The 110,862-nt window shown below is 62.6% G+C and carries 114 protein-coding genes and 1 pseudogene (1 of these 115 cut by a window edge); 63 read left to right on the forward strand and 52 right to left on the reverse strand.

Annotated elements, in window-relative coordinates; all coding sequences use genetic code 11:
* The first annotated feature begins 77 nt into the window (after window positions 1-77).
* The 3 genes and pseudogenes from HAP47_RS03000 to HAP47_RS03010 all read left to right on the forward strand — a co-directional run.
* Complete coding sequence (locus HAP47_RS03000; RefSeq protein WP_173639504.1) at window positions 78-1,574, forward strand: SLC13 family permease; 1,497 nt, start codon at window positions 78-80, stop codon at window positions 1,572-1,574.
* A 14-nt stretch (window positions 1,575-1,588) separates the two neighbouring features.
* Window positions 1,589-2,362 carry a substrate-binding domain-containing protein gene (locus HAP47_RS03005; RefSeq protein ID WP_173639503.1) on the forward strand — a complete coding sequence of 258 codons (774 nt, stop codon included), beginning with the start codon at window positions 1,589-1,591 and terminating at the stop codon, window positions 2,360-2,362.
* A gap of 319 nt (window positions 2,363-2,681) precedes the next feature.
* Window positions 2,682-3,461, forward strand: a pseudogene (locus tag HAP47_RS03010) (alpha/beta hydrolase); the annotation flags it as partial.
* A gap of 221 nt (window positions 3,462-3,682) precedes the next feature.
* On the opposite strand, the gene HAP47_RS03015 reads toward HAP47_RS03010, so the two are convergent.
* Both HAP47_RS03015 and HAP47_RS03020 read right to left on the reverse strand, forming a co-directional pair.
* Complete coding sequence (locus HAP47_RS03015) at window positions 3,683-4,477, reverse strand: molybdate ABC transporter substrate-binding protein (RefSeq protein ID WP_371821732.1); 795 nt, start codon at window positions 4,475-4,477, stop codon at window positions 3,683-3,685.
* A 479-nt stretch (window positions 4,478-4,956) separates the two neighbouring features.
* Window positions 4,957-5,634: a nitroreductase gene (locus HAP47_RS03020; RefSeq protein WP_173639502.1), complete on the reverse strand. Its 678-nt coding sequence runs from the start codon at window positions 5,632-5,634 to the stop codon at window positions 4,957-4,959.
* A 714-nt stretch (window positions 5,635-6,348) separates the two neighbouring features.
* On the opposite strand from HAP47_RS03020, the gene HAP47_RS03025 reads away from it, so the two are divergent.
* The 3 genes from HAP47_RS03025 to HAP47_RS03035 all read left to right on the forward strand — a co-directional run bounded on the left by HAP47_RS03025 (window position 6,349) and on the right by HAP47_RS03035 (window position 8,263).
* Entirely contained in the window at window positions 6,349-6,798 is a 450-nt protein-coding gene (locus HAP47_RS03025; RefSeq protein ID WP_173639501.1) for a c-type cytochrome, read from the forward strand.
* Between the two features lie 183 nt (window positions 6,799-6,981).
* Window positions 6,982-7,482, forward strand: a complete 501-nt coding sequence (locus tag HAP47_RS03030; protein ID WP_173639500.1) for a hypothetical protein — start codon at window positions 6,982-6,984, stop codon at window positions 7,480-7,482.
* A gap of 325 nt (window positions 7,483-7,807) precedes the next feature.
* The gene (locus HAP47_RS03035; RefSeq protein ID WP_231169053.1) at window positions 7,808-8,263 is read left to right on the forward strand and encodes a S1C family serine protease; all 456 of its coding nucleotides are present in this window, start codon (window positions 7,808-7,810) and stop codon (window positions 8,261-8,263) included.
* Between the two features lie 83 nt (window positions 8,264-8,346).
* On the opposite strand, the gene HAP47_RS03040 is transcribed toward HAP47_RS03035, so the two are convergent.
* On the reverse strand, window positions 8,347-9,033 hold the full coding sequence (locus HAP47_RS03040; protein ID WP_231168726.1) for a CBS domain-containing protein: 687 nt from the start codon (window positions 9,031-9,033) through the stop codon (window positions 8,347-8,349).
* A 127-nt stretch (window positions 9,034-9,160) separates the two neighbouring features.
* On the opposite strand from HAP47_RS03040, the gene HAP47_RS03045 reads away from it, so the two are divergent.
* Together HAP47_RS03045 and HAP47_RS03050 are read left to right on the forward strand one after the other, a co-directional pair.
* Window positions 9,161-9,625 (forward strand): host attachment protein, encoded by a 465-nt coding sequence (locus HAP47_RS03045; protein WP_173639499.1) that lies wholly within the window; start codon window positions 9,161-9,163, stop codon window positions 9,623-9,625.
* 144 nt (window positions 9,626-9,769) lie between these two features.
* The gene (locus HAP47_RS03050; protein ID WP_173639498.1) at window positions 9,770-10,231 is read left to right on the forward strand and encodes a CBS domain-containing protein; all 462 of its coding nucleotides are present in this window, start codon (window positions 9,770-9,772) and stop codon (window positions 10,229-10,231) included.
* 262 nt (window positions 10,232-10,493) lie between these two features.
* On the opposite strand, the gene HAP47_RS03055 is transcribed toward HAP47_RS03050, so the two are convergent.
* Window positions 10,494-11,768, reverse strand: a complete 1,275-nt coding sequence (locus tag HAP47_RS03055) for an MFS transporter (RefSeq protein WP_173639497.1) — start codon at window positions 11,766-11,768, stop codon at window positions 10,494-10,496.
* Window positions 11,769-12,266: 498 nt separating this feature from the next.
* On the opposite strand from HAP47_RS03055, the gene HAP47_RS03060 reads away from it, so the two are divergent.
* Both HAP47_RS03060 and HAP47_RS03065 read left to right on the forward strand, forming a co-directional pair.
* Window positions 12,267-13,286, forward strand: coding sequence for an LOG family protein (locus HAP47_RS03060; protein ID WP_231168727.1), 1,020 nt, complete (start codon window positions 12,267-12,269; stop codon window positions 13,284-13,286).
* Window positions 13,283-14,671, forward strand: a complete 1,389-nt coding sequence (locus HAP47_RS03065) for an MBL fold metallo-hydrolase RNA specificity domain-containing protein (RefSeq protein WP_173639496.1) — start codon at window positions 13,283-13,285, stop codon at window positions 14,669-14,671. The genes HAP47_RS03060 and HAP47_RS03065 overlap by 4 nt, the downstream gene beginning before the upstream one ends.
* Window positions 14,672-14,707: 36 nt before the next feature.
* Here HAP47_RS03065 and HAP47_RS03070 read toward each other — a convergent pair whose 3' ends face one another.
* The 4 genes from HAP47_RS03070 to HAP47_RS03085 form a co-directional block, all read right to left on the reverse strand.
* Window positions 14,708-15,427, reverse strand: a complete 720-nt coding sequence (locus HAP47_RS03070) for a CBS domain-containing protein (protein ID WP_173639495.1) — start codon at window positions 15,425-15,427, stop codon at window positions 14,708-14,710.
* 107 nt (window positions 15,428-15,534) lie between these two features.
* A complete protein-coding gene (locus HAP47_RS03075) occupies window positions 15,535-16,662 on the reverse strand; it encodes an ABC transporter permease (protein WP_173639494.1) in 1,128 nt (375 codons plus the stop codon).
* 3 nt (window positions 16,663-16,665) lie between these two features.
* Window positions 16,666-19,404: a ribosome-associated ATPase/putative transporter RbbA gene (rbbA, locus tag HAP47_RS03080; RefSeq protein ID WP_173639493.1), complete on the reverse strand. Its 2,739-nt coding sequence runs from the start codon at window positions 19,402-19,404 to the stop codon at window positions 16,666-16,668.
* Window positions 19,401-20,501, reverse strand: coding sequence for an HlyD family secretion protein (locus tag HAP47_RS03085; RefSeq protein WP_173639492.1), 1,101 nt, complete (start codon window positions 20,499-20,501; stop codon window positions 19,401-19,403). The genes rbbA and HAP47_RS03085 overlap by 4 nt, the downstream gene beginning before the upstream one ends.
* Before the next feature lie 307 nt (window positions 20,502-20,808).
* On the opposite strand from HAP47_RS03085, the gene HAP47_RS03090 reads away from it, so the two are divergent.
* The 3 genes from HAP47_RS03090 to HAP47_RS03100 all read left to right on the forward strand — a co-directional run bounded on the left by HAP47_RS03090 (window position 20,809) and on the right by HAP47_RS03100 (window position 21,808).
* On the forward strand, window positions 20,809-21,081 hold the full coding sequence (locus HAP47_RS03090; RefSeq protein ID WP_173639491.1) for a hypothetical protein: 273 nt from the start codon (window positions 20,809-20,811) through the stop codon (window positions 21,079-21,081).
* Entirely contained in the window at window positions 21,081-21,380 is a 300-nt protein-coding gene (locus tag HAP47_RS03095; protein WP_173639490.1) for a hypothetical protein, read from the forward strand. Before HAP47_RS03090 ends, HAP47_RS03095 begins: the two co-directional genes overlap by 1 nt.
* Before the next feature lie 104 nt (window positions 21,381-21,484).
* Window positions 21,485-21,808 (forward strand): c-type cytochrome, encoded by a 324-nt coding sequence (locus HAP47_RS03100; RefSeq protein ID WP_173639489.1) that lies wholly within the window; start codon window positions 21,485-21,487, stop codon window positions 21,806-21,808.
* A gap of 250 nt (window positions 21,809-22,058) precedes the next feature.
* On the opposite strand, the gene HAP47_RS03105 is transcribed toward HAP47_RS03100, so the two are convergent.
* Complete coding sequence (locus HAP47_RS03105; protein WP_173639488.1) at window positions 22,059-22,793, reverse strand: CBS domain-containing protein; 735 nt, start codon at window positions 22,791-22,793, stop codon at window positions 22,059-22,061.
* Between the two features lie 287 nt (window positions 22,794-23,080).
* Between HAP47_RS03105 and HAP47_RS03110 the strand changes: the two genes are divergently transcribed.
* The 4 genes from HAP47_RS03110 (at window position 23,081) to HAP47_RS03125 (ending at window position 25,361) form a co-directional block, all read left to right on the forward strand.
* Window positions 23,081-23,452, forward strand: coding sequence for a carboxymuconolactone decarboxylase family protein (locus HAP47_RS03110; protein ID WP_173639487.1), 372 nt, complete (start codon window positions 23,081-23,083; stop codon window positions 23,450-23,452).
* A gap of 482 nt (window positions 23,453-23,934) precedes the next feature.
* Window positions 23,935-24,756, forward strand: coding sequence for a universal stress protein (locus HAP47_RS03115; protein ID WP_173639486.1), 822 nt, complete (start codon window positions 23,935-23,937; stop codon window positions 24,754-24,756).
* 122 nt (window positions 24,757-24,878) lie between these two features.
* Window positions 24,879-25,091, forward strand: coding sequence for a YgaP family membrane protein (locus HAP47_RS03120; protein WP_210285273.1), 213 nt, complete (start codon window positions 24,879-24,881; stop codon window positions 25,089-25,091).
* A gap of 21 nt (window positions 25,092-25,112) precedes the next feature.
* The gene (locus HAP47_RS03125; protein WP_231168728.1) at window positions 25,113-25,361 is read left to right on the forward strand and encodes a hypothetical protein; all 249 of its coding nucleotides are present in this window, start codon (window positions 25,113-25,115) and stop codon (window positions 25,359-25,361) included.
* Between the two features lie 374 nt (window positions 25,362-25,735).
* Here the strand turns inward: HAP47_RS03125 and mgtA are convergent, their stop codons facing one another.
* Window positions 25,736-28,345: a magnesium-translocating P-type ATPase gene (mgtA, locus tag HAP47_RS03130; RefSeq protein ID WP_173639484.1), complete on the reverse strand. Its 2,610-nt coding sequence runs from the start codon at window positions 28,343-28,345 to the stop codon at window positions 25,736-25,738.
* 328 nt (window positions 28,346-28,673) lie between these two features.
* On the opposite strand from mgtA, the gene HAP47_RS03135 reads away from it, so the two are divergent.
* Both HAP47_RS03135 and HAP47_RS03140 read left to right on the forward strand, forming a co-directional pair.
* Window positions 28,674-28,838 carry a hypothetical protein gene (locus tag HAP47_RS03135; protein ID WP_173639483.1) on the forward strand — a complete coding sequence of 55 codons (165 nt, stop codon included), beginning with the start codon at window positions 28,674-28,676 and terminating at the stop codon, window positions 28,836-28,838.
* 204 nt (window positions 28,839-29,042) lie between these two features.
* Window positions 29,043-29,255: a DUF6894 family protein gene (locus HAP47_RS03140; protein WP_176396240.1), complete on the forward strand. Its 213-nt coding sequence runs from the start codon at window positions 29,043-29,045 to the stop codon at window positions 29,253-29,255.
* A 69-nt stretch (window positions 29,256-29,324) separates the two neighbouring features.
* Here HAP47_RS03140 and HAP47_RS03145 read toward each other — a convergent pair whose 3' ends face one another.
* Complete coding sequence (locus tag HAP47_RS03145) at window positions 29,325-30,080, reverse strand: CBS domain-containing protein (RefSeq protein ID WP_231168729.1); 756 nt, start codon at window positions 30,078-30,080, stop codon at window positions 29,325-29,327.
* Window positions 30,081-30,331: 251 nt separating this feature from the next.
* Between HAP47_RS03145 and HAP47_RS03150 the strand changes: the two genes are divergently transcribed.
* Window positions 30,332-31,432 carry an OpgC domain-containing protein gene (locus HAP47_RS03150; RefSeq protein ID WP_231169054.1) on the forward strand — a complete coding sequence of 367 codons (1,101 nt, stop codon included), beginning with the start codon at window positions 30,332-30,334 and terminating at the stop codon, window positions 31,430-31,432.
* A gap of 26 nt (window positions 31,433-31,458) precedes the next feature.
* On the opposite strand, the gene hemN is transcribed toward HAP47_RS03150, so the two are convergent.
* From hemN to HAP47_RS03180, 6 genes are all read right to left on the reverse strand, one after another.
* A complete protein-coding gene (gene hemN / locus HAP47_RS03155; RefSeq protein ID WP_173639480.1) occupies window positions 31,459-32,811 on the reverse strand; it encodes an oxygen-independent coproporphyrinogen III oxidase in 1,353 nt (450 codons plus the stop codon).
* A gap of 52 nt (window positions 32,812-32,863) precedes the next feature.
* Complete coding sequence (locus tag HAP47_RS03160) at window positions 32,864-33,541, reverse strand: helix-turn-helix domain-containing protein (RefSeq protein ID WP_173639479.1); 678 nt, start codon at window positions 33,539-33,541, stop codon at window positions 32,864-32,866.
* Between the two features lie 290 nt (window positions 33,542-33,831).
* Entirely contained in the window at window positions 33,832-33,996 is a 165-nt protein-coding gene (locus tag HAP47_RS03165) for a hypothetical protein (protein ID WP_173639478.1), read from the reverse strand.
* A gap of 19 nt (window positions 33,997-34,015) precedes the next feature.
* Complete coding sequence (locus HAP47_RS03170) at window positions 34,016-34,738, reverse strand: CBS domain-containing protein (RefSeq protein WP_173639477.1); 723 nt, start codon at window positions 34,736-34,738, stop codon at window positions 34,016-34,018.
* 62 nt (window positions 34,739-34,800) lie between these two features.
* Window positions 34,801-35,124: a c-type cytochrome gene (locus HAP47_RS03175; RefSeq protein ID WP_173640686.1), complete on the reverse strand. Its 324-nt coding sequence runs from the start codon at window positions 35,122-35,124 to the stop codon at window positions 34,801-34,803.
* Between the two features lie 47 nt (window positions 35,125-35,171).
* Window positions 35,172-36,008, reverse strand: a complete 837-nt coding sequence (locus HAP47_RS03180; RefSeq protein WP_173639476.1) for a universal stress protein — start codon at window positions 36,006-36,008, stop codon at window positions 35,172-35,174.
* Between the two features lie 164 nt (window positions 36,009-36,172).
* Between HAP47_RS03180 and phbB the strand changes: the two genes are divergently transcribed.
* From phbB to HAP47_RS03205, 5 genes are all read left to right on the forward strand, one after another.
* On the forward strand, window positions 36,173-36,898 hold the full coding sequence (gene phbB / locus HAP47_RS03185; RefSeq protein ID WP_173639475.1) for an acetoacetyl-CoA reductase: 726 nt from the start codon (window positions 36,173-36,175) through the stop codon (window positions 36,896-36,898).
* A gap of 15 nt (window positions 36,899-36,913) precedes the next feature.
* Window positions 36,914-37,393 (forward strand): CBS domain-containing protein, encoded by a 480-nt coding sequence (locus tag HAP47_RS03190; protein WP_231168730.1) that lies wholly within the window; start codon window positions 36,914-36,916, stop codon window positions 37,391-37,393.
* Entirely contained in the window at window positions 37,390-37,770 is a 381-nt protein-coding gene (locus HAP47_RS03195) for a hypothetical protein (protein WP_173639473.1), read from the forward strand. Before HAP47_RS03190 ends, HAP47_RS03195 begins: the two co-directional genes overlap by 4 nt.
* An 85-nt stretch (window positions 37,771-37,855) precedes the next feature.
* Window positions 37,856-39,670, forward strand: a complete 1,815-nt coding sequence (locus HAP47_RS03200; RefSeq protein WP_371821733.1) for a PHA/PHB synthase family protein — start codon at window positions 37,856-37,858, stop codon at window positions 39,668-39,670.
* A gap of 160 nt (window positions 39,671-39,830) precedes the next feature.
* A complete protein-coding gene (locus tag HAP47_RS03205) occupies window positions 39,831-40,001 on the forward strand; it encodes a hypothetical protein (protein ID WP_173639472.1) in 171 nt (56 codons plus the stop codon).
* 224 nt (window positions 40,002-40,225) lie between these two features.
* On the opposite strand, the gene HAP47_RS03210 is transcribed toward HAP47_RS03205, so the two are convergent.
* The 3 genes from HAP47_RS03210 to HAP47_RS03220 all read right to left on the reverse strand — a co-directional run bounded on the left by HAP47_RS03210 (window position 40,226) and on the right by HAP47_RS03220 (window position 43,109).
* Window positions 40,226-40,477 (reverse strand): hypothetical protein, encoded by a 252-nt coding sequence (locus HAP47_RS03210; protein ID WP_173639471.1) that lies wholly within the window; start codon window positions 40,475-40,477, stop codon window positions 40,226-40,228.
* A gap of 68 nt (window positions 40,478-40,545) precedes the next feature.
* The gene (locus tag HAP47_RS03215) at window positions 40,546-42,129 is read right to left on the reverse strand and encodes a bifunctional aminoglycoside phosphotransferase/ATP-binding protein (protein WP_173639470.1); all 1,584 of its coding nucleotides are present in this window, start codon (window positions 42,127-42,129) and stop codon (window positions 40,546-40,548) included.
* Window positions 42,126-43,109, reverse strand: a complete 984-nt coding sequence (locus HAP47_RS03220; RefSeq protein WP_173639469.1) for a zinc-dependent alcohol dehydrogenase family protein — start codon at window positions 43,107-43,109, stop codon at window positions 42,126-42,128. The genes HAP47_RS03215 and HAP47_RS03220 overlap by 4 nt, the downstream gene beginning before the upstream one ends.
* 129 nt (window positions 43,110-43,238) lie before the next feature.
* Here HAP47_RS03220 and HAP47_RS03225 point away from each other — a divergent pair, with 129 nt between their 5' ends.
* The 3 genes from HAP47_RS03225 to HAP47_RS03235 all read left to right on the forward strand — a co-directional run bounded on the left by HAP47_RS03225 (window position 43,239) and on the right by HAP47_RS03235 (window position 47,019).
* A complete protein-coding gene (locus tag HAP47_RS03225; RefSeq protein WP_371821734.1) occupies window positions 43,239-43,715 on the forward strand; it encodes an Hsp20/alpha crystallin family protein in 477 nt (158 codons plus the stop codon).
* A 74-nt stretch (window positions 43,716-43,789) separates the two neighbouring features.
* The gene (locus HAP47_RS03230) at window positions 43,790-44,266 is read left to right on the forward strand and encodes a CBS domain-containing protein (RefSeq protein WP_173639467.1); all 477 of its coding nucleotides are present in this window, start codon (window positions 43,790-43,792) and stop codon (window positions 44,264-44,266) included.
* Window positions 44,248-47,019 carry a bifunctional acetate--CoA ligase family protein/GNAT family N-acetyltransferase gene (locus HAP47_RS03235; protein WP_173639466.1) on the forward strand — a complete coding sequence of 924 codons (2,772 nt, stop codon included), beginning with the start codon at window positions 44,248-44,250 and terminating at the stop codon, window positions 47,017-47,019. Before HAP47_RS03230 ends, HAP47_RS03235 begins: the two co-directional genes overlap by 19 nt.
* On the opposite strand, the gene HAP47_RS03240 is transcribed toward HAP47_RS03235, so the two are convergent.
* Entirely contained in the window at window positions 46,989-47,399 is a 411-nt protein-coding gene (locus HAP47_RS03240) for a hypothetical protein (RefSeq protein WP_173639465.1), read from the reverse strand. The genes HAP47_RS03235 and HAP47_RS03240 overlap by 31 nt on opposite strands.
* A gap of 227 nt (window positions 47,400-47,626) precedes the next feature.
* Here HAP47_RS03240 and HAP47_RS03245 point away from each other — a divergent pair, with 227 nt between their 5' ends.
* The 3 genes from HAP47_RS03245 to HAP47_RS03255 are packed head-to-tail and all read left to right on the forward strand — an operon-like array spanning window position 47,627 to window position 50,560.
* Window positions 47,627-48,694: an MlaE family ABC transporter permease gene (locus tag HAP47_RS03245; RefSeq protein WP_231168731.1), complete on the forward strand. Its 1,068-nt coding sequence runs from the start codon at window positions 47,627-47,629 to the stop codon at window positions 48,692-48,694.
* Between the two features lie 2 nt (window positions 48,695-48,696).
* A complete protein-coding gene (locus HAP47_RS03250) occupies window positions 48,697-49,434 on the forward strand; it encodes an ABC transporter ATP-binding protein (RefSeq protein ID WP_173639464.1) in 738 nt (245 codons plus the stop codon).
* Window positions 49,435-49,450: 16 nt separating this feature from the next.
* Window positions 49,451-50,560 carry an ABC-type transport auxiliary lipoprotein family protein gene (locus HAP47_RS03255; RefSeq protein WP_173639463.1) on the forward strand — a complete coding sequence of 370 codons (1,110 nt, stop codon included), beginning with the start codon at window positions 49,451-49,453 and terminating at the stop codon, window positions 50,558-50,560.
* A 180-nt stretch (window positions 50,561-50,740) separates the two neighbouring features.
* Here the strand turns inward: HAP47_RS03255 and HAP47_RS03260 are convergent, their stop codons facing one another.
* Window positions 50,741-51,925, reverse strand: a complete 1,185-nt coding sequence (locus tag HAP47_RS03260; protein ID WP_173639462.1) for an acetate/propionate family kinase — start codon at window positions 51,923-51,925, stop codon at window positions 50,741-50,743.
* A 26-nt stretch (window positions 51,926-51,951) separates the two neighbouring features.
* Window positions 51,952-54,363 (reverse strand): phosphoketolase family protein, encoded by a 2,412-nt coding sequence (locus tag HAP47_RS03265; protein ID WP_173639461.1) that lies wholly within the window; start codon window positions 54,361-54,363, stop codon window positions 51,952-51,954.
* A 645-nt stretch (window positions 54,364-55,008) separates the two neighbouring features.
* Here HAP47_RS03265 and HAP47_RS03270 point away from each other — a divergent pair.
* Window positions 55,009-55,305: a hypothetical protein gene (locus tag HAP47_RS03270; RefSeq protein ID WP_231168732.1), complete on the forward strand. Its 297-nt coding sequence runs from the start codon at window positions 55,009-55,011 to the stop codon at window positions 55,303-55,305.
* A 244-nt stretch (window positions 55,306-55,549) separates the two neighbouring features.
* Window positions 55,550-57,544: a methyl-accepting chemotaxis protein gene (locus HAP47_RS03275; RefSeq protein WP_173639460.1), complete on the forward strand. Its 1,995-nt coding sequence runs from the start codon at window positions 55,550-55,552 to the stop codon at window positions 57,542-57,544.
* A gap of 176 nt (window positions 57,545-57,720) precedes the next feature.
* On the opposite strand, the gene fixJ is transcribed toward HAP47_RS03275, so the two are convergent.
* The 5 genes from fixJ to HAP47_RS03295 form a co-directional block, all read right to left on the reverse strand.
* Window positions 57,721-58,329 (reverse strand): response regulator FixJ, encoded by a 609-nt coding sequence (fixJ, locus tag HAP47_RS03280; RefSeq protein WP_173639459.1) that lies wholly within the window; start codon window positions 58,327-58,329, stop codon window positions 57,721-57,723.
* A complete protein-coding gene (locus HAP47_RS03285; RefSeq protein ID WP_173639458.1) occupies window positions 58,326-59,756 on the reverse strand; it encodes a PAS domain S-box protein in 1,431 nt (476 codons plus the stop codon). Before HAP47_RS03285 ends, fixJ begins: the two co-directional genes overlap by 4 nt.
* 101 nt (window positions 59,757-59,857) lie before the next feature.
* On the reverse strand, window positions 59,858-59,986 hold the full coding sequence (locus HAP47_RS41280) for a hypothetical protein (protein WP_256460477.1): 129 nt from the start codon (window positions 59,984-59,986) through the stop codon (window positions 59,858-59,860).
* Window positions 59,987-60,086: 100 nt separating this feature from the next.
* Window positions 60,087-60,443 carry a hypothetical protein gene (locus tag HAP47_RS03290; protein ID WP_173640683.1) on the reverse strand — a complete coding sequence of 119 codons (357 nt, stop codon included), beginning with the start codon at window positions 60,441-60,443 and terminating at the stop codon, window positions 60,087-60,089.
* Between the two features lie 290 nt (window positions 60,444-60,733).
* Window positions 60,734-61,150: a hypothetical protein gene (locus HAP47_RS03295; protein WP_173639457.1), complete on the reverse strand. Its 417-nt coding sequence runs from the start codon at window positions 61,148-61,150 to the stop codon at window positions 60,734-60,736.
* On the opposite strand from HAP47_RS03295, the gene HAP47_RS03300 reads away from it, so the two are divergent.
* The 12 genes from HAP47_RS03300 to ccoS all read left to right on the forward strand — a co-directional run bounded on the left by HAP47_RS03300 (window position 61,141) and on the right by ccoS (window position 71,052).
* Window positions 61,141-61,890 (forward strand): CBS domain-containing protein, encoded by a 750-nt coding sequence (locus HAP47_RS03300; protein WP_173639456.1) that lies wholly within the window; start codon window positions 61,141-61,143, stop codon window positions 61,888-61,890. The genes HAP47_RS03295 and HAP47_RS03300 overlap by 10 nt on opposite strands.
* Window positions 61,887-62,099 (forward strand): hypothetical protein, encoded by a 213-nt coding sequence (locus HAP47_RS03305; protein ID WP_173637095.1) that lies wholly within the window; start codon window positions 61,887-61,889, stop codon window positions 62,097-62,099. The genes HAP47_RS03300 and HAP47_RS03305 overlap by 4 nt, the downstream gene beginning before the upstream one ends.
* 222 nt (window positions 62,100-62,321) lie before the next feature.
* The gene (locus HAP47_RS03310; protein WP_106320070.1) at window positions 62,322-62,549 is read left to right on the forward strand and encodes a hypothetical protein; all 228 of its coding nucleotides are present in this window, start codon (window positions 62,322-62,324) and stop codon (window positions 62,547-62,549) included.
* A gap of 113 nt (window positions 62,550-62,662) precedes the next feature.
* On the forward strand, window positions 62,663-63,160 hold the full coding sequence (locus HAP47_RS03315) for a hypothetical protein (RefSeq protein ID WP_173639455.1): 498 nt from the start codon (window positions 62,663-62,665) through the stop codon (window positions 63,158-63,160).
* Window positions 63,161-63,186: 26 nt separating this feature from the next.
* Window positions 63,187-64,809: a cytochrome-c oxidase, cbb3-type subunit I gene (gene ccoN, locus HAP47_RS03320; RefSeq protein WP_371821850.1), complete on the forward strand. Its 1,623-nt coding sequence runs from the start codon at window positions 63,187-63,189 to the stop codon at window positions 64,807-64,809.
* A gap of 8 nt (window positions 64,810-64,817) precedes the next feature.
* The gene (ccoO, locus tag HAP47_RS03325; RefSeq protein WP_173639453.1) at window positions 64,818-65,552 is read left to right on the forward strand and encodes a cytochrome-c oxidase, cbb3-type subunit II; all 735 of its coding nucleotides are present in this window, start codon (window positions 64,818-64,820) and stop codon (window positions 65,550-65,552) included.
* A gap of 10 nt (window positions 65,553-65,562) precedes the next feature.
* The gene (locus HAP47_RS03330) at window positions 65,563-65,727 is read left to right on the forward strand and encodes a cbb3-type cytochrome c oxidase subunit 3 (RefSeq protein WP_173639452.1); all 165 of its coding nucleotides are present in this window, start codon (window positions 65,563-65,565) and stop codon (window positions 65,725-65,727) included.
* A gap of 6 nt (window positions 65,728-65,733) precedes the next feature.
* Window positions 65,734-66,606 carry a cytochrome-c oxidase, cbb3-type subunit III gene (ccoP, locus tag HAP47_RS03335; RefSeq protein ID WP_173639451.1) on the forward strand — a complete coding sequence of 291 codons (873 nt, stop codon included), beginning with the start codon at window positions 65,734-65,736 and terminating at the stop codon, window positions 66,604-66,606.
* A 107-nt stretch (window positions 66,607-66,713) separates the two neighbouring features.
* Window positions 66,714-68,171 carry a cytochrome c oxidase accessory protein CcoG gene (ccoG, locus tag HAP47_RS03340; RefSeq protein WP_173639450.1) on the forward strand — a complete coding sequence of 486 codons (1,458 nt, stop codon included), beginning with the start codon at window positions 66,714-66,716 and terminating at the stop codon, window positions 68,169-68,171.
* A gap of 15 nt (window positions 68,172-68,186) precedes the next feature.
* Window positions 68,187-68,687, forward strand: a complete 501-nt coding sequence (locus HAP47_RS03345) for a FixH family protein (RefSeq protein ID WP_173639449.1) — start codon at window positions 68,187-68,189, stop codon at window positions 68,685-68,687.
* Between the two features lie 11 nt (window positions 68,688-68,698).
* Window positions 68,699-70,885, forward strand: a complete 2,187-nt coding sequence (locus HAP47_RS03350; protein WP_173639448.1) for a heavy metal translocating P-type ATPase — start codon at window positions 68,699-68,701, stop codon at window positions 70,883-70,885.
* Window positions 70,885-71,052, forward strand: a complete 168-nt coding sequence (gene ccoS / locus HAP47_RS03355) for a cbb3-type cytochrome oxidase assembly protein CcoS (protein WP_173639447.1) — start codon at window positions 70,885-70,887, stop codon at window positions 71,050-71,052. Before HAP47_RS03350 ends, ccoS begins: the two co-directional genes overlap by 1 nt.
* Here the strand turns inward: ccoS and HAP47_RS03360 are convergent.
* Both HAP47_RS03360 and HAP47_RS03365 read right to left on the reverse strand, forming a co-directional pair.
* Window positions 71,034-71,216 carry a hypothetical protein gene (locus tag HAP47_RS03360; RefSeq protein WP_173637094.1) on the reverse strand — a complete coding sequence of 61 codons (183 nt, stop codon included), beginning with the start codon at window positions 71,214-71,216 and terminating at the stop codon, window positions 71,034-71,036. The two genes, ccoS and HAP47_RS03360, sit on opposite strands and share 19 nt — an antisense overlap.
* The gene (locus HAP47_RS03365) at window positions 71,210-71,455 is read right to left on the reverse strand and encodes a hypothetical protein (protein ID WP_173639446.1); all 246 of its coding nucleotides are present in this window, start codon (window positions 71,453-71,455) and stop codon (window positions 71,210-71,212) included. Before HAP47_RS03365 ends, HAP47_RS03360 begins: the two co-directional genes overlap by 7 nt.
* 108 nt (window positions 71,456-71,563) lie before the next feature.
* Between HAP47_RS03365 and HAP47_RS03370 the strand changes: the two genes are divergently transcribed.
* A complete protein-coding gene (locus tag HAP47_RS03370; protein ID WP_231168733.1) occupies window positions 71,564-71,812 on the forward strand; it encodes a divalent metal cation transporter in 249 nt (82 codons plus the stop codon).
* Window positions 71,813-72,135: 323 nt separating this feature from the next.
* On the opposite strand, the gene HAP47_RS03375 is transcribed toward HAP47_RS03370, so the two are convergent.
* Entirely contained in the window at window positions 72,136-72,420 is a 285-nt protein-coding gene (locus HAP47_RS03375; protein WP_173639445.1) for a hypothetical protein, read from the reverse strand.
* A gap of 184 nt (window positions 72,421-72,604) precedes the next feature.
* Here HAP47_RS03375 and HAP47_RS03380 point away from each other — a divergent pair, with 184 nt between their 5' ends.
* The 3 genes from HAP47_RS03380 to HAP47_RS03390 all read left to right on the forward strand — a co-directional run bounded on the left by HAP47_RS03380 (window position 72,605) and on the right by HAP47_RS03390 (window position 76,558).
* Complete coding sequence (locus HAP47_RS03380; RefSeq protein WP_173639444.1) at window positions 72,605-73,084, forward strand: MarR family winged helix-turn-helix transcriptional regulator; 480 nt, start codon at window positions 72,605-72,607, stop codon at window positions 73,082-73,084.
* Between the two features lie 9 nt (window positions 73,085-73,093).
* Window positions 73,094-74,041 carry an AraC family transcriptional regulator gene (locus HAP47_RS03385; RefSeq protein ID WP_173639443.1) on the forward strand — a complete coding sequence of 316 codons (948 nt, stop codon included), beginning with the start codon at window positions 73,094-73,096 and terminating at the stop codon, window positions 74,039-74,041.
* Between the two features lie 252 nt (window positions 74,042-74,293).
* Window positions 74,294-76,558 carry a spermidine synthase gene (locus tag HAP47_RS03390; protein ID WP_173639442.1) on the forward strand — a complete coding sequence of 755 codons (2,265 nt, stop codon included), beginning with the start codon at window positions 74,294-74,296 and terminating at the stop codon, window positions 76,556-76,558.
* A gap of 141 nt (window positions 76,559-76,699) precedes the next feature.
* Here the strand turns inward: HAP47_RS03390 and HAP47_RS03395 are convergent, their stop codons facing one another.
* Window positions 76,700-78,358, reverse strand: coding sequence for an alkaline phosphatase family protein (locus HAP47_RS03395; RefSeq protein WP_173639441.1), 1,659 nt, complete (start codon window positions 78,356-78,358; stop codon window positions 76,700-76,702).
* A gap of 356 nt (window positions 78,359-78,714) precedes the next feature.
* Between HAP47_RS03395 and HAP47_RS03400 the strand changes: the two genes are divergently transcribed.
* From HAP47_RS03400 to HAP47_RS03435, 8 genes are all read left to right on the forward strand, one after another.
* Window positions 78,715-79,626, forward strand: a complete 912-nt coding sequence (locus HAP47_RS03400; RefSeq protein ID WP_231169056.1) for a tripartite tricarboxylate transporter substrate-binding protein — start codon at window positions 78,715-78,717, stop codon at window positions 79,624-79,626.
* 192 nt (window positions 79,627-79,818) lie between these two features.
* The gene (gene pstS, locus HAP47_RS03405) at window positions 79,819-80,829 is read left to right on the forward strand and encodes a phosphate ABC transporter substrate-binding protein PstS (protein WP_173639439.1); all 1,011 of its coding nucleotides are present in this window, start codon (window positions 79,819-79,821) and stop codon (window positions 80,827-80,829) included.
* Window positions 80,830-81,027: 198 nt separating this feature from the next.
* On the forward strand, window positions 81,028-81,744 hold the full coding sequence (locus tag HAP47_RS03410; RefSeq protein WP_231168734.1) for a TetR/AcrR family transcriptional regulator: 717 nt from the start codon (window positions 81,028-81,030) through the stop codon (window positions 81,742-81,744).
* 47 nt (window positions 81,745-81,791) lie between these two features.
* Complete coding sequence (locus HAP47_RS03415) at window positions 81,792-82,043, forward strand: hypothetical protein (RefSeq protein ID WP_173639438.1); 252 nt, start codon at window positions 81,792-81,794, stop codon at window positions 82,041-82,043.
* Between the two features lie 194 nt (window positions 82,044-82,237).
* Window positions 82,238-82,954 carry a septum site-determining protein MinC gene (gene minC / locus HAP47_RS03420; protein ID WP_173639437.1) on the forward strand — a complete coding sequence of 239 codons (717 nt, stop codon included), beginning with the start codon at window positions 82,238-82,240 and terminating at the stop codon, window positions 82,952-82,954.
* Between the two features lie 21 nt (window positions 82,955-82,975).
* A complete protein-coding gene (gene minD / locus HAP47_RS03425) occupies window positions 82,976-83,791 on the forward strand; it encodes a septum site-determining protein MinD (RefSeq protein WP_173639436.1) in 816 nt (271 codons plus the stop codon).
* Window positions 83,791-84,069, forward strand: a complete 279-nt coding sequence (minE, locus tag HAP47_RS03430) for a cell division topological specificity factor MinE (RefSeq protein ID WP_171948207.1) — start codon at window positions 83,791-83,793, stop codon at window positions 84,067-84,069. Before minD ends, minE begins: the two co-directional genes overlap by 1 nt.
* Complete coding sequence (locus HAP47_RS03435; RefSeq protein ID WP_092122321.1) at window positions 84,066-84,362, forward strand: hypothetical protein; 297 nt, start codon at window positions 84,066-84,068, stop codon at window positions 84,360-84,362. The genes minE and HAP47_RS03435 overlap by 4 nt, the downstream gene beginning before the upstream one ends.
* Before the next feature lie 15 nt (window positions 84,363-84,377).
* Here the strand turns inward: HAP47_RS03435 and HAP47_RS03440 are convergent, their stop codons facing one another.
* The 3 genes from HAP47_RS03440 to HAP47_RS03450 form a co-directional block, all read right to left on the reverse strand.
* The gene (locus tag HAP47_RS03440) at window positions 84,378-85,181 is read right to left on the reverse strand and encodes an NAD-dependent protein deacetylase (protein WP_173639435.1); all 804 of its coding nucleotides are present in this window, start codon (window positions 85,179-85,181) and stop codon (window positions 84,378-84,380) included.
* 110 nt (window positions 85,182-85,291) lie between these two features.
* Entirely contained in the window at window positions 85,292-86,440 is a 1,149-nt protein-coding gene (locus HAP47_RS03445) for a LysM peptidoglycan-binding domain-containing protein (protein WP_173639434.1), read from the reverse strand.
* A gap of 316 nt (window positions 86,441-86,756) precedes the next feature.
* Complete coding sequence (locus HAP47_RS03450) at window positions 86,757-86,963, reverse strand: hypothetical protein (RefSeq protein WP_092122331.1); 207 nt, start codon at window positions 86,961-86,963, stop codon at window positions 86,757-86,759.
* Window positions 86,964-87,259: 296 nt separating this feature from the next.
* On the opposite strand from HAP47_RS03450, the gene HAP47_RS03455 reads away from it, so the two are divergent.
* Window positions 87,260-87,502, forward strand: a complete 243-nt coding sequence (locus HAP47_RS03455; RefSeq protein ID WP_173639433.1) for a hypothetical protein — start codon at window positions 87,260-87,262, stop codon at window positions 87,500-87,502.
* 20 nt (window positions 87,503-87,522) lie between these two features.
* On the opposite strand, the gene HAP47_RS03460 is transcribed toward HAP47_RS03455, so the two are convergent.
* Window positions 87,523-87,987: an Lrp/AsnC family transcriptional regulator gene (locus HAP47_RS03460; RefSeq protein ID WP_173639432.1), complete on the reverse strand. Its 465-nt coding sequence runs from the start codon at window positions 87,985-87,987 to the stop codon at window positions 87,523-87,525.
* Window positions 87,988-88,148: 161 nt separating this feature from the next.
* Here HAP47_RS03460 and HAP47_RS03465 point away from each other — a divergent pair, with 161 nt between their 5' ends.
* From HAP47_RS03465 to HAP47_RS03475, 3 genes are all read left to right on the forward strand, one after another.
* A complete protein-coding gene (locus HAP47_RS03465) occupies window positions 88,149-89,162 on the forward strand; it encodes a 1-aminocyclopropane-1-carboxylate deaminase (protein WP_173639431.1) in 1,014 nt (337 codons plus the stop codon).
* A 369-nt stretch (window positions 89,163-89,531) separates the two neighbouring features.
* Window positions 89,532-89,777: a hypothetical protein gene (locus HAP47_RS03470; RefSeq protein ID WP_231169057.1), complete on the forward strand. Its 246-nt coding sequence runs from the start codon at window positions 89,532-89,534 to the stop codon at window positions 89,775-89,777.
* A 204-nt stretch (window positions 89,778-89,981) separates the two neighbouring features.
* Entirely contained in the window at window positions 89,982-91,247 is a 1,266-nt protein-coding gene (locus HAP47_RS03475; RefSeq protein ID WP_173639430.1) for a S1C family serine protease, read from the forward strand.
* Here HAP47_RS03475 and HAP47_RS41515 read toward each other — a convergent pair.
* The 5 genes from HAP47_RS41515 to HAP47_RS03495 all read right to left on the reverse strand — a co-directional run bounded on the left by HAP47_RS41515 (window position 91,198) and on the right by HAP47_RS03495 (window position 97,806).
* Window positions 91,198-91,536, reverse strand: a complete 339-nt coding sequence (locus HAP47_RS41515; protein ID WP_371821735.1) for a DUF2690 domain-containing protein — start codon at window positions 91,534-91,536, stop codon at window positions 91,198-91,200. The two genes, HAP47_RS03475 and HAP47_RS41515, sit on opposite strands and share 50 nt — an antisense overlap.
* Window positions 91,427-92,371: a metallophosphoesterase gene (locus HAP47_RS03480; protein WP_173639429.1), complete on the reverse strand. Its 945-nt coding sequence runs from the start codon at window positions 92,369-92,371 to the stop codon at window positions 91,427-91,429. Before HAP47_RS03480 ends, HAP47_RS41515 begins: the two co-directional genes overlap by 110 nt.
* Before the next feature lie 82 nt (window positions 92,372-92,453).
* Complete coding sequence (locus HAP47_RS03485) at window positions 92,454-94,202, reverse strand: flavin-containing monooxygenase (protein ID WP_173639428.1); 1,749 nt, start codon at window positions 94,200-94,202, stop codon at window positions 92,454-92,456.
* A gap of 272 nt (window positions 94,203-94,474) precedes the next feature.
* On the reverse strand, window positions 94,475-96,343 hold the full coding sequence (gene recQ, locus HAP47_RS03490; RefSeq protein ID WP_173639427.1) for a DNA helicase RecQ: 1,869 nt from the start codon (window positions 96,341-96,343) through the stop codon (window positions 94,475-94,477).
* A gap of 242 nt (window positions 96,344-96,585) precedes the next feature.
* Entirely contained in the window at window positions 96,586-97,806 is a 1,221-nt protein-coding gene (locus HAP47_RS03495; protein WP_173639426.1) for a T6SS phospholipase effector Tle1-like catalytic domain-containing protein, read from the reverse strand.
* Window positions 97,807-98,136: 330 nt separating this feature from the next.
* Here HAP47_RS03495 and HAP47_RS03500 point away from each other — a divergent pair, with 330 nt between their 5' ends.
* The gene (locus HAP47_RS03500) at window positions 98,137-98,664 is read left to right on the forward strand and encodes a hypothetical protein (protein WP_210285272.1); all 528 of its coding nucleotides are present in this window, start codon (window positions 98,137-98,139) and stop codon (window positions 98,662-98,664) included.
* A 109-nt stretch (window positions 98,665-98,773) separates the two neighbouring features.
* On the opposite strand, the gene HAP47_RS03505 is transcribed toward HAP47_RS03500, so the two are convergent.
* From HAP47_RS03505 to HAP47_RS03550, 10 genes are all read right to left on the reverse strand, one after another.
* Window positions 98,774-100,150, reverse strand: a complete 1,377-nt coding sequence (locus tag HAP47_RS03505; RefSeq protein WP_176396238.1) for a vWA domain-containing protein — start codon at window positions 100,148-100,150, stop codon at window positions 98,774-98,776.
* Between the two features lie 6 nt (window positions 100,151-100,156).
* On the reverse strand, window positions 100,157-101,104 hold the full coding sequence (locus tag HAP47_RS03510) for an AAA family ATPase (RefSeq protein ID WP_173639425.1): 948 nt from the start codon (window positions 101,102-101,104) through the stop codon (window positions 100,157-100,159).
* Window positions 101,105-101,267: 163 nt separating this feature from the next.
* Window positions 101,268-101,591, reverse strand: a complete 324-nt coding sequence (locus HAP47_RS03515) for a hypothetical protein (protein ID WP_173639424.1) — start codon at window positions 101,589-101,591, stop codon at window positions 101,268-101,270.
* Between the two features lie 173 nt (window positions 101,592-101,764).
* Complete coding sequence (locus HAP47_RS03520) at window positions 101,765-102,397, reverse strand: HAD-IA family hydrolase (RefSeq protein WP_210285271.1); 633 nt, start codon at window positions 102,395-102,397, stop codon at window positions 101,765-101,767.
* Window positions 102,398-102,551: 154 nt separating this feature from the next.
* On the reverse strand, window positions 102,552-103,238 hold the full coding sequence (locus tag HAP47_RS03525) for a methyltransferase family protein (protein ID WP_173639422.1): 687 nt from the start codon (window positions 103,236-103,238) through the stop codon (window positions 102,552-102,554).
* Window positions 103,239-103,337: 99 nt separating this feature from the next.
* Window positions 103,338-103,676 (reverse strand): hypothetical protein, encoded by a 339-nt coding sequence (locus HAP47_RS03530; RefSeq protein WP_173639421.1) that lies wholly within the window; start codon window positions 103,674-103,676, stop codon window positions 103,338-103,340.
* Window positions 103,677-103,712: 36 nt separating this feature from the next.
* A complete protein-coding gene (locus HAP47_RS03535; protein WP_092126523.1) occupies window positions 103,713-103,892 on the reverse strand; it encodes a hypothetical protein in 180 nt (59 codons plus the stop codon).
* Between the two features lie 58 nt (window positions 103,893-103,950).
* Window positions 103,951-104,142, reverse strand: coding sequence for a hypothetical protein (locus HAP47_RS03540; RefSeq protein ID WP_029080476.1), 192 nt, complete (start codon window positions 104,140-104,142; stop codon window positions 103,951-103,953).
* A gap of 174 nt (window positions 104,143-104,316) precedes the next feature.
* Window positions 104,317-106,770, reverse strand: coding sequence for a S8 family serine peptidase (locus HAP47_RS03545; protein ID WP_173639420.1), 2,454 nt, complete (start codon window positions 106,768-106,770; stop codon window positions 104,317-104,319).
* A gap of 353 nt (window positions 106,771-107,123) precedes the next feature.
* Window positions 107,124-107,801, reverse strand: coding sequence for a LuxR C-terminal-related transcriptional regulator (locus HAP47_RS03550; protein WP_231168736.1), 678 nt, complete (start codon window positions 107,799-107,801; stop codon window positions 107,124-107,126).
* 475 nt (window positions 107,802-108,276) lie between these two features.
* On the opposite strand from HAP47_RS03550, the gene HAP47_RS03555 reads away from it, so the two are divergent.
* On the forward strand, window positions 108,277-108,996 hold the full coding sequence (locus HAP47_RS03555) for a S1 family peptidase (protein WP_371821736.1): 720 nt from the start codon (window positions 108,277-108,279) through the stop codon (window positions 108,994-108,996).
* 159 nt (window positions 108,997-109,155) lie between these two features.
* On the opposite strand, the gene HAP47_RS03560 is transcribed toward HAP47_RS03555, so the two are convergent.
* Window positions 109,156-110,862 carry the 3' portion of an acetate--CoA ligase family protein gene (locus tag HAP47_RS03560; protein WP_173639417.1) on the reverse strand. It continues 516 nt past the right edge of the window, so 1,707 of the gene's 2,223 nt are visible here — the last part of the coding sequence; its start codon lies off the right edge, out of view; it ends in the stop codon at window positions 109,156-109,158.

Below are 110,862 nucleotides of genomic sequence, written 5' to 3' on the forward strand. Positions count from 1 at the left end.
GACGAAGGTCTGGCCGCAACGAACATAGAAAAGCATCGGCATTTCGCCGGTCGCCAAAATCAAAACGGAGGATACGCATGTCGACGCTGGTTCATGCTGCGTCCGATTCAACCGGAGTGAGCACGAGGAAATTTCTGACCGTGCTGATTGCGCTGGGGATCATGATCGCAATCATCATGGCGCCATCGCCGGCTGATCTGTCGCCGGCGGGACAGCGCGTCATCGCCGTGATGACCTTCGTGGTGCTGATGTGGATCACCGAAGCAATCCCCTACGGAGTAAGCGCGGTCGCGCTCATATTCCTCTTGATCTTGGCGCTCGGTTTCTCGCCCGCCGGGAACGACCCAGGCACAGTTCTTGGAACCGCAAAGGCTATTCCGCTCGCGCTCAGCGGCTTCTCGAACAGCGGCTGGCTGTTTGTCGCGGCGGGCCTCGCCATGGCGGCTTCGATCACGAGCACCGGGCTCGAGAAGCGGGTGGCCTATCTGATCCTCAAGCTGGTCGGCACCAACACCCATGCGATCATGTTCGGCATCATCCTGACCGCCTTCGCATTGACCTTCTTCATTCCCTCGGTGATCGCGCGAGCGGCGACGCTCGTTCCGATCGTGATCGGACTGATCGAGGCATTTGGCCTTCCGCGCAGCAGCCAGATTGGCAAGGCCATGCTCCTTCTTGCGGGCATTCTGCCATCGGTGACCGGCGTGGGAGTGCTCTCGGGAGCCGCGCCCAATCCGGTGATTGTCAGCTTCCTGACAGGAGCAGGCCAGGCCCAACTCGGCTATGTCGACTGGCTGGTCTATTTGCTTCCCTACACTGTCCTTTTTTCCATCGGCCTCTATTTTCTCGCGACCCGGCTCTTCAGATTTGAATTTGCAGAATTGCCTGGGGGAAGCGAGTACATCGCCGCGCGCCTCGCGGAATTGGGGCCGATGTCCGCGACCGAGAAGCGGGCGTCGTTCATCATGGTGCTAACGATCCTCCTCTGGGCGACCGACAAGATCCACCATGTCGAGGCATCCGCCATTTCGGTGCTTTGCGTGCTGCTGCTCGTGATGCCGGGTGTCGGGATCATCACCTGCAATGATCTCTACAAGCGAATTGACTGGAATTCGGTTCTGCTGTTTGGCGCGGGAATTTCGATGGCGGAGATGCTGACCAGGACCGGTGGGGCGGCGTGGCTGTCGAAGGTGGCGTTCGTCGAGTCCGGGATGGGACGCCTGTCGGTCACGGCACTGGCGATCATGATCTTCGTTGTCGTGTTCTTCGTACGCTTCTGCTTCACCAGCATCACGTCCTGCCTGACCGCGATCACGCCAGCGATCATCGGCTTTCTGGTCTCCCTGCACAATCCGGACCTGCCGATCGTCGGAATCGTACTTGGCGTGGCTCTCATTGCCCAATGTTTGTCGATCATTCCGGTGACGTCAGCCCCCGCCATGATCGCATACGGCGCCGGCGGCTTCACGACGCGGGACATGATGCGTCTGGGGCTGCCGCTCGCGACGGTCATGTACAGCCTCATCGTGCTGTTCATGTTCACCTACTGGCCGCTCGTGGGTCTCTGGAAGTGAACGGGAGAGCGCGCATGGATCGGAGGAGAACGCGCTGCCCTTGGTGGTATGTCGTCGGCGTGGTGGCTGCGCTCCTGGCCGGGTTTCCTCGGGTCGTCGTGGCCGACGAGATCCGAATTCTGGTATCGAATGCCGTTCGCGAGGCATACAGCGAGTTGCTGCCCGCCTTCGAGAAAGAAACCGGGCATCATGTTTCGGTCGAATGGGGTGGAACGGTCGATATTCTCCGGCGCGCAGGCGCGGGGGAGAATATTGATGTTGTGGTCGTGCCTGCGGGGCGCGTCGACAGTTTGATCACGCGCGGCATTGCCGTGAAACGAACGGATTTGGCGGCGTCCGCCATCGGTGTCGCGGTGAGGGTCGACCTCCCCCGGCCAAATATAGCAACCGCGGAGGCTCTCTCTCGCGCGCTACGCGATTGCCGGACAATCGTCATTTCGTCGGGGCCCAGCAGTGAGCATATGCCTGCTCTCTTCGAAAGATTGGGTGTTGCCCGCGAGATTGAGGGGAAGATCCTGCAACTGGCTCCCGGCCTGTCGGTTGGAGAGGCTCTTGCGGAGGGCCACGGGGATATCGGCTTCACGCAGATCAGCGAGTTGCTCGCCATCAAGGGCATTTCCTATGTCGGGCCTCTCCCGGCCGAGATTCAGTCGGTCACGGTTTTCTCAGCGGGCCTGCTGAAGCCGTCGGCATCGTCTGAGCCGGCTCGGGCTTTGATCATCTTTCTCTCGGGACCGAATGCGGCGGTTGTCTTGAAGAAGCATGGGCTGGAGCCCGGCAGTCCATGATCTCTAGCCGGTCTACGATCTGTAGCTCGCACCGAGTTGCACAAAAAAGGAATTTAGCTTGAGAAAGATTTTGCTGATCGTCACCATCTCGTGGTCGGTCGCGTGCGCGCTGTTCGCGCTGGCCCAAACCTCGATCGGGCTCCCGACCGTGGCCGCCGAGCGAGCATTCTTTTACGTCGGCGGACGCTACGTTGGCGAACCCGGTAAGGAGCTTATGCATGGCCAGATGTATGTGGAGTATCTGGCGCCGAAGACAATTACGCAGAAGTATCCGCTGATATTGATTCACGGCGCGATGCAGACGGCGACCAACTGGATGATGACACCGGATGGTCGGAAGGGCTGGGCAGAGTATTTCCTCAAGCAGGGTTACGCGGTCTATTTGGTCGATCAGCCCGCTCGTGGTCGTTCGGCTTGGCACCCAAACGTTGACGGGGCTCTGCGGAGTTTTACCGCGCCGCAACTGGCGCGACAGTTTACGGCCCCGGAGCACTACAATCAGTGGCCTCAGGCCAGGAAGCACACCCAGTGGCCAGGCTCGGGTGAAGGGAAAGGACGCATGGGTGATCCTGTCTTCGACGCCTTCTACGCGTCTCAAGTCGATTCGCTGGCCGGTGACGAGGAGACGCAGAGTTTGATCCAATCCGCCGGAGCCGCACTGCTTGACCGGATCGGTCCTGCGATCCTCTTGACCCATTCGCAAGCGGGGCCGCTCGGCTGGGCGATCACGGAAGCGCGGCCGGCTCTGGTCAGGGCGATTGTCGCTATCGAGCCAAGCGGTCCACCGTTCGAGAACGCGGTGATGAACGCCAACAAAGCAAGAGCGTGGGGGTTGACCGATATCCCGATGGCCTACGATCCCCCGGTTGCCGCCGCGTCCGAGCTACGCACTGTGAAGCAGCCGCAGCCCGATGGTCCCGATCTCGCGGCTTGCGTCCTGCAGGCAGAGCCTGCGCGAAAGTTGAAGAACCTGACGGGGCGGCCGACGCTCATCGTCACCGCGGAAGCGTCTTATCATGCGGCCTACGACCACTGCACGGTAAAATACCTCGATCAGGCCGGCGTATCGGTTCAGGCCATGCGGCTGGAGGACAGTGGTATCCATGGGAACGGGCACATGGTGATGCTGGAGCTCAACAATCTCGAAGTGGCGGCGGCATTGGCAGCTTGGTTAAAGGAAAACGCGAAATGCTCAAAACGTCAGCGCCTCCTTGTTGAAGAACTCGTCGCTCCATTCAAGTATCGGTTGAACCGAACCTCGCTTGCCAAGCGAAGTTCGGCGGTTGGCGCTTTTGGACAATGCGGGTCGTTCATGTGGGGCTATGGTTTTGCGTCCGGTAGGTCCAAGCCGCTCTTCTTCATCGATTCCGCTGACGCGGGCGACGTCAGATACGCCAGAAACTGCATCGCAGCTTCCATATCGGTTGCCTCGGAAGAGACGGCGGCAGAAACTACGCTTTTCTTCTGCAACTCTTCGGGCAACGGGCCGACTACGCTGATTCCCGGCTCCAGGCGCAACTCGCTAATCTGTTGGAGCCCGAGTTCGACCTCACCGCTGGCGATCGCTTCGCCAACAAATTTCCGGCCCAGAATGACGTGGCTCTTGCCTGCGACCTGATCGACGATGCCTAATTTCTTGAGAAGAACGGTGGCAACATACGTTCCGCTGGCTCCCTCGGAATAGCCGATCGAGGTGGCGTCCAAAAGTGTCTGGCGTAGTGCTGCTTCCGTCGAAACGTCCGGCAGCTTGTGTCCGGTCTTCACCGCAACACCAATCTTGGAGACCGCGACGTCCTTTCGCTCGACGGGAGTGAAGTATCCGCCCTTGACTAGTTCGTCCATGCCGGTGTTGACCATGATCAGCACGTCTACATGTTCACCACTCTTCACGCGGACTTGGCTGGCTTCGGGCGAATTGCCGGATGATGGTCCCCACGACATGATGACCTTACGGCCGGTCTCTTGTTCGAAGCGAGTGGCGATCTCCTTGAACGAGCCCTTCAGAATACCGGTGGTCAGGACTTTGAGTTCTGCCGCGCGGGCTGCGCTCACCAACATCAACACGGCGGCGAGCGAGGTCATGCTTCTTGCGATAAGTGCTGATAATTTTGCCATTTAGCGGCGTCCCCCCAAGTTTTTCATGCTTGGAGATGCCTATAGCCGCGCTGACGCGAGCATTAAAGGTTCCGCTTTCACTAGGTGGAAGGGTCGATTGCCGGGACAGCTTAAACGGAGGCCTGTCTTTTGCGGGGCTTCAAGATAAAGGGATACTCGGTCGTGATCTACCGGCGAAAGCCGCTAACGAGGCGACTGTGAAGCTGGCGCGGGGAATTGCACCGAGTGAGCGATACCAAGAGGTAGAATCAGAAGGTGCCGCCCAGTTCAAGGAGCGCGTGCTCCACTATGGCGCCTCGGTGTTACCGTGACAGTGCACAAAATTATTGCGAGTAACGACCCCGACGTCAAGCTGCCGTCTGCACGGAACATAATCGTGTCAATGCATTGAAGCTGTCACAATGCAACTTCCAATCATAGGTGAAGAAGTTTCGCCTGACGTTATGCCGGATAGCGCCCGTTGCGCGCGGGGCGCTCGCCTAATTATCAAATCCGACAAACACCGTCGCTTCCTCGACAGACTTCCGCTCCGACACGACCGCATTTGCCGGAAAGGTTTCGTCCGGCCAGCCCAGCGCGATACTTTTCATGATGACCTGATCGTCGGCTATTCCAGCGTGCTCGCGCACCACGGGTGATTGCATGATGCCCTGGCTGTTGATCACGGCGCCCAGCCCGCGAGACCAGGCGGCATTGACCAGGGCGGTCGCCACAGCGCCGCAATCGAAGGGCGTATCGTCGCTGCCGTCCAGCACCCTGTCGTAGGTAATGATCACGCAGACAGGCGCGTCGAATTGACGAAAGCCACGCAGCACCCAGTCCTGGCGCTTGTCCTTGTTGTCGCGCTCGATCCCCATCGCGGAGAATAATTGCTTGGCGACACCGACCTGCCGGTCGCGGTGCTTGCCTGCGAAGGCCTGACCGGTGCGGAACTCGCGCGACTGCGGTATGCCGGCCGCCATCCGCTCGGTGTTGCCGGCGCGGATCCGATCCAGCGGTTCGCCGGTGATGACGTAGAAATTCCAGGGCTGGGTGTTCATCGACGACGGAGCGCGCATCGCCAAACCAATGATCTCCGCAATCAGCGCCTTGGGCACTGGATCGGGTTTGTAACCGCGGATGCTCCGGCGACCGAGGATAACGTCGTCAAACTGCATCTGTGTGGTGTTCCCCGGACAAGTCCTGAATCAGCTTTCGCCTGACGCTACAGCGGACAGCATCCGTTGCGCGCCCGTGGTCGTGTAGCGGATTTTGTGAAAATGAAATTGTGCCGCTGATTTGCCCGACGTGTCAAATTTTCGGTCCAAACGGTCGGTTGCGGCGGTCGCCGGCTACTTTGCATGGGGTTGTTTTCGATGTTTTTGGTGGGAGCCGCCGGGACCCGGCGCGGCGGCAGCCTTCTGAAGGCGCGAAGGCCTTTCAGGTTGTTGCTCAAATCGTGGGTTTGAGCCTGGAAAGGTCGAAAACTCGTGATCTTTCAAGGAGATTCGATGACACTGTCTCCGCCATTTGCGCGATGTTGTACGCCAGACTAGGATTTTCTGCGATGTCATGCGCTAGATGGCAGCGCTTCGGAGTTGACTGAAACTCCCTCCGCCACTTTATTTCCGCCCAGCCCCAGGACTAAGGTAACCGATCGCACCTCCGCGGGAGACAGCCCCGCGCCGAATGGACTGTCGAGGAGTTTGCAGGCCGAACTGTGCGAGATCGTGCTGCATGAAGCCCAGGAACCAGATGCTTCCGTCGATCTCCGTTCTGAAGAGGCGTCGGCTGCGCGGCAAGGCCGCGAGTTTCCCTTCCGTTGATTTACGTCAAGCTGAAGCAAGTCCATCACCGCTAGACGGATTTATCCGAAAGCCCGGGGGCGCGACATGATGACCGTTTGCCTGAAGTCGCTGATGATCGTCAGTCTGACCGCTGTTTTCGCCGCGGCCGTTCACGCCGAAGATGCCGATGTCGGCAAGGTCGAATTTCAAGCCTCGTGCGCAAGCTGCCATGGTGTGGACGGAAAGGGCAGGGGACCTGTCGCTGAGCAGCTGAAGGTGTCGCCCGCCGATTTGACGGCTTTGGCCAAGAACAACAACGGGGTCTTTCCTATAACCGCCGTCTATGAAGCCATAGATGGGCGGAGAACAATTTCCGCGCACGGCACTCATGAAATGCCGATTTGGGGGGAACGATTCAATCCCGTTAAGAGCTTGCCTCACATTGTCGATCCGGCCTACGACGCGCTCGATCCTTCCCGGGATCTGCGGGAGGTTGTCGTGCGAACACGGATCCTCGCCGTTATCGATTATCTGAACCGCATTCAGCAAAAGTAGCGACGGCGAAGGCGTTCGGGATCGTCGTGTTGCCGACACGGCTCGGCCGCGGCGACGCGATCTGCTGCAATAGATGAGCGGCAGCCCTGTGGCGCGCGACGGCCGCCGCGCGCAACATTGATCCCCATCAAGGCCGCTGCGAGCAAAGTTGTTAGTGGTCATATGGAAAGTGGAGGATCAACGATGACCAGCATAATGCTTGACGCCCAGCAAATTCAGAACGCCCCGGCTCCCGTTCGCCTCTGGCTTGAGCAGCAGATATTGGCGGCTCTCGGTCCAAGGCTGGCACCCGGAGCGTCGTCGCCTCGCCTGGCTGCTTGCACAGAAGCCCAGGCAGCGAACCTTCTCAATCGAATTAGACAGGTGCCATTTGCTGTCGAAGTGTTCTTCGGGCTCGCCCATCCCGAGATCTCCTTCGGCGAGCCGCCGGTCGTGACGTTCCGTCTCCTCGAGCTTCAGCGTCGTGCTGGTTTGGAGAACATCACCAAGCTCCTCGAATGCCTCGACCTCATCAACCGGGCGTTCGCCGAGATGTGTGACGATCCTGCCGCGCGGTTCTGTGATTTTGATGCCGCCGGGCACTGCTCGATTCTGCCAGCTACCCAGAACAGTATCGCTGCATTGTGGAAGGCACTCATTGCGGCGGAGCGGCCTGGCGCGCTGCCAATAACCGCAGCCGAATAGTGCGGGCCGGCACGAGATGAACCCGAAAGGGCCCTGCTGCAGGAGGAAGTTGGCCGGCCGACTGTCGTCATCCATTGTCATTATGACGTGGATGTTCCTACTGTGGCCCGGGCAGGTGCGAGCAGGAGAAATCCGGGATGTGCAAACACTTGCGCCTCTGGTCGGGAAGATCATCCAAAGTGTCGTCGGCATAAGAGCCACTACGGAGACAGCGGCGGTTTCCCGGTCGATCGACACGGGGCCCGGGCTTCCCAATAGTCCGTCCCCCACAACGAAGGATGTGTATGGTGCGGGCGTCATCATCAAGGCGGAGTCCGGATTGATCGTGACGAGCAATCATGTGGTCAGCGGCGCCAAGATACTCTCGGTCCGATTGTCGGACGGGCGCCAGCTTGATGCCAGGTTCGTGGTGGCCGACGAGCGATATGACCTGGCGATGCTGAGAATTTCGGCGTCGGGCCTGACCGCAGCCCGCATCGGTCGATCGATCGACGCAGAGCCCGGGGATTTCGTCATTGCGGTCGGCGGCTCTTCGGGACTCACTCAAAGCATTAGCTTCGGCATCGTCAGCGCTCTGCATCGCTCGTGGCCTGGCATCCCTTGCCAGGATCTCATTCAGACCGACGCCTTGCTGGATCGCGGCAGTGCAGGCGGGCCGCTGTTCAATCTGCGGGGCGAAGTGATCGGCATTGTTGCCGCTAGCACCGGCGAGACCGAATCCGAGCGTGCCCTTGCGATTCCCTCGGATGCCATCGATCGCCTGTTCATTAGGATGAACTAGGTGTTCAGCGCGATCGTGGATCGATTTGATGCCGTTTGATCCGCTGACTGATTGGTGGCCGCGCTGCGATCGCCACCAAGAGATCAGTAGGCCATAATCGGCGTTTCCAGCAGGTGATCGTTCACTGCAACGACACCGGGGATTGCCTCCGCGGCAATCCGGATCGCCGCGCGCTCGGCGGCGGATTGCGCATATCCCCACAGGTCGACGACGCCGTTCTGTACGGTCGCGGTCAGATTGAAGGTGTGTGCCCATGGTTGCTCGCGAAGCTCGCCGAGTAATTTCTTCCTGATAGCAGAATCGGTGGGTGATATCTCCAGCTTCGGCCGGGCGCTCGCGACGGCCTGGAGCAGGTTGGCCCGGCTGACGATGCCGAGGAGGTGGCCGGCTTCATCGACGATGGGGACACGCTTGATGCCATGTTTCTCGAGCAGCATCGCAATTTCATGCAGAGGTGTCTCCGGCGCCGCGGTCACGACCTTACGGGTCATGATGTCCGCGATCTTGACAGCATGGGACTTCACGTAGTCGGACGCCATTTGCGCGTCTCCGACCAGAAGCCGCAGCCACCACGAATACGGGCGCTCGGTGCCCGCTTCAGTCCGATGCATCAAGTCGCCTTCCGTGACGATTCCAACGAGTTCGCTGTCCTTGCCCACAACGGGAACGGCGCTGATGCGGTGTTGGAGCAGCAGGGAAGCAACCCGCTGCACCGTTGCGTTGGAGTCCACCGTGATGACGGGTGACACCATGACGTCGCGCGCTTGCATGATCGTGCTCTCCGTAGACGGGAAGGTGTCACATCCTGCGGGATCTCGCGCAGGGGTGATTTGACCCCGATCAATCGGTCTGGAGTTCCCTGGCCCTAGAGAGGACTCCTTGAAGCGGAGGATCGAGATGGCGGGAATTCCAAAGAACGCGCTCGTGTTTGTCGGAGACGGGCGCAAGGCGCTGTTGCTCCGCAACGAAGGCGACAATCGGTTCCCCAACCTGAAGGCGGAGGCTGTCTTCGAAGATCAGAACCCGCCAACGCATGTGCAAGGCACGGACCGTCCGGGACACTTCATAAAGGGGATCGTCTCCGGTCGGCGGGGAGCCGTCGAACCGACGAACTGGCACGAGCTCGAGGAGTATCGGTTCACAAGGCGGGTTGCGCGGGCCGCGGAGGAGATTGTCCGGAGCGGAAAGACGACGGCGCTTGTCGTCGTCGCTCCGCCGCGCACGCTGGCGCAGCTTCGGGCGGCGCTGCATCCTGATGTAAAGCGTCACATCATTGCGGAGATTCCCAAGGATCTGACCAAGCTTCCTGTCGGCGAAATCGAAAAGCACATTGTGGAAGCGCTTGCGTCGCCCATACGATAGGCACTGTGCGGGCCGAATGGTCCCGCAGCGAAAACCAGCGGCTACAAAAGCTGCACGGCGTGTTGATCCAGATCAGCCTGGCCTTCTATTTTTGATCGATGCTGGCAGACCATTGCGTACACCAAGCTCTGAGGAGTTTTTGCCATGTTGGCTTTGGATGTCATGCGCACGTCATTCGCGACGATCAAACCGGGCGCGCCATTGCTCGACGCCGTTCGTCTATTGCTGGAAACTGGCCAGCGCGGCTTGCCCGTGCTCGATGGCTCAGGGGCGCTGATCGGTGTTATCTCCGAGGGCGACTTCCTTCACCGTCGCGAACTCGGCGTGCATTGGCCAGAGGGCTTCTGGCTCGAGTGGCTGCTGAGCAGAGAGGAGGGGCGGCTGGTCCGTGAGCGGACCCGGGCCCTCAGCGTCGACGCTGTGATGAGCCGCAAGCCCGTTTGCGTCGACGAACGCGCGACCGTGGACGAGATCGTCGCCGAAATGGACAATCATCAGATATCGCAGGTCATGGTTCTCCGGGATACGCGGGTCGTTGGCATCGTTGGCCGCGTGCAGCTGATCATCGCGCTTGAGCGAATACTCGCGCGATCCGAGGGCGACTGACGCGAAAGCCGCGGCGGCCAATTGTGGAGCGTGCGAGCGATACGGGCCCATTCGTCAGAATCTTTTCTCATCCCGTCCCTGAGCCACACTCAGGCCGATCGACGCGAAACATCGCAATTCGGATCAATTCAGATCAAGCAGGCTTCCCCGTGATCCGCTTTAATGCGACTACGCAGGGTTGCTGCGCACCCCACCCGACCTCGAAGCTGTCAGCTTGCCCCAAGCTGGCAGCTTTCTTGGGAATGAAGCCCGTTCGAGCCGGCTAGGACCGCCCGGGCGCTGGGGATCGCATCGATGGATGCAAGACGGCCTGCGAATTTGCGCGGAGCCATCGCCTGCCAAGGATCAATTGGACAGCGAGGGCCGTGACGCCATTGACCAGTAGCGCATAGCGCACGCCTATGTAGTCGACACATATTCCGGTCAAGAGGCAGCCAAACGAAAGACCCCCGCGCATCGCCAGCATGTACAGGCTTATTGTCCTGCCGCGCAGGCGGACCGGCGCTGCGGCATTGAGGAGCGCATTGGCCGCCGTATTGCTGATCGACATGCAAAAGCCGGCCACGACCAGCAGAAGGGGAAGCACGGAGGTCCATGGGTTCGCGGCTGCGACAGCAGTCATCGCACCGTAGGCGGCGGCAAAGGCGATGCTCAGCTGACGCTTGTCGCGACCGGGCTCGACCCCGAGCATCACGACCGCTCCGAGCAGCCCTCCGAGTCCGAATGCGCCAATAGCGAGGCTGAACTGGGTGGAATCGCCGTGCAAGATCTCCTTCACCAGGACCGGGCAGAAGACGATCAGCGGCCCGCACAAGGTGCTCGTGATCAGAACGGTGGTCAATGCGCCACGCATGTAATCCGAGGCGATGATCCTGCGTAAACCGAGAAGGAGCTGGTGACGGTCCAGTGAGCGGTCGGGGCCGAGGTTGGCCGAACCGGCCGGCAGAACCCAGATCGCGACCGCGATGAAAGGCAAATACGACACGGCGTTCGCAACGAAACAGCTGATAGCGCCGACGCTTGCGATCAACAATCCACCGAGCGCCGGGCCCGCTATCCGCGAAAGATTGAACTGCGTCGCGTTCAACGCAATGGCGCTGCCAATCTGGTCCTGTTTGACGAGTGAAGGCGCGATCGTCTGGAAAGAGGGCATGGACAAGGCGTCAGTGACGCCAACGATGAACGAAAGGACGATCACCATCCACGGTTCGACGAGCTGTGTCAGCATGAGCACTACCAGCGCGACCGGGCACATCATCTGGATAGCCTGGAATTTTGCGACGACCCAGCGACGGTCGGCCTTGTCGGCGAGCATGCCACCCGCCACGATCAGCAAGAAAGCCGGCGCCGACTGCACGAAGCTGTCCAATCCGATCACGAATGAGGAGGCGCCCAGGCTGAGCAGCAACCATGGTTCGGCAATCTGTTGCGACCACGTTCCGATGTTGGACAGCAACGTGGCGGCAAAGTACGTGCCGAAGCGAGGCGCTCGCAAAAGCCGAAGCGATTGCCGGAACGTTTCGACATGGGTGGGCATAGCGAGCTTAAATGGCATGGTCTCCCGCCGACGCATCGCACGAAACTGCCGGATTCGATATAATCCAGACCCGCGCGCGCCTGGGGTGCACCGAGATATTAGTTCAAAATAGGACCACCACGGCGCAGACCATTGATCTGGCTCAATGTGCGCCTCGCCGACGTCCTCTGCGCCGCTCATTCGAAGGCGAAGTTGAGAATGGTCGCGACTGCCGAAAGATGCTTATCAATCGTCGCCTATGAATTGACCCTGCTCAAGGCGTCCGTGCCGATAATCCCGGATGCTCGGTAATGCCCCTCGAATGCTGATGAGGCCTTGCCATGAATGACCGAGTGAAGTTGCCTGCCGTCGAACAGCCCACGAAGCACGGGGCGGATGTCGGTTGCGAAAAGCCAGGCGACCGCCGCTGGCTTCTGGATGCGTTGGAAGACGACGAGGTTCGTGAGGCCCTGAAGCATAGTGAGGCCAAGCCTCTCCAAGATGAACGCAGGTCGGCGCATGACTGATGAGGACGGCCTGCGATCGACCCGTCCGAGCTCGATCCCGAAGCCGGCCAACCGTGCCGACAAGGCCTCGGCACTCCCGAGTGAGCAGCCCAAGGGCGTCGAGGGGGACACTCGCGCGCCTGGCGCTCTGCGCAGCATCCTGCAATCGTCAAGCTATCAAGAGGCGGATCAGGACGAAAATTTCCTGCAGAGCGAAGCCACACGCGGCATTCGCCTCCAACTTGATTTCCTCAAGGCCGAAACCTTGCTCCGAGAGCATCAGATTGCTCATACGATCGTCGTCTTTGGCAGCACTCGCATTTGCGAGGCGCCGGCGGCGCGCCGGGCCGTCGCCTCGATAGCTGATACGCTGGCACTGAATCCCGACGACGACGGTTTGCAGCGCCGCCTCAAGGCGGCGCGGCGTATTGCGGCGAACAGCAAATACTACAGAATCGCGCGCGAGTTCGGGCAGATCGTCGGTGCCGCAAGCGAGAAGGCCGTCGGCGGCCGCCTCATGATCATGACCGGTGGCGGCCCAGGCATCATGGAAGCGGCCAACAGGGGTGCGCACGACGTGGGGGCCCAGTCGATCGGACTGAACATCTCCCTTCCGAAGGAGCAGGACCCTAACCCATATGTCACGCCCGAGCTGTGCTTCAGGTTTCACTATTTTGCGATGCGAAAATTGCATCTCCTGATGCGCGCGCGGGCGCTGGTGGCATTCCCGGGTGGCTTTGGCACGATGGATGAGCTGTTCGAAGTGCTGTCGTTGGCGCAAACCCGAAAGATTGCGCCGGTGCCGGTCGTGCTGGTTGGCGGGTCGTATTGGCGTCGCGCGTTTGACCCGGACTTCCTTGTCGAGGAGGGTGTCATCGATCCGGAAGACAGGGACCTGTTTTGGTTTGCAGAGTCCGCCGAGGAAGCCTGGCGAGGCATTCTGCGGTGGTACGAGGCGGCCGGCCGGCCGCTTCTTCCGATCGGAGACGATGCCTCACGGGGCAGGTCGATCAGTCAAGAGGTCGAATCGTGAAGTTATCCTTTCATGGCGCCGATCGAGCGGTGACCGGGTCCTGTCACCTGGTCGAGTGCCTGAACCGACGCATTCTGATCGATTGCGGTCTTTTTCAGGGAAGCCGCGACCAGGTAGAAGAGAACGTCGCCGCCTTCGGGTTCGATCCCGCGACCATCGACTATGTTCTGCTGACCCATGCTCATCTCGATCACTGCGGCAGGATTCCATTGCTCGCCAAGCCAGGGTTCAAGGGTGAGGTGATCACGACTGCGGCCAGTCGTGAATTGACCCGCCTCGTGCTGGTCGATGCCGCGCATCTTCAGGAGGAAGACGCGCAGCGGAGGGCCCGCCAGTGGCGCAGGCGTGGGGAAGAGGATACGTTGTCGCCGCTCTACACGGTCGTCGATGCGCTCAATTGCTTCGACCGGTTTGGAAGGACGGCTGAATATGGACAGCCGCTGCAACTCGCGGAGGGACTTCGCGCGACCTTCTTCGATGCCGGCCATATCCTGGGCTCCGCGAGCATCCTGATCGAGGCTGCCGAGCACGGCAGCACGCGTTCGGTCCTGTTCTCGGGTGATCTCGGCAACGCCGGTCGCCCGCTGCTGCGTCCTCCGAGTCCGCCCGCTCGAGCCGACATTGTCGTCATGGAATCGACGTATGGAGACAGGTGCCATCGATCGCTGAAGGACTCCATCGAGGAGCTTTACGGTGCGATCGGCAGCACGCTGGCACGCGGCGGCAACGTCATCATCCCGACCTTCGCGCTCGAGCGCGCCCAGGAGATCCTCTATGTGCTGCGCCAGGGGGTGGAGCGCAGCAGATTGCCTCCGGCCATGCAAATCTTCCTGGACTCGCCGATGGCGATTTCGGCGACCGAGATATTCAAGCGGCATTCCGAATGTCTCAGCTCGGAGGCCGCTTCCATGTTTCGTGAAGGGGGGGATCCATTGCACCCGGCAAACCTGCGTCTGGTCCGCGAGAGTGCCGATTCGGTTGCCATCAACAGGATAACCGGCGGTGCCGTCATCATGGCCGGGTCCGGGATGTGCACCGGCGGCAGAATTCGCCATCATCTTCGGCATAATATCTGGCGCAAGGAATCGGCGGTCGTATTCGTCGGATACGCCGCCTCGGGAACGATTGCGCGGCAGATCATCGATGGGGCCAAGTCCGTGCGGCTGTTCGGCGAAGACATTGCGGTTCGCAGCACGATTTACACGATCAACGGATTTTCAGCTCATGCGGACCAGCAGGAGCTGCTCGCATGGCGACGCGCGATCGAGGGATGCGAGGCAACGTTCCTGGTTCATGGCGAAGAGCCCGCAATGCAGGCGCTCGCCGCGCATTTCGAGGGACAGCGGGTTGAGCTGCCGCGTCTGGGCGACGTGTTTGATTTGTAGGCGGCCTGCGAAGGCGAGCCGGACGATCCGGTCGTTTCAGCTCGAAGCCTTCATGTCCTCGGGTGATTCGAGATAGAAGCCGGTATAGGTGTCCACGAAGCAGAGGTGATCATGCACCTCCTTGACGCCGGCGGTGCTCTCCGCGGCCACGATGGTTGCTTCGCGCCCATGGTCACTGGTGACGATGCCATACAGATGGACAACGCCGTTGCGGACGGTCACCTCGAACCCGATAGGGCGCCAGCTCACGGCGTCGATCTCCCGGAGGATGCGATCGCGGATATGATCGTCGTCCGCGGTCGGATCCGGAATCTCGTGCGCCAGACTGGCCACGGCCTGGAGCAGATTTGACCGGGTCACGATGCCGACAAGGTCCTTGCCGCGCATCACGGGCAAGCGCTTGATGTCCTTTTTCTCCATCAAGTGCACCAGTTCTTCGAGCGGCGTTTGTTCTTCGACCGTGACCGGATCTAGTGTCATCACGTCCTCGATCTTGCGACCGCGCTCGTGGACGAAGTCCGCGGCTGCGCGGCCAGGTCCGACCAGGAACTGGAGAAAGGCCGAACGCTTGCGCCCGGTTCCGATTTCGCGGCGGCGCATAAAGTCGCTTTCCGAGACGATTCCCGTCAGCTTGCCGTTGTCGACGACCGGCAGACCGCTGATATGGTTCTGAAGCATAATGTTGGCAGCATCCTCGATCGAGGTCCGAGGCGTAACGGTGACGACATTCCTGGTCATGATCTGGTGGGCGCGCATGAATGCCTCCAATGAGCCTGGCGGGCCAAAATAGGGGCTTTTCGGCTCCCTCCTTTGACCTGGCTCAACCGGCTGCAACGGCGTTCGCCACGATCCGATTCCGTCCGTCAGGAGGAGCTCGATGTTACCGCAGAGCGAAAGCGCAGCAGCGAGAGGAACAAGAACAGCGCCCCGATGCCCGCCACGGCGACGAACTGCGGCCAGACCACGTCCAGGCCCGCACCGCGGTAGAGTATCGACTGGGCGAACGAGACGAAGTGGGTCGAAGGCGAAGCCTGCATGGCTGTGGCCAGGAACGGGGGCATGCTTTCGAGCGGCGTGGCGCTGCCCGACAGCAGGTTCATCGGAAGTGCCACCAGCATGTAGAGCAGTCCCAGTTGGGGCATCGAACGCGCGACCGTTCCAAGAAACAGCCCGATAGCGGTTGCAAAGAAGAGGTAAAGAACTGTGCCGAGCAGGAAGAGGGGGATGGAGCCGTTGATCGGTATCTGCAGAAGCATGCGGACGACCAGATACAACGACAGTCCCACGGCAACGGCGATGACGAGACCGTTCGCCCATATCTTGGACATGGCGATCTCGAATGGACTCAGCGGCATGACCAGGAGATGATCCATGGTGCCGTGTTCACGCTCCCGCACGAGCGCTGCGCCTGCAAGGATGATCGCAAGCATGGTGACGTTGTTGATGATGCCCATCACGCTGGTGAACCAGGAGGTCGTGACATTCGGATTGAACGCGATGCGGACCACCAGGTTGACGGGAGACAGCGATGTATCCTGCTCTTTCGACACGAAATTCGCGATCTCGGTGCTGATGATCTGCTGGGCATAGCCGGCGCCCAATCCGGCCTGAACCATGGCAGTTGCGTCGACGTTGACCTGCAGGCCGGGCCGTCGGCCGGCCAGCACATCGCGCTCGAAGTTCGGCGGGATGTCCAGTGCGAAAGTAAAACGACCCTTGTTCATCAGGGGCTCGATCTCGGATTGCGAGATCGAGACGGGCGGCTTGAAATAGGGCAGCAGGAACGCGTGCGCGATCCGCCGCGATAACTCCGAATGATCTTCGTCAGCGATCGCGACCGAGGCGTGGTAGAGTTCCTGGGAATTGCTATGCGCCTGGCTGATCACGGTAAGCGAGAACGAATAGACCACGAAGCCGAGCAGCACGAAGTCGCTAAAGAAGCTGCGCAGTTCCTTGGTGCCGAGCCAGAAGATGTTGGACAGCGAGCGCATGGTTCAGCGCTCCTGCTTCCGAAGGCAGAACAGGCTCGCCATGGTAAGCGTTGGAATGAACAGGGCGAGCGCCAGCATGCTTATCCAAAGATCGGAGAATCCAAGCCCCTTGGTGAAGGTGCCGACGCTGATCGGGTGGAAATAGGTCATCGGGAAGCACAGGCCCATGATTTGCGCCAAGCCGGACAGCGACGAAACAGGCACTCTCATGCCCGAAAACTCGCTGGCAGGCAGCGTGGTAAGGATCGCGGTACCGAACAGGGCGGCAATCTGGGTCTTGCAGAAAGTCGAGATGAACATCCCGTAGCTTGTGGTGGTGAACACGTAGATCACTGTCCCGGCCACGAGCGCGAGCAGGCTGCCCTTCAGCGGCACCCCGAACAGAAACAGTGCCATCAGAAGCATGATCACGAAATTGACCAGCGCCACGGCAACATAGGGAAGCTGCTTGCCGAGCAGGAATTCCAGTCGCGTCACTGGAGTCACATAGAGGTTTGTGATCGAGCCGAGCTCCTTTTCTCGCACCACGGCGAGCGCCATCAAGATGGCCGGAAATAGCGCCAGCATCATCGCGATCGTCGACGGCACCATGGCATAGACGCTGTCGAAGTCCTGATTGTATTTGAAGCGCACTTCGATATCGGCGGGCGTGGGAGCTGCGGGCTGCGTCGTCTTCACCATGGGGTCGGTGAGATAAAGCTGGTGCATACCTTGCAGGTAACCGCGGATCGTCTCCGCTCGAAATGGCATGGCGCCGTCGACCCACGCCGAGACCCATGCCGGTCGCCCGCGCTTGATATCCATTCCAAAGCTGGGCGGAATTTCGATGCTGACCCGAATGTCGCCGTTCTTCATCCGCTTCTCGAGCCCGGCATAGTCGGTCAAAGGTGCCCTCTCGACAAAATACGGCGAGCCTCTCAGCTCTTCGAGGTAGGCACGGCTCTCCGGCGTCTGATCGCGGTCGAGCGCGGCGAACGTCAAATTGTTGACGTCGGTCGAGATGCCAAGGCCGAACACCACCATCAGGAATGCGGTGCCGAACAGCGCGAACGTCATTCGGATCGGGTCGCGGAGCAGTTCCAGGCCTTCGCGAATGGTATAGGCGAACAGCCGGCGCGAGCTGAACAGGGTACTCGCGGGCTTCTTCCGCTCCACCGGAGCATGATCGCGCGGCAGCGCCCTCAAGCCAGGCGCAGCGCGGACCGCGGCCGCGTTCTCGAGGAAGCCGATGAACGCATCCTCAAGGCTGTTCGTGTTCTGTTGTCTGATCAGTCCCTCGGGGGTATCCGTCGCCAGCACGCGCCCGTCATGCATCAGCGACAGCCGGTCGCAGCGAGCGGCCTCATTCATGAAATGCGTCGACACGAAGATGGTCATTCCCTGATTGCGCGACAGATCGATCAGCAGGCGCCAGAACTGGTCCCGCGCGACCGGATCAACGCCTGAGGTCGGCTCGTCGAGAATGAGGAGTTCGGGTTGATGGACGATGGCGACGGCGAGCGACAATCGCTGGCGGATCCCGAGCGGCAGCGACGATGCGAGACTGTCGAGGTGATCGGCGAGGTCGCACGCGTCCACCAGCTCCGTGATCCGGCTTTCCGCGAATGCACGCGGCAAGTTGAACAGCCTGGCATGCAGGGAAAGGTTCTGCCGAATCGTGAGCTCGCCGTAGAGGGAAAAGGACTGCGACATGTAGCCGACGTGCCGCCGCGCCTCGAGGTCCCCGGCCTGCAGGCTCCCGCCGAAGATGAGCGCCTCGCCTTCAGTGGGCGGGATGAGGCCCGTCAGCATCTTCATTGTGGTGGTCTTGCCTGAACCGTTCGAGCCGACAAAGCCGAATATCTCGCCTCGTCTGATCGAAAAGCTGACCCGGTCGACCGCGGTGAAATTACCGAAGCGGCAGGTCAGGTCCCTGGCGATGATAACGGGCGTACTGTCTGGTTCGAGCGCTGGCTGTCCAGCAGGCTCGGGGCGCCTGGCACGCGGCTGCTCGGGCAGCAGTGAGACAAAGGCGTCCTCAATCGAGGAGGTTCCGGTCTGGCGCTTCAGGTCGGACGGCGATCCGACCGCCAGCACAGAGCCCGCATTCATGGCGATCAGCCAGTCGAAGCGCTCTGCCTCTTCCATATAGGCCGTGGCCACGAGCACGCTCATGGTCGACGAGCTGCGTGTCCTCAGGCGATCGATCAGGTTCCAGAACTGGCGACGCGATAGGGGGTCAACGCCCGTCGTCGGTTCATCCAGGATCAGCAAATCGGGATCGTGGATCAGTGCGCAGCAGAGCCCGAGCTTCTGCCGCATGCCGCCAGACAGCTTCCCAGCCGGGCGGCCGGCAAAATCGGCGAGCGCCGTGCTCTCCAACAGCTCGTCAATCCGCCAATCGCGTTCGTCCCGCGACTGCCCGAACAGCCTCGCGAAGAATTCGATGTTCTCGCGTACACTGAGATCGGGATAGAGGTTCTTGCCGAGTCCCTGGGGCATATAAGCTATGCGTGGGCAAACCCGCGCGCGTGCCCGTGCGTCCGATACGTCCGCCTCCAGGACGGTTGCGCGGCCCCGCTGAATCTCGCGCGCGCCGGCCAGGATTGCGAGCAGCGACGATTTGCCGACGCCGTCCGGACCGATCAGTCCAACGATACACCCCGAGGGAATTTCGAGCGAAACGTTATCAAGCGCGGTCACCTTGCCGTAGCGGTGCGAGACGCTGGCAACGACCGCGACCGGACGCCTGACGGCGCTCATGGCGAACCTTGCAGATTTTTCGGCCAGGCTGCCGTCTGGTCCCAACGGATATACGCCAGGCCTGGCAGCCCGCTTCGGATGGCATCGATGTGTGCGCGCAGTCGCTCTTCGTCGATGCGGGCCCGTATCCTGAACATCAACTTGTCGCGTTCGGTTTGGGTCTCGACTGTCTTTGGCGTAAACTGTGCCTGGCTTGCGACGAAGGAGACTTTCGCAGGGATTGGATGATCGGGATAGGCCTCGAGCACGATGCGTGCATCCGCCCCGATCTTGACCTTGCCGGCTTGCTGCGTCGGCAAGTAGATGTCCATGTAGACATTGGTGAAGTCCAGCATGGTGAAGACCTTGCCGCCCGCCGGCAGGACCTCGCCGAGGTTCGCGAGCCGGTACTGGATGCGGCCGGTCTTCGGGGCGACCAGCGTATTGTCAGCGATCTGCACCCGGAAGTAGCCGGCATCATGCTCGACAGCATCAAGCGCGTGCTGTGTCTGCGATATTCTCTCCTGCGCGACGTTCAGCCCGGCGATGGCCGCATCGAGCGCTTGCCGGCGCTGGTCGACGATCTCCTGCGTGGTCCAGCCGTGCTCAAGCAGGTTGCTGGCGCGGTCCATCTCCTGCTGGGCCAGAAGCTTCTGCGTCTGTTGTTGCGCGAGATTGGCCCGGGCTTCGTCTACGGCGTGCTGCGCCTGGCGGCCCTGTGCTTCGGACTTCGAGAGCGACTGCTGCAAATCGCGCGTATCCATTCGCGCAACCACCTGCCCCGGCTTGACCATGTCGCCGATATCGGCAAACAGTTCCGAGACCCTGCCGGCATATTTGGTGGCGATATCGATTTCTTCCGCCTCGATACGCCCGTTGCCCAGGCTGATGCCGGCCGGCAGCGGAGGGTGCGTGAGGGCCCACCAATAATATCCGCCGCCACCGCCGATCAGCAGGACCGCAAGGAGCGGAATGGCAAGGGTCCATCTGCGACGCTTGACTTCTGGCGGCCGTACGGTCGAGGGCAGTGTCGTGCGATTGACTACGGTCACCGCATTCGGCTCCGGATGCCCGGCCGGCTGCGCCTTGTCCAGAACGCGGTCTTCCTGGTTGCTCATGATCTCGCCGCCTCCCTTAGTGCGACATCGGGATCGACACGGACAACCGTATCGACGTAAGCTTCGTTGGATCGTGCGAATGAAACAAACGCGTCGATTGCGGCGCGTGGCGATCGTTTTGTCGAGCCAGATGATTCCTGAACATGATCGGCCTCATTGTCCTCATCAGACAATGACGAATAGGCACGCGCGACCAAGGCGCTCGATGCAGTTGCACTGAGCATCGTCCTATTGACGTTGAGCGCGGCGCAATGCCTGCAGTGTCAGTACCCTCAGCCGCTTCGTCGCACTGCTCTCCGACACGTAAATGGCAACTGAAAGCGACGTGAACAGGAAAACCATCAAAAGGGCTTTTACCGTTTCACTGGTCATGCGAGAGCCTCCGGATGCTCGATGGCCGGAAGTTGAGCGCAATCGCAGCGGCATGTTGTTGCTCTGGATCAACAAAGCGACAACCGATGCGTTTGATGCAGTCGACCGCGAGGCGTGCAACGTCGCGTTCGGGCTTCTTGACACGGATCAATCCTGGACAAGCGAGACGGTGGCAAAAAGAACCATGAGCGAGCTTGGGAGGGCGTGATGTTCTTGTACCTGCCGATTGTGATGCTGGCTGCGCTGCCCCCGACGACTGTGGCAGGCGTGATCCCAAAATTCGATATCGCGCGCGAATGCCGGTCTGAAGGCGGACCGAACGTATCTCTCGAGCGATGCGCAAGAGACGAGGAGCAGGCGCGGTCGCAGCTACAGTCCCAGTGGACGCAATTCGTGACCGCCGACAGGCGGACCTGCGCGCGCGCGACAACCGCCGACGGTAGCGGTAGCTACGTCGAGCTGCTGATATGTCTGGAATTGGCGCGTGACGCCAAGGCCAGCCGCTAGCAGCATCAACCAAGAATACACACTCACAGGTCGAGCATTGTGACGTCTGGCGTCGGCTCAAGTCGGGATCGGGGCTCGCGATGCGACAGTGGTGGACATTGACCTTGGTCGCGATCAGCGCGTGCTGCGGCGGCTTTCTTCACGCGCAATCGGATCTGGTATCTCGTGGCCGGGATTTCGCGGAACTTGTATGCAGCGCATGTCACGTCGTCTCCGAAGACAGGCAGACACCGATCCTGCGCGACCCGGGTCCATCTTTCGTGCAGATCGCCGGGCGGGCATCCACGACCGACGGCGGTCTGCGTGCCTATCTTGATACTAAGCATCCGGATATGGGGCCGTCCGGGCGCATGCCGAATCCACGCTTGGCGGATTATCAGATTGATGAGGTCGTCGCCTATATCCTCAGCCTGCGTGATCATTCCTGATCGTGGCGCGTAACGATGGTCGGAGGACCGTAGGAGATGAGCGAAAGAGTCAACGACGCGGAAGCGGGTCTGACGGCTGGTTTGGAAACGTTGTTTCGTGGGTCGTGCCGCTCATCCTCCTCTATGGATTCTGGTTGATCAGAACGCAGACAAATGGCTCGCCGGCGAATGCCAAGGCCGTGGAGAACGATGATGCCGGAAGCGATCGACGGGATCGCGGCGTATCTGGCGCGCCCGGACCGAGCCGCCTTTAGTGAGCCTGTTTCTCCTCGAGCTCCTGATCTTCAGGAGATTTCAGATAGTAGCCCGAGAAACTATCACCCCAGCAGAGGTGATCATGCACCTCAAGGACTCCGGGAACGTTCTCGGCCGCGACGATTGCAGCCTTGCGAAATCTGCTTTCGGTAATCACGCCGCTCAAGTGGACGATGCCGTCTCTGACGATGACGGTGAGTCCTAGCGGGCACCAGGCGTTCCGCTCGATCTCGTCCAGAATGCGCCGCCGGATCTGGTCGTCGTTCTCCGTCGGAGCGGGTACATCGCGTGCAAGGCTCGCCACCGTTCGCAGCAAGTTGCTGCGGGTGATGATGCCGACAAGCGTGCCGCCGCGAACCACCGGCAGCCGCTTGACGTTGTTCTTCTCCATCAGTTCGACGACCGTTGTCAGCGGTGCATCCTCGGCCACGGTGACCGGCGCGCGTGTCATAATCTCCGATACCTTGCGTCCATGCTCGAATACGTAGTCCTCGGCCCATTTTCCTGGTCCAAGGACGAAGGTCGCCAACCAGTTGCGCTTCCTTTCGGTGCCGATCTCGCTGCGGTGAAGGAAATCGCCTTCGGTGATAATGCCGACGAGTGTGCCGTCACGATCGACCACGGGAAGCCCGCTGACACGGTGCTTAAGCATGATGTTTGCCGCGTCGAGGATGGTGCTGTCCGACGTTGTCGAAAGCACCTTACGGGCCATGATCTGGTGCGCATACATCCGAATATCTCCCATTATTCTGGAACTGAGTATGCTTAGTGCCAGACGCGTGGGACGTGTTGATCTGACGCAAGCGGCAAACTGCGCGCGGTTTGATCTGGCGCAATGTCACGCCCGATCGCTGCGTTACAAAGTACGGGTTCTTGCAGGCCGAACACGCACGTCCTTCAGAGAGGCCGGATCGTGTCGCCGGGCTGCATTGGATGAGGGCGGCGTTCGCCGGTGCATCCCCGTCGGTGGAGCCGCCCTTCCCTTGGATAGTTCCAATATAGAAGACTGAGGGTCGCATGCAAAAGGACTATGCCGACATCTGCAAGCAAATCTCCAGCAATCTGGGCCAGCTGCGCAAGGGCATTCCTGAAACCATGCGCGCGTTCTCGGCCATGGCGCAGGCGGCAACCAGAAATGGCGCGCTTGATGCACGGACAAAGGAATTAATCGCGCTTGCATTGGGCGTTGCCGCTCATTGCGACGGCTGCATCGGCTTCCACGCCGAGACCCTGGTCAAGCTTGGGGTCGGCCGCAAGGAGGTCGAGGAGGCGCTCGCGATGGCGGTCTACATGGGCGGTGGACCGTCCTTGATGTACGCCGCTGACGCGCTCGGGGCTTACGACCAGTTTCAGGAGCGCGCGGTGGTTACCGAGCCGGCGATGGATTGATCCGATCGACGCCGCGCGCCGCGAGGCGGTTGGCGAACTACCGGAAGGGACCGGAGCTGTCGTGCTTCGATAGCTGGGAGATTTGTATGATGTGCTCTGGATATGCCAAGCAGCCGCCGTCGCAGCAACACGGGACCGAAGCGCAGCCCCCACGTCAGGCGGCGAAGAATGCCGCTGAGGTCGCGCAGAAGAAGCCGCGTGCCGGAAAGCCTCAGGACGACGCTTCATACTGGGCGTCCCGCGCCGAGCGGACGAAGCGCCAGGCTGCACGACACCAGGACCAGGCAACTCGCGATCACTTCATGAAGATTGCGGCCGGATATGAGGCGCCGGCGCGCTCGGCTCGCAGCGTCGGGCGGGATCCTGATTAGGCAGGCGACCGACGAATAGTTCAGGGGATCGAGGCAAGCTTGACCTGGCTCAACGTTGGCAGCGCCGCCGTGCCCAACTAGACGATCATTTCACCTTGGTGGAGCAGGCACATGTATTTGGCCAATGTCATGGTTTACGTTGACCCTCAGCAGCCGGATGAGGGACAGGTTCGTGTCGCCGAAGGCATTGCGGACAAGTTTCATGCATCGATGATCGGCGTTTCAGCGTCCGCCATCGATCCGCCCCTTGTCGCCGAAGGCGTGATCATCGAGCAGACCACCGAGGATGATATCAAGCGCATGGGGACCGATCTCGCGGCGAAGGGCGAGTGGTTCAGGAAGATCGCCGGGCGGGAGCGCCATAAGGTGGAATGGCGATGGGCGCTGGAATCCCCGACTGCGTTCCTGGCGGAGCAGGCCAGGGTGGCAGATCTGGTTGTCTTCAAGCGCCGGAAAGCCCAGTCCGACAATTTCCATTACCTCGACTCGGCCGAGGCCATCCTGCGGATGGGACGTCCCACATTGTCGGTGCCGGAAGGCGTGACTGGCTTGTCGGCCGACCGCATTGTCGTCGGCTGGAAGGACACCCGCGAGGCCCGTATGGCGGTCCGCGACGCATTGCCCTTCCTGACCCGGGCTTCGAAGGTGACTGTCGCCGAAATCTGCACGTCTGACGAGCAGGACGCAGCGACCCGCCGCTTGCGGGATGTCGCGAGCTATCTCGAACGGCACAGCGTCAATTGCCAGTTCGACGTTCGCGTCCACACGGCCGAGCCGGACGCAGAGTACCTTGTCAGGCTGGCAAGGAACGAAGGCGCAGACCTCATCGTCACCGGAGGCTATGGGCATAGCCGGCTCGGTGAATGGATGTTCGGCGGCATGACGCGCGGCTTGCTGCAGCACGCCCCAATCTGCCTGCTGATGTCGCATTAGATCGGCTGTGTTCCCCCGGTCTGGCGCTGGTTGGTGGTCTGCACCGTGTGAATTGATCACGATCAAGGGCCGTGAGCCGGAATGCGTTCAAAATTGAACTGTATCAGAGGAGGCACATTGCCATGACACGCAACGTCGGACTCATTGATCAGTACGCCCGGATCATCATCGGCTTGGCTGTGATCGCATATACGCTGAGGGACGGCTCGCTTGGAGCAGGATGGCTGGTCGCCGGGACACTCGGATTCGTTCTGATCGCGACAGCATTCTTCTCGTACTGTCCGCTCTACACGTTGCTGGGAATCAACACTCGGCAGAAGTCCAGCTCGGTCTAGAGATAGCGTATGAATAGAGACATGACCCTTGCTGAGTTGCGCTCGCGACTCGATCGTCTCGGCGCTGGCGCTGTTCTAAGAATCTCCGATCATGATTATGAGCGGTTGTTTGGGATCAACGAGGTCGCTGCCGCCAAGGCCGCACAATTTGCCAGGAAGCACCATTGCGTGAGCGTTCCGGGAGACGGCTCGGTGTACTTCCGAAAATCGAGCCCCGACGCGTATCGTTCGGTCGAGTTGGTGCAGGACGCGCCCCCAACGTCACGCTGACCCCGAAATCCGTTCAACGAACCTTCAGTCGAGAGTGATGATGGTTAGAAGAAGCCGGAAGATCTCCCAGCCGGCGGCAACCAGCAATGCGCCGACGATCAGCAGACGGCCGTACCATGAGACGCTCGGACCGTTCCGAGGATGCCGGCGTCGCATCGGTTGGTCGAGCGTTGGCGCCGGCGCTGAGGTTGCGACGGCGTGAGCATCGCTATCGCTCGCGTCGTCCGGTCTCTGCTCATTCCGTTGCCGCGATCGATCCATTTGTGGTCAAAGCCATGTATCGTATAAGTACAATAGTCGCATTCGGGGGAAGAAAGGCCTTGATGCGGATCAACTCCGGTCACGCGGTCCCGCTAATGTGTGGCGTCTGCGGATCATCGATTCACCGCGGCATCGCTAGCAGGATGCTGTGGCCGTAGCGCATCGGGATTTCGTTCACGTGCAGCGACTGGGAGAGCGAGATGCTTTCCAGCCTCGGCCATGGCGAGGTAGCTGATCGTTATCAAAGCTATCGCACCCAGCAGCACAGGCGGCAGGCCGACGAAACCGAACAAGGAACCGACCGGTCCCAGCGCCAGGAAAATGCCGCAAGCAAGCGCGCCCAGCGAGCCCAACGCCAGGATGCGATGCGGTCGGCTGGCGCGCCATGGCGGCCGCCGCGTGCGGATCAGAAAAATCACGAGGACCTGGGTAGCAATGGATTCCAGGAACCAGCCGGTTTGGAATGCGGCCGCATCGGTGTGGAAGACCTTCAGGAGAATGGTGAAAGTCGCAACGTCGAACAGTGAAGAAATCGAGCCCATGATGAACGTGAACCGCAGGATATCCGCCATATTCCACGATTGGGGTCTCTCGGCATCCTCCTCGTCGATTTCATCGAATGGAATGCCTATCTCGGAGAGATCGTAGAGCAGGTTGTTCAGGAGGATCTGCAGTGGCAACAGCGGCAGGAACGGCAGGGCAATGGATGCCAGCGCCATGGATAGCATGTTGCCGAAATTCGAGCTGGTTCCCATGCGGACATATTTGGAGATGTTTGCGAACGTTCGCCGTCCCTCGATCACGCCCGCACCCAGCACCGAGAGGTCAGGGGCCAGCAGGATCATGTCCGCCGCGGCGCGTGCCACCTCGGTCGCACCGGCAACGGAAATTCCGACATGGGCGGCGTGAATCGCCGGAGCGTCGTTGACGCCGTCGCCCATGAAGCCGACGACATGACCGCGTTGACGCAAGGCCCGGATAATCCGTCTCTTCTGCTCGGGATCGATCCTGGCAAACAAGTCGACATCCTCGATCTGCGCGGCGAGCGCCTGATCGCTCAAATCGGCGATCTCGCCGCCGGTCAGGATGCGACCGGAGGGGAGACCGACGGCATCCGCGACATGCGCGACCACCGCAGCGTGGTCTCCTGAGAGCACCTTGATGCCGACGCCGCGTGCCTTCAGATCCCGGACCGAGTCGGCCGCATCGCGCTTGGGAGGGTCCGCGAAGGCGCAGAAACCGACCACCGTAAGGACAGATTCATCCACCGTCGTGACATTGACCCGGTCCGGCGCCATGTTTCGGATAGCGACGCCGAGCAGCCGAAAGCCCTGCCGGGCATGGTCATCCTCCAGACGAACGAGCTGAGTACGGTGGCTATCATCCAGCGGTCGGGCCAAGCCATCGACCTCGACCGCGACAGCGCGGGCCATGATCGCTTCCGGCGCGCCCTTGACGATCAGAAATCGGTCGTTGTCTCGCGCCGCAAGGACCGAGAGGCAGCGCCGCTCGTAGTCAAAGGGAATCTCGGCGAGCCGCGTCCAGGCGCTGCTTCCCGGCGGGCTGTCTGCGGCAAGTAACGCCTCATCGAGCGGGCTGTGGATGCCGGTTTGGAAAGCGCTGTTCAATCGGGCCAGCTCGAGCACCCGATCGCTGGGGCGTCCCGCAGGATCGAGATGTGCCGCGAGCGTGATCTTGGCTTCCGTCAACGTACCGGTCTTGTCGACGCATAGCGTGTCCATCGCACCGAGATCGTGGATTGCGGACAGCCGCTTGACGATCACCTGGCGCTTCGCCATCCGCTGCGCTCCGCGCGCCAATGTCACCGTCATCACCATCGGCAAGAGCTCGGGTGTCAGGCCGACAGCCAGCGCGACGGCAAAAAGGAACGATTCCATGGCTGGCCGATGTGCCATGAGATGGGCGAGCAGCACGAACAGCGTCAAAAAAAGCGTCAGCTTGAGAATGAGCAGGCCAAGCTTCTGGACGCCTTGCTCGAGGGCGCTTGGGGGATCGTTCGCTAGCAGGTCGGCGCTGATCATGCCGAAGCGCGTACGACGCCCGGTCTCGACGACCAGCATGACCCCGCTGCCGCCGACGACGCTGGTGCCGGCGAACAGGGCATTGCTCGCTTCCGCGGGCAGACTGGTGGCGCATGGCTCGGTCGTCTTGGCGGCCGGAAACGGTTCACCGGTCATGAGGGCCTCGTTCAGCTGGAAATCGCGGGTCATAAGCGCGACCCCGTCGGCCGGCACGAGGTCGCCGGTCCGCAGCTCAACGACGTCTCCAGGCACGAGCTCGCTCACCGGCAGCGCGACGATTGCGCCATCGCGAATGACATCGGCCTGAATCGCGACCGAGCGCCGCAAGGCATCGGCGGCGACTTCCGCGCGATGTTCCTGCAGGATGTCCAGCGTCAGCGACAGGCCTACCACAAGCGTAATGATCACAAAGCTCGCGAGGTCGCCGCTGAACCCCGACACCGCTGCCGCCGCGATCAGGATGGCGATCAGCGGGTTGACCAGACGATGTACGATCTTCTGCAGGATCGATCGCGTTTGCGATGGCTCTGCGAGGTTCGGGCCGATCCGGGCGAGCCGCTTCTCGGCCTCCCGTTGGCGCAAACCGCACCGTTGAGTGTCGAGACTACGCAGGAGCGAACTGGTTGGCTCGCGCCAGAACGCTTCAATGGCTGGGCCATACGCAGACGGCTTGAGCGGCATGAGAGTCTCGCGCTGCTGGAAGGATTGGCAACGAAACCTAGTGCGCCCGTTTGGGTCCGGGGTTGACGTGGCTCAAGCCGCCCGGGCTAAGACCCATTGCCAGCAATCCATTGGTGCCGAGGTCTGACAGCGCCGCTCGCGGCTTGATGATCCCGGAGTGGCTTGTTGTTGCTGGCCTGTTTCCGACCGCAATGGCTTGAGCTGCTTGGGAGGGCGGTCTCCGTAGGGTAGATTTGCTGACGCTTGGCCGCACCGTAGTTCCACGGTATATATAGTAACGTAAGCCCGAAACAATCGTTTCTTGGCTCCTATGTAAGGGGAATGAGCCATGGCTGATTTCATCTTCAGGGCGAACATCGCGCACTACAAGGAACTGCTGGCCGCAGAGACTGACGCACGGAAGATCGAAATGCTTCATAAGTTGCTGGCTGAGGAAGAAGCCAAACTAGCCGAGTGGCGCAAGCAAAACCCAAGCCCAAAGGCCGCAGAATAAGGTCCGTGCCACGATCATGGGCACGGCACGACCGAAGATCCGCAATCCGGATTGATGCAGATCAAGTCCGACGCCTCAGCGATCCGCTTTGCTTGGGTCGCGCAGATCCCCAACTGCGCGCAGCAGCCCACTGAAGCTGTCGGCTGGCGCAAGCTGGCAGCTTCTTTGGGGGGGCGCTGTTCGATCGGAGACCTGTAGATCCTGATGAGAACTTACTATTTCGACACGAAGGATGGTGTCCCGGTCCGGGATCGCATCGGACTTGAATTCGCGAACGCCGCTGCCGCGATCAGGCACGGCAAGCAAATGGCGAGCAGGATTCGCCGCGAGAATCCCTCTGGCGACGTCGATCGTCACGTGGTGGTCATCGACGAGTCGGGCGAGGAAATTCACCGGGAGGCGATCTATCCTGCCTGAAGACTGAGCTGGCGCCTAAACTGGGACGCCCAGGCGCCATTGGCACGATCGTCGAGGCCTGTCGCAAGCCTACAAGGGCTGATCGTCTTCGGTCGAGGGCTCTTCCTCCAACGAGACAAAGTCGCCACCGCCATAGTCCTCCTCCGGCGGAGGGTAGGTGATCTTCACCAATTGGTCGTCAACCCGCTTGACGCCCGCAACGTTCTCCACCGCCACGGTCGTGGCCTTGCGCGCATTGTCGTTCCGGATGTTGCCGCGCAAGCTGACGGCCCCGTCACGCACGCTCACGTTCAGCGCAGCGGGTCGCCAGGGCGCATGCGCCAGTGCCGCAATGACGGATGCGCAAATCTGGTCGTCGTTGCCGGAAGAGGAGGATAGGTCGAGGCGAAGGTTTGCGATGGCGGTCATGAAATCCGTACGTGTGACCATCCCGACCAGCCTTTTATCGTGCATGACCGGAAATCGCGTGACGCCGTGCGATTCCATGAGTTGAACGACCTGCTCGAGCGGGGTGTCCTCCTCGATAGTGATCGGGTTGGGCGACATGATCTGATGGACCTTGCGGCCGTATTGACGGGTGAAGTCGAGTGCGACCTGGCTCGTGCCTGCGAGCATCGCAAGCCAGCGGCCGCGGCGCTTCTCCGTTCCAACTTCCACGCGGCGGATGAAATCGCCGTCCGACAGGATTCCGACAAGCGCTCCATCCCGATCGACGACAGGAAGGCCACTGATGTGATGGGATAGCATCGTCTTGATGGCATCGATCACCGATGCGTCGGCATCGATTGTGATGACGTTCCGTGACATGATCTCCCGTACGCGCACGGCTTAGATCCTCCGACATAAGCTTATAATTCAGCTAACTTCTGTAAGGCACAAGTGTATTGATCCTTATCAACCGGACGGTCGTGTAATTGCGCTGATATGTTTGGTATTGGGCAGGCAACCGAGTTGGGCAAGCCGCCCACAGTTGGTAACGGTCCATGCTTTCTGATTGTTCGACCGGCCCCCTGACCGGCCGGAATGTTCACCGGAACCCCGCACCCCTGACGGTTCATCCGGGGAACGACGACAGCGTGCCCTTGGACCGCGATCTCCGGCTTGACGTGTGCCGAGGTCTTGCTCTCTGGTGCATCTTCCTCGATCACGTTCCCAATAATGTCTTCAGCTGGTTGACCCTGCGCCACTATGGCTTCAGCGATGCGACCGAAGTCTTCATGTTCGTGTCCGGCGTGACCTGTGCGCTGAGTTACAGCGATGTCCGCCGTCGTGATGGGTGGGCTTCAGTCTTCGCGCATACGCTGCTGCGAAGCTGGGAGATCTATGCGGCCTTCCTTATCCTGACCGTAACGCTTGCCGTGGTCGTGTATGGCTCGGGTAGCGACCAACTGGCGGACCAGGCCAACGTGAAGATCCTGCTGCAACAGCCGGGTGCAGCGCTGGCCCATGCCGCCATCCTGATGTATCGCCCGGTGAATACGGATGTCCTGCCGACCTTCGTGCTGCTTCACCTATCGTTTGCACCTGTCCTCTGGGGAGTGTTGAAGTTTCCGAACGCGTCCCTGCTGATCTCCGCGTTCATCTATGCGCTGGTCCAATTTCATGGCTGGAATCTGCCGGAGTGGCCGATCAATCAGTGGTACTTCAATCCGCTTGCCTGGCAGTTCCTCGTCGTTCTTGGGGCGTGGTGGGCGATTCGGGGCTACCGGATATTCGGGCGGGAAATCGTCTCGTGGCCCGTCGTTGCAACTGCGATAGCGTACCTCGGCCTTAGTCTCGTGATCACATTGAGCTGGGAGATCGAGCCACTGGCGTCCGCGATCCCGGGCTACATTGTGCGGGTGATCTATCCGATCGACAAGACGGATCTAGACCCGCTGCGGCTCCTGCATTTCCTGGCAATCGCGGTCGTCGTGGCGAGGTTCGTGCCGCCGAATTGGCGGGGATTTGCCAGGGGCGGCCTGAAGGGCGCAGTTCGTTGCGGCGAGCGTTCGCTCGAAACCTATTGTGCGGCCGTCGTGCTATCCTTGCTGGCGGGTTTGTATCTCACCGAAGTGTCCAACGGCATCGCGTCGCAGTTCGTGGTAAGCGCTGCAGGGATCGCGGTGCTCGTTCTGCTTGCGACATGCATGACCTGGATCGGCAAACGAAGCAGGCAACATCCAAAGCTGCTCTAAAGGGGCGCACCCCCTATGGTCGCAACCTAGACCGCTCGGCTATGCCGGGCCGTGGCGCGACCAAGGTGAGCGTCGAACGCCGAGGCGACGCTTCGGGCCAGGAATTCCGCGTCATCGTTAATCGAGAGGCGATCACCCATCATCGTCACGGCGCCGTCCGCGATCAGCCTGTCGAGCCGGGACCGATCGACGACGGCCGAACCAGGATCCCAGCGGTGTCGGCGGCACATTCCCGGCAGGTCCACGGCCATGTCGCACATGATGCGCTCGATGATGTCGGCACGGAAACGGTCCTCCGCGGTCAGCATGTAGCCCTTGACGGTGGCAAGCCGGTCCTCGGCGATGCGCGCAAGATAGTCGCGTGTCGCGACTGCATTCTGCACGAAGCCCTGCGGCATGCGGCCGATTGCGCTGGCGCCCAGACCAATCAGGGTCTCGGCAGAATCGTCCGTATAGCCTTGGAAGTTACGCCGCAGCCGGCCCTCGCGCTTTGCCATGGCCAGATTGTCGCCAGGGAGCGCGAAATGGTCGAGGCCGATGCGGATGTATCCGGCATCGATCAGCGCCTGCGCGATTGCTTCGGACTGACGATGCCGCTCGAGACTATCCGGGAGCGACGCTTCGTCGATCATGCGCTGGTGCTTCTTGAAGGAGGGAATGTGGGCATATCCGAACACGGAAAACCGGTCGGGCCGCAGCGCGACGCATTTGCCGACAGTATCCAGGCAGGACGCGACAGTCTGAGAGGGCAGGCCGTAGAGCAGGTCGAAGTTGATGCGACCGACGCCAGCACGGCGCAGCCGCTCGACCGCTTCCGCGGTCTGCTCAAGGCTCTGCGAACGATTGATGGCGTGCTGAACGACAGGATCGAAGCTCTGGACGCCAAGGCTCGCGCGGTTGACGCCGCTGTAGCCCAATGCCTCCGCCATCGGCTCGGTCAGGGTGCGGGGATCGATTTCGATGGCGATCTCGGCATCGGGCTGCACGAAGAACGAGTAACGTAGCGCGCTGACGAGATCGGCGAAGGTTTCGGGCGTCATGATCGTCGGGGTGCCGCCTCCGAAATGGATGTGGGAGACGGGCAATCGCTGACCGACCGCCTCCGCAACCAGATGCGCTTCGGTGCGAAGGCCGGCGGCGTAAATGGCGACCGGTTCGTCGCGCTTGGAGATGGAGGTGTGGCACCCGCAGTACCAGCACATCGACCGGCAAAACGGCACATGCAGGTAGATCGACGCCGGCCGGCGAGTTGGAACCGACCTGAGCCATCTCCGGTAGTCAGCCTCGCCGACCTCCGCAGAAAAATGCGGAGCCGTGGGATAGCTGGTGTAGCGTGGCAGCCTGTCCTGCCCATAGGTGATCGCCAAGTTCGACCGCATTCGATTCCTTGCCTCTCACTCGCCGCCGGCTCTCGGAGCCGGCGCGCTCTTCTCACGCCGCCATGATCCGGTTCGACATCACACGGTTGCGCAGTTCCACCCGGCGCGAGGTCGGAAGCGAGATCACGCCGTTCTGCTCAAGCTGGGTAAAGGTGCGTGACACCGTTTCGATCGTCAGGCCGAGATAGTCGGCGATATCCTGGCGCGACATCGGAAGCTCGATGGCGGCATTCTTGACGGCGCGGCGCGCCATGTCCTGAAGGAAGCCGACGACACGATCTTCGGCGCTGCAGATCAGGAGCATCAGATGCTCCTGGAAACGGCGCAGCTCCTGGGCCGTCGCATCCCACAGCTGCCGTGCCAGATCCTTTTCGTGGCCGGCACGGACCATGAGTGCGGCGCGCTTGACCACTATGACACGGGCCTCGGAGACGGCCTCAGCCGAGGAGATATGCGTCTCGCCGGCCTCGAAGCCGAAGATATCGCCGGGCAGATAAAATGCGCCGATCTGGCGACGCCCGTCTTCCAGAATCCGGTAAGTTCGGACGGCGCCGGAGATGACCTGGTAGAGGTATTCCGAGGCCTCATCCTCACCGTAAATCTCGCTGTTGCGTGCGAACCGCATCGGCGTCCCAACCATCCCGAAGGGCCCTTCAACGCGCGCCTGTCGGCTGAGGATGCTGGTCGGGTGACGGCTATTCTCGAGAGAAATGGCGTTCTGGGTCTGCATGGCGACGCTCCATGGATGGAAAGTTCGATGGAGGCAGATTGATCGCATCTCCTGGATTGGGAAATTTGGATGTTTCCCCTAAGTAGAAGCCACTTACGTATTTGTACGTAGGTCAAGGGGATACAGAGGAATAGACGGTGGCCGCACGCCGAGATGTCAGACTCTCGGCGCGCGGGGCGAAAAGCGAGGCTAAAGCATGATCCGGAAAAGTGTGAAGCGGTTTTCCGAAAAGATCATGCACAAACAAGAAGCTAAAGGGCGATGACGTTTCAACCTGATCTCATCGCGCTTTAGGTCCCGTTCTTGTCGGGATAGGCAGCGCGTGTGGTGGCTCGATTCCCGTCCTGTTCCTGACGCCAGCGCGTCGTGCTGCGATCGGTCAGGACGAGCGCGAGCGCAAAGATCGAGAAGATGAGACAGACGCCTGCGACGACAAGCAGTGTACTCATTGCCATGTTGAACTCCTCGATCTGATCAGCCGGCCGCCTTGATGTCTTCCGGCGATTCCACATAGTAGCCGGAATAACCGTCGACGAAGCAGAGGTGATCATGGACCTCCTTGACGCCCGAGGTGTTCTCGGCGAGCACGATCGCGGCCTGGCGCGCGCGGTCATCGAAGATCAGGCCGTGCAGATGCACGACGCCGTTGCGCACCCAGACCTGGAAGCCGGCGGGACGCCAGCCGGTGGCGCTGATTTCGCGCAGGATCCGCTCACGGATATGACTGTCGTCGGCGGTCGGGTCGGGAACCTCGCGCGCCAGCGATGCGACGGCCTGCAGGATGTCCGCCCGGGTGACGATCCCGACCATGGTCTTGCCATTCACGACCGGCACCCGCTTCACGCCATGCTTGTGCATCAGATGCACGATCTCGTCGAGCGGTGTCTGCTCGTCAACGGTGATCGGGTTCGCCGTCATGACATCCTCGACCTTGCGACCGCGCTCGTGCACAAAATCGGTCGCGGCACGACCCACGCCGGTGAACAGTTCCAGCCATGCTGAGCGCTTGTGGCCCGTGCCGATCTCGCCGCGCTGCAGGAAATCTCCCTCGGACACCATGCCCCTGAGCGTGCCGTCCTCGTCCATCACCGGCAGACCGCTGAGGTGACATCGCAGCATGATGTTGGCCGCATCCAGGATCTTCGTGTGCGGACTGACGGCGATGATATGCTTGGTCATGATCTGATGCGCACGCATGTCGGACCTCCGTGTTGAGAAAAATAGAATAAAGCTCCGTGCACTCCGCACATTGACCTGGCTCAACGGTCTGCTTGCCCGCGCTCCAGCGATTTCAAGAACAGAATGAAGTCGCCCACCTGGTCCGCCTCGAAGCTGAACTGGGGCATGGTCGGATGGCCGGTGACGATTCCTTCCGCCAGCGATTCCTGCAGCATCTCGACCGGATAGCGTTCGTGCAATGTCCGGAACGGAGGTGCTATCCTCAGCGGACTCGGGCTCACCTTGTCGATTGCATGGCAGCGGGCGCAGTAGAGCTGCGCAAGGCGACGGCCTTGCGCCTGGTCCGCAGCAGCTGGAGTCAGTGCGGCGCAGATCGCGCCGATGATGGCGAATCCGCGGGCCACATGCCTTGGAAATGTTCCGGCAGGATACTTCACAATTCGAGCCTCGCTTAGTGAGACATCAGGACCGGAACGGTCATCGCGCGCAACATGTCGCGCGTGACGCCGCCGAGCAGAGTTTCCTGCAGGCGGGAGTGGCCGTATCCGCCCATCACCAGAAGATCCAGGCTCTCATCCGCCGCGATCGACAGCAGGATCGACTGAACCTCCGACTTGGACGCCGGCAACGATGTGATCTTGGCCGGAAGACCGGCCTTGGCAAGATATCGCACCAGATGGTCGGCGGAGCTCTCCGCAGGGATAGGGTCAGGGCCATCGATGGTGATGATGGCAAGGGCGTCGGCCGCGCGCAGCAGCGGCATCGCATCATGCAGCGCGCGGGCGGCAAGCCGGCTGCCGTCCCAGCAGATCCCGATCCGCTTCGCTGAAAATGCGCCGTGGAACGTGTAGGGCATGAACAGGACGGGACCGCCGGCCTGGAACAAAAGCTCACGTGGGATCACATTGTCATAGCTGTTGTAGTCGCCCAGCGGCTGGGCGACCACGGTGAGGTCGTGCAGACGCGCGTTCGCGCAGATGATCTCGCGCGCATCGATCGGAAGCGCACCCACGGCGCGGGTCGCGTAGGATATCCCTGCATTCCGTGCCTCGACGTCGAAGACGCGCAGCGCCGCCTCGGCGCGTTCGAGGGCCTGATCGTGTTCGGCCTCGAACAGCGAGGCGACCGCCACCCCCCCTTCAGCGACCAACGGTACGCTGGCAGTCTCGTAGCCGATCGCCATTGCGTCGAGATGCGCGCCGATGCCGAGCGCGAGCGAAACCGATCCGTCGACCGCGGGACGTGGCGACAGCTCCGTCGGAATGTGGACCAGAATGTTCTTGAACATGGGCCGTTCTCCAAAGGGGGTGGAAGAGCAGGTATCATCAAAGCACGGCTCGAGACGGGTCGATTTGATCTGCCTCATGCGCGTTCGTGGATTCTGATTGAGCGAGATCAATCCATCGAGCGTATGCTTCGCGCTATTGTGGTGCCGAGCTTGGAGGAGCGGGCATGGCGCGCGTCGCATTGGTTACGGGTGGAAGCAGGGGAATTGGCGCGGCGATTTCGCGGGCCCTCGCTGCTGGCGGGTGCCGGGTTGCGGCCTGCTATGCCGGAAATGCGGACGCTGCGCGCCGATTTGACGAGCAGACCGGAATTCGCACCTTCCGGTGGGATGTTGCCGATTTCGATGCCTGTGCAGCTGGTGTCCGCGAGGTCGAAACGGCGCTCGGTCCGATCGACATCCTGGTCAACAATGCCGGCATCGTGCGCGACGCCACGCTGCACCGCATGACGAAGCCGCAATGGGACGCGGTGCTCCGAACTGATCTGGATTCGCTGTTCAACATGTGCAGGCCGCTGATCGAGGGCATGCGGGCGCGCAAGTTCGGAAGGATCATCAACATTTCGTCCATCAACGGGCAGAAGGGCCAGATCGGCCAGACCAATTATGCCGCGGCGAAAGCCGCTGAACTCGGCTTCACCCGCGCGCTCGCGCTCGAAAGCGCGCGGTTTGGGATCACGGTCAATGCGATCTGCCCGGGTTACATCAATACCGAGATGCTGGCCGCGGTGCCGACTGATGTCATGCAGAACTCCATTCTGCCGCAGATCCCGGTTGGGCGGCTGGGGCAGCCGGAAGAAATTGCCCGTGCCGTCGCATTTCTTGCTGCCGACGAGGCCGGTTTCATCACCGGGTCGACGCTGTCGATCAACGGCGGCCAGCACATGTGCTGAAGGGGAGGGATGACAATGCTCGCAACCGATGTGATGCGCAGTTCATTCGCGACGATTAAGCCGACCGCTACAGTGCTCAACGCCGTCCAACTGCTGCTTGAGACCGATCAACGGGGCCTGCCGGTGATCGACGATGCTGGAGCTCTCATCGGCATGGTTTCGGAGGGCGATTTCCTTCACCGTGACGAGCTCGGCATCAGCCCGCCGTCCGGAAACTGGCTGGAGTCGCTGCTCGGCATTGCCGAGAACACGCCCGAACGCGAACGCATGCGCACCTTGCGGGTCGGTTCGCTCATGAGTTCTTCTCCGATCACCGTCGATGTCGAGGCATCGATCGAGGACGTCGTCGCGCAGATGGATATCTACGATGTTGCCCAGGTTCCCGTGGTCTGCGCCGGCGCTGTCGTCGGCATTGTCAGCCGCAGGGAACTGCTTGCAGCATTGGCGCAACGATTGAGAGAAGCAGAGAAAGCAAGCACCGGAGTCACTTCATGAGCCAGATTGCCTTGCAAACACATGCGCATGCCGTCGTTTGGATCGATCACCTTGTCGCGAAGGTTTTCGGCATTGGGTTGACAGGCGTCAGCGCCACGGCCGTTCATGCGCATTTGCCCTCGCAGCATCTGCATCACAAGGCGAATACGATCGGCGATGGCCGCGTCCAGGCCGACGCGACATTCCTCGCCCGGGTAGGGGAGGCCGTGGGCGGTTGCAGCGATCTGCTCGTCATCGGACCAGGTACCGAGAAGACCGAGTTGATGCAGTATCTCAGAACGGTAAGGCCCGACCTCAATTTGCATGTTGAGCCGAGCGATCATCCGACGGACGGCGAGATCGTGGCGTTGGGCCGGAAACGGTTCCATCTCGACTAGGCAGGGACGTCTAGCGTCGGAGCAGGCGCCGAACGCAAAGACAGGTAAAGGCCGAGCTCATCCCGCTCGAGCAAGGAGATGAGTGATGACAGTCCAAGCAGTTCTCGACCAAACCACATCCCCAGCCAACGACGACGTGGCGGCTGCAAGAATGCCAGCCTCCGCGGTGCCTGAGAGTGAGGGATCGACGGCTGCTGAATTGATCGACCAACTGGCTCACGCGGCAATGGCGCGATGGACTGGGGGCATCTCGCCGGCGAGCCTTGCGCTCGCGTTTGCCGATTGGCAGCTCCACCTCGCGGCGTCGCCCGGAAAACGGCTTGAGCTTGCACTGAAAGCTCTTGGCGACGGCTCGCGCTTCGCGCGAATGGTGTCGACGCCGCATGCGGCTTGGCAACCCTGGTTCATGGTCAGGCCTCAGCCAGGCGACAATAGGTTCTCCGGCCAGGATTGGTCGCTGCCGACGTTCAATATCATGGCCCAGGCTTTCCTGCTGGGTGAACGGTGGTGGCATGCGGCGGCCAGCGACCTGCGTGGCGTCTCGAAGGGAAATGCAGCGGTCGTGGATTTCACCGTCCGCCAATGCCTCGATGTCGTGGCGCCGTCCAACTTTGCGTTCAGCAACCCCGAGGTGCTGCGGCGGGCAATGGATTCAGGTGGCGGCAACTTCGTGTCGGGCTGGCACAACTGGGTGGAAGATTGCAGGGACCTGTTGAGCGCCAGGCCGTCCGGACCCACCCCATTTGTGGTCGGCAAGGACGTTGCCGCGACCAAGGGCAAGGTTGTCTACCGGAATGAGCTGATCGAGCTCATCCAATACGCATCCGAGACGGCCGACGTTTGCCCCGAACCGGTACTTATCGTGCCGGCTTGGATCATGAAGTATTACATTCTCGATCTCTCGCCGCAGAATTCGCTCGTGCGCTTCCTGGTTCAACGCGGCTTTACGGTGTTCATGATCTCATGGCGTAACCCCGGGCCAGCCGATCGCGAACTTGGTCTCGATCACTATCGCAAGCTTGGGATCGACGCCGCGATTGACGTGATCAACCAGCTTGTTCCCGAACGTCCGATCCACGCGGCTGGCTACTGCCTTGGCGGGACGCTACTCGCAATTGCGGCTGCTCGGCTGCAGAAAGAGCGGCCCGGCTGCCTGCGATCGGTGACGCTCTTGGCAACCCAGGTCGATTTCACCGATGCTGGCGAGTTGACGCTCTTCATCAATGAAAGCCAGGTTGCGTTCCTGGAGGATATGATGCGGCAGCGCGGCGTGCTCGACACGGCGCAGATGGCCGGTGCGTTCCAGTTGCTGCGGTCGAACGACATGATCTGGTCGCGCCTGATACGCGATTATCTCATGGGCGAGCGCGCCGCACCGAGTGACCTGATGTCATGGAACGCGGACGCGACTCGCATGCCCTACCGGATGCATTCGGATTATCTACGCAAACTGTTTCTCAACAACGACCTCGCCGAGGGTCGCTATTTGGTGGACGGGCAGCCGGTGGCACTCTCCGACCTTCGGGCCCCCATGTTCGTGGTCGGCACCGTTCGTGATCACGTCGCGCCCTGGCGGTCGGTTCACAAGCTTCACCTGTTGGCCGATGCCGATATCGCCTTCGTGCTGGCGAGCGGCGGTCACAACGCCGGCATCGTTGCACCGCCGTCGGAGGAGGGGCACAGCTATCAGTTCTTGGAGAAGAAAGCGGATCAACCTTATGTCGGCCCCGACGAGTGGCTGCGGAAGGCGGTGAATCGCGACGGATCCTGGTGGCTGGAGTGGGTTCGCTTCCTCACGGCACATTCCGGTGCGTGGGTGCCGGCGCAGTCGGCGCTTTACGCGCCCGAGGGTAGATTGCCGCTCGACGATGCGCCCGGACAGTACGTCCTGCAGCATTGATCCGGCCAGCTGTCGCCATGGACTGGCTTGATCTGCCGCAAAGTCCAGCGGTGCCAAGTCCTTATGGTAGCGGCGTCGCCCGCTGGGTTGCTGGTCTGGCTCAACGTACCGGGAGCGAAATCCGCGGGCCATGAGCTGCGCCCGGCTGCAGGAGAGAGCCATGAGTCTCATTGTTCGAATTCTCTTCATACTCGCGGGGCTCGTCGCAGCGCTGTTTGTCGCGCGCGATACCCTCAACTTCGACATCATGCAGATGTTCGTCGTCGTTCTACTCGTAACCGGGCTTCTGATGGTCGGCGCTCTCTGGAGTGTGTGGCGGCGCCAGGCGTAACCGTTCACCATCCGCGTGAGTGCCGACACTCCAGCATAGCGGCTCGGCACGCTGCAATCCTGCATCGCTGTTGTATTTTGGAAGCGTCGGATCGGCTCACGTCGAGCCGCCGATCGCCAGCCTGCGGATGATCTTTCATGCGGATGCATCGAGGACCGGCCCTACAAGGGTCGGCCCTCGATGCATAGCAGACGTCAAAGGCAAGTTAGGTTAAGCGAGTGCACTCATTCTAGCGCCCGACGGTGGCGTCGACCGGTGAAGGCCATCAGCAGCCACGACAGCGCAGACGCCGCTGCCACAAAGGCTGCGGCCCAAGCTGCCGCCGATACGACGAAGGCCGCCTCAAATCGCCAAGCCAGAAGCGGCTCGGTCGAGGCAAGCGGCATCGCGTCGGGGAAGAACCAATTGTAGAATAGAACAAGCGCCGCCGTAGCGATGGCGCTTCCGGCAAAGAGAAGACCCAATGCGCGGTTCATCGCATCCTCCTATTCTGGTGAAAGGATGCTGACAGACTTCGCCGGCTCGACCAATTCCGGATATTCCCTTAGGGTGCGGTCCGCATGCCGGAAGGGCACGGTGCATTTCGCAGACAGGACATGCTGCGGTGGAGAGTCGTGGCGGGCGAACCGGAGGCGTCAACGATCTCCCAATCGACGTCGCCGGTATTAATCTTCGCTTGCGCATTGACCACGTCGAGCGTCGCATCGGAGGCGTCGTGCCGTCGCGATGCGACACGTTGCCGCCGCGCGGCGTCATCGGCAGTCAGAAATATCCCGCTGAACTCGACCTTGGCGCCGCGGGCAACGACTTTTGCGGCGTCGCGTTCGGCTTGCTGCAGGAATGCGGCGTCGAGGATAACTGAGATTCCTTGCGCCAAGGCGTGCCCGGCACGATCGAGCATGGCCTGGTAGACGCGGTCGGATGCTTCGGGAGTATAGGTCTCCGGCGGCAATGTGGCGTGCTCGGCGACCTGGTTGAGTTGCTTGCGAATGACATCCGATCGCAGAACCAGAGCGCCCGGGGGCGGCGCGATCAGATGCGCTATGTCGCGCGCCAGCACGCTCTTACCGGTACCGGACTTCCCGCCAATTGCAAGCAGGCGGGGCGGCCCCGGTTCAATGAGCCGGCGTGCAAGCTGGAAATACCGCTCTGCGTGGGCGGTGATCGTTTGGTCGCTTTGGTATTGTCGCCGTTTGGTGAAGAGTACGTTGGCGCGTATTCCAGCGCGCATCGACAGAAACAGCGGCAGCAAGGACAGCGCGTTCGATTGTGCATCCCAGGTGGCTTGCACGTAGCTGTTGAACAGTCTGTTGGCCGTCGGCTCTTGCCCAAAGTACAGCAGGTCCATCACGGGGAATGCGAGGTCATAGAGGACGTCGGTCGTCGCGATATTGGGGTCAAACTCGATCGCATCGAACAGAACGGGCTGGCCGTCGAGCAGGACGATGTTGCCGAGATGTGCATCGCCGTGACAATGCCGGACCTGCCCAGCGGCGGCGCGGCGGCGCAGCAGTTCGAGGTTGCGCGCGAGGGCCTGATGACTCAGTTCGTGCAATCGATCGATTTCCTCCCGGGAGAGAACTGACCCGGCGCAAAACTGCTCCGTATTGCGATCGATGATGACAGGGAGCGAAGCAAGCCATGGGGATCCTTCGCGTCCGGTTGCGGTCCGATGGGATTCGAGCAGGATGGCGGCCAGTCTCTCGCCAAGCTCCGGCCGGATTGCATCTTGCTCGGCGAGATGATCCAGCGTCTTGTTTTCGTCGAAGCGAGCCATTTCGACGGCCCATTCGACAACCGGTCCGGTCCCCCCGACCGCAAGCCCATCGCGCCCGCGCGTGATCGGAACCACCCTGTGATAGATGGCGGGGGCGTTACGCTTGTTGATGGCGATCTCATCCTCGCAGGCGTGCTGCCGCTTTTCCAATGTCGAGAAGTCGAGATAGGGCAGCTTGACAGCTCGCTTGATCTTCAGAACACGCGAAGGTTCGAGAAAGACGATCGAACAATGGGTGTCGATCCGCTTTACCGGTGCGTTCGACCGGCCAGACCCGGCCAGGAACGACAATACAGCGGCCTGGTCAGTCTCGCCTGTGGCCGCGTCGGGTGTTGATATCGGCGTCGTCATGGTTTCAAAACGGCTGCGCCGACGAGCTTGCCATCCCGCAGGCGCGCCAGTGCCTCATTCGCCTGATCCAAGGGAAAGACGGTGACGTGTGTCCGGATTCCAGCTGTTGCCGCCGTCTTGAGAAAGTCGACGCCATCCTGTCGCGTCAGGTTGGCAACGGAAACGATCTGCCGTTCACCCCAAAGGATGTCGTAGGGAAAGCTCGGAATATCCGACATGTGAATGCCGGCACAAACCACGCGCCCGCCTTTGCGCAGCGTGCGCAGCGCGAGCGGGACAAGCGGCCCGGTGGGGGCGTAGATGATTGCGGCATCAAGCTCGGCCGGCGGTCGATCTCCCGAAGCGCCGGCCCAGCATGCGCCGAGCGATAAAGCCAGGCGCTGGGCCTCGGTGTCGCCGGAGCGGGTGAAAGCGTACACATCCCGCCCTTGCCAACGCGCCACTTGCGCGACGATATGTCCCGCCGCGCCAAAACCGTAGATGCCGAGTTTGCGGCCGTCGCCAGCCATCACCAGCGAGCGCCAGCCGATCAGGCCGGCGCAGAGCAGCGGTGCAAGCTCCGCGTCCTCGCCGTCTTCACCGAGCGGAAAGCAGTAACGCGCGTCTGCCACCAGGTGGGTGGCAAAGCCGCCGTCCCGCGTATAGCCGGTGAACAGGGGGGCGTCGCAGAGGTTTTCCTTGCCTTCCCGGCAGTAGGGACAATGCCCGCAGGTCGATCCAAGCCAGGGGACGCCGACGCGTGCGCCAAGATGCGCATGGTCTACGCCGTCACCGATCGCGTCGATGCGGCCAACCACCTCATGGCCGGGAACGATCGGATAGGCGATGTCGGGCAGTTCTCCGTCGACGACATGCAGGTCGGTCCGGCAAACGCCACAGGCGCCGACCTTGACGCGGACTTCGCCTGGTCCCGGGAGTGGGTCGGGCCGCTCCGTCAATTGCAGCCGCGCGCCTCGCGCGGGCAGGATCATGGCGTGCATGATGGAACTCGCTTAAGTCTGTGCTCTTCCTTTGATCACATCACATTGGTCCGGTTTTGATCCCGGTCAACAGCCGAGTGGCTGCTCCTGACTAACGTTGGTTTGTAGGCAATATCCAAACAGGAGGTAATGATGGTCAACGACATGATCCCCGTTCGAACCGAGCGCGCCTTGGCGCGGCGGGAGAACAACCCCTTCACATTTCTGCAGCAGGAAATCGACCGACTGTTCGATGGATTCGGCCGCAATTTTCCGACGTTCGCCGCGCCGCAGGCGATGATGCTGCGCATGGACGTCAGCGAGACCGACAAGACCGTCGAGATCTCCGCCGAACTGCCCGGCCTCGAGACCAAGGACGTTCAGCTCAATCTCGCCGACAATACGCTCACGATCCGGGGTGAGAAGAAGAGTGAGCGCGAGGAGAAGGACAAGGACTATCACCTGGTCGAGCGCAGCTTCGGCGCGTTCTCGCGATCCGTTGCATTGCCTGAGGGCGTCAAGGCGGAGGACGTCAGCGCCGAAATCGCCAAGGGCGTGCTCAAGGTCACCGTCAAGAAGCCGGCTCCCAAGCAGAGCAGGCAGATCGACATCAAGACGGCGGCGTAGCCGCCCTGCCGGGCGCGTCGCCCGTCGGCGAGCGACGCGCCCACGAAACAACCATCCATCCAAGGGGATCAGCCATGTACGAGTTTCTTCAGGAAACCGTCGCGAGCAACATGACGAGGTCGGTACGAAGCGTCGCTCCCGAAATGACCGTCAGCGACTTGTACCGGTTGTTCGCAAAGGACGACTATGACGCCTATCCCGTGCTCCGCGACGATGTCGTGGTCGGGTTCGTCACGAAACTCGACGCCCTGAAGGTGTTCGCCTGTCCGACAGATCACATCTTGCCCCGTTACGACGATCGGATGGGAACGACGGTCGATGAGATCATGTCGTCCGATGTGATCGCGGTTGAGCCGGACACAAATTTGCAGCGTGTTCTGCAGATGATGGTCGCACATCGGCTCAAGAGCCTGCCCGTGATTGACAATTATCGCCACCTGGTCGGGATCATTGCTCGCGAGGATGTCATGCGGGCTCTGGCGCGCTGCACGAAGCGGCAGGCGCCTCCGCTCGTTCCCTGCGAGACCGTCCGATGTCTACGTTTGGTCTAGAACGGGTTCTTTCGCCTCGAACGGTCGCACTTGTCGGCGGTAGTTCGCGTCCATCTTCGCTCGGCTTGGCGGTGCTCATGAACCTCAAGGCGTACGGCTTTTCCGGCCGCATCGCCGTGGTCAATCCGAACTACACTGCGATCGACGGCGAGGTTACATTCCCGGATCTCAAGTCACTTCCATTCGTTCCGGACCTCCTCGCGATCACGGCGCCCGCGACCGCGATTCCCGGAATCATCTCGGACGCTGCTGCGGTCGGTGTCGCCGGTGCGGTGATCCTGTCCTCCGGCCTTGGGCACGGCGCCGGCTCGCTTGCCGAGACGGTCGCGCGGACGGCGCGCATGCACGGCATGCGCCTGATCGGGCCGAACTGTCTCGGCGTCATGGTGCCGCGCGCGAAGCTCAATGCGAGCTTTGCCGCACATCAGCCCGCCGAAGGGCGTCTTGCCCTGATCTCGCAGTCCGGGGCGATCGCTGCAGCGATGATCGAATGGGCGGCTGAGCGGCGGCTCGGCTTCTCCGGCATCGTATCGATCGGAGACCAGCTCGACGTCGATGTCGCTGATTTGCTCGACTATTTCGCGCAGGACGATCACACCAACGCGATCCTGCTCTACCTCGAGGCCGTCCAGGATGCGCGCAAGTTCATGTCGGCCGCGCGCGCCGCGGCGCGGCTCAAGCCACTGATTGTGGTGAAGGCGGGCCGGATGGCCCAGGGCGCCAAGGCCGCCGCTACCCATACCGGCGCGCTGGCCGGTTCGGACGCGGTCTATGATGCGGCGTTCCGCCGGGCCGGCATGCTGCGCGTGTACGACCTTCGGGAGTTGTTCGACTGCGCCGAGTTGCTTGGCCGCGGCTTCGTTCCGCACGGCAACCGGTTGTCGATCCTGACCAATGGCGGCGGGCTCGGCATCCTCGCGATCGACCGGCTCGTTGAGCTAGGGGGCGTTCCAGCGAGCCTGTCGGCGGAGACGATTGCGGCGCTCGATCGGGTTCTGCCGCAAGGCTGGTCTCGCGCCAACCCCATCGATATCTCCGGCGATGCCGATGCTGCCCGCTACGTATCTGCACTCGGCGTGTTGCTCGAGGACGCCAACAGCGACGCCGTGCTGGTCATGAATGTGGAAACGGCTGTTGCGCCGACCGAAGGAATCGCCGATGCGGTGGCACAATGTGTTCGCGACCGTCGGGCCAGGAAGAGTGACGTTGCCGCGCTGGTGCTAGCATCGTGGGATGGTGCCGACGAGCGCACCGCGGCAACCTTCGAAGCTGCCCGCGTCCCGCATTTCCCCACCGAAGATGACGCAGTGCGCGCTTTCATGTACCTGGTGAGATATCGCGAGGCTTCCATCGCACTGGCCGCAACTCCGCCCAGTATCGCCTCGACGTTTGCGCCGGAGACGGTGGCGGCGCGGCGCGTGATCGCGAAAGCGCTGTCCGAGGGGCGGGGATGGCTTGACCCAGTTGAAATCGTGGCCCTGTTCAAGGCGTACGATATTCCAATCGTGCCGACGGTCGCCGCCTGTGGTGCCGACGATGCCGCAGACAAGGCTGCGCCGTTTCTGGCCCAGGGACTTGCGGTTGCGGTCAAGGTGTTCTCCCGCGACATCAGCCACAAGTCGGATGTCGGCGGCGTCATCCTTGGCTTGCGGACGCGCGAACGTGTCGCCGAGGCAGCGAGGGCGGTATTGTTGCGCGCGCGGAACGCGCGTCCGGATGCCGTCCTGCAAGGCGTGACGATCCAGCCGATGATCGAGCGACGGGCGGCACGCGAGTTGCTCCTCGGCATTGCCGACGATCCGACCTTCGGTCCCGTGATCGTGTTTGGCCGCGGTGGCACCGCGGTCGAGGTGATCAACGACAAGGCGCTGGCGCTGCCACCGCTCGACATGAACCTGGCGCGCGACCTGGTGAGCCGGACACGGGTCTCGAGGCTCCTGGCCGCCTATCGCGATGTGCCCGCTGTCCCGGCCGAGGTCGTGCCCCTCACCCTCGTCAAACTGGCGCAGATGGCGGCCGATATTCCGGAAGTCGCAGAGCTCGATATCAATCCGCTGCTGGCGGATGAAACCGGCGTGCTGGCGCTCGATGCGCGGGTGGCGGTCCGCAAGCCGGCGCGGCTGTTTGCAGGTCAGACGCGGCTCGCGGTGCGGCCTTATCCGTCGCAATGGGAAGGAGAGCTTGCCCTGAGGGACGGCTCGCGCGTCGTGATAAGACCGTTGCGGCCGGAAGATGAGCCCATGGTCGAGAGCTTCTTCAGGCGTGTAACGGCCGATGATCTCAGACTTCGCTTCTTCCAGGCAATGAAGAATTTTTCGCATGCGTTCGTTGCCCGGCTGACCCAGCTCGACTATGCGCGTGCGATGGTCTTTGCGGCGCTGGATCCGAGCACCGGCGCCATGGTGGGAGCAGTCCAGCTTCATTCGGACTCGCTCTACGAGAATGCCGAGTACGCAATCCTGCTGCAGTCCGACCTCAAGGGCAGAGGATTTGGGTGGGCGCTGATGCAGCTTCTGATTCAGTATGCGAGGTCGGAAGGGCTGAAGCGGCTGTCAGGTGAAGTGCTGGCCGAGAACACCACCATGCTGAACATGTGCCATGAGCTCGGGTTCACCGCCGTGACAGAGCCGACCGACCATCGGATCGTCAATGTCGTCCTCGACCTCTCCCTTTCGGCGGTGGATGCCTTGGGCGCCGACATCCTGATCCGACGCAGTCGCGATCAAAGCGGCGTGACGGCAACGATACGGTAGGGATGCATGCCGTCCGCCTCGTGGACCGAGACATATTCGCCGAGCCGAAAGCGCTCGTTGCCGAAATGATATCCGGCTTCATCGGCTGTCGAACCGGCCACGTCGTAATGGAAGCGCCAGCTGCCGCCAGGACCATGAACGAGGTGACCGAGCTGATCGTCTTCCGCGGGGCGTTGACGAACGACGCGGCAGGCCTCGCGATGGGCTTTCCAGGTTTCGACATCGATCCGCGATGCCGTATCGAGCGGGGCGATGATGATATAGCCGATCGCGGACGCGCCCTCGGGGTGATCGTGCTCGCGCGCGCGTTCGAGCCGAACCTGCCTGAATGAGTGCGGCAACGCAGTGCTTTGCAGAGGCGTGAAGGCGGCGCGATTCATCGGAAATCTCCCTAAACATGCCCGAGGCTGCCGGGCAACCTCTTCAATTCTAGAGCCGCGGCGCGCCAAGCCGTTGATTTGCGTCAAGCGCATGTCTGGGGGCACGGTGACGCCGATTGCGCTGGGTCAAACACAGCCCGTCTCCAGCAGCCTAAGGTGAACTACAAATTGGAGTTACAATCTTGCTCAATGCCCCGGCTTTGACGGCGAATGCGGACGATCCGCGCGTGCTTACCGCATGTGGGGCCTGGAACGTTGCCAACGTCGAAGCCCTGGAGCGGCTGTGTACGAACGCCGCGCGTACCGATATCGGCTCGATCGATGTACGTCGTGTCACCGCGCTCGACACCGTCGGGGCTTGGCTCCTGGAAAGGCTTGCCCGCGGTGGCGCTGCCAGAGCAGCTCTTACAGGTGCTGACGGTCCATATGGCGACCTGCTGCAAGAGGTACGAGGACTGAACCGTTACGGCCCCGCCGAACGCAGATCAGTCAACCCCGTGCTGCAGAGACTCGATCAGCTCGGCCGCGGCAGCAGGCGGTTGGCGTCCGATTCGGCGGCATTCCTGCATATGCTCGGCGCCTTCAGCGTAGCGCTGCTCGGCATTCTCAGGCATCCGCGATCGTTCCGACTGACGTCGACCGTCTATCAGCTCGGTCGGGTGGGCTGGCAAGCGGTGCCGATCATGGTGCTGATCACGTTCCTGATCGGCGCCATCATTGCTCAGCAAGGCATCTTCCATTTCCGCCGCTTCGGTGCGGAATCCTACGTCGTCGACATGGTTGGCATTCTCGTGCTGCGCGAGATTGGCGTGCTGATCGTGGCCATCATGGTGGCCGGACGTTCGGGCAGCGCCTATACGGCCGAGATCGGCGCGATGAAGATGCGTGAGGAGATCGACGCGCTCAGCACCATGGGGCTCGATCCTATCGCAGTCCTGATCCTGCCGCGGATCCTGGCACTGGTGGTGGCGCTGCCGATCCTCGCCTTTCTCGGCTCGCTCGCGGCGCTCTATGGCGGCGGGCTCATCGCCTGGCTCTATGGCGGCATGAGTCCAGCGATCTTCATCGCACGCCTTCACGACGCGGTTTCAGTCACTCATTTCGAGGTCGGCATCATCAAAGCGCCATTCATGGCACTCGTGATCGGGCTTGTCGCGGCGGTGGAGGGATTGAGCGTCAAGGGCAGCGCGGAATCGCTGGGGCAGCAGACGACGGCGTCGGTCGTGAAATCGATCTTCCTGGTGATCGTGCTCGACGGGTTGTTCGCGGTCTTCTTTGCTTCGATCGGGATGTAGCCATGGTCGACGCGCCAGCGATCCATATCCGCGACCTCGTGGTCGGCTTCGGCGAGAAGATCATCCTCGATCATCTCGATCTCGACGTGAACGACGGTGAAATTCTCGGCCTCGTGGGCGCGTCCGGCGGCGGAAAGTCGGTGCTGATGCGGACATTGGTCGGTCTGCTCCCGAAGCGGAGCGGGCAGATCGATTTCGCGGGCGACGGCGATGACGAACGCCGCTGGGGCGTGCTGTTCCAGCAGGGAGCGCTGTTCTCGGCCTTGACGGCTCGCCAGAACATCCAGTTTCCGTTGCGCGAGCGTGCGCGGCTTTCCCCGGGGCTGCTGGACGAAATTGCGGACGCCAAGCTCGAGATGGTCGGCCTGACGCGCGAAGACGGGGACAAATATCCGTCCGAGCTCTCGGGGGGCATGACCAAGCGGGTTGCGCTCGCGCGGGCACTGGCGCTCGACCCCTCGCTCTTGTTTCTCGATGAGCCAACGTCTGGGCTCGATCCCATCGCTGCCGGCGAATTCGATACCTTGATCCGGACGCTGCATCGTACGTTGCGTTTCACTGTGTTCATGGTGACGCACGATTTGAACAGCCTGCAAGCCATCTGCGACCGCGTCGCCGCGCTTGCCGACGGCAGGATCGCGGCCATCGGGCGGCTGTCATCGGTGCTCAAGTCCGATCACCCCTGGGTCCAGGCTTACTTTCACGGAGCCCGGGCGCAAAAGCTTGGCCTCGGCAACTAGGCAGAGAGAGACCCAAATGGAAATCCGCGCGCCCTACATTGTCGTTGGTGCATTCGTATTGTCGGCAATCGTCGCCGTGTTCGGCTTCGTTTACTGGCTGAACAATTTCGGTGGAATCGGAAAGCGGGAGACATACCAGCTCGTCTTTACCGACCCCGTGCCTGGCCTGCTCGTCGGGGCGGGCGTTCTCTTCAATGGTATCCGCGTCGGCGAGGTCACAACCCTTGAACTGGTTCCGGAACGCCCGCGCGAGGTTCGCGCCGGGATCGCAGTCGCCGAGCGCACGCCGGTGCATACCGACACGCGTGTCGGCCTCGATTTTCAGGGGTTGACCGGCGTTCCGGTGATCGCGCTGGAAGGCGGTGATGATCCCCAGGCGCCGCCGGCGCGCGAACCGCTGGTGGCCGAAAAGGGGGCCGGGCGGAGCATGACGCAGGCCGCCCGCGATGCGTTACGCCGGGTCGATGCCGTCCTGTCCGACAACGCCGCGCCGCTGCACAGCACGATCGACAATCTCAGCACGTTCGCTGAAGGGCTCGCGCGCAACACGCCGAAGCTCGATGGAATTGTGGCCGGGCTCGAACGCATGACCGGCGGCGGTGCGCCCGCGCCTCGCAAGGTGGCGTATGACCTTCACGCGGTGGACAGCTTCGGCGCGCAACGCCATGCGAATCTGCCCGAGCAGCTGGTCATGGCGGAGCCGACCGCGATCGCCCGCCTCCAGACCCAGCGCTTCTTGTTCACGCCGGATGAGGAAATTCAAGGATTTGAAGGTGCGCAGTGGAGCGATAGTCTCCCGGTGCTGGTGCAGGCGCGGTTGCTGCAGAGCTTCGAGAACTACGACGTCGAGCATGCGCCACTGCGCGCCGACAGCGGCGTAGAAGGTGCGCCGCGTCTGCTGATCGACCTGCGCCGGTTCGAAATCGTGCAGGGACCTCAACCGCGCGCGACGATCTCCTTGTCCGCGAAGATCGTGGATCGAAATGGTCAGGTAAAGGCTGCAAAGCTTCTCGAAGGATCCGAAGGAATTAGCTCGCTGACGCCGCCCGAGGCGGCCGCCGCCTTCGATAAGGCGTTCGGCACCCTCGCAAGGGAGCTCGTGATGTGGGTTGCGGCGACGGACTGAACCAGATCGTTGCAGCGTCTCACAACGATCTTGGATCAGACTTGCTCGGCGGCTGCCGCCAAGCCAAGGTCGTCGCGACCTAAAGCATGATCCGGAAAAGTGCGAAGCGGTTTTCCGAAAAGATCAAGCTCAAACAAGGAGCTAATGCGCGATGACGATTCAACCTAATCTCATCGCGCTTTAGCGACCTGTGACCAGCAGGCTGCGGCAGTGCCGCGCAATACTGACTTCCTCATTGGTCGGAATGACCAGTACATCGACCGGGCTGCCCTTCGCGGCGATATGCTGCGCGCCCTGAGCATTTGCGACTGCATCAATGCTGACCCCGAGCCAGGAGAGGCGATCGCAGATGCGCTGCCGGATTTCCGGGGCGTGCTCGCCGATGCCGCCGGTGAACACCAGGCCATCGAGGCCGGCGAGGGTATTTGCCATCACGGCGACCTCTGCGGCGACACGAAATGTGAAGAGATCGACGGCTTCGCGAGCCGCAGGATCGTGGCTCGACAGCAGGGCGCGCATGTCGGCTGACACCCCGGAGACGCCGAGCAGACCCGAGCGTTCGTAGAGCAGGTGCTGCACGTCATCGACCGACATTTTCTCTTCCTGCATGAGATAAAGCAGCACGCCGGGGTCGATCGTTCCACAGCGTGTCCCCATCACGAGACCGTCGAGTGGGGTCAATCCCATCGTGGTGTCGACGCTGCCGCCCTTTCGCAAGGCACAGAGGCTCGCGCCATTGCCGAGGTGCGCCACGACGACGCGCTTGTCAGCCCAATGCGGGGCGATCGCAGCGAGCCGGCTGGCGACGTATTCGAAGGAGAGGCCGTGGAAACCGTAGCGGCGGATGCCGCGCTGCTCAAACTGCCGCGGGATGGCAAAGCGGCTCACCGGCGGCGCCAGGCCGTGATGAAAGGCCGTGTCGAAGCAGGCGATCTGCGTCAGCTCCGGCTGCAGTGACTGCACGGCCCGGACCGGCGCCAGACAGCGCGGCTGGTGCAGCGGCGCCAGCGGCGTGAACGCCTCCAGCGCAGCGAGAGTCTGCCCTGCGATGACGACCGGCCCGTAGAATTCGCGGCCGCCATGGACGATGCGATGGCCGACGGCGGCGAGCCTGCCGCCGTCGAGATAGTCCTCGATCCAGGCAAGTATATCGCCGAACAGACCGTTGTCCTCCGACGTGCCGCTCGCGCGGCGCTTCTCGAACAGCGGCCTGTCCGAAGCATCGCTCACCACGATGCGCGGGACGTTCTCCTGCTCGTCAAGCAGGCCCTTGCATTGCAGCTCTGGCTCGGACGGAGCGATATCGAACAGGCCGAACTTGATGCTCGACGAGCCGGCGTTAAGCACCAGGACGCTGTCGGACATGGGTGGTCTCTCTCGCGTTCGCTGCCTCAGTCAACGGATTTGTGACCTGTCGCGCCATAGGGCCAGACCCAGTCACGGATCTGCGGCATGTCCTCGCCATGCTCGCGCACGTAGCGCGTATGCTCGATCAGGGCGTCACGGAATTGCTGCTTGACGTGGGCGGCCGCGATGTCGAGCCCCGGCACGCGTTCGATTGCTTCGATGGCGAGATGGAAGCGGTCGAGGCCGTTCAACACCACCATGTCGAACGGCGTCGTGGTGGTGCCTTCCTCCGCAAAGCCCCGCACGTGCATTCCGTCGTGATTGGTGCGGCTGTAGGTCAGGCGATGGATCAGATAGGGATAGCCGTGATAGGCGAAGATGACGGGCTTGTCGCGGGTGAACAGGCTATCGAAGTCGCGGTCGGACAGGCCGTGCGGATGCTGCTCCGTCGGCTGCAGCGTCATCAGGTCGACCACGTTGACGACGCGGATCTTCAACTGCGGCAGCGCGTTGCGGAGCAGATCGACGGCGGCGAGCGTCTCCAGCGTCGGAACGTCGCCGGCGCAGGCCATCACCACGTCTGGCTCGGCGTTGACTGCTTCGGTGCCGGCCCATTTCCAGATGCCGATGCCTGCCTCGCAATGAGTGATCGCATCGCGCATCGAGAGCCATTGCGGAGCGGGTTGCTTCCCGGCGACAATCACATTGATGCGGTCATAGGTGCGCAGGCAGTGATCCGCGACCCAGAGCAGGGTGTTCGCATCAGGAGGGAAGTAGACGCGGACGATATCGGCCTTCTTGTTGGTGACGAGATCGACGAAGCCGGGATCCTGATGACTGAATCCATTGTGGTCCTGGCGCCAGACGTGCGAGGTGAGGAGATAGTTCAGCGACGCGATCGGCCGCCGCCAGGGCAGCGCCCGCGAGACCTTCAGCCATTTGGCATGCTGGTTGAACATCGAATCCACGATGTGGATGAAGGCCTCATAGCAGGAGAAGAAACCGTGGCGGCCCGTGAGCAGGTAACCTTCAAGCCAGCCCTGGCAGAGATGCTCGCTTAGGACTTCCATCACTCGCCCGTCATGAGCCAGATGGACGTCATAGGGTTCGATGCCCTCCATCCAGACCCGGTCGGTGGCCTCGAAGACCGCATCGAGCCGGTTGGATGCGGTTTCGTCCGGACCCATGATGCGGAAATTGCGGGCCTCCGCATTCAGCTCCACGACCTCGCGCAAGAACTTGCCGAGTTCTCGCGTGGCTTCGGCGACGGCGTCACCCGGAGCGGTGACCTCGACCGCATGCGCACGGAAATCCGGTAGCTTCAATTCCCGCTTCAGGACGCCCCCGTTGGCGTGCGGGTTGGCCCCCATCCGACGGTCGCCTGCGGGCGCAAGGGCTTGCAATTCAGGTGCGAGCCGCCCGTTCGAATCGAACAGCTTGTCGGGCTCGTAGGTGCTCATCCAATGTTCGAGCAGCTTCAGATGCTCGGGGTTGCCGCGCGGGTTGGCGATCGGCACCTGATGTGCACGCCAGAAGCCTTCGACCTTCAGCCCGTCGACTTCCTTCGGTCCGGTCCAGCCCTTCGGGCTGCGCAGCACGATCATCGGCCATCGCGGTCGCTTAAGGCTGCCGGTCTGCTGGCGCGCGGCTTGCTGGATCGAGCGGATGCCGGCGAGCGCGGTATCGAGCGTGTCGGCCATCAACCGATGCATGGCACGCGGATCGTCGCCTTCGACGAATAGCGGCTCGTAGCCGTAGCCGATGAAGAGGCTGCGGACTTCCTCATCATCCATCCGCCCAAGCACGGTGGGATTGGCAATCTTGTAGCCATTGAGGTGCAGGATTGGCAGCACTGCGCCGTCATGTACCGGGTTCAAGAACTTGTTGGAATGCCAGGACGCCGCGAGCGGACCGGTCTCCGCCTCGCCGTCGCCGACGACGCAAACGGCAATCAAATCGGGGTTGTCGAACACTGCGCCATACGCGTGAACCAGTGCATAGCCGAGCTCACCGCCTTCGTGGATCGAGCCGGGCGTTTCCGGCGCCGCGTGGCTTGGAATGCCACCGGGGAAGGAGAATTGGCGGAACAGCTTGCGCAAGCCGTCCGCATCGCGCGTCACCTCCGGATAGATTTCGGTGTAGGTGCCTTCGAGATAGGTGTTCGCAACCATACCGGGACCACCATGGCCGGGACCGCAAATATAGATGACGTTGAGATCGGAAGCGCGGATTGCGCGATTGAGGTGGGCATAGATGAAATTGAGCCCCGGCGTGGTGCCCCAATGCCCGAGTAGGCGCGGCTTGATATGCTCCGGCTTCAGCGGCTCTTTCAGGAGGGGATTCGCAAGCAGATAGATCTGTCCAACGGAGAGGTAATTGGCGGCTCGCCAATAACGGTCGAGCAGCTCAAGATCATCCGTGCGTGCTTGCTCGTTTGGAGTGGTCGCAGATTGCATGTCGCTCTCCCGGGACTCAAAGATGACCTCGGACGCCGCTATCGGTTCCACGTTAGAGGGCGAATATGACGGGAATGGCTTGAGCCAGCTCAAAGATGCACGCCAATTCGGGCCGCAACGCCCACATTCCTTGAACGTCCACCAACACGGGACGCTCAAGGACTGGAAAGCTCGATGTCGGAGGCGGAACCGGACCCTCACGAGGTCAGTTTTGAGCCAGCGCAAGGAATTGCAGATTGCTCCTCACCGTAAATGGGGAGCGGATGGTTCTTGCTCCAGGTCGTTTGGCACCATTCCATATGTCCTCAGCACGGTGGTTCTCGTCTCGGGATAGCCGGTACGGACGATAGCTGCGGCACCAGCGTGGCCGAATGTCTTCCATAAGTGCTTGGCATGCTCTATCGCCGCTGCAGGGCTGGCGCACTTGGCCGGCTGGCCCGGAACGAGCCCGCCATCGGTCCGGTCGTACGGCAGGGCAATGAAATGCGTGATCCCGTCCATTGATGCCCCTTTCTCGTTCGGTTGACGTCACCCAGCAAAGCATTGTGGTAATAATATCTTGATCTGCCTCAGCTCATTTCGTTTGATCCGGATCAAGGCGGAATAGGCGCATCTCGTTTGCTGTTGATGGGTTCGAAAGGGAGCTTGCTTGCCATTGAGCTTCCTCCTCTCGAAGATGGGCTGGCCAGGGTAATGGGAAACCTCGTGCACTTTCCGGAATCGCGTCGGGCGAACCACGGAGAGGTGGCGTCGAGAGCGGACATTCGCCATTCCTTCCGTCAAGTGATGTTGATGCTCGAACTGCAACTGCTCCAGATCAGCGGCCTGGTCGCCGTGTGTCCGGCCGGAGAGGCCAGGACGAAGCTGCAGCAGCAGCACGACCAACTACTCGGTAGCCTTGCGGTCACGCGACAGCATGCGCGAGCGCTGATCGGCGATTGATGTCGGCCCACATTGCGGGCGGCACCATTCGCCGAGGCGCAACATTTCATCGGATTGACGATAGATCGTCCTGCTCGTCGCCATGCGAAAATTGAGCCCTGCTACAGGATTCCGATAGGGGATTTTACGTGAGTTAAATCTCGCGGCCCAATAGTCCGCACCGGCCCAGGCGGCCTATATTGACTTGCCCATGCCCAGGTCAGATCGGGCAACCCGTTTGCGGTAAATCAGTTGGTGAAAAGCGATGAATTTCAGGATCTCTCTGGCGCAGCGCATCTACGCAATTGTTGGACTGAGCTTTTGCGGGCTGACCGGGCTGGCCGCTATCCAGGCAACCAATCTGGCAGATGCTTTGCGCGCGCAGCGGCAGAGCGAGTTGAAGCACCTTACCCAATTGGCTCTTGGCATTGCGCAGGAGGAGCATGACGCCGCCGTCGGCCGGGGAGCGGATGGAGACGCCGCCCGTCGCAATGCAGCAGCCAGAATCGGCGCGCTAAGATTTGGGAACGGGGATTATTTCTGGATCAACGATCTCGGTCCCACGATGATCAAGCATCCGATCAAGCCGGAGCTCGACGGCAAGGATTTGCGTGAAATCAGGGATCCAACCGGCAAGCAGCTCTTTGTCGAATTTGCCGAGATCGTGAAGCGAAACGGCGAGGGGTTTGTCGACTATCAATGGCCAAAGCCGGGACTGGATACGCCGCAACCGAAGCTATCGTTTGTCGCGGGCTTTCAACCGTGGAACTGGGTCATCGGGACAGGCGTGTATGTGGACGATCTCCAGGCGCAGGTCTGGGAGCGGGCACGAAGCATCATCATTGTTGCCGCTGCGATCGTGATGGCCGTCGGGCTGATAACACTGCTGCTTGCGCGGCGGATATCGACAGCTCTGGTGACAATGACGAGCTCTCTCAACCGCTTGAGCGGGGGTGATTTCGACATGAAGCTCCCGAGGCTCGAGCGGTCCGATGAACTGGGCGACATGGCCCGCTCAATCGAACAGTTCAGGGTCAGAGCTGCCGAGAAAGTGCGTGACGAGGCCAGGCAAGACGAGGAGAGACGGCGCGCCACCGAGGAAGCCAGGGCATCGGCGTTGCAGCAAATGGCGGCGAACGTCGAAAATGCCACTAAGGTCGCTGTCGGCGAAGTTGCGTCCGGCACGGATCGCATGGCAAGAAACGCGTCCATCATGAGGGATACGGCGCTGACGCTGGAGAGAAACAGCAGTAGCGTTGCAGCCGCTGCCGAGGAGGCGCTCGCCAACGCCCAGACGGTCGCAAGAGCATCCTCCCAGCTGGCTACTTCGATATCGCAGATCGCCAATCAAGTGGGAGCGTCGCGTTCGTTGACGCTGGAGGCTGTGACGGCATCGACGCAAGCCCAGGCGACAATCGTCAAGCTGTCGGAAGCTGCTTCGAAGGTTGGGACTGTGACGAGCCTGATCAGCGAAATTGCCGGCCAGACAAATCTCCTGGCATTGAACGCGACGATCGAGGCCGCCCGGGCCGGGACTGCCGGTCGCGGTTTCGCAGTGGTTGCGGCCGAGGTGAAGTCGCTGGCCGAACAGACCGCGAGAGCAACAAACGAGATCGCGCAGCAAATCGCCGAGATCCAGGAGGCGACGCATGCCTCGGTTGCGTCCATGAGCATCATTGGTGAGGTCATTCGCAGCGTCGAATCCGTATCAGCCGTGATCTCCGCCGCGGTCGAGGAGCAAAACGTCGTCACGGCCGATATCTCGCGGACGGTCGAAGAGACCTCGCACGCTGCCCGCGAGGTGGCGTCTCAAATTGCCTCGGTGTCTGCCGAAGCGGTTGAAACCGGCCGACGGGCGTCGGAGATGCACAACGGATCAACGGCAATTGCTGAGAAAGTGGCCGAACTGCGCACGACGCTTATCCGTGTCATTCGTACGTCGACCACTGATGTCGATCGTCGGCGTTCGTCACGCGTTGCGCTTCGACGATCCGGTATCTTGGTTTGGCGCGGCGAGACGAAGCGTATCGAGGCCCGCGACGTGTCGATGGACGCGGTATCGATCGAGTGCGCATTGCCGGACGCAGCAAAAGGCGAGCTTGTCGAACTGGCGATTGATGGGCTCTCGTTCCGACTTGGCGGTGTCGTAGCGCGTATGGATCCCGGCTCGGTATTGATCAACCTGAATCTGTCGGCGGAAACCGAGCAGAAGTTGGCTGCGGTACTCTCAAGCGAGTGCGCGCGTTCGGCAGCAGCGTAAACACAACGTCTCGCGCGCGAGGCTAACCGCAAGGCATGCTTGCCGGCTTGCCCTGTGCGTCGGCGAGCGTCCTGGACGGGACCTCTCCAAAGGCAGATCGACATATCCTTGACCGGCGGCGCCCAATTGAAAATTACGTACAACTACTTATGCCTCGGGGAGCGGCGGCCCCATGGCTAGAGCCCGGCAGCGATCGCGATCCGCATCAACTCCGACATGCTGCGCACATTGGTCTTGGCCATCAGGTTCGCTCGGTAGACCTCGACCGTGCGCGGGCTGATGCCAAGGTCGTGGGCGATCACCTTGTTGATCTTGCCCGCCACGAGCCCTCGCAAGACGTCACGTTCGCGCGGCGAGAGGTCCACCAAACGAGCTTCGGCTTCGCGCTTGACCGTACCATCGGCCGGTCCCGCCTGCTGTGTTTGCAAGGCTTCGCCGATTGCTCGCAGCAGCGCCTCGTCCTCGAACGGCTTTTCGATGAAGTCAACCGCTCCGGCCTTCATCGCCTCGACCGCGAGTGCGACGTCTCCATGGCCAGTCATCAGAATGACGGGACATGCTACCGCGTCGGCCTTGAGTTTGCGGACCAGTTCGAGGCCGCTCATGCCGGGCATGCGGATATCAGATACAATGCAGTCGACCTTGCTGCTGGCAAGATGATCGAGAAAGTCGGTTGCCGTCTCATAGGTCGTTACGGCAAAGCCGTTCACGTCGAGAAGAAAGGCCAATGAGTCCCGCATTGCGGGATCATCGTCGATCACGAGAATTGTGCTCCGCGTCGTCATGCTGCTTCTCCGTCCTCCGCGAACGGGAGGATGAACTGAAAAACCGTGCCGCCTCCGGCGTTTGGCATCACATCGATGCGTCCACCATGGGATTCGATGATGGTCCGGCAGATCGAGAGTCCGACGCCCATGCCATGCTCCTTTGTCGTGATAAAGGGCTGAAACAGGCGGTCGGCGATGTCTGGGCTGATGCCCGGACCGGTATCGGCAATGGTGAACGTCGCCACACCGTTAGTCTTGGTGACGCCGACGGTCAATTCGCGGCGCGGGCTGGAGGCCATCGCCTCGATCGCATTGCGAACCAGGTTGAGCACGACCTGCTGAATCTGGATCTTGTCGACGATGATCGAGGGCATGTCCCGGTCGCTGCGGATCGCGAACCTTACTCCCTGCTCCTTGGCGCCGAGCAGCGCTAGTGCGACAGCCTCTTCGAGCAGGGTGGCGGGGCTCTCCAGGGAGTGTTGGGTCTCGCCCTTGGCAACAAATTCGCGCAGGCGCTTGATGATGTCGCCGGCTCGCAGCGCTTGCTGTGCGGTTCGCTCGAGCGCGTCACGAATTCGCGTCGCGTCCGGTGTCTCCGGTGTCAGCAGCCGCCTCGCGCCGCGCATGTAGTTGGTAATGGCGGATAGTGGCTGATTGATCTCATGGGCGATAGAGGACGCCATTTCGCCCATGGCGGTCAGCCGCGACACATGGACCAGCTCGGACTGCAGCTCCTGAAGCCGCCGTTCTTGCGCTCGACGCTCGGTGAGATCGCGGATAAAGCCGGTGAAAAAGCGTTCTCCACGTACCTTGGCCTCGCCGACGGCGAGTTCCATCGGAAAGGTCGAGCCGTCGCTCCGTTCTCCAACCACAATGCGGCCAATGCCGATGATGCGCCGTTCGCCAGTCGTAAGGTAGCGTTCGAGGTACCGGTCGTGCTCGCCGCGATATGGCTGGGGCATCAGGCTCGAGACGTTCTTGCCGACGACCTCGTCCGGTTTCCAGCCAAACAGCCGCTCGGCCGCAGCGCTGAAGGAACGAACAATACCGTGGTCGTCGATGACGATCATAGCGTCAGGGACCGTGTCGAGGATCGACTGTAGATGGGCCTGGCGATTTCGCGCTTGATCGCTTTCCCTCAATAACCGATCGCCCATGAAGCCAAGGATCGGGCCGAGAATGGCAAAACATGCGATATCGATCAGGTTCGCAGGTTCAGTGACCAGACTTTTGCCGAGGAATTTGGCGCTGATGGCGAGGCAGAGCAGGGTGGTGAGGATCGCCGGACCGCGGCCGCCGGCGAAAGCGGCAAACAGCACGGCGGGGACATAGATGATCGTGAAGGCCCGGTCGTCGAAATAATTATTAAGCCCCGCGCGCACCGCGAATACGAGCGCGGCCGCTGCCACGGCAGTGCCATAGCGGTACCAGATGCGATCGGACATATTTCCCCGGCGAAGCCCTCAGCTGGATCGATACTACAACGTTCGGACGGCCGAAGCCACCGGCCGCTCGGCACGAGCGGGCCACGGCGGCGGGGACAGGTCTATCTGATCCAGGCACGCCAATGCGTCGGCTGCACCATGATGCGTTCGGCGGTCTCCGCCTTTACCCAGCCGCCCGGGATGCGGCGGCATGGAAAGACGAGCTTGTGAATGGCGTTGCCCTCGATCACGGCGAGTTCAAGATCTCGACCGAAGGGGGCTATCGCGACCCCCTCCCATGTGGCGCTGACGCCTGCCTCAGGGCGTTCGGGAGCGTCGCGTGCTGGCACGTCAGGCAGCCTTCTGAGTTGCCTCGTCGACACTGCTGGCCTTCCGTGCAAGCAGGTTCAGCTCGATCGTGCCCAGCGAACGTGCGGTCTCGATCGCGTACGTCGCGTCGTTCGCCCCGCGCGCGGCGACGCCTTTGGCCCAGTCCTGCAGAGCAGTGATCTTCTCGGCCGCTGAGGCGGTAGAATTGAACCTGCGGAAAAGCTCCCAGGCTTCGTTCGATTCGATCTGGATCTGCTCGAACCAGTGCTGGTTTGCCTCGATCAGTTTCTCCGAGAATTCCGACTGGACCGCCATCGCCCGCTTCGCGTAGCTCTGGATGGCGTCGGAGACGGGACGGGCTTCGCTATGGTCTGTCATGTCCAACATCCTTCGTTGAGGAAAGTATTGTTTCTCATGCCGGCGGCGCCTGCGCGTTGACGTGGGTCAACTTGGTGGCTTCCGGCACGCGCTGTTCTCGCGACCAGGCTAGCTGCGCGTGGGACTGACGACGGCACCGGTTCGCAGATTGATGAAGTGGACGCCGTCGCAGGCAGCGCAGGAGATCGAGTGCAACTCGTCAGCCAGGGGCTCGGATGCGTCGGCGGGTAGCAAGCCTTGAACTCGATGGCCGGTATTTGGACACGAGAAGATGATGGGGCGCCAAGCCCTTATGTCTGCCATTTGCACGATCCTGACGGGTGAGCATCCTTAACGGTGGCGCGGCGCTCCGGTTTGATGCAGGTCAAAATTCCGGCCGGGTGGTCGAATCGGGGCAGGCGGCGGCCTAGAACGGTTGGCGCCGACCGAGCTGGCGGGGGCTTGACCTGACGGGCTGCCTTAGCGGCCGCCTTGGCGGCAAGCGCATCCAGGCGAACGTCGCGACGACAATCGCCAGCACTCCCATCAAGGCAAGCAGGTTCTGCAACATGAATTTGATCTCCTGACAGGGCGCCAGCATCGTCGATCATCGGTCCCGTCGCCTTGATTTCCGTCAAGCGCAGGCGTTGAGGGAGATCAAAGTGGATCAGCCGATTGCGTGTGATCTTGGCTGGCAGGCGATGGAAGGAGATCAGTAATGCGCGCACATCAGATCATGGCGAGACACGTCATCACTGTCGGAACTGAGACATCCATTCTCGACGCCGCGAAGCTGATGATGGATCACCATATCAGTGGCCTGCCGGTGGTCGATGCGGCTGGAAGACTGGTCGGCATCCTGTCGGAGAGCGACTTTTTGCGGCGAAGCGAGATCGGCACGCAACGCCGGCGCGGCCGCTGGTTTCAGTTCCTTCTCGGTTCCGGTTATGCCGCCGCGGACTTCGTCCACGAGCGCGGCCGGAAGGTTGGAGAGATCATGTCGTGCGATCCCGTCACCGTGACGGAAGAAACGCCGCTCCCTGATCTGGTCGATCTCATGGAGAAGAAGGGCGTCAAACGGTTGCCAGTGATGCGCGACGGACGGCTCGTTGGCCTCGTAACACGTGCGGATCTGTTGCGGGCAGTAGCGTCCATCGCGCACCAGATTCCGGATCTCACGGCGGATGACACGCACATCCACGATCGCATCGTACGGGCACTCGACGGTGCAAACTGGTGCCCGCTCGGGCTGCAAGTCTCGGTGCGCGACGGCGTGGTGCACCTCCGTGGAGTCATCATGGATGAGCGGGCGAGGCAGGCGGCGATTGTCGCCGCGGAGAATGCCACCGGCGTCAAGGAAGTGCACGATCATCTGTGCTACGTCGATACCTATTCCGGTTTCTATATCCAATCGGCGGAAGACGAACGAGCGGCTGCCGCCAAGGCCGCGAAGGAGATGGCAGGGTGATCGTTCGTCCCGCAACCCTGTTGTTCCCGTTGATCGCGACCGCAGTAGTCAGCGCAGATGTCGTGGGATTCGCCGCAACGCTAATTGCGATCTGCTTGATCGTCGGCTTCGCGATCGTTGCCTCCGGTTGGACCGTCAACGGCAAGACGACGTCATCCATACCAGCAGTCCGGCCGTCATCCACAGACTGGAAATCCCACCGCAAATAGCAGCTTCCGTCTGGTCTTGTTTGCGTATCGCGTGAGCTGCGCGTCACGATAAGTGCGACGCTCACGGACGTTGTGGTCGAGATCGCTCATGGCTCTGCTCCCATTCGCCATCCTCCACAATACGACATCTGCTCCCGCACGACATTCTTGCGAAAGATCAATACGGGCGTCTCGCACTCATGGCAGCGTAAACAATAACCAACCAGCCCATGCGAGGGTGCCATGCCATCATTTGACGTTCGTTTCATCAAGACCGTTTGCGACGACACCGGCCATGAACATCGCGCCTGTCAGGCAGCGTTCAAGGTCGACGCGGCCTCGCTTTCCACGGCTGCACAGTTGGCCGAGGCCGACTTCTGCAGACAGAAGGGTGTCCGAGACTGGACGATCTTTGCCGATTCCATGGAGCTTCGGACACCGCCGGCTTTACCATCAGCCTGGGGCGGCTAACGATTTCTGGGCGGCGATCGCGATCGACTGCCGCGGCATCGCGTTTGACCAAGATCAAATCGGAAATCAGGTTTTTTAGCTAAGGGTGGAGAGCCAAAAAGGGGGTATGAGAAATGACCGATCGATCAGCTGGCAATAACTCGCCGCAGTTCGAGAGTCTTATCGGTCGCTTGCGTGCGTTTCTGTCTCGATGCCGCGAATTCGATCTGATGACCGATCGGGAGGTCGACGAGATCGCGCACGAGCTCAATCTCTCGACGCCGGACCTTCGTGCGCTTGCCTGCGAGCGAGGCTCGCCGGAGTTGCTCAGCAAGCGTCTCGAGCATGCAGGTTTGTCCGAACAGATGCTCGCCTCTTCCCATTGCGATGTGTTGCGCGATCTACAGCGAGTGTGCGGTCTATGCCGTGACAAGGCACGTTGCGCCGCGGATCTCGCGCGGGAGCGGCGGGCCAGTCCGGCAAAATATTGTCCGAACGAATTGACCCTGACCGCGCTGAGCCGCGGCGGCAGTGGCACGCGGCATGGCGCAGGAATTGATGCCGATCAAACGGCTGGCAGCGAGACTGTGATTTTCATGACGTCATCGCACCCAAAGAAAGCCCCCACATGACAGGTCCATCTTCCGTTCCAAAGTCGATGACGATGGGAGAAGCCGGCTTGGCGTCGGTACTCGCAGTTTTTGCATTCGTTAGCCTTCTCGGCGCGGCGATGGGGCACGATGCGGCGTTCAGCTTTCACGCGGCGCTTGCTTGCGCCGCCAGCCTGATCTCCGTGATCATGATCGGCAATCGCTACCTCGACCGCCCGGCCGAATTGCCTCCGGCGGAGATCGGTGGGCGTCCCAATTACAATCTCGGCCCGATCAAGTTCGCCTCGGCCATGGCGATGTTCTGGGGCATCGCGGGCTTCACGGTGGGCTTGATCATCGCGATGCAACTGGCGTGGCCCGCGCTCAATCTGGACCTGCCCTGGACGACGTTCGGTCGCCTGCGGCCGCTGCATACGTCGGCCGTGATCTTCGCGTTCGGCGGCAACGTCCTGATCGCAACGTCGTTCTATGTCGTGCAAAAGACCTGCCGCGCGCGCCTTGCAGGCGACTTGTCGCCCTGGTTCGTCGTGGTCGGCTACAACTTCTTCATCCTGATCGCCGGCACGGGCTACCTGCTCGGCGTCACCCAGTCGAAGGAATACGCCGAGCCGGAATGGTACGCCGACCTCTGGCTGACGATCGTCTGGGTGACGTATCTGCTCGTGTTCCTGATGACGCTGGTGAAGCGCAAGGAGCCGCATATCTTCGTCGCCAACTGGTTCTACCTGGCGTTCATCATCACGATCGCGGTGCTCCATCTCGGCAACAACCCCGCGCTGCCGGTCTCCTTCCTCGGCTCGAAGTCCTACATCGCCTGGGGCGGTGTGCAGGATGCGATGTTCCAGTGGTGGTACGGGCATAACGCCGTCGGCTTCTTCCTGACCGCGGGCTTTCTCGCGATCATGTACTACTTCATCCCGAAGCGGGCGGAGCGTCCGATCTATTCCTACCGGCTTTCGATCATCCATTTCTGGGCGCTGATCTTCCTCTACATCTGGGCCGGCCCACATCACCTGCACTACACGGCACTGCCCGACTGGGCGCAGACGCTCGGCATGACGTTCTCGATCATGCTCTGGATGCCGTCCTGGGGCGGCATGATCAACGGCCTGATGACGCTGTCGGGAGCCTGGGACAAGCTGCGCACCGATCCCGTGCTGCGCATGATGGTGGTGTCGGTCGCCTTCTACGGCATGTCGACCTTCGAAGGCCCGATGATGTCGATCAAGGTGGTCAATTCGCTGAGCCACTATACCGACTGGACTATCGGCCATGTGCATTCCGGCGCATTGGGCTGGGTCGGCTTCGTCTCGTTCGGCGCGCTGTACTGTCTCGTCCCCTGGATCTGGAATCGCCAGCTCTACAGCCTGAAGCTCGTTAACTGGCACTTCTGGATCGCGACGATCGGCATCGTGCTCTACATTTCCGCGATGTGGGTGTCGGGGATCCTGCAGGGCCTGATGTGGCGTGCCTACACCTCGCTCGGCTTCCTCGAATACTCCTTCATCGAATCCGTCGAGGCCATGCATCCCTTCTACATCATCCGCGCGGCCGGCGGCGCGCTGTTCCTGGTCGGCGCCCTGATCATGGCCTTCAACCTCTGGATGACCGTCAATGCCGGCCAAGCCAGCGAAACCGAGGGCGCCGGCGCCCTCCAGCCTGCCGAATAGGTCGCGCAATGTCCCTCTGGAACCGACACAAGATCTTCGAGAAGAACTCGATCGTCCTGATCGTGGGCATCCTGCTCGTCATCGCCATCGGCGGGCTGGTCGAGATCACTCCGCTGTTCTATCTCAAGAGCACCATCGAGGCGGTCGACGGCGTGCGGCCCTATACGCCGCTCGAGCTCGCAGGCCGCAACATCTATGTTCGCGAGGGCTGCTACCTCTGCCACTCGCAGATGATCCGGCCGCTGCGCGACGAGGTCGAGCGCTATGGCCACTACTCGCTGGCCGCCGAGAGCATGTATGACCATCCGTTCCAGTGGGGCTCCAAGCGCACCGGACCAGACCTTGCGCGCGTCGGCGGCAAGTACTCCGACGACTGGCACGTCACGCACCTGATCAATCCACGCTCGATCGTCCCGCAATCGGTGATGCCCGGATACCCGGCGCTCGCCAGGACGGAACTCGACCCATCGGACGCCGCGGCCCATCTACGCACGAATCGCGCGGTCGGCGTGCCCTATACCGGCGAGCAGATCGCCAACGCGGCCGCGGATCTCAAGGCGCAGGTCGACCCCGACAGCCCCGGCTCCGACGCGTTCCAGAAGCGCTATCCGAAGGCGGTGGTCCGCAACTTCGACGGCAAGGCCGGCAATCCGACCGAGCTCGACGCACTGATCGCCTATTTGCAGATGCTCGGCACGCTCGTCGACTTCAAGCTCTACAACGAAAAAGCCAATCTGCGGTGAGGCCACGAGCATGAAAGCGATCATTCAAGTCGACAATCTTGCGTCGAGCCTGGTCGGTACACTTTGGACCCCCGTCTTTGTCGGGATCTTCATCGCCATCGTCGTCTACGCGCTTTGGCCCCGCAACAAATCTCTCTTCGATGCTGCAGCCCGGATGCCGCTGCGGGAGGACTGACCGATCATGAGCGAGCACAATGAGATCGACCGCGTTTCCGGCCGCAGCACGACCGGTCATGAGTGGGATGGCATCAAGGAACTGAATACGCCGCTGCCGCGGTGGTGGGTCCTGACATTCTATGCAACGATCATCTGGGCGATCGGTTACTGGGTCGTCTATCCGGCCTGGCCGCTGGTCTCGGGTTACACCACCGGTCTGTTCCAGTATTCCACCCGCGCCAGTGTCGCGACCGACCTTGCCGATCTCGAGAAGCTGCGCGGCGAGAAGATGGCGGTGCTCGGCAACGCGTCGCTGGCCGACATCGAGAAGGATCCGGCCCTGCTGGCGCTGGCTCGTGCCCGCGGCAAGACCGTGTTCGCCGACAATTGTGCGCCGTGCCACGGCAGCGGCGGCGCCGGCGCGAAGGGTTATCCGAATCTGAACGACGACGACTGGCTGTGGGGCGGCTCGCTTGACCAGATCATGCAGACTATCCAGTTCGGCGCACGTTCCGGACACGCAAAGACCCATGAAGGGCAGATGCTGGCGTTCGGCCGCGACGGTGTCCTCAAGAAGGACGAGATCGTGACCGTCGCCAACTATGTGCGCTCGCTTTCCGGTCTTTCCACCGCGCCGAAGTTCGACCCCGCTGCCGGAAAGAAGATATTCACCGAGAACTGCACCAGCTGCCACGGTGACAACGGCAAGGGCAACCCGGAGCTCGGTGCGCCGAACCTGACCGACCAGATCTGGCTCTACGGCTCCGACGAGGAGACGCTGGTCGAGACCATCACCAATGGCCGCGCCGGCGTCATGCCGGCCTGGGTCGGTCGGCTCGACCCGGTCACCATCAAGGCACTGACGGTCTTTGTGCACTCGTTGGGGGGCGGCAAGTAGGCGGCAAGTAGCCGCCACCGCGAGGGCATCCAGGTTCATTGACGAAGGTCAAACCCGGACCTGGTGCGGGGATGTAGGTTTCAACGAGAGCCTCATTCGAGCAATCCATGAACAAGCCCGTGCCCCCTGATGAACTCATAGACGACGAAAACGGGCCGCTTTATGCGCCTCGCAAGAAGGTTTTTCCCCAGAGCGTCTCCGGGCGATTCCGTTCAATCAAATGGCGGCTGATGGCCGTTTGCCTCGGCGTCTACTATCTGCTGCCCTTCGTGCGTTGGCATCGGGGCCTCGGCGCGCCCGATCAGGCGGTCCTGATCGATTTTCCCAACCGCCGCTTCTATTTCTTCTTCATCGAGCTGTGGCCGCAGGAGGTCTACTACTTCACGGGCCTTCTGGTGCTGGCGGCGTTCGCCTTGTTCCTGATGAACGCGCTGGGTGGCCGAATCTGGTGCGGTTATCTCTGCCCGCAGACGGTCTGGACCGATCTGTTCTATGCGGTCGAGCGCCTGGTCGAAGGCGACCGTCGCGCACAGATGAAGGCCGATGCCGGGCCAATGACCGTAAAGCGCGCCGGTCGCCGAGTGCTGAAGCATGCGATCTGGCTGATGATCGCGTGGTGGACCGGTGGCGCATGGGTGCTGTACTTCGCCGATGCGCCGACCCTGGTGCGCGATCTGGCGACCTTTCAGGCACCGGCGATCGCCTATGTCTGGATCGCGATCCTGACCGCGTCGACCTATCTGCTGGCCGGTTATATGCGCGAGCAGGTCTGCGTCTATATGTGCCCGTGGCCGCGGATCCAGGCCGCACTGACCGACGAATGGGCGCTTAACGTCACCTATAAATACGATCGCGGCGAGCCGCGTTGCTCGGTGAAGAAGGCGTTCGACATCAGAGCGCTCGGCGAGAAGGCCGGCGATTGCATCGATTGCAACCAGTGCGTTGCCGTGTGCCCGACCGGGATCGACATCCGCGATGGCGCGCAACTCGGCTGCATTCAGTGCGGCCTGTGCATCGATGCCTGTGACGCCGTCATGACCAAGGTCAGCCGCAAGACTGGTCTGATCGGTTACGACAACGATATCAACGTTCAGCGACGCATTGCCGGCAAGGAAGAAATCTTCAAGCCCGTTCGCGCTCGCACGGTCCTCTACGCCAGCCTGATCACCGTGGTCTGCGCGGTGATGCTTTACGCGCTGATGTCGCGAACCCTGCTCGACGTCAACGTGCTGCACGACCGCAACCCGATCGCGGTGCGTCTCAGCGACGGCGCGATCCGCAATGGATACACGCTGCGCTTCCTCAACAAGCGCGGCTTTGATCGTGTGATCGCGATCGACGTCGATGGACCGGCCAATGCGAAGCTGCACGTCATCGGTGCGGACTCGGTGACACCAGACCGTCCGATGATCGTCCTTGGTCGCGACACCACCACCGAGCTTCGCGTGCTGGTGACGGCACCGCTAGATGAAAAGGCGGAAAAGTCGGTGCCGGTCACGTTTCGCGTCACCGACATCGGTCTCGGAGAGGTCGCCTCCGCGACCGACCACTTCGTCCTTCCATAACGATGGGATCTCACCATGGCAGCCTCAAGTTCAGTCGCGCGACCCATCACCGGACGTTTCGTCCTGATCACGACCATCGCGTTCTTTGCCGTCGTCATCAGCGTGAACATAGTCATGATGCGTCTTGCCATCACGACGCTTCCGGGCACCGAGGTTGACAGCGCCTACAGCGCCGGCCTCGCCTATCAGCGCGAGATCGACGCGGCAAGACAGCAGAACGAGCGCAACTGGCAGGTCCAGGCGCATATCGATCGGCGGTCTGATGGCCGCGCCGCAATTGCACTCGAGGCGCGCGATCACGCTGGCGCGCCTCTGACGGCATTGAATTTCCTCGCTCGGCTCGAACGACCGATCGATCGTCGCGCCGATCGGGCGATCGAGATCAGTGAGACCGGCCCCGGCAGCTATCGCGGCCGCGCCGAGGGCGTCGCCGCGGGGCAGTGGGACCTCGTGATCGAGGGCGACGCGGATGGCCGCCGCATGTTCCTGTCGAAGAACCGAATCCTCCTGAACTGAGGGTGCATCTCATGCAGGCGGATATCGATTTCTCTCATTATCTGAAGAACGCGGGCACCGGGCTTATCCATCTCGATCTTGCAGTCGAAGGCATCAATTGCGCGGGCTGCATGGCCAAGATCGAGCGCAATTTGTCGGCCATACCGGACGTCACCTCGGCCCGCGTGAACCTGACCGACAGCCGGCTGGCGCTGGAGTGGAAGGCGGGTGCCCTTGATCCGGCGCTGTTCGTAAGCCGGCTCGCGGAGCTCGGCTACAAGGCCTATCCGTTCGAACGCGACGATGCCGAAACGCTGGAAGCGCAGCGGGCGCAAGGCCTGTTGCGCCGGCTTGGCGTCGCCGCCTTTGCGGCGATGAATGTCATGATGCTGTCGATCCCCGTATGGTCCGGCAACGTCTCCGATATGCTGCCCGAGCAACGCGACTTCTTCCACTGGCTGTCGGCATTGATCGTGCTGCCGGCTGCAGCCTATTCGGCGCAGCCTTTCTTTTCGTCGGCGCTGTCAGCCCTGCGAGCGCGCGGCGCCAACATGGACGTTCCGATCAGTATCGGTATCGTGCTCGCGCTGGCAACCTCGGTGATCGAGACGATAAATCACGCCGAACATGCCTATTTCGATGCCGCGATCATGCTGATCGCTTTCCTGCTCGCCGGTCGCTACCTCGATCAGAACTTGCGACGGCGTACTCGAGCCTTTGCCGGTAACCTCGCGGCGCTGAAGGCGGAGACCGCGACGAAGTTCATTAGCCCAACCGAGATCAGAACGGTCCCGGCAGCTGCGATCCGCCCCGGTGACATCGTGCTGCTGCGGCCCGGCGAGCGCTGCGCGGTCGACGGCAATGTGATCGAGGGCCGCTCGGAGGTCGATCAGAGCCTGATTACGGGCGAAACCTTGCCGGCGATGGCGGCGCCTGGCAGCGCCGTGTTCGCGGGCACGCTGATCCGTTCCGGCACATTGCGCGTCCGTGCATCTGCCGCCTCGGGGAGCACTTTGCTTGACGAGATATCCCGGCTGCTCGATCACGCGCTGCAGGCGCGCTCGCGCTATCTGCGTCTAGCCGAGCGTGCATCGAGGCTTTACGCCCCGGTCGTGCACGCGACCGCACTCCTGACGATGCTGGGCTGGCTGGCCTATGGCGCGAGTTTTCATGATTCGATCGTGACGGCGATTGCGGTCCTGATCATCACCTGTCCCTGCGCGCTGGGGCTCGCCATTCCGGCCGTGCAGACCGTTGCATCCGGTACGCTGTTTGGATCGGGCGTGCTGCTCAACGCCGGCGATGCGATCGAGCGCCTTGCCGAAGTCGACCGGGTGATCTTTGACAAGACCGGCACGCTGACGCTGCCTGAACTCGATGTCACCAATTTCGCAAGCGTTCCCGACGACGTCATCGAGCTTGCCGGCCGGCTGGCCCTGTCGAGCCGTCACCCGGTCGCGGCCGCCGTGGCGCGCGCGGCCGGCGCCGCCGCGCCGCTGCCGGGTATCGAGGAAGATCCGGGGCAGGGCGTCCACGGCTACCATCAGGGTCAGCCAATCCGGCTTGGCCGGCCGTCGTTCTGCGGTGCCGACAGCCTCGCCAACGAGCTTCTGCATCGCGACCCTGAGGCCTCCGTCGTCGCATTCAGCCATGGCGACACCAGGTACGTCTTCGCCGTTCGCCAGAAGCTGCGGGCCGACGCGGCTGACGTTGTCTCGGGTCTGGAACGGCTCGGCCTGGCGGTCGAGATCGTTTCCGGGGACCGCGAACCCGCCGTTCGACTCGCGGCCGAGACGCTCGGCATCCATGAATGGCGCGCCGGGGTTTCTCCGGTCGACAAGATCGCCCGGATCGAGGAACTGGCGCGTCAGGGCTGCAAGGTGCTGATGGTCGGTGACGGCCTCAACGATGCCCCGGCGCTAGCCGCGGCGCATGCCTCGATGTCGCCGGTTAGTGCGACCCATGTGAGCCAGGCGGTCGCGGACGCGGTCTTTCTCGGCGAGCACCTCGCGCCGGTGCGGACAGCGATCGTGGTCTCGCGCAAGGCGCTGCGCTTGATGCGGCAAAATCTCTGGCTCGCCGTGGTCTACAACGTCCTTGCGGTTCCGATCGCGATCGCAGGCTTGGTGACGCCGCTCATCGCAGCGGCGGCGATGTCCGGCTCGTCGGTGCTGGTCATGCTCAACGCGATGAGGGCGCGGGGGCGGGGGACGGTCTGATGGAAGTCCTGGTCTATCTGGTTCCGCTCGCCCTTGCGCTCGGCTTCGTCGGCCTGCTGGGCTTTTTATGGTCGTTGAAGAGCGGCCAGTATGACGATCTCGATGGCGCGGCGTGGCGGGCCATTGCCGACGACGAGCCCGCGAACGATCAGGGTCCGCCCAAATAGTGAAAATAGACCAGCGAGACTGCCGAGGCGACAGTCAGCGCCGTGCTGGCGAGCGCCAGGATCAGCGTCCAGTCGGGACGCCGCTGCGACGGAGAAGCACGTGACCGCAGCAGCAGCACCGCGACCAGCCGATTGATGGCGGCAAGGCGTGGCATGGTCAGCAACAACTCATCGGCGGGACGTCGGGCCGCCAGTAGCGCCAGTGGGTCGGCGCCATCGCAATGGGCTGCAGGGTCGCGGCATCGAACCATCCGCCGCCATGCTTGAGACAGGGGAAGCCTAGCCTGTGCTGTTCGACGTCGATCACGGCAATCTCGACCGCGCAGTCGACCGGGGCGGTCGCGATATCCCGCCACCCGAAAAGGGTGAGCCAGCGGAACAGGGAGGGGAATGTTCGACGCATGCCGCGAAGCCTCTGACTAGAACGACCAATCGTCGCACGCTCGATCGCCGATGCGATTGATGTGGCTCAACCGAGAGCAGGCTGGCAGCAAGGAGCGGATTCTACGGCGTGATCGCGGTCAGCGTCATCGCCGGGTTGCTCATCCAATATTCTCCGATCAGTCCGATGAAGGCGCTGTTCTGGAGCGCCGTCATCAACGGGGTCGTCGCCGTGCCCCTGATGGTCGTGATCATCCTGCTCGCCTCGAAACCTTCGGTCATGGGTCCGCACACCTCGGGCCGGTCGATCATCGTCCTCGGCTGGATCGCGACATTCGTGATGGGGCTGGCAGCCATTTTGATGTTCTTGCCAGGGTAGCCAGCGAGGCGCGCGAGCTAGTCAGCTTCTTTGGAGCGTCGAGTAGAAGTGCAAGCGAAAACCTCGACGCTCGACGCACTCGAACAATGCGTAAGCGACGCAGCGTGCATCGCAGCCCGGCAGGATGTATCCTGCCAGGCTGCGTCATCGGCGTTCCCGAGGGCAGGTCGGGCCGCTCAATGATCGGTGATCGCAGTCGCCCTCGACGCTCATCGGAATGTCGAGTTTTCTCTTTGGATGTCCAATGATCGTCAGCATCGCGGTAGGAATCGGATGAGCAGCGGGAGCGCGACGCCCGCCGAGCCGAACCGGGCGGCCAGCGTTCAGATATCGCCGAGTCTGCACCAGGCGAGGTCGATCAGCGTACCGATCCGCGTGGATTGGGCCTGCAATTGTTTACGGTTCTCCGGATTTTCGATCTTTTCGATCACGATGGATGTTCGCGCATGAGTGATCTGAAGAGCGAAAACCGCCTCTTGTAGCGCCTCGCGCGCTTTCTGCCGGTGAACACTCCAAGGCTCAAACGGATTGATCGGCGCTGCTCGGCATGCCAGCGACGGCGCGGGGCGGTGACGCTTACGTCGATCGAGGTTCGCGATGTCCGGCATCGTGGTTCTCCCTTGGCGTGTGCTCGGTGTTGATGTCCTTTCGGGGGATATTGAGGGCACCGTCTTAATTGCTTGATCAATACGATTATCGGAATCCGGCAAATTGCGGGAATTTGGTGATTAACCTTTTGAAAACGGCATATGCCGATAAATTACCAGTATATGCATATAACGTAGGTGCGCGATGAAGCAGGTTGTGTCGCCAATGCCCGAGGAACTAGCCGTGGTGGGTAGTTGCTGCGCCGCATTCAATGTTCGGAAGGCAAGCCGCGTGATCACCCGGCTTTATGCCGAGGCCTTCGCGCCGGTCGGGGTGGAGCCAACGCAATTTATGCTGCTCGTTTCCTGTGCGCGGCAAGAGACTGTGACCATGGGAGCACTTGCGGGGAGGATGTCGATGGACCCAAGCGCGCTCGCACGCAACATCACGATTCTTGAACGTCGCGGTCTGGTGAGGATCGCGCCCGGAGCGGACCGTCGCGTGCGCGACATCTCAATCTCCGCCAAAGGCAGGAAAACCTTGTCGCGTGCACTGCCGCGCTGGCGAGAAGTACAGGCGAATCTGGCCAAACGGTTCGGCGATGATAGCTTCCGGTCGGCAGTCGAACTGATGAAGGGAATTGCGCGCGCGGGCGAGGCCCTGCTGGATCATCCGCGTTCGTAGGAGGTCACGATGCCCGTCCGCTGGCTCGATCCGTCGCCGGTACTACGTATCGAGCGCTTCAGCAGCTTCGACGAATTCCGTCCCAACGATGTTATTGGCGGAATGAGAAGTACGCCGACGGATTCGTGGCCCATCTCGGTTTCGCGGAGCATCCTGGCGCTTCCCGACTGCCTTCTCGTGCTGCAGCGATCATTCGCCCGGCGAATGGAGGGAGATCTCGGAGCGAATCGCGGGGTTGGGGTCGTCATTCCTCTGGCCTTCCACGCAACGATGAACGGGACCGAGGTCGGCGATTCCACGATCGGCGTCATTCGCGGCCGGGCGCCTGTCGATGTCGTCGAACGGCATGCAAACACCTATCTCATGCTGCGCTTCGGCTCCGACATGAGCAATCGCGGGTGGGTCGACTTCGACAAGGGAATCGAGCTGTTCCGGCTGGCGCCGGTGAAGATGCTAACGATACGGTCGGCAATTCTGGACATGTTTTGCCTCGCTTCCAATTGCACGGATCTCAGGGAATTCGAGCTGTTGAGCGGAAGGCTGCAGGAAACGCTTGTCGCCGGGCTCGACAGCGCCCTCGTCGAGGACAGTGTCAAGCGGGCGCCTCCGGGCTCGTTCGACCGGCATCGGAAGCTGGTTGAACGCCTGGATGAACTGGTGGCCACTCTCGGAGAGGCCGATCTCTACAGCGCTAGTCTCGCGCAGACGCTCGGCGTTTCCATTCGTACGCTCCAGACCGCCGTGCAGCACGTCTGTGGCGTTAGCCTGCATCAACATTTGCGGTCGAAACGCATGTGGTTGGTCCGCAAGCTCCTCGTCAAAGGAGGCCCGCTCCTTACCGTGACCGCGGCGGCGCGGGCCAACGGCTTCTGGCACATGAGCGACTTCGCGAGATGCTATGACCGAGCATATGGCGAGATGCCGTCGGAAACCCTCTCACGGGTACGAGGGTTCTAGGTCGGCGAAGCCGCCGTCTGGCTGGCGCCGTCAGCCGGTCGGGGCAAGTTCGCTGCAGCGTCAGTCCTTGAGCAACCGCCGCAACAGCTTGCCGGCCGGTGAGCGCGGCAACCCGCAACGAAGCTGACGTTGCGCGGTACTTTGTAAGGCGCCATGTTCCGGCGCGCCCACGTCACGCTACCTGAACTCCGATTAACGCTTGCTTAGGCGCGCCTAATCTACCTTGCAAGCAGGGATTGCAGGGATCAACCAATGTCACTTTTCGAGAACGCGCCGGAGCGCACGCTCCCTGAGGTATCGCGCTCTGCCGATGAAACGCGTCTGCTGCCGGTCCTCAGCGTGGCGACGTTGTTCGTATCCGCGCTGCTGCTGTTCCTGATTCAGCCGATGTTCGCGAAAATGGTGCTGCCGAAGCTCGGTGGCGCGCCCTCGGTCTGGTCGGTGGCGATGGTATTCTTCCAGGCCGTCCTGCTCGCCGGCTATGCCTATGCACATCTGCTCGGCCGGTGGTTCGGGCCGCAGCGTGCGGCGCTCGTCCATCTGCTGCTGCTCGTGGTCACGGCCATGACCTTGCCGATCGCGATCGCGCCCAATTGGGGGGCGCCACCCGCTGATGGAACTGCGCTCTGGCTGTTCGGGCTGTTCGCCGCGTCAATCGGCCTGCCGTTCTTCGCGTTGTCCGCGAGCGCCCCCTTGCTGCAGAGCTGGTTCGCCGGAAGCGGCCATCGCGATGCAAGCAATCCGTATGTGCTCTATGCCGCGTCGAACCTTGGCTCGTTCGCGGCCCTGTTTGCCTATCCTGTCGTTGTCGAGCCACTGCTGGCGCTGAATATGCAGGCGAGCATCTGGTCGGTCGGCTTCGCGGTCCTCGCGCTGCTCGTCACGGCGGTTGCGCTCGTGCTCGGACGAGGCGATGGCGCTATGAAGGCGACGCCGTCGCCAGAGACATCGGTCATCAGCGCGGCCGACAGGCTGCAATGGATCGCGCTTGCGGCCATTCCGTCCGGACTGGTCATAGCGGTGACCGCGTATCTGACGACCGACGTCGCGGCCGCGCCCTTTCTATGGGTCATTCCGCTGGCGCTCTATCTGTTCACTTTCGTTGTCGTGTTCCGCGATCGGCCGTGGATCAGCCACGCGACCGTGGTGCGTCTCGTTCCGTTCGCCGTGGCCCCGCTTGCGATCAGTCTGGTCGGCGCCAAGGTGTTCTGGTTCACGACGATCATGCTCCATCTCGTCGTGTTCACGCTGTTGGCGCTGCTCTGCCATGGCGAGCTCTATGCCCGGCGCCCGCACCCGCAGCGGCTGACGGAGTTCTTCCTCTGCACCTCGTTCGGCGGTGTGCTGGGCGGCGCCTTCGCGGGGCTGCTGGCGCCGCAGATATTTTCCGGCAATTACGAATATCCGATCCTGATCGCACTCGCATTGCTGGCAATGCCCGGCATGTTCGCAGGCGGTGCGCGCCGGGGGCTGATCAAGGCATCGCCATGGCTGGCGGTGGCGATCGCGCTTGCCATGGTCTGGTACGTGACCCAACTGCAGCTTCCGGCCTCCTTCGAGCTGCCGTTCCGGGCCTTGCTGGTCTTGCTGGCGGCCTGCATGATATTTTTGCGCCAGCGGCCGGTGTCATTCGCCGGATTGGCGATCACCGGCCTGATGCTGACGACGTTCTGGCGTCCCGGCATGGCCCCGATCGAGACCGCGCGCAGCTTCTTCGGCGTCCACACCGTGGTCGACCTCGCGGACGGCCGTGCGCGGCTGCTGTTCCACGGCAACACGATGCATGGCGCAGAGCGGTTGCGGAACGACGACGGCACGCCAGTCTCCGGAGCGCCTGAGCCTCAGAGCTACTACTACCCGGGCAGCCCGCTTGCCGAAGGGATCGCGGCGGCACGCAGCCTCAAGGGAAGCCTCGAGCGGGTTGCGGTGGTCGGTCTCGGTACTGGTTCGCTCGCCTGCTACCGTGGCGGCGAAGAGAACTGGACTTTCTTCGAGATCGATCCCGAGGTGATCCGGATCGCGAGCAATCCTGCCTTCTTCACGTTCCTGTCGCGCTGCGCGCCGAAGGCCAGACTCGTGCTCGGCGATGCGCGTCTTACACTGCAGGCCTCACTCGATCGCTACGACCTGATCGTGCTGGACGCCTTCTCGTCCGATAGCATTCCTGTCCACCTGCTGACGCGGGAAGCGATGGCCGGCTATGTGTCGAAGCTGGCGCCGCACGGGGGCATTCTCGTTCATATCTCCAACCGCCATCTCGATCTGGCGCCGATCCTGGCAAATATCGCTCGCTCCGAGGGGCTCATCGCGCTCTTCAAGGACGGGCATCCCGTCGGCGACGTCATGACCACGCTGAGGACGGCGTCCCGGGTGGTGATGCTTGCGCGCACGCCTGACGATGTCGGCGAGGCGGCCCGGCATTGGGCCGCCATGTCGCCGGATCCGGCCAGCGCCCTCTGGACAGACGATTACTCGAATCTCCTTGGCCCCATGCTGCGGGCGAAGTTCGGCTCCTGACGCTCTCATGGCAAACAGCATCGGCGCCCCGGGATAGGGGCGCCGATATGGAGGCCAGGCCGCTCGGCTTGCCCGGTCACGGTGTGCCGATGCAAGCCCTCTGGTGCGTTGTGCCGCTGGAGGGAATGCCCCTTTGCGGCTCTATTTTATCTTCAAGGCCTCGACACCTTCGTCACGAACCGCCTGGAGGCTGCGCGGATTGAGGTCCAGCGCATGGAGGATCGTCGGCGCGATCTGGGTTGTGAAGGTCGTCTCCTCGACGACCCTCGCATGCTTGATGCGCGGCGAAGAGACCAGCAGCAGCACGTTGCGATCGTCGTTGGAGAAGCCGCCGTGCTCGGCGAGCTTGCTGCCGCCGGTGCAGATGACGCCATGATCGGTGATGGCGATGAAGTCCGGCACCCGGCTGTTGTGGAACGGATCCTCGTAGAGCTTGGTCAGTTCGTCGCGGTCGAGCAGCTTCTGGATATGCAGATCGGCGGCGTGGGCCAGGATGTAAGCCTTGGCATCTGCGTAGTAGGGATGGCCGGTCGCCGGATTGGTCGCCTGCTGCAGCTCCGGCGACAACCAGACCAGCGCCTCGTCATCGCAAATCTCGAAGCCGTTGGTGCCGAAACCGGGCGCCTTGCTGTACAAGGCGTCGGAGATCGCCACGCGGTCCTTGACGTCGATCGGGGACTGGCCGTGCTTGGCGCTGACGATGATCAGCGTCGAATCGTAGAGGTTCTGCGCCTTGAGTTCGTTGACGAACTTGCCGAGCGCGTCGTCCACGAACTGGAATTGCAGCGTGAGCGCATTGCCGGGCGTTGCCTTGCCGTCGGCATAGCCGCCGACAAGCGACTTGTCGGCATCCGCGTGGCCGGCCTTGGCGAGCTTCTGGCCGACGCTGACCGCTTGGAAGTTCGTGCCGAAGATCGCGGGCACCGGCTGACGCTGGCTGCGCGTGCCGTCATAGCCGTCGATCCAGTTCAACACCGCCTTCACTTTCAGCGAGTCGTAGGAGCGGACGCCGGTGTAGCTCGTGGTGTAGTCGTCGCCGGGCTGGGCGCCAGCGTCGATGGTGTCCTGCGAATTGATCTCCGGCGTGAAGAGCTCGTCGAGGCCCTTGCCCGACGGGCCCGCAAGGTCCTCATAGGCTGGATGCTTGTCGGACCAGGCCGTGCGCATTCCGGCCTCCTTGATGACTTCGAAGATCGTGTTGGTGCGCACGTAATCATGCGGATAGACCGGCACGCACTGGCCGTTCACGAGCTTGCGCTGCATGTGATCCGGATCGAGCTGGGTGTAGACCTGACCCAGCGTGCCGCCGGCGGTGTAATCGGCGACCAGCCCGCTGGAGTAATTGTAGGTCTTGTCGAGCGCTTCGAAGTTGGTGAGTTCGGTTCCCGCCGGGCCCACGCAACCGGGGTCGCTAAGACCCTGGCTGGTGTAGAAGGCCTTGGCCGGATATTCGGTGCGATCATAGCTGTCGTCATAGAACAGGCCGCCGCCCTTCGGCGTGGCGCCCGTGACCTGCGCGAGCATGCCGGGAAAGCTGTCGGATGGCGCGGTGGTATAGGCGTTCGGATAGACGACGCCCTTTCCGGTGAGCTGGGCGAAGTTGCCGCCGGGGCGGCTTTCGACCCAACGCTTCAAATCGACGGCGTGCATGCCGTCGACGCTGATCAGCAGGACGTGCTTGTAGCCATGTCGCTGCGAATGGTCATTGTCGTCATCCGCTTGCGCGACGGCGACGCCGCAAGCCAGCATGGCCACCGCGATCGCGGCGGTTGACAGGAAATAGTCACGAAAGCCATTCATGAGTTCGCCCCTTCATTTTTCGGTGAATTTGAAACCGCCTGCGTTGGCAGCGACAACTTGTCGCGGTCAATTGACGGCGGGATGACGCTTTCTTGCGAGTTCGATGACCGCGGTGACCGGCATCCAATGATCGCCGGATTTGCCCAATTTGGGCTACGCGCCGGTCGGACGACGCCGCGCAACGGCAAGTTTTGCCGTTCAAACACGGACATCGCATCTCTGACGTCTTACGCTGGACCGCGCGACACTGCCGGCTCTATGAGAGCATGAGGAGAACGCGCATGCCCAACATGTCTCGCCGGCCATTCCTGCAACTCGCGCTCGGCGCGGCGACGCTGCCGCTTGCTTCCCGCGGCATGCGTGCGGAGACGCTTGCGCGCCCGATCACGATGATCGTGCCGTTCGCCGCTGGCGGGCCGACCGACGTGCTGGCGCGGATCCTCGCCGAATATATGCGCAATACGCTCGGCCATCCTGTCATCATCGAGAATGTCACGGGCGCCTCCGGCACTGTCGCGGGCCTGCGCGCCTCGCGCGCGGTGCCGGACGGCACCACGCTCACGATCGGGCATTGGGGCACGCATTGCCTGAATGGCGCGATCTATCAGCTGCAATATGACGTGCGCGAATTCGCGCCGATCGCGCTGATCGCGAGTGGACCGCAGCTCATCATCGGGCGCCCCGATCTGCCGGCGACAAATCTGAAGGAGCTGATCGCCTGGCTCAAGACCAATGGCGACAAGGCGACCGCCGGCACCGCGGGCCCGGGTTCGGGCGCGCATGTCGCGGGCGTGTTCTTCCAGCAGCTGACGGGCACCCACTTCTCGTTCGTGCCGTATCGCGGCGCCGGTCCCGCGCTGAACGATCTGATGGCCGGGCATATCGACATCATGTTCGATCAGGCCTCCAACTCGCTGCCGCAGGTAAAGAGCGGGACCGTGAGGGCCTTTGCGGTGACCGCGTCGTCGCGGCTCGCATCGGCGTCGGATATTCCGACTGTCGACGAGGCTGGATTGCCGGGACTCTATATCGCCTATTGGCACGGCATCTGGGCGCCGAAGGGCACGCCGCCCGATATCGTTTCGACGCTGTCGAAGGCGGTGATGTCGGCGCTCGCCGAGCCCGTCGTTCGGCAGCGCTTCGCCGAGCTCGGGCAGGAGATCCCGTCACCGGACAGACAAGGCCCTGTCGCGCTGCGCGACCATCAAGCCGCCGAGGTCGAGAAATGGTGGCCGATCGTCAAGTCGGCCAACATCAAGGCGGAATAACTTCCAGCACGACGCTCCGTCAAACTCAGGGGAACCGCGGCAGGCGGTATCCCGCGCGGTTCCGAACTTTTGACGTAGGCCGAAGGTTACGGACCACTGTCATCCCATCGTCATGGACCTCCGAAAAAACGTTGCGGCTGCTTACGAGAGCATCGAGCGCGCGAGACCTCTCGCGTTTCCACGGAGATCAATATGAAATTCGTCAAGACAATCGTGGCCGCCACTGTGGTGGTCATGGCGACGCCGAGCTTCGCAGCCGACATCACCGGTGCCGGTTCGACATTTATCTTCCCTGTGCTCTCCAAATGGGCCGACGCCTACAAGAAGGATTCAGGCAGTGGCGTGAACTACCAGTCGATCGGTTCGGGTGCCGGCATCAAGCAGATCGAAGCCAACACCGTGACCTTCGGTGCCACCGACGCGCCGCTGAAGTCCGACCAGCTGCAGAAGGACGGTCTTGCGCAGTGGCCGATGATCATGGGTGCGATCGTTCCGGTGGTGAACCTCGAGGGCGTAAAGGCCGGCGATCTGGTTCTCGACGGTCCGACGCTTGCCAACATCTTCCTCGGCAAGATCACGAAGTGGGATGACGCCGCGATCAAGAAGCTCAATCCGAAGGCCAAGCTGCCGTCCGAGGCGATCTCGGTGGTTCATCGCGCCGACGGCTCGGGAACGACCTTCAACTTCACCGACTATCTGAGCAAGGTCAGCCCGGACTGGAAGAGCAAGATCGGTTCCGGCACCGCGGTCGAATGGCCGGTCGGCGTCGGCGCCAAGGGCAATGAAGGCGTCGCGGGCAACATCGCGCAGGCCAAGAACTCGATCGGCTACGTCGAGTATGCCTATGCCAAGCAGAACAAGCTGACCTACACCGCGTTGATCAACAAGGCGGGCAAGACCATTCAGCCGACCAACGAAGCGTTCCAGGCTGCGGCGTCGAACGCCGACTGGACCAGTGCGCCCGGCTACTACCTGATCCTGACCGACCAGCCGGGCGACAAGTCCTGGCCGATCGTCGCTTCAACGTTCATCCTGTTGCACAAGGATGCGACCGACAAGGCAGCCTCGAAGGAAGCGCTCAAGTTCTTCAAGTTCGCCTTCGAGAAGGGCGCCAAGAGCGCGGAAGAGCTCGACTACATTCCGATGCCCGACAGCGTCGTGAAGCAGATCGAGAAGACCTGGGCTGCTGACGTCAAGAGCTGAGCTGCTCCTTTCGGATCCGCTCAATGACATGAAGCCGGCGTCGATTGACGCCGGGTTTTTGTTTGCCGGTTGGCCGCCACGCTCACATTCGCGGCATTTCCGCTATCTATCTGAATATTAAGTATTTTTAGATTGCGCCCTGAGATTTAAACGTGAATTCGCCAAATTATATGTTCGTCCGAACATATTTGGTGTCCGATGATTGGAACGACGACTGCCGCCGCGCCGCCGGCCTCGCGGCCCAAGGGACGCCGCAGCAAGGACATGCCAGACGGCCGCCAGGCGCTGCTGACCGCGGCGACCGAGGCCTTTGCGAGTCTCGGTTTCGACGGCGCCGACCTGCGCAGCGTGGCCGCGGCGGCGGGCGTCGCGCCGAATCTCGTGCGCGTCCACTTCGGCAACAAGGCCGCGCTGTGGGAGGCCTGCCTCGACCGCATCGTGGTGCTTGCGATGCCCGTGATGGCCGAGGTGCATGCGATCGCGACCGACACGAACCGCTCGCTGGGCGACCGGCTGCGCGATCTCATTATCCGCGTCGCCACGTTCTACGTCGCGCATCCGCAGGTGCGGAATTTCGTGGTTCGCCACGGCGCGGAGGCGCCCGAGCGCTCCACGCTGGTGACGAAAAAGCTGCTGCGCCCGGCCTATGAGAGCGCGCGCGAACTGTTTCAGGCCGGCATCGCGGCGGGCATCATCCGCAGCAGCCATCCGGCGCTGTTCTTTGCGTTGCTCAATGCGGCGCTCAACCAGCCGCCGGCGTTTGCGATGCTGCTCGGCCGGTTCGCGCCCGAAATCGATCCCGCGACGGCGTGGACCGAATTGCTCGACACGACGGTCGCAACGCTTCTGCATCTTCCGCCGTCGCAAGCCGACGCAGAACCCGCAGCCGGCAACGGCCGCAAGCCGCTGTCGTGACATCCAGCCTCGACCAACAATTCAACCTACCAGTGAGAGAGTGATCCGTGAAACTTCGTCTTGCCCTCATTCTTCTCGGTGCAACCATCGCGCCCGCCATGGCCCAGTCCGGACTGAGCGAATCGATGCAGCGTCAAGCCTGCATGGGTGACGCGGTCCGCCTGTGCGGCGCCTACATTCCGGACCGTGGCCGGATCAGGGACTGCATGGCGGCGCAGGTCGAGCAGCTCAGCCCGTCATGCCGCGCGGTGTTCGATGCATCCGTGCAGGCCGAACGGTCGCCGTCGCCGCGGCGTTGACCGGCATCGTCTGTCTTAAAAAAGTGCCTGCATCCGAACAGCTGCGGGCTCTGCTCAGCGACGCCGCGCAGCTGTTTCGGCCGCCGCCCCGAGGACGCCCTCGCAAATCCGTGAAAACAGCTGCCTCCGTTAACCTTTGGTTAACCATGCGGGCCGATTGTTAACCATTCGAAAATACAGCCGAGTCAGGGGCGATGGACGCAACTCAACAGGTGGCACGTCAGCAGGTCCGCATGCGCGGCCGTTCCTATGTTGCGTTCGTTTTCTCGCCCGTCGTGCCTGTCGTGTCGTGGCTGGCCGAGATCGACGCGACGCTGGGGAAGTCGCCGGGCTTCTTTACCGGCAAGCCCGTGGTGCTCGACCTCTCGGCGGTCGACCTCAGCCAGGCCGCGATCGCGCATCTGGTCGGCAGCCTCGCTGAACGCAACATCCGCATCCTCGGCATCGAGGGCGTCGACGAATCCAAGCTCGGCGCCAACCTGCCGCCGCTTCTGACCGGCGGCCGCGCCTGCGCGATCACTCATGTCGAGCCGAAGACGCCGCCGGCGCAGGAAAAGAACAAAGACAAGGACAAGACCAAGCTGCCGTCGCTGCTGCTGGAGAGCCCGGTGCGTTCCGGCCAGTCGATCGTGTTTGCCGAAGGCGATGTCACCGTGCTCGGTTCGGTCGGCTCCGGCGCCGAGATCGTCGCCGGCGGCTCGATCCATGTCTACGGCACGCTGCGCGGCCGCGCGATGGCCGGCATCAACGGCAACTCGGCGGCCCGGATCTTCTGTCAGAGGATCGAGGCCGAACTGCTCGCCATCGACGGCTACTACCAGACCGCAGATGAAATCGCCGACAGCTTGCGCAACCGGCCCGCCCAGGCGTGGCTCGAGGGCGAAACGCTGCGCATCACAGCTTTGAACTGATCGACCACAAGGAGAGAGAGAATGGCCAAGGTATTGGTCGTGACGTCTGGGAAGGGCGGGGTCGGCAAGACGACCTCCACCGCCGCGCTTGGCGCGGCGCTCGCGCAAATGGGCCAGAACGTCGTCGTCATCGATTTCGACGTCGGCCTGCGTAATCTCGATCTGGTGATGGGCGCGGAACGGCGGGTCGTGTTCGACCTCATCAACGTGGTGCAGGGCGTCGCCAAACTGCCGCAGGCCCTGATCCGCGACAAGCGGCTGGAAAATCTCTGGCTGCTGCCGGCGTCGCAAACCCGCGACAAGGATGCGCTGACCGAAGAAGGCGTCAAGCGGGTGATCGCCGACCTCAAAACCAAGTTCGACTGGATCCTGTGCGACAGCCCGGCCGGCATCGAACGCGGCGCGACGCTCGCGATGCGCTACGCCGACGAGGCCATCATCGTCACAAATCCGGAAGTTTCGTCGGTGCGCGATTCCGACCGCATCATCGGCATGCTGGATTCCAAAACGGCCCGCGCCGAGCGCGGTGAGCGGGTCGAGAAGCATCTGCTGGTCACCCGCTATGACAGCGCCCGCGCCGCGCGCGGCGAGATGCTGTCGATCGACGATATCCTGGAGATCCTTGCCACGCCGCTGCTCGGCATCGTCCCGGAAAGCCAGGACGTGCTGCGCGCCTCCAATGTCGGCTGCCCGGTCACGCTGAACGCGGCAGGCAGCGCGCCGGCGCGAGCCTATACCGATGCGGTGCGCCGTCTGATGGGCGAGGCGGTCGAGATGATTGTGCCGGTCGAGCGCAAGGGGCTGATGGACCGGTTGCTGCGACGGAGGGCGGCATGATGAACGTAATGCGGCTGTTCGGCGGCCGCTCTGCATCGGCGCCCGTCGCGCGGGAGCGGCTGCAGATCCTGCTCTCGCATGAGCGCGGCCGGACCGGCACGCCGGACCTTCTGGAGATGCTCCGCTCGGAAATCCTGGGCGTGGTCTCCAAGCATATCGACGTCGATCCCGACAAGGTCGTGGTCCGGATGGACCGGGGCAAGTTCGTCTCGATGCTCGAAGTCGACATCGAGGTTCCCAACGGCGTGCAACGATCGAAGATGGTGGCGGCCACATGACAGCAGACAGCAACAGCCACATCGCCTGGCAGCGCGCGCAGCTGAAGAAGCTGCGTGCGGCGTTGAAGGCGATCGAGGTCGATCAGCTCGGCAAGGCCAACTGCGGCCGCGCGACGCAGATGACAATCGACGAATTGCAGCGCAAGATCGGCGAATCCGGCCGCTGCATCGCCGAGTACGAGCGCCGCACGCGTCGTCCGTTGGCAACGGATCGGGGCAGCCTTGCCAGCGTCAGCTGGACGCACTGGAACGCCAACATGCCGATGGCCAAGTCGCAGCGTCATCGCGCGTGAGCGAACGGCGCTGGCCTATAGCAAGAACGCCAGCGCTGTCTCGCACTGGTCCTCGATCTTGAGTGTGAGCAGCTCGTCGGCACGGGTGCGGCCGAGATTGACCGCGGCGATCGACAAGCCGCGCTGCTCCGCCATCCGGACGAAGCGAAACCCGGAATAGACCATCAGCGAGGAGCCGACGATCAACAGAGCGTCGGCCTGTTCGAGATGCGCCTGCGCCGACGCGACCGTGTCGCGCGGCACGTTCTCGCCGAAGAACACCACGTCGGGTTTCAGCACGCCGCCGCAGGCCTCGCAGGCCGGTACCACGAACGGCGAAAAATCCTGTTCCAGATCGGCATCGCCGTCGGGCGCGTCAGTGGCATCGAGGGTGAGCCAGGTGGGATTCAGCCTTGCCAGCTCGCCCTGAAATTGCTCGCGCGGCGTCGTCGCGCCGCAACCGAGGCAGCGCACCACATCGAGCCGGCCGTGCAGGTCGATCACGCGCTGGCTGCCCGCGGCCTGGTGAAGGCGGTCGACATTCTGCGTCAAGAGCAGCTCGCAGCGGCCTTGTTGTTCGAGCCTCGCCAGGGCGCGATGCGCACCATTCGGCGTCGCGCGGCCGAACCGCCGCCAGCCGACCATGCTGCGCGCCCAGTAGCGCTGGCGCGTCGCCGCCTCACCCAGAAATGCCTGGATCGTCACCGGCCGCGTCCGCTTCCAGTTGCCATCGCTGTCGCGATAGTCGGGAATGCCGGAATTGGTGCTGCAGCCGGCCCCGGTCAGGACAAACAGGCGCTGATGGCCGGCGACGAAATCCTCAAGGGCGGGGTGCTGCATGGCAGCAGATCTAGTGTGGCGCGCGCGCGGGCGCCAGACCTGCCACACCGCCAAGGACGGCAACAACCGGGGTGGCCCTGCGGCAGGTGACCGATGGCGGAATGTCGGCCTTACCGAGCCGGCAGGACGAACACCTGGCCGGGATAGATCAAATTGGGATTGCGGATCTGCTGCATGTTGGCCCGATAGATCACCGCGTAGCGCTGGCCGGCGCCCAATGCGCGCTGGCTGATCCGCCACAGGCTGTCGCCGCGGGCGACGGTGGTCGTGGTGATCTTCGGCACGATCACGGCGGAGGGTGAGCTCAATGCGATGGTGGTTGCCGCCGCGAGCTGCGCCGTGGTCCCATCCGTACGGCCGGACGCAGCCGCAGGCGCCGGGATCGATGCGGTCGTCGTCGTGTCTGGAACGTTGAACGGCACTTCGGCACGCGCGCGGACCTTGCCGGAGCCAAGGTCGAAGTCGTCAAGCCGGATCCGATAATCGCCGGTCGTTACGCCCTTGTTGATCGTGACCGAGAGGTGCCCCGCCGCGTCGGCGGTGGCGGATGTGATCAGACTGTCGTTGAGATAGAGCCTGACGGTCGCGCCGGGAGTTGCCTGAGCGCTGACATGGAGCTTGCCGCCGGGTTCGGTCTCGACGGCCTCGACAGCCACCTTCCCGGCCGCCAGCGCCGTGGCCGCGGGTTGCGACAGCACCCGGATCGGCTTGTCCGGCGCCATCAGCGCCACCATCGGCCGCTCGCTAGCCGCAGCGTCGAGCGCCACTGCCACACTCTGCTTGGACGTCACTGGCTTGCCGTCATGCGTGATGCGCAGGGTGAGGTCATAGTTTCCCGGCGGAAGCGGGCGCGGCACCATGACGAACTGGCCGGACTTGTCCGCCACGGCGCGATCGTGCACCTCGCCATTGCGCAGCAATTCCACCGTCGCGCCAGGGAGCGCCCGGCCGGCGACAACGGTCTCACCGGTCGGCTCGATGTTGACGACGTCGAACTCCGGCACCGCGTTGCTGTCCGGTGTTGGCGACGGTCCTGCCAACGTGTTGGCCAGCGCCGCGGTCTCGGTCTGCGCCTTTGCCAGCGCAGTCTTGTCCTGGTCTTGCGCGGGCGCGGATGGCGCCGTCGCCATCAAGCGCGAGTTCACGCCCAGGATCTGTTGGGTTTGGTGGATGCCGAAGATTAACGCAGCTGCGCCGCCGGCCGCAAGTGCCAGCAACGGTATGGCCAGTCTTATCGCCGTGACGTTCATGACTGTCATCCCCGGATGAATCGACCCGCGCATCCGCGCGCGCGACCCTGCGGCCCTGTGGGGAGTCCGGGAGAGACTGCGCCGATTTGCGCGACCCATCAAGTCGAATGAAAGGACTACTCCTCTCGGGCAGGCTGCCGACGCAACAGCTGTTGGAGATCGCGCCTGGCTCAGAACTCCGGCGCCGCGTGGTCCGCCACCGGTGGCGCGCACAACAACAGTGGCCGGGTTGATTTCCTGCTCAGACTTACGGGTGCAATTTTCGCTGCACGCTTGCTCACGCGCGACAGGGGGCTTGCGCCGATCTTCGACGGCGGCGCGTTGCCTATTGCGAGTACGTCAGCTGTTCTTCCGTCACCACGCGCTCGATATTGCCTGCCTTGCTCCTGATCCGGTATCGAAGCCGCCCGTCTGCTTCGATCGGCATGCGTTGAATGATGGTGTAGACCGCCGGCTCATCGGCCTCGGCGCGACCTTGCGGCCCCTGGGCCCGGTGGTGAACGTCTTCATTCAGCTTGTAGGCATATGACATCTGTCCACCTCTGCAGTTGGGGGTGCTCTCACGCGGGACTGTATTGTGACGCAATGGAGCTGTGGCTTCCCGTATGGACGCGACTTACTGCTTCGAGAGCCGCGTCAGGCCTCTCCGGAGTCCGCAGGAGCACGTTGGTTACATTGACCGAATACGCCGCAAATAGCCACCGAATACTCGCCTTCGACCAAGGATGGGTGAGAGCGCAGTGTGGGTTCCCGGCCGTTTTGCGGCCTCAATTGCCATTTGATCTCCGCAGGCAGATGCTGCCAGCCAATGGTATAAGGGAGAGCAACATGAGCAAGGCAGGTCTCGACCACCGGCATCCCAACAAGGACGGTGAAATCAGCGGCAAGCACGGAAACACGCTGCTCCGCACCTTGCGCAAGATTTACGGGCCAAGTTTCGCGGCGGGTTATCCCGAAACCGAGAAGCTGAGCGATGTCCTGGCTGCGCTGAACGAGACCTCGCTGAGCCAACTCCGCAGAGATCATCAGACCGGCCATCTCGCGCACAAGATCGCCAAAGCTTCCAAGTAGGTACCGAGCGGAGCCGCAGCTCAGAACTCCAGCTCCGCATTGTCCACCACCTCCTTCATCACGAAGAAGGTGCGGGTCTGCCGCACACCGGGCAGCGCGATCAGCTGGTCGCCATGGATGCGGTTGAAGTCCTCCATGTCGCCGACGCGGATCTTGAGGAAATAATCGAAGTCGCCGGCGACGAGGTGACAGTCGAGCACGAACTTCAGCTTCGCCACCGCCTGCTCGAAGCTCGCAAAGCTCTCCGGCGTCGAGCGGTCGAGCACGACGCCGACCATCACCAGCGCGCCCTTGCCGACCTTGCGCGGCGCCACAATGGCGCGGACGCCGCTGACATAGCCCTCGTCGAACAGCGCCTGGGTCCGGCGATGGCAGGTGGCGGGGCTGACGCCGACCTGATCGGCCAGCTCGGCGTTGCTGAGTCGGCCGTTTTTTTGCAGCAATCTCAATATCTTGAGGTCGATACGGTCGAGTCGGGCGGACATGGAAGAATCTCTCACTGATAGTCGGTAATGTGAGAGAAAACATATCATTTGGTGAAAATTCAGCAATCTTTGGCGATCAGGCGGCCTGACTTAGAGAGCACCTTTCGCAGCTGCAGTGATAGTTCTGGGCGCCGTTCCAGACCACCAAAGAGGATGCCAGTATGCTGGAGAAGTTCGCGCGCTATCCGCTCACCTTCGGGCCGACCGCCATCGAGAAGCTCGATCGGCTGTCAAAGCATCTCGGCGGCAAGGTCGAGCTCTATGCCAAGCGCGAGGATTGCAATTCCGGGCTCGCCTTCGGCGGCAACAAGCTGCGCAAGCTCGAATACATCATCCCCGACGCGATCGCCTCCAACGCCGACACGCTGGTGTCGATCGGCGGCGTGCAGTCCAACCACACCCGCATGGTAGCAGCGGTCGCGGCCAAGATCGGCATGAAGTGCCGGCTGGTGCAGGAAAGCTGGGTGCCGCATGAGGACGCAGTCTATGACCGCGTCGGCAACATCCTGCTCTCGCGCGTGATGGGCGCGGATGTGCGCCTGGTCGACGAAGGTTTCGATATCGGCATTCGCAAGAGCTGGGAGCAGGCGATCGAGGAAGTGAAGGCTGCGGGCGGCAAGCCCTACGCGATTCCCGCGGGCGCCTCCGTGCACAAATATGGCGGGCTCGGCTATGTCGGCTTCGCCGAAGAGGTGCGCGCGCAGGAGCGCCAGCTCGGCGTCAAGTTCGACTACATCATCGTCTGCACGGTGACCGGCTCGACTCATGCTGGCATGCTGGTCGGCTTCGCCGCCGACGGGCGCGCGCGCAACGTGATCGGCATCGACGGTTCGTTCACGCCCGCGCAGACCAAGGCGCAGGTGCTGTCGATCGCGCAGAACACCGCTGGTCTGGTCGAGCTCGGCCGCGACATCGTCGAGGATGATGTCGTGCTGATCGAGGACTACGCCTATCCCGCCTACGGCGTGCCGTCGGAGGAGACCAAGGCGGCGATCCGCCTCAGCGCGCGGCTGGAAGGCATGATCACCGACCCCGTCTATGAGGGGAAGTCGATGCAGGGCATGATCGATCTGGTGCAGAAGGGTTTCTTCCCGGCCGGTTCGAAGGTGCTCTACGCCCATCTCGGCGGTGCGCCGGCGCTCAACGGCTACGCCTACGCATTCAGGAACGGCTGAGGCGGGGCACGCCTTGTAGTTTCATAGGCCGGACGGAAGCGAACTCCAGGCGACGCTGCTCCAAACCTCCCCTTGAAAAGGGGAGGTCGCTTTGCTCCCCAGAGCAAAGCGGGTGGGGATCTGCTTTCTCCGCTTGCAGCATCGCCTGCGGCTGACCCCCATCCCGACCCTCTCCCTTTCAGGGGGAAGGAGAAGGCAGCACCCTCCGCGGAAAGACCGTCCCGGATGGTGCGGAGCCTGTCATCGGGCGCGCGTTTGCGCGACCCGTTGGCTCCATCCGGGCTACGGCACTGCTCACACGTCAGGTCCGCGTAAGCTTCGCCCGGTATTTTCGTCGTGCCGGGCGAGTCGGGAGACCTTCGCGTGAGGATGATGAATGCGGCTGGCCGAGCCATCGCCGCGCTCGGCGTCGGCATCGTCGCGGTGGGGCATTGGTTTTGGGCTTACCAGAGCCATGGTCATGCGCCGCATGCTCGCCTGCCGGCGATGAACAGCGAGATCGAGCTGTATGCCGGTATCTTCCTGATCGGCGTCGGCGCGCATGCCTTCGCATCCCGCTACTGGTTCAACGATCCAAATCCGCCGGCGCAGTCTTCGGTTCGGGAGCCGCAATAGCGTCCGCCTGTCAGGTCGGCCGGACTATGTCCAGGTTGACATCTTCGGAACATAAGAGGAACATGCCATCTGTAACCTGAGGGTGTGGCGATCGCTCATCCGCGGCGGTATTGCGTGGCCGCTGGAGCAAGGGCCAAGCCGCGCACCACTTGCGGATGAATTTCTCTGCCTCCTATAAGGGGTTGTGGCTGGGGAGTGAATGTCATGAGAGTTGCGATCTGGGCGGCCGTTGTGGCCGCGTGGCTGTTTGCGTCCGCAACTCCATCGAGCGCCCGCGGTCCCTATGGTTCGATCACGGTCGGCAATTGGAAGGGCGGCGCCTTTACCGACGACAAGAGCGGTGCGTTCACGCATTGCTCGGCGGGGAGCACATACCAGAGCGGCATCTTCTTCATGGTGGCGGTTGCCGCGAATGGCAGCTGGCGGCTGGGCTTGGCTCATGACAGCTGGCGTTTGACGCCGGGCGAAGCCTTTCCGCTTGCGCTGACCTTTGACGGCCAGCCCGCGTTCAATGTCTACGGCATGCCGCTCGGCGAGAAGCTCGTGAATGTCGAGATGCCGGTGAATTCGGCGCTGATCAATCAGTTCCGCAAGGCGCGCCAGATGACGGCGTTCGCGCAGGGACAGTTGTTTCAGTTCAACCTCAATCAGACCGCGCAATTGCTGCCGGCGCTGCTCAACTGCGTGGTCTCTGTGAAGAAGAACGGCGTCTCCAACGCCGGCGAGTTCGCGGTCGCGACAAAGCCTGCGGCTGCGCCGCCGCAGCAGGCTGCTGCACCCAACGCGCCGCCCGCGAAGCAGGCGAGATCAGGCACCGGCACCGGCTTCGTCGTCAGCGATAGCGGCCACGTCGTCACCAACCATCATGTCGTCGATGGTTGCAGCGAGATCACGGGCAATCTGAGCGGTGCGGCGGCAGTCAAATTGCGGTTGGTGTCCGACGACGAGACCAATGATCTCGCGCTGCTGCAGGCGCCGTCCCCGTTCAAGGATGTCGCGAGCATCCGGCAGAACTCGATTCGGGTTGGCGACGGAGTGGTGGCGATCGGCTACCCCTATCATGGCCTGCTGACATCCGATTTCACCGTGACCACAGGCATCGTTTCTTCGCTGAGCGGCATCCTCAACGACACGCGTCATCTGCAGATCAGCGCCGCGGTACAGCCCGGCAACAGCGGCGGGCCGCTGTTCGATCTCGGCGGCGCCGTGGTCGGCGTGGTGGCCGCTAAGCTCGACGCGGTCAGGATGGCGCGGGCCACGGGATCGATCCCGGAAAACATCAACTTCGCCATCAAGACCGGCGCGCTGCGCGACTTCCTCGACAACAGCGCGGTGATGTACCGGACCGCCGAATGGCGCGACGGGACCAAGAAGGAGACGTCCGATATCGCCAAGGATGCGCGCGGCTACACGCTGTTGATCACCTGCACGGTGAACGACCAGAGCGCGAACGCGAAACGGGGAAATTGAGACGTCCACTACCCCATCTTCCCGTCTTTACGGCAGGGCGATCGTATATGGCTATCGGCCACATGTCTTTCCCTGCTGAGTCCGGGCAGCCGCCGGCTGCTTTGCATGGGGTTGTTTTCGATATTTTGGCAATGCGCACCTGCGCCCACGCCTGCGACGTACAGGCGGAGTATCCGAGTTCAGCGGTCGAGCCGCCGCAGCGTATGCACGGTGATCTCGGCCGGGCAGTTGAGCCGCACCGGCGCAAGGCTGGTGCCGGCGCCGGCCGATGTGTAGCCGGCAAGTTCACCGAACCGCCAGGCGCCCCGGCCCATCCTGCGCGGCAGCCGCGCCTCCAGCTTGATCGCGATGCCGCCGGGCAGGCAGAGCTGGCCGCCATGGGTATGGCCGCTCAGCATCAGGTCGAAGCCGGCCGCTGCCGCCTCGCGATAGGATTCCGGCGTATGCGCAAGCAGGATCGAGAACGCATCGCGCGGGATCGCCGCGGCAGACTTTGCAATGTCGTCGGTGCGATAGAAATGCGCATCGTCGATGCCGGCGAGATGGATCGTCGCGCCATCGCGCGTGATCGGCTCCTGCTCGTTGAACAGCATCCTGATGCCCATCGCCTCCAGCGCCGGCGTCATGCGGATGCTGTCGTGATTGCCGAGGATGCCGTAGAGCGGCAGCTTGATCCGCGCGCACAGATCCTTCATCAGCGCGAGGCTGGTCTCGAACGGTCCAAACGTCTTGCCGCGATAATCGCCGGTCAGGACGCAGATGTCGCAGGCGACATAGCGGACGATGTCCGCCAGATGCCGCATCGCTCCCTGGCTGATGTCGGCGTGGAGATCGCTGAGATGAAGGATGGTGAAGCCGTCAAACGCCGCCGGCAGGCGCGCCGACGTCACCAGGTTGCGCCGTGCCTCGACCCGGTCGGCGTTGCGGCGCGCGCGGCCATGGAGGCCGGCCAGCTTGAGCGCAGTCTCGACGACCCATGGCGCCAGCTTCCAGTTCTCGACGTTGAACACGAGTGTGCCCTGGCCGAACAGCTGCCTCTCATGCGCGGCCTCGATTCCAAGCCGGCGCACGACGTGATCCGCGCCGATCCGCTCGACCAATCCCTGCAATGCCGTGTCGGCCATCGTCCCCCGTGCGGCCCGCGATGCGAAACGCGGGCCGGCGCGACACTATCATGCGCAATCCCGGCGGCGATACGGCTGAGGTTCAGACCACGGGGACGCGCTTGGCGGCGACCGCGGCCGGCGAGATCACCTCGATGTCGAGCGGCACCTGCCAGCGCTCGGTGAAGCGGACCTGCGGCGGCGCGTTGCCTTTGCGCCCACCCTGCAGCACGAAGCCGTCATAGCCCGAATTCATCACCTCATTGCACTTCTGCACATAGATCGGGAAGCCGCCGATATAGGGCATGAACACGCGGGGACGGCCCGGGATGTTGGCGCCGACATACCAGGAGCTGCAGGTCGAGCGCAGCGAGACCGTGGAGACGTCGTTGACATGGGCGACCCAGGCGTCCTCATCCTCCTGGACCGCCTCGATCGTGCCGGCGCCGATGTCGCGCATGTGGCCAAGGCAATCCGCCAGCCAGTCGACATGCTGCTCGATCGCCTGGATCATGCTCGCGAGCACCGATGGGCTGCCGGGCCCGGTGATCATGAACAGGTTCGGAAATCCCTCCGAGGCAAGGCCGAGATAGGCCCGCGGGCCGGCTTGCCATTTTTCGGCGAGCGTCTGCCCGCCGCGGCCGGTGATTGCGATCTTGTCGAACGAGCCCGTCATGGCGGCAAAGCCGGTGGCGGAGACGATCGCATCGAACTTGTATTCGGTGCCGTCGACCACGACGCCGTCGGTGGTGATGCGCTCGATCGGTGTGTTCGACACGTCGACCAGTTTCACATGCGGCAGATTGTAGGTCTCGAAGTAGTTGGTATCGACGCAGAGCCGCTTGCAGCCGAACACGTTTCGAGGGCACAGCAGCTCGGCGGTGGCGGGATCCTTGACGATGCCGCGGATTTTCTCGCGCGCGAAATCGGCGATGGTGTCGTTGGCGGCCTTCTCGAACAAGAGGTCACCGAACGCGCCGAGGAAGGGCAGGCCGCCGCGTTGCCAGGCTTCCTCATAAAGACGCTCGCGTTCGTGCTCGCTTGCCTGCAATGCGGGCTGGGCGTTGAACTGAAAGTAGAAGCCGGTCGGGCGCGCTCGCGCTTTCGCGCGCAGCTCCGGATAATGCGCCTTGGCTTCCTTGAGATACTCCGCCGACAGCCGCTCGTTCCACGCCGGGACCGACCAGGTCGCGGTGCGTTGGAACACGGTGAGCTCGGACGCCTGCTGCGCGATAATCGGGATCGACTGGATCGCGGACGAGCCGGTGCCGATGACGCCGACGCGCAGGCCGGTGAAGTCGACACCCTCATGCGGCCATTCGCCGGTGTGATAGATCGGCCCGCGGAAATCCGCCATCCCGGTGAAAGCGGGTCGGTTCGGCGCCGACAGGCAGCCGACTGCCATGATGCAGAACTTGGCGGTGACCTTGTCGCCGCGGTCGGTTTCGATCGACCAGCTGCCTGCCTTCTCGTCAAAGGTCGCCGCGGTGACGCGGGTGTCGAACACGATCTGGCTGCGCAGGTCGAGGCGGTCGGCGACGTGGTTGGCGTAAGCGAGAATTTCGGGCTGCGGAGAATATTTCTCCGACCAGCTCCAGTCCTGATCGAGTTCCTCGGAGAACGAGAAGGAGTATTGCAGGCTCTCGACATCGCAGCGCGCACCGGGATAGCGATTCCAGTACCAGGTGCCGCCGACGCCGCCGCCGGCCTCGTAGACCCGCGCGGTGAAGCCGAGCCCGCGCAGCCGATGCAGCATGTACATGCCGGCAAACCCGGCGCCGATCACGACGGCGTCGAACGTTCCACTTTCGGCAGGGCGCGCAGCCTTGCGCGCGGTGCTCTTCTGAGCCATGGCCCGTCTCTTCCCTATCTCTTGTCGTTATGTCTTTGGCCACGCCTCGTTGGACGCGACGATCGAAAGATTAGGGCGAGGGCGGCGCGGCCCGCAAGCGCATGCGTTGCCCCGCCGGGTATGGCTCCTATGCCTGGGCGCCGATCGCTGCGGTATCCGGAGCAGGTTGGGACGATGCAGCCGAGGATTGCGTGGAGGTGGGCGGCCCCTGCGGAGCTTGCGACCGCAGTCAATGCGGTACGCTTGGACCGGCTCAAGGCCCTGCGCGACGTTCAGCCGTCGTTGGATTTCACGATCCGGATCAGCTCGTCGCCGTAATGCTCGAGCTTCTTGTCGCCGATCCCGGCGATGTTGCGCAGCTCGCCCAGCGTGTCCGGACGCATCGCGGCGATGCCGTCGATGGTCGAATCGTGCAGCACCACATAGGCCGGCACGCCGCGCTGCCGCGCGACCTCCGAGCGCCAGGCGCGCAGCGCCGCATGCAGCGTGGGGTTGGCGGCGCCGCCCGGACTGTCGGCCGCGGGCGCGAGCTCGCCGCGGCGCGACTTGCCGCGCACCGCGCGGTTGCGCGCGCCTTCCGGCTGCTCCCGCAGCATCACCGCGGTCTCGCCCTTGAGCACGCCGCGGGCGCTGTCGGTCAGCTTCAGCGCGCCGAAGGCGTCGCTGTCGGCGTTGAGATGGCCCATCGCCACCAGCTGGCGCAGCACCGCGCGCCATTGCTTCTCGTTGAGCTCGCGGCCGATGCCGAACACCGACAATTGGTCGTGGTTGAATTGCTTGACGCGTTCGGTCAGCCGCCCGACCAGCACGTCGATCAGGTGCATGGCGCCAAAGCGCTGCCCGGTGCGATAGACGCAGGACAATAGCTTCTGTGCCAGCACCTTGCCGTCGCGGACCCGCGGCGGCGTCAGGCAGTTGTCGCAATTGCCGCAGCTTTCCTCCGTGCGGGTCTCGCCGAAATAGCCGAGCAGGCGCTGCCGCCGGCAATGCACGGTCTCGGCGAGCGCAACCAGCGCGTCGAGCTTGCCGATCGAGACGCGCTTGAAGGCGTCGGAGCCGGTCGATTCGTCGATCATGCGGCGCTGCTGCACGATGTCGGAAAGGCCATAGGCCATCCACGCCGCCGACGGCTTGCCGTCACGGCCGGCGCGTCCGGTCTCCTGGTAATAGGCCTCGATGCTCTTTGGCAAATCGAGATGCGCGACGAAGCGAACATCTGGCTTGTCGATGCCCATGCCGAACGCGATCGTGGCGACGATCACGATGCCGTCCTCATTGAGGAAGCGGTCCTGATGCCGGGCACGCACGCTGGCGTCGAGCCCGGCATGATAGGGCAGCGCGGGAATGCCGGCCTCGCTCAGCGATGCCGCGACGTCCTCGACCTTGGCGCGCGACAGGCAATAGACTACGCCGGCGTCGCCGGCATGCCGCTCCTTGATGAAGGACTTCAGCTGCGTGGTGGCGTTCTGCTTGTCGACGATCTCGTAGCGGATGTTGGGGCGGTCGAAGCTTGCGACGAACTCCGGCGCGTCGGTGAGTGACAGCCGCTCGGCGATCTCCTTTCGCGTCAATGCGTCCGCGGTCGCCGTCAGCGCGATGCGCGGCACTTTCGGGAAGCGCTCGGCGAGCGTGGACAGGCCGATATATTCCGGGCGGAAGTCATGGCCCCATTGCGAGACGCAATGCGCCTCGTCGATCGCAAACAGCGCGATCTGCACCTGGCCGAGCAGATTGAGGCAGCGCGGCGTGAGCAGCCGTTCCGGCGCGACATAGAGCAAATCGAGATCGCCGGCGAGCAGCCGCCGTTCGACCTCGGAGGCTTCCTGATAGGACAGCGTCGAATTCAGCACCGCGGCGTTGACGCCGGCCTCGGTGAGGCCCGCGACCTGGTCGCGCATCAGCGCGATCAAGGGCGACACCACGATGCCGCAGCCGTCGCGCAGCAGCGACGGCAGCTGGTAGCACAACGACTTGCCACCGCCGGTCGGCATCAGCACCAGGCAATTGCCGCCATTGGTGACGTGGCGGACGATCTTTTCCTGCGCGCCGCGGAAGCCCGACAGGCCGAATACGGAACTGAGCACGGATCGCGCGTCGCGGGGCGGAGCGGCTGCATGATCGAGGGCTGGTTGGGCGGTCATGATCCCTGAGAGGGCGATTCGGGTTCCCGGATCGAACGATTCCGGAACGAAGCGTGTTAATACACCCGTGCAATAAACTCAATTGAGGCAATGGCTGCCGGCCATCGCGCGCGCCGATGCGGTCGGCTGAGCTCAGCCGCACGCAGATCAAGGATGCCGATCGACGCGCAAAGCGCTTTCGAGCGAAGTGGATGCCGCTTCGTGTGAAGAAAAGCGCCTCAAGATAGGCAACCCCGACGCAGTCAGGCCGTCGGAGCGGGCGGCGCCGGTGGCGGCGTCATTGGCTCGACCTTGTAGGTCTTCGGCAGGTTGATCGGCCGGTAGGCCGGATCCTTCTCCATGCGCTCCAGTACCGAGGCGTGGATGGTCGCCCCTTCCGGTATCGGCCGCGGCTCGCCGCGCGGCAGATAGAAGCCGAGGAAGGACTTCCGTTCCGGCCATTCCTTCCATTTGTCGCTCTTCGGAATCCATTCCAGGATTTCCCACGCGGCGGTCAACGAATTGTGCAGCGGGGCCGTCGCGCTCGGCGGCACATAGTCGTGCTTGTGGGGCGGCAGCGGCATCCCCCAGGCGAGATGATTGATCAGCGCCTGATCCATGTGCAGCCCGGCAGCCCCGGCCTGCGCGAGCATCCAGATCAGCGGAAATTTTGACGGCCCGCTCTGGTCCTCGGGATAGCCGCCGCCGACGTCGGAGTGCACGCCGGCGAACCACACCTGGCGAATGTCCTGCTCCACCTCCGTCGCCGGATCGAACGGATCGGAACGGAAGTTCTGCGGCTCAATCCAGCGGTTGAGGCGGAACATGCGCCTGCGTTCGTCGATCGAGATCGCCTGGCGGAATCGCCTGACACTGGAATTGGTGCGGGTGAACAGCAGCGTCTGGATGTCGAACAGGAAGTTGTCCTGCCGCGGCACGATGATCGAGGCCACGGTGTCCCAGACCCCGACGAACTCGATGTCGATGTTGCGCCCGCCGGCGATCTGGCTGAAGTGCCAGACTTCCTTCAACGGGGCAGGGTCAAACGTTCCGTCGGACTTCTGGGCATCGGAGCTGGCCTTCTTGTAGGTGCCGAAGGCGTAGCCGGCGAGGTCGAGCTGGTCGACCGGCAACAGGCCCATCACATGGACGAAGGCCGCCAGCGTGCGCACGGTATAGGCGCCGCGGCTGAAGCCGAACATCCAGACCCGGTCGCCGGGCTCCCAGAGCCGGCACAAGAACCGGTAGGCGCCAAGCGTGTCCTCGTCGAGACCGGCGCCGAAGGCCAGCCCGAAAAGGCCGCGCACTTCCTGCTTGAAGCGGCCCCAGCTGTTCTGCAGGCCGATCGTGCCGAGACCCGGATGATAGTAGATCCGCTGCCGGCCATCCTTGTCGGCGACGCGAAACAGCTTCAGGACGTTGGAAATATTGGCGCCGATCTCGTTGCCGGTGCCGTCGCAACAAATCACAATATCCTTCGGCATCCGTTGCCCCCGCGGCCGCCGTGAAAATTAGCGACCTCAATGTACGGCAGAAGACGGGGATGATTCAATCTCCAATTGAAGACGGTTCTGTGTATGGGGTGTGAACGCCGACTGTCGTTCTGGAGTCTGCGGTCGGCATCGGGCGCGCGTGCTCGCTCTAACCAGCGATCCGCAGAATTCAATTGCAACACTTTGGAAAAGGTGGGAATCTCATCGCCAGTCATTGCGATATTGTGTTTATATTTTTCTGCTAGCGATTTCGCCGGTGCGCGCGATCATCTTGCCTGCCGCTCTCCGTAGCTTCCCCACCATGGACAGGAATGGATCGGCATGAGCCACCAAGCTCTCGTGACGGTCATTCTCGCGGGATTGGTGGTGATAGCGTTCGGACTGTTCTGGTGGGTCGGTAGCTACTCCGATCGCGTTTTCGCCAACAGATTCCGGACCCGCTTTCCGGAGAAGACGCTGAGTTACACCGGCGATCAGCTCGGCGAGCTGGTGCAATCCGACCTCCGGATGAAATATGCCTTCCCGATCCTGTTTCCGCTCGATCTCATCGTCATGCTGGCGCTGGCGGACGCGATGGGCGCGGCGTCATCATATTGGCTCAACCAGATCTATCCGACTGCAGCGTGGCTCGGCCTGGTCGTGCCGGCGGTGTATCTGCTGAGCGACCTGATCGAGGACTGCTTGCTGGCCTGGCTGCTGCTGCACGGCGACCCGCATGCGGCAGCACGTTCCGTCTCGATCCTGAAGGCGATCACGACGATCAAGCTCGTCAGCATCTTTGCCTCGATCGCGCTGACGCTGGTCGCGTTTGCCGGATGGCTATTTCACAGCGACTCGCTTCGCCTCTAAAGCTTCGGTTCTGATTGAATCAGAACCGAAGCTCTAGATTTTTGTTTGACGCGTTTTCTTCACGCGAACCGGTGTCCACTTCGCTCGAAAACGCTAAAGCGCCGGCGGTCTACTGATAGGTCGCCACGATGTCGGAGACGGCGCGCTCGAGCTGCCGGGCGGTCGCACATTGGCGCACGACAGTGCAGAAGGTTGAGTAGCGCGGCATTTCGGAATCGCCGAAGCCCCAGACCATGCGGCCTTCGGGATTGAGCCATACCAGCCGCTTGGAACGCTCGCCGATGCGGCGCAGGATATCGGCGCGCGGATCGAGATTGTTGCTGCGGGCGTCGCCGAGCACGATCACCGTGGTCTGCGGCGTGATCGCGCTCATCCAATTGTCCTCGAAATCGGCGAAGGAATTGCCGTAGTCGGACGAGCCGAAGCCGACCTTGGACATGATCTCCTTCATCGCCTCTTCCGGCGATTTCGATTCCAGGATGTCGCTGACCTCGATCAGATGGCCCGAGAAGGCGAAGGAGCGGACGTCGTCGACGACCTCGTGCAGGCTGTGGATCAGGAGCAGGAAGAAGTCCGAGACGCGGGCGACGGAGCCGGAGACATCGCACAGCGCGACGATCTTCGGCCGGTCGCGATGCTTGCGCTTCCACGCGGTGAGGAACGGCACGCCGCCCCAGGCCGCGTTCCGGCGTAGCGTGCGGCGGACGTCGAGATGGCCGCGGCGCTGACGCTTGCGCGGCTTGGAATAGCGTTCGCGCAGCCGGCGCGCGATCTGGCGGATCAGCGCGCGCATCTGCTCGACCTGGCGCGGCTCGATCCGCGCCAGCGGCGCGTTGCGCAGGATCTCGTTGCGCAGGTTTTCGGTCTCTTCGCGCCCGTAAAGCAGCAAGGCTTGCGAGACCGCGTCGCGAACCGTGCCGCGCAGGCCGTTGAGCGCTTCCTGCAGCCGCTCGGCGAGTGCCGGATTGCGCGTGGTCTGCTCGTCGATATCGTCGCGCAGGCGCTGGATGCCCATCGCATCGAGGATGCGGGTCTGGAAGATGCCCCGCTGGGTGAAGTAGCGGATGTCGGGCAGCGAGGCGGCGCCGGAGGCATTGGCGATCGCCGTCGATATCGCGGAGCGATCCTGCGACAGCAGCATCTGCGCCAGCGGCCCGAGATTCTCGCTGGCGGCGCCACCCGCCGCATCGCCATGCTCATCGGCCGACGGGTTGGCGCCGGATTCGCGGTTGTCATCGGTCTTGCTCTGCTCGGCGCTTTCCTGCTGCGGCTCGGGCTGGCTGAAGAACAGGTCAAAGCATTCGCCGAGCGAGCGCTTCTCGTCCTGGGTCTTGGCAAGCGTCAGCAGGAGCGTGTCGCGCAGGATGTCGCGGTCGGCAAAGCCGACCTGGGCGATCGCCCGCATCGCATCGATGCTCTCGGCAGGCGAGACCCGGACCCCGGCTCCCCGCGCCGCACGAAAGAAGCGATGCAGGTTCTCGCGCATCTTGGTCTAGCTGAACACGCCCTGGCGCGACGCCTTGGCGATGAAGGACGAAATCTGCGGCGTTGCGGCCTCGATGTCGGCCTCGTATTTCAGGAGCACGTTGAGCGTGTCCTTGACGATCTCGGTGTCGAGCTCGCTCGCCTGCAGCAGCACCAGCACGCGGGCCCAGTCGATCGCCTCGCTGACCGAGGGCAGCTTCTTCAGGTCCAGCGAGCGGATCTCGTGGATGAAGCCGACCATCTGCTTGCGCAATGTCTGCGAGATGCCGGGCACCCGGCTCTCGACGATGCGCTCTTCCAGCTTCTGCTCGGGGAAGCCGATATGCAGATGCAGGCAGCGCCGCTTCAAGGCATCGCCGAGATCGCGTTCGCTGTTGGAGGTCAGGATCACGGTCGGCGGCGCCACCGCGGAGACGGTGCCGAGCTCGGGGATCGTGACCTGGAAGTCCGAGAGAATTTCCAGCAGCAGCGATTCGAATTCGGCATCCGACTTGTCGATCTCGTCGATCAGCAGCACACAGCCGGCGGGCTGCTCCAGCGCCTGCAACAGCGGTCGCGGCTCGACGAATTCCTTGGAGAAGAACACGTCGCCGAAGGTGTGGAGCTGGTCGAGCGCTGCGGCCAGCGTCTGCGCGCCGCCGAGCACCTCGCCGAGCTTGTCCTTCAGGATCTGGGTGTAGAGCAGCTGTTTGGCATATTTCCACTCATACAGCGCCTTGGCCTCGTCGAGGCCTTCATAGCACTGCAGGCGGATCATCTTCAGGCCGCGCCAAGCGGCGATCGCCTTCGCAAGCTCGGTCTTGCCGACGCCGGCAGGGCCCTCGACCAGGATCGGCTTCTCGATCTGCTGCGACAGATAGACCGCAGTCGCGATCTGCCGGCTCGCAATATAGCCTTGCGCGGCGAGGCCGCTTTCCACGGCCTCGATCGAGGCGGTGGGCCTGGTGTCAGCCACGAGGATCAGCTCCGAATTTACCTTGAACTCGGACCTGTTCTGCTCCCGTTGCGGGCAAAGCACAAGGCTCGTTTGCCCCGCAAAGGCAAAGGGACTAAGGGCTGGAGTTAGCGCATGGTTCCGGGCTATTTCCGCCGAGCGCAATACCCCGGAGCAGCAGCCTCTAGCCCGCGCAGCTCTTCACGAAATCCTTGCGCTGCGGGCCGACGATCTTCTGGTCGATCGCCTGCTTCAGGCAGTCGAGATGCGCCTGCGCCATGCAGAGCTGCATCTGGTCGTGCCGGTCCTGTCCCTTCAGCGCCTTCGCCGCGCTCTGGCAGGCCGCGCGCTTCGCACCGGGGACGGGTGCTGCCGCCGACGTGTTCTCTTGCGCGGGAGCCGCCGCCGGCGCTGCTGCCGGTGCGGGGGTTGAGGTTGATTGCGCGAACGCTGCGACCGAGACCAGCAGCGAACCAGCCGAGACCAAGGCGACGACGAGATGCTTCATGGGATGTGCCTCCGCGAGCATGATCCGGAGAAGTGAACGTCGGTTTTCCGGAACGTCATGCTCAGACCAGGAATGGGATCAGGACGCGATTTCATGGTCGCGCCGTGACCCAGGGGAGGCTGAGAATTAGAGACTGCCGCCTGAATGGGGAGTGAATATGCCGGGAGGCCGCTTCACCTCAGCGTGAGGCCCGTCGCGGCTTCGAGCTCGGAGATCGCCTGCGCGGCGTTCGCAACCTTGATCGTGGTCATGCCCATCTCGCGCGCCGGCTTCAGGTTGACGCCGAGATCGTCGAGATAGACGCAGTGCGTCGGGTTCACTTGCAGCGTTCCCACCATCATCTGGTAGATGCGCGGATCGGGCTTGCGCAGACCGATCTTCGCGGACTCGATGACGTGGTCGAACAGTGACATCACCTCGGCGACATAGAGCGTGCGTCCGCTGTGGCTGCCGATTGCGTTCGACGGCAGATTGTTGGTGATGCAGCCGGTCTTGAATTCTGCCTTGATGCGCTTCAGCGCCGCGACCATTTCCGGGCGCAGGTCGCCGGAGAGCAGCGGCAGCACGTCCTTGCCGCGCACCTCGGCGCCGAGCGCCTTCGATTCCGTGGCGAACAGCTCGTCGAATGCATCGATACCGATCTCGGCGCGTTCGAACTTGGCCCACGCGTTTTCCAGATGGTTGGCGGCGTTGGTGCGGCGGATGATGTCGATCGGCAGGCCGCGCTCGGTCTCGTAGCGCGCGAAGGCCTCGAACGGCGAGGTGGTCAAGACGCCGCCGAAATCCCAGATCACTGCCTCGATCATCAATGTCCTGCCCGTTGCAAAGCGGCGGCTTCGCCCCGGGTCGTCCGGCCGTTTTGGCCGAAGACAGGGAAGCGCGCGTTCAACCTTCTTTATTGGAATTGTCGCCGATCAGGCAAGCCGCCAGTTCGCGGCAAACTCCGCCACGCGGAACGGCTCACCAGACCATCGGAACCAGGCGGTAACGCACGCGGGCGAGATATTCGGCATAGCCGTCGAGCTCGGCAGTGAGCATCCGCTCCTCCATCATGGATCTCAGGCCGAGCAGCGCCGCCATGACCGGCACGATACCAAGGCCCCACCAGGATCCGAGCAGCAGCGGCGTGCCGACATAGGTCAACAGGCCGCTGGCATAGATCGGGTGGCGCACATAGGCGTAGGGCCCCGTGGTCACCGCAGCATGCCCGCGCTCGCGCTGGATCTTCACGACCGGGGCGGCGTAGCTGTTTTCGCGGTAGGTCCGATAGACGATGTAGAACGATGCGGCGATCATCACCGCGCCGGCGCATTGCAGCCAGAACGGGACGAACGATGTCCAGTAGCGCACCGCGTCGAGCGCCATCAGCGGCAGCCATGTCAGCCACAACAGCGGCATGATCGTCGTGATGACGCGATCCCACCCGGCCTGGCCGCGCGCGGTGCGGCGCTCCGCCAGTAGCTCCGGATCATGTCTTGCGAGCCATGCCTCGGTGATCAGTCCGCCGATCGTGATCTCGAGCAGGAACATCCAGGCGCCGGCCCATCGGATGGTGCCGGCCGCTAGAAACAGGAGCGTCCCGAGGCCCACAAATGTGCAGGAGGCGCGGCGCAGATTGATGCGAGGAGGATTGCCGTTCTGGTTCATGTCTCTCTCCGACAAGCGGCAACGGCCGCGCCGCCGGATCGGGCGGACCGTTGCGTGTCCGGGTAGCGGATCGAAGCGCCGTTCAGTGCGCAGGCCTGGTTACGGTCTGCGGGTCCAGTTTCGCGCCTGTCCGGAATAGACCTTGCTCGGCAGCGCGCGGGCCGTGGGATCGAGCAGGATCTTCATCGCGGTGTTGAGCCGCGCCTCCGAACGCGGCGAGCCGTCATGGCGCATCTGCTGCGGAGCACCGGGGCCCTGCGGTGGCGCCATATAGGCCGACGTTGTCGGCGGGGCGGGCGTGGTGGCGATCTTCGGACGGGCGACAACGGCCGCCTCCAACGGGCGCCGTGCATCGGCAAGGCTTGACGCTGCGGATGCTTCCGCCGGTGGCGGAGAGGCGGCGCTGTCGGATCCGGATTTGCGGGGCGGTTTTGCCATGGCATCGGCTCCATAGGTTCGGTGATGACGACGACGTCAGGATTTGTCTTCGTCGGATGTGGTGCGTTTGGCGATGATCGGGTTGCGGTCGCTGATCGCGGCGAGCAGCGAGGCGTGGCTCACGACTGACGACACGACGATCTTTCCGGACGGCTCGATCCGGCGACCGTTCTGCTGCTGTTGCTGTGGGCTCCTGGCGGTGGATTTCTGCATCATGTCGGCCTCCTTGAGGGCAGGGGTGGGGCCCGACAGCGCCGGGCCCCGAGTTTGGCGATCAGATGCCGAAAGCGCCGAGGACGCCCGGCAGCGCCTGCACGGCCGTACCGAGGATGTCCTGCCAACCCTGCGGGTTGACCGACCCGTTGGTCGCCACTTCGGCAATCCGCTTCGGACCGCGCTCGATGCCCTCACACTGGATCGGGCTACGCACGCTGCCGAAGGTCTCAAAGTCGTTCCTTGCGTACATGTTCAGCTCCTTCTTTCGGTTTGAATTGACGGCAACTACGGGAGGTGGGCACCGACCGGGGCAGCCGTCGCTGGACGTCGCCCAGGGGATCGCTCATCGCGTCGATCCCCTGGACCACGTGACGCTAATTCGCGCCACGTTCTGATCTCCTCCGGACGCAGAGGAGCAATCGCGTCAATAGACCTGCCACTGCCGCAGCGGCCCAACCGCCACCGGCACCACGTCGCTCACGTCGATCGTGTACTGATAGACTTCGCGAGCCTGGGTCAGGACCTGCGTCGGGTTGAAGAAGCGGTAGGTCACGTCGTGGCATTCCGAGTCCGGCCGGCAAATGACGCTCTGGTCCACTTCGACGGTGTCGAGCCGCAGGCCCTTGTTGGCAGCGTCAATGAAGATCTTGCGCGTGTTGTAGGCGTTCATCGCGGAATAGTTCAGCGCGCGGTCCTGCGGGGAGAGACCGACATTGCGGAACTCGTTGTAGATCCGCTCGAGGAAGCCCTCTGCGCCGTCCGGCCAGGGGAGCGGCCCGAACAGCGTGTAGAGATCCCACTGGTAGAAGCCGCGCCAATCGGTCACCAGCGTCGGCACGACGGTGCCATTGAGCAGCTTGGTCGTGTTGGTGCTGTCGACCCAGCCAGCCATCGAGACCCGCGCAACGCCGCCGGGCGGCGGGAATGCCGGGCGCGTCGCTGGTGGCTCGCCGCCGGCGGGGGCCGACATCGACGTGATCGCCACGGTGCGGGTCGTCGCGGGATCGTCGTGCGAAACCTCCTGATGCCACAGCGCCAGGATCAGCGCGGCGAAGAACCCGAGACCGAACACGTCGAGCGGCTTGATCGCATAGATCGGGATCGAATCGATCGTCATCGTCCAGGTGATGGCGTCGGCGTCCGGGAAGTTGTTGCCGGCCCCGGCCGGCGTCGCGGTCTCGCCTTCGGCCTGGTTCAGCAGATAGCGCGCCATGATCGCCGGATTGTACGGCGCCGAGGTATCGCCGGAGTGGTCGCGCTCGGGCCCGAAGGCCGGATCGCCGCGGCCGATCAGGCTGTCGCGCCAATTGGCGATCGCCTGCACGAAGTAGTCGAGGCGGGCTTCCTTGCCGAAATCGTAGAACAGCCGGCCGATCGGGAAGGCGAGCTGTCCGGTGGACTCGGCCGCAGCGCCCCGCGGACGCATGCCGTTGCCACAGCCGCAGCTCTTCTCGCTGGTTCGAACCGCGGGGGCTTCGTACATCGGCAGCGGCTGGGGCATTGCAACCGGAAGCGCATTGCTCGGCATCAGCGCGTGCAACTGCTGCGGCTGCAGCCAGGTTTGCGGCATCATGCCGGCCGTTGGCATCGCCATCTGCGGCATCATCATCGGCGGCATCACCATCTGGGGTGCCGGTGCCGGCATCCAGACCATGTCGCCGCCCGCATGGGGGGCGTGATACGGATAAGGCGCGGGCGCGGCGATCGGCGCGGCGACGACGCCGTGATCAGCGGGGACGGCCATGGCCGCAGGTGCCGCCGGCACGGCAGGCTGCGCCTCGCTTGGCATGATCCCGGCGTTGTTTCGCAGGACCGAGCCATCAGGCCCGAATATGCGCGGAGCCGATGGTGCAGACATTGCTGATAGATCTCCCATGGAACCCTCTCTGGTTGCAGTTGGCTGAGCGGCGGATGACGGTTGGACGAAAGGGCGCGCGGACACTCCCCGGAAACGAGGAGGCGCGGCCGTGGCACCCGACGGCATGACGGCGTCCGCCTGCTCGCCAAGCAGGGCGGCGACAGCCGCGGGAATATCGAGCCGTCCGGCGAGACAGCGCGAGGCGCTGCCGTCGTTGCGGCAGGGCACCGCGCTTTCGAGCAGCGCAGCACGGACGGCTTGCGGATCGGCCTTGCGTCCGTTCTGGCGCAGGCATGAGAGCAGCAGCGCGACGACGCCGGTGACGATCGGCGCAGCGTAACTCGTTCCGGAACGCAGGCTGACGTTGCGGACCGGCGAGGCGCCGGCGATGTTCTCGCCCGGCGCCAGGATGCCGTTCTCCAGATAGGCGTCGCCGAAATTGCTGAACGGCAGCGGGTTGCCGGCCAGATCGCACGCGCCGACCGCAAGCACCGAAGCGAGGCTGCCCGGCACCTGCACGCAGCGGCAGCCGTCGTTGCCGGCGGCGGCGACGATCAGCTTGCCCGCGCGCTCGCAGGCGCGCACCGCGTCGACCAGAATGCGATCGGCCTGTCCCGTCGCGGATTGCTGGCCGCTGCTGATGTTGATGATGTCGGCGCCCACCGCCAGTGCCTGGTTGATCGCGAGCGCCAATGTGCTTTGCGAGGACGGCTCGATCTGTCCGGCGGCATTCTCGCGATAGATCGAGAACACCGTTGCGCTGCAATTCGGCGCGACCCCGAGCACCGGGCCGCCGGGCGTGCCCATCAGCACGCTCGTGACATGCGTGCCGTGCTCGGACTGGATCGTCGGCGAAGACGGCGCGACGAACTCGCCGCCCATGGCGACGCGGGCCTGCCTGAGCGAGGGATGATTGAGAGCGACGGGACCGTCGATGATCGCGATCTTCACCGCGGGGTCGCCACCCGACGTTCTCTGCCACAGGGCAGCCAGACCAGCGATGTCGGCAACTGGATTCATGAAATCGATCCTGGGCCGATCTGCTGCGAATTCGTGCAGCCGATCCGTCTTCCACGGCAATCTGCAACCGCGCAGCGAACGAAAAGAGCGGCATGTCGCTGCGTTGGTGCTGTTGTGGCAGGTGTGCCGCGAAAGGCCTATTCGCCGCGGTGGATCAGAAAGGATCGAGCCGATGATACGGATCGACCGATCCGTGAGATCGATCCCGCGCCTCGAAAGATCGATCAAAGGGTTTAGTCGGGATCGGTCTCACGGCGTGATGCGGTGCGCATGCGTGCAAAGTCGCGCCGCATCTGCGCACCAATGCGTGCGCGCGCTGCGGTCAGTCGAATACGGAATTCAGGTCGCTGGTGTCAGTCGAGCTCGCGGCGACGATCGAGAGCCGGCGCAGATGATGCGATCCATGGCGCTTCGCGAACCCGCCGCATCGCCTGCGCCCGGCGTGGCAGGCCGAGCTTTTGCAGCACGTGATGGACGTGATGCTTGACGGTGGCAAGACTGAGATTGAGATCGCGTGCGATCTCCTTGTTCGACATGCCCTGCCCGATGAGCTTGAGAACCTCGCCTTCGCGGCGCGTCAGTCCCTGGTCCGTGTCGATCGTATCCGTCTGACGCTCCATGCAAAACAGCGCGCGCAGCAGTCCGCCGGAAATCTCGGCGCTGCAGGCAAGCCGCCCTGACGCCACGTCCGACAGTGCGCGGCAGAGCTCGTCGAAGCTGGCATTCCGGGAAATGTAGCCGCTGAACCCGGCCCGGCCGCAGCGGACCACGTCGCGCCGGTCCTCGTTGAGGCCGAGCGCCACCAGCGCGATTTCCGCATGCTCGCTCGCGATCACGCGCACCTCGTCGAGATCGATGCCCTGTGTGACGTCGATCAGAATGACACTCACACGACCGGTCTCGAGGGTCGCACGCAGGCCGGCAAGATCGGCGACCGCCGCCTCGACGGCAAACTCGGCGTGGTTCTGGAAACTCGAGGCAAGCCCCTCGCTGAACAGCCTGATCGGCGTGACGACCGCGATCCTCATCATTATCCTCGAACTCAACGAAATGGCGGATGAAAAGCCGTCTGTAGGTCAACGGCACCGGCATCCAGAAAGTCATGAAGGTAAGTATGCGGTATGCTGCCAGAGGTTGTACTATTATCTGGTCGAAGCTACGGCCCCGATAGGCGCGTGATCAAGAGATACAGTTCACATTCGAACGTCGTGCCGGCAGCACGACGCAGGATACGATGTGATGGATATCGCGGCAAGGTGGCGAGACGCAGCGCGTGCGCACGATGGGCTGCAGAAAATCTCGTGGCGACTTCAACGCCATAGTGATCGACGCCTAGATATTTAGATAATTGACGCGTGTGGGCGCGGGTGCTCTGTACAAGATTACGTGTTCTTCGGCCGAGTGTGAGCGACGCAATGCCGCGCCTCGGATGTGCTCAATCCAGATGCAGATCGACAGGATTCCATGACGAGCGTGATTCGAGCGACAGCCCTTCTGACCCTGCTGATGGCAACGCCAGCCTTCGCGATCGTCGGTGGTGGCGCGCCGTCGACCGATGGCGTCGCGCGCGCCGTCGTCACCATCGTCGGCTCGCGTGGCAATTTCTGCACCGGCGCGCTGATCGCGCCGAAAGTGGTGCTGACCGCGGCGCATTGCGTGCAGCCCGGCGCCGACTACAAGATCGTCGACTATGGGCCGGACCGGCAGCCGAAGCTGCAGGACGTCAAGACGGTTGCGATCCATCCCGGCTTTCGGATGCAGGCGATGACCAATCATGTGGCGACCGCCGATGTCGCGCTGCTGCAGCTTGCGGACCAAGCCGCAGGCAAGGCGCCAGCCGTGCTCGGCATGCCCAACATTCCGATCCAGGTCGGCGGCCGCTTCACGGTCGCAGGCGTCGGTGTCACCGTGCGCGGTGACGGCAAGAGCGGCGGCAGCATTCGCGTCGCCGGCCTGATCGCGAGCGGCAAGCCCGGCACGCTGCAGATTCGTCTGATCGATCCGGTCGGGCAGGGCGTGCGCGACGGGCTCGGCGCCTGTACCGGCGATTCTGGTGCGCCCGTGTTCGAGGACAAGCAAGGCGGGCCTGTCATCGTCGGCGTGGTGAGCTGGTCCACCGGCCCGAACGGCACCGCCGGCTGCGGCGGCATCACCGGGGTGACGCCGCTCACGCTCTATCGCGACTGGGTGATGCAGACCGCGCGGCAGTGGGGTGCGAGCTTCTGAAGTTACCTGGCCCCGCTTGCGGGGAGAGGTCGGATCGCATCGAAAGATGCGATCCGGGTGAGGGGGAGTCTCCACGAATCTGTTTGGCATTGTGTATGCGGAGACAGCCCCTCACCCCAACCCTCTCCCCGTAAGAACGGGGAGAGGGAGATGATAGCGTTAATGCCCCGCCGCCTTGTTCGCGGCGGCGTTGTTCAGCACGATCAGGCCATCGACGGCGACGCCGAGCTTGCTGTTGATCAGGAACGGATTGACGTCGATCGAGGCGATGCGGCCATTGGCGTCGGCCATCAGGTTGGAGAGCCCGACCAGCGCCTTCACCGCCGACGGCTCGTGCAGCGCGGGCTTGCCGCGATAGCCCTTGAGCTTGACCCCGGCCTTGGTCTTGGCGATCAGCTCTTTCGCCTCGGCGGCATCGAGCGGCGCGCCGGCAAGGGCGACGTCCTTCAGCAGTTCGATATCGACGCCGCCGGTGCCGAACAGCACCACGGGGCCCATCTCGGCATCGAGCGAGGCGCCGACCACGAGCTCGAGGTCGGCCTTGACCTGTTGGGCAATCAGGATGCCCTCGAGCTTCGGCTTGCCCTTCAGCTTCTTCACCCGCGCGGTGATGTCGTTGAACGCCTTCTTCACCTCGGCGGCGTTGGCAAGGTTGAGCACCACGCCGCCGATATCCGACTTGTGCAGGATATCGGGGCTGACAACTTTCGCGACCACCGGGAAGCCGATCGCCTTGGCGATCTTTACGGCCTCCGCCGCGGTCTGCGCGACGTCTTCCCTGGAGATCGGGATGCCATAGGCCTTGAGCAGTTGCTTCGAGGCAACCTCGTCGAGCGCGGCGGCGCCGTTGGCCGCCTTCAGCGTCTTCTCCAGCACCGCGCGCGCGGATGCCTTCGAGCTTGACACGATGTCGGGCACTTCCTTGCGCAGACCGGCATATTCGATCAGCGACTTGATCGCGCCGACCGCGCGGTCGAGTCCCTGCATGACGGCGATATCGGGTAGCGACTTGCGCAGTCCCTTGGTGAATTCGGTGAAGCCGATCGACATCGCGCTGATATAGATCACCGGCTTGTTGGCCTGGCCCGCCATCTCGTTGACGATACGCAGATTGCGCTCGCGCAGCTCATGCGGCGCCTTCGGCAGCTCGGCATCGATGACGACGATGTCGGTATCGGGATCGTCGATCATGATCTTGATCGACTTCATGTAGACGGAGGGATCGACCACCGCCGCAAAGCCGGCATCGAGTGGATTGCCGACGATGCTGCCGGGCCCGAGCATCTTCGCCAGCTGCTCCGTCGCGTTCGGGCTTAGCGGTGCGAAATTCAGGCCGGCGGAATAGAACGCGTCGATCAGCAGCCCGCGCTTGCCGCCGGACAGCGACACCGCCGCGAGGCGGTTGCCCTTCGGCGGATCGGCATGGACGAAGCACTCGGTGGTTTCGATCAGTTCATCCAGGCCGCGCACGCGGATCACGCCTTCGCGAGTCGAGATCGCATCGAATGTCTCGATCGAGCCGGCGAGCGCGCCGGTATGCGCCATCGCGGCGGCGCGGCCGCCTTCGGAGGCGCCAAGCTTGAGCGCGATCACCGGCTTGCCCGCAGCGCGCGCGGCCTTGCAGGCTTCGCGGAACACCTTTGTGTTCCTGACGCCTTCGAGATAGACCACAATGACGCGGATGCTCGGGTCGGCGGCGAAATAGCTCATCAAGTCCGGCGTCTCGAGGCCGGATTCGTTGCCGGTCGTGACCATGTAGCCGACGCCGACGCCGCGATCCTCCAGCGCCTGGCGGATCGCCATCACGATCGCGCCGGATTGGCCGGCGATCGCCACCGCGCCCGGCTCCATGGTGACGATGCGGTC

Source organism: Bradyrhizobium sp. 41S5 (assembly GCF_011516665.3).
In the GTDB taxonomy this organism is placed as follows: Bacteria; Pseudomonadota; Alphaproteobacteria; order Rhizobiales; family Xanthobacteraceae; genus Bradyrhizobium; species Bradyrhizobium quebecense.

Excerpts from the sequence above, each read along its gene's own strand:
- HAP47_RS03410 (WP_231168734.1), top strand. The coding sequence starts at position 81,028 with ATGATTGGAACGACGACTGCCGCCGCGCCGCCGGCCTCGCGGCCCAAG.
- ccoP (WP_173639451.1), top strand. The coding sequence starts at position 65,734 with ATGAGCGAGCACAATGAGATCGACCGCGTTTCCGGCCGCAGCACGACC.
- HAP47_RS03530 (WP_173639421.1), bottom strand. The coding sequence starts at position 103,676 with ATGGCAAAACCGCCCCGCAAATCCGGATCCGACAGCGCCGCCTCTCCG.
- HAP47_RS03435 (WP_092122321.1), top strand. The coding sequence starts at position 84,066 with ATGACAGCAGACAGCAACAGCCACATCGCCTGGCAGCGCGCGCAGCTG.
- HAP47_RS03040 (WP_231168726.1), bottom strand. The coding sequence starts at position 9,033 with ATGCAAGCGCGCGACGTCATGGTGTCACCCGTCATCACGGTGGACTCC.
- ccoG (WP_173639450.1), top strand. The coding sequence starts at position 66,714 with ATGAACAAGCCCGTGCCCCCTGATGAACTCATAGACGACGAAAACGGG.
- ccoS (WP_173639447.1), top strand. The coding sequence starts at position 70,885 with ATGGAAGTCCTGGTCTATCTGGTTCCGCTCGCCCTTGCGCTCGGCTTC.
- HAP47_RS03265 (WP_173639461.1), bottom strand. The coding sequence starts at position 54,363 with ATGCAATCTGCGACCACTCCAAACGAGCAAGCACGCACGGATGATCTT.
- mgtA (WP_173639484.1), bottom strand. The coding sequence starts at position 28,345 with ATGCCGCTCAAGCCGTCTGCGTATGGCCCAGCCATTGAAGCGTTCTGG.
- HAP47_RS03480 (WP_173639429.1), bottom strand. The coding sequence starts at position 92,371 with ATGGCCGACACGGCATTGCAGGGATTGGTCGAGCGGATCGGCGCGGAT.
- HAP47_RS03540 (WP_029080476.1), bottom strand. The coding sequence starts at position 104,142 with ATGTACGCAAGGAACGACTTTGAGACCTTCGGCAGCGTGCGTAGCCCG.
- HAP47_RS03195 (WP_173639473.1), top strand. The coding sequence starts at position 37,390 with ATGAGCCAGATTGCCTTGCAAACACATGCGCATGCCGTCGTTTGGATC.
- HAP47_RS03050 (WP_173639498.1), top strand. The coding sequence starts at position 9,770 with ATGTTGGCTTTGGATGTCATGCGCACGTCATTCGCGACGATCAAACCG.
- ccoO (WP_173639453.1), top strand. The coding sequence starts at position 64,818 with ATGTCCCTCTGGAACCGACACAAGATCTTCGAGAAGAACTCGATCGTC.
- HAP47_RS03200 (WP_371821733.1), top strand. The coding sequence starts at position 37,856 with ATGACAGTCCAAGCAGTTCTCGACCAAACCACATCCCCAGCCAACGAC.
- HAP47_RS03450 (WP_092122331.1), bottom strand. The coding sequence starts at position 86,963 with ATGTCATATGCCTACAAGCTGAATGAAGACGTTCACCACCGGGCCCAG.
- HAP47_RS03030 (WP_173639500.1), top strand. The coding sequence starts at position 6,982 with ATGACCAGCATAATGCTTGACGCCCAGCAAATTCAGAACGCCCCGGCT.
- HAP47_RS03345 (WP_173639449.1), top strand. The coding sequence starts at position 68,187 with ATGGCAGCCTCAAGTTCAGTCGCGCGACCCATCACCGGACGTTTCGTC.
- HAP47_RS03445 (WP_173639434.1), bottom strand. The coding sequence starts at position 86,440 with ATGACAGTCATGAACGTCACGGCGATAAGACTGGCCATACCGTTGCTG.
- HAP47_RS03485 (WP_173639428.1), bottom strand. The coding sequence starts at position 94,202 with ATGGCTCAGAAGAGCACCGCGCGCAAGGCTGCGCGCCCTGCCGAAAGT.
- HAP47_RS03555 (WP_371821736.1), top strand. The coding sequence starts at position 108,277 with ATGGCAACGCCAGCCTTCGCGATCGTCGGTGGTGGCGCGCCGTCGACC.
- HAP47_RS03260 (WP_173639462.1), bottom strand. The coding sequence starts at position 51,925 with ATGTCCGACAGCGTCCTGGTGCTTAACGCCGGCTCGTCGAGCATCAAG.
- HAP47_RS03500 (WP_210285272.1), top strand. The coding sequence starts at position 98,137 with ATGAGCCACCAAGCTCTCGTGACGGTCATTCTCGCGGGATTGGTGGTG.
- HAP47_RS03180 (WP_173639476.1), bottom strand. The coding sequence starts at position 36,008 with ATGTTCAAGAACATTCTGGTCCACATTCCGACGGAGCTGTCGCCACGT.
- HAP47_RS03120 (WP_210285273.1), top strand. The coding sequence starts at position 24,879 with ATGACACGCAACGTCGGACTCATTGATCAGTACGCCCGGATCATCATC.
- phbB (WP_173639475.1), top strand. The coding sequence starts at position 36,173 with ATGGCGCGCGTCGCATTGGTTACGGGTGGAAGCAGGGGAATTGGCGCG.
- HAP47_RS03380 (WP_173639444.1), top strand. The coding sequence starts at position 72,605 with ATGAAGCAGGTTGTGTCGCCAATGCCCGAGGAACTAGCCGTGGTGGGT.
- HAP47_RS03220 (WP_173639469.1), bottom strand. The coding sequence starts at position 43,109 with ATGCACGCCATGATCCTGCCCGCGCGAGGCGCGCGGCTGCAATTGACG.
- HAP47_RS03520 (WP_210285271.1), bottom strand. The coding sequence starts at position 102,397 with ATGATCGAGGCAGTGATCTGGGATTTCGGCGGCGTCTTGACCACCTCG.
- HAP47_RS03215 (WP_173639470.1), bottom strand. The coding sequence starts at position 42,129 with ATGACGACGCCGATATCAACACCCGACGCGGCCACAGGCGAGACTGAC.
- HAP47_RS03465 (WP_173639431.1), top strand. The coding sequence starts at position 88,149 with ATGCTGGAGAAGTTCGCGCGCTATCCGCTCACCTTCGGGCCGACCGCC.
- HAP47_RS03225 (WP_371821734.1), top strand. The coding sequence starts at position 43,239 with ATGATGGTCAACGACATGATCCCCGTTCGAACCGAGCGCGCCTTGGCG.
- ccoN (WP_371821850.1), top strand. The coding sequence starts at position 63,187 with ATGACGATGGGAGAAGCCGGCTTGGCGTCGGTACTCGCAGTTTTTGCA.
- HAP47_RS03190 (WP_231168730.1), top strand. The coding sequence starts at position 36,914 with ATGCTCGCAACCGATGTGATGCGCAGTTCATTCGCGACGATTAAGCCG.
- HAP47_RS03240 (WP_173639465.1), bottom strand. The coding sequence starts at position 47,399 with ATGAATCGCGCCGCCTTCACGCCTCTGCAAAGCACTGCGTTGCCGCAC.
- HAP47_RS03275 (WP_173639460.1), top strand. The coding sequence starts at position 55,550 with ATGAATTTCAGGATCTCTCTGGCGCAGCGCATCTACGCAATTGTTGGA.
- HAP47_RS03545 (WP_173639420.1), bottom strand. The coding sequence starts at position 106,770 with ATGAATCCAGTTGCCGACATCGCTGGTCTGGCTGCCCTGTGGCAGAGA.
- HAP47_RS03290 (WP_173640683.1), bottom strand. The coding sequence starts at position 60,443 with ATGACAGACCATAGCGAAGCCCGTCCCGTCTCCGACGCCATCCAGAGC.
- HAP47_RS03205 (WP_173639472.1), top strand. The coding sequence starts at position 39,831 with ATGAGTCTCATTGTTCGAATTCTCTTCATACTCGCGGGGCTCGTCGCA.
- minD (WP_173639436.1), top strand. The coding sequence starts at position 82,976 with ATGGCCAAGGTATTGGTCGTGACGTCTGGGAAGGGCGGGGTCGGCAAG.
- HAP47_RS03165 (WP_173639478.1), bottom strand. The coding sequence starts at position 33,996 with ATGGCAATGAGTACACTGCTTGTCGTCGCAGGCGTCTGTCTCATCTTC.
- HAP47_RS03470 (WP_231169057.1), top strand. The coding sequence starts at position 89,532 with ATGATGAATGCGGCTGGCCGAGCCATCGCCGCGCTCGGCGTCGGCATC.
- HAP47_RS03235 (WP_173639466.1), top strand. The coding sequence starts at position 44,248 with ATGTCTACGTTTGGTCTAGAACGGGTTCTTTCGCCTCGAACGGTCGCA.
- HAP47_RS03375 (WP_173639445.1), bottom strand. The coding sequence starts at position 72,420 with ATGCCGGACATCGCGAACCTCGATCGACGTAAGCGTCACCGCCCCGCG.
- HAP47_RS03300 (WP_173639456.1), top strand. The coding sequence starts at position 61,141 with ATGCGCGCACATCAGATCATGGCGAGACACGTCATCACTGTCGGAACT.
- HAP47_RS03395 (WP_173639441.1), bottom strand. The coding sequence starts at position 78,358 with ATGAATGGCTTTCGTGACTATTTCCTGTCAACCGCCGCGATCGCGGTG.
- HAP47_RS03170 (WP_173639477.1), bottom strand. The coding sequence starts at position 34,738 with ATGCGTGCGCATCAGATCATGACCAAGCATATCATCGCCGTCAGTCCG.
- HAP47_RS03505 (WP_176396238.1), bottom strand. The coding sequence starts at position 100,150 with ATGCGCGAGAACCTGCATCGCTTCTTTCGTGCGGCGCGGGGAGCCGGG.
- minC (WP_173639437.1), top strand. The coding sequence starts at position 82,238 with ATGGACGCAACTCAACAGGTGGCACGTCAGCAGGTCCGCATGCGCGGC.
- HAP47_RS03070 (WP_173639495.1), bottom strand. The coding sequence starts at position 15,427 with ATGCGCGCCCACCAGATCATGACCAGGAATGTCGTCACCGTTACGCCT.
- HAP47_RS03475 (WP_173639430.1), top strand. The coding sequence starts at position 89,982 with ATGAGAGTTGCGATCTGGGCGGCCGTTGTGGCCGCGTGGCTGTTTGCG.
- HAP47_RS03135 (WP_173639483.1), top strand. The coding sequence starts at position 28,674 with ATGGCTGATTTCATCTTCAGGGCGAACATCGCGCACTACAAGGAACTG.
- HAP47_RS03125 (WP_231168728.1), top strand. The coding sequence starts at position 25,113 with ATGACCCTTGCTGAGTTGCGCTCGCGACTCGATCGTCTCGGCGCTGGC.
- HAP47_RS03365 (WP_173639446.1), bottom strand. The coding sequence starts at position 71,455 with ATGCGTCGAACATTCCCCTCCCTGTTCCGCTGGCTCACCCTTTTCGGG.
- HAP47_RS03005 (WP_173639503.1), top strand. The coding sequence starts at position 1,589 with ATGGATCGGAGGAGAACGCGCTGCCCTTGGTGGTATGTCGTCGGCGTG.
- HAP47_RS03330 (WP_173639452.1), top strand. The coding sequence starts at position 65,563 with ATGAAAGCGATCATTCAAGTCGACAATCTTGCGTCGAGCCTGGTCGGT.
- HAP47_RS03055 (WP_173639497.1), bottom strand. The coding sequence starts at position 11,768 with ATGCCCACCCATGTCGAAACGTTCCGGCAATCGCTTCGGCTTTTGCGA.
- rbbA (WP_173639493.1), bottom strand. The coding sequence starts at position 19,404 with ATGAGCGCCGTCAGGCGTCCGGTCGCGGTCGTTGCCAGCGTCTCGCAC.
- HAP47_RS03440 (WP_173639435.1), bottom strand. The coding sequence starts at position 85,181 with ATGCAGCACCCCGCCCTTGAGGATTTCGTCGCCGGCCATCAGCGCCTG.
- HAP47_RS03140 (WP_176396240.1), top strand. The coding sequence starts at position 29,043 with ATGAGAACTTACTATTTCGACACGAAGGATGGTGTCCCGGTCCGGGAT.
- HAP47_RS03105 (WP_173639488.1), bottom strand. The coding sequence starts at position 22,793 with ATGTATGCGCACCAGATCATGGCCCGTAAGGTGCTTTCGACAACGTCG.
- HAP47_RS03535 (WP_092126523.1), bottom strand. The coding sequence starts at position 103,892 with ATGATGCAGAAATCCACCGCCAGGAGCCCACAGCAACAGCAGCAGAAC.
- HAP47_RS03400 (WP_231169056.1), top strand. The coding sequence starts at position 78,715 with ATGCGTGCGGAGACGCTTGCGCGCCCGATCACGATGATCGTGCCGTTC.
- HAP47_RS03350 (WP_173639448.1), top strand. The coding sequence starts at position 68,699 with ATGCAGGCGGATATCGATTTCTCTCATTATCTGAAGAACGCGGGCACC.
- HAP47_RS03075 (WP_173639494.1), bottom strand. The coding sequence starts at position 16,662 with ATGCGCTCGCTGTCCAACATCTTCTGGCTCGGCACCAAGGAACTGCGC.
- HAP47_RS03020 (WP_173639502.1), bottom strand. The coding sequence starts at position 5,634 with ATGCAGTTTGACGACGTTATCCTCGGTCGCCGGAGCATCCGCGGTTAC.
- HAP47_RS03255 (WP_173639463.1), top strand. The coding sequence starts at position 49,451 with ATGGAAATCCGCGCGCCCTACATTGTCGTTGGTGCATTCGTATTGTCG.
- HAP47_RS03460 (WP_173639432.1), bottom strand. The coding sequence starts at position 87,987 with ATGTCCGCCCGACTCGACCGTATCGACCTCAAGATATTGAGATTGCTG.
- HAP47_RS03230 (WP_173639467.1), top strand. The coding sequence starts at position 43,790 with ATGTACGAGTTTCTTCAGGAAACCGTCGCGAGCAACATGACGAGGTCG.
- HAP47_RS03025 (WP_173639501.1), top strand. The coding sequence starts at position 6,349 with ATGATGACCGTTTGCCTGAAGTCGCTGATGATCGTCAGTCTGACCGCT.
- HAP47_RS03455 (WP_173639433.1), top strand. The coding sequence starts at position 87,260 with ATGAGCAAGGCAGGTCTCGACCACCGGCATCCCAACAAGGACGGTGAA.
- HAP47_RS03250 (WP_173639464.1), top strand. The coding sequence starts at position 48,697 with ATGGTCGACGCGCCAGCGATCCATATCCGCGACCTCGTGGTCGGCTTC.
- HAP47_RS03525 (WP_173639422.1), bottom strand. The coding sequence starts at position 103,238 with ATGAACCAGAACGGCAATCCTCCTCGCATCAATCTGCGCCGCGCCTCC.
- HAP47_RS03310 (WP_106320070.1), top strand. The coding sequence starts at position 62,322 with ATGCCATCATTTGACGTTCGTTTCATCAAGACCGTTTGCGACGACACC.
- HAP47_RS03015 (WP_371821732.1), bottom strand. The coding sequence starts at position 4,477 with ATGGCAAAATTATCAGCACTTATCGCAAGAAGCATGACCTCGCTCGCC.
- pstS (WP_173639439.1), top strand. The coding sequence starts at position 79,819 with ATGAAATTCGTCAAGACAATCGTGGCCGCCACTGTGGTGGTCATGGCG.
- HAP47_RS03095 (WP_173639490.1), top strand. The coding sequence starts at position 21,081 with ATGTTCTTGTACCTGCCGATTGTGATGCTGGCTGCGCTGCCCCCGACG.
- HAP47_RS03390 (WP_173639442.1), top strand. The coding sequence starts at position 74,294 with ATGTCACTTTTCGAGAACGCGCCGGAGCGCACGCTCCCTGAGGTATCG.
- HAP47_RS03110 (WP_173639487.1), top strand. The coding sequence starts at position 23,081 with ATGCAAAAGGACTATGCCGACATCTGCAAGCAAATCTCCAGCAATCTG.
- HAP47_RS03000 (WP_173639504.1), top strand. The coding sequence starts at position 78 with ATGTCGACGCTGGTTCATGCTGCGTCCGATTCAACCGGAGTGAGCACG.
- HAP47_RS03515 (WP_173639424.1), bottom strand. The coding sequence starts at position 101,591 with ATGAAGCATCTCGTCGTCGCCTTGGTCTCGGCTGGTTCGCTGCTGGTC.
- HAP47_RS03210 (WP_173639471.1), bottom strand. The coding sequence starts at position 40,477 with ATGAACCGCGCATTGGGTCTTCTCTTTGCCGGAAGCGCCATCGCTACG.
- HAP47_RS03115 (WP_173639486.1), top strand. The coding sequence starts at position 23,935 with ATGTATTTGGCCAATGTCATGGTTTACGTTGACCCTCAGCAGCCGGAT.
- HAP47_RS03550 (WP_231168736.1), bottom strand. The coding sequence starts at position 107,801 with ATGATGAGGATCGCGGTCGTCACGCCGATCAGGCTGTTCAGCGAGGGG.
- HAP47_RS03495 (WP_173639426.1), bottom strand. The coding sequence starts at position 97,806 with ATGCCGAAGGATATTGTGATTTGTTGCGACGGCACCGGCAACGAGATC.
- HAP47_RS03085 (WP_173639492.1), bottom strand. The coding sequence starts at position 20,501 with ATGAGCAACCAGGAAGACCGCGTTCTGGACAAGGCGCAGCCGGCCGGG.
- HAP47_RS03285 (WP_173639458.1), bottom strand. The coding sequence starts at position 59,756 with ATGTCCGATCGCATCTGGTACCGCTATGGCACTGCCGTGGCAGCGGCC.
- HAP47_RS03160 (WP_173639479.1), bottom strand. The coding sequence starts at position 33,541 with ATGCAGACCCAGAACGCCATTTCTCTCGAGAATAGCCGTCACCCGACC.
- HAP47_RS03060 (WP_231168727.1), top strand. The coding sequence starts at position 12,267 with ATGACTGATGAGGACGGCCTGCGATCGACCCGTCCGAGCTCGATCCCG.
- minE (WP_171948207.1), top strand. The coding sequence starts at position 83,791 with ATGAACGTAATGCGGCTGTTCGGCGGCCGCTCTGCATCGGCGCCCGTC.
- HAP47_RS03090 (WP_173639491.1), top strand. The coding sequence starts at position 20,809 with ATGGCAACTGAAAGCGACGTGAACAGGAAAACCATCAAAAGGGCTTTT.
- HAP47_RS03385 (WP_173639443.1), top strand. The coding sequence starts at position 73,094 with ATGCCCGTCCGCTGGCTCGATCCGTCGCCGGTACTACGTATCGAGCGC.
- HAP47_RS03045 (WP_173639499.1), top strand. The coding sequence starts at position 9,161 with ATGGCGGGAATTCCAAAGAACGCGCTCGTGTTTGTCGGAGACGGGCGC.
- hemN (WP_173639480.1), bottom strand. The coding sequence starts at position 32,811 with ATGCGGTCGAACTTGGCGATCACCTATGGGCAGGACAGGCTGCCACGC.
- fixJ (WP_173639459.1), bottom strand. The coding sequence starts at position 58,329 with ATGACGACGCGGAGCACAATTCTCGTGATCGACGATGATCCCGCAATG.
- HAP47_RS03315 (WP_173639455.1), top strand. The coding sequence starts at position 62,663 with ATGACCGATCGATCAGCTGGCAATAACTCGCCGCAGTTCGAGAGTCTT.
- recQ (WP_173639427.1), bottom strand. The coding sequence starts at position 96,343 with ATGACCGCCCAACCAGCCCTCGATCATGCAGCCGCTCCGCCCCGCGAC.